General features: G+C 65.4%; 77 protein-coding genes, 2 tRNA genes, 1 other RNA gene and 1 pseudogene (1 of these 81 running past the window's edge). 38 read left to right on the top strand and 43 right to left on the bottom strand.

The genetic code is table 11. From position 1 onward, the window contains the following. Nucleotides 1-202: pseudogene (locus AWB66_RS34420) on the top strand (IS4 family transposase); the annotation flags it as partial. A gap of 54 nt (nucleotides 203-256) precedes the next feature. On the opposite strand, the gene rlmD reads toward AWB66_RS34420, so the two are convergent. The 6 genes from rlmD to surE (AWB66_RS21720) form a co-directional block, all read right to left on the bottom strand. Next, nucleotides 257-1,669 (bottom strand): 23S rRNA (uracil(1939)-C(5))-methyltransferase RlmD, encoded by a 1,413-nt coding sequence (gene rlmD / locus AWB66_RS21745; protein WP_087632235.1) that lies wholly within the window; start codon nucleotides 1,667-1,669, stop codon nucleotides 257-259. Between the two features lie 79 nt (nucleotides 1,670-1,748). Further along, nucleotides 1,749-2,525, bottom strand: a complete 777-nt coding sequence (locus tag AWB66_RS21740) for a 3'-5' exonuclease (protein ID WP_087632234.1) — start codon at nucleotides 2,523-2,525, stop codon at nucleotides 1,749-1,751. A 6-nt stretch (nucleotides 2,526-2,531) separates the two neighbouring features. Further along, on the bottom strand, nucleotides 2,532-3,635 hold the full coding sequence (rpoS, locus tag AWB66_RS21735; protein ID WP_087632233.1) for an RNA polymerase sigma factor RpoS: 1,104 nt from the start codon (nucleotides 3,633-3,635) through the stop codon (nucleotides 2,532-2,534). Nucleotides 3,636-3,649: 14 nt separating this feature from the next. Then, nucleotides 3,650-4,615 carry a peptidoglycan DD-metalloendopeptidase family protein gene (locus AWB66_RS21730; protein ID WP_087632232.1) on the bottom strand — a complete coding sequence of 322 codons (966 nt, stop codon included), beginning with the start codon at nucleotides 4,613-4,615 and terminating at the stop codon, nucleotides 3,650-3,652. Between the two features lie 5 nt (nucleotides 4,616-4,620). After that, entirely contained in the window at nucleotides 4,621-5,718 is a 1,098-nt protein-coding gene (locus AWB66_RS21725; RefSeq protein WP_087632249.1) for a protein-L-isoaspartate(D-aspartate) O-methyltransferase, read from the bottom strand. Continuing rightward, a complete protein-coding gene (gene surE, locus AWB66_RS21720; protein WP_087632248.1) occupies nucleotides 5,715-6,473 on the bottom strand; it encodes a 5'/3'-nucleotidase SurE in 759 nt (252 codons plus the stop codon). The genes AWB66_RS21725 and surE (AWB66_RS21720) overlap by 4 nt, the downstream gene beginning before the upstream one ends. A 96-nt stretch (nucleotides 6,474-6,569) precedes the next feature. Between surE (AWB66_RS21720) and AWB66_RS21715 the strand changes: the two genes are divergently transcribed. After that, a complete protein-coding gene (locus AWB66_RS21715; RefSeq protein ID WP_087632231.1) occupies nucleotides 6,570-7,544 on the top strand; it encodes an NADPH:quinone oxidoreductase family protein in 975 nt (324 codons plus the stop codon). 136 nt (nucleotides 7,545-7,680) lie between these two features. On the opposite strand, the gene AWB66_RS21710 is transcribed toward AWB66_RS21715, so the two are convergent. The 9 genes from AWB66_RS21710 to ffs form a co-directional block, all read right to left on the bottom strand. Next, nucleotides 7,681-8,505 (bottom strand): ABC transporter permease, encoded by an 825-nt coding sequence (locus AWB66_RS21710; protein WP_087632230.1) that lies wholly within the window; start codon nucleotides 8,503-8,505, stop codon nucleotides 7,681-7,683. 28 nt (nucleotides 8,506-8,533) lie between these two features. Beyond that, a complete protein-coding gene (locus AWB66_RS21705; protein WP_087632247.1) occupies nucleotides 8,534-9,358 on the bottom strand; it encodes an ABC transporter ATP-binding protein in 825 nt (274 codons plus the stop codon). 5 nt (nucleotides 9,359-9,363) lie between these two features. Further along, the gene (locus tag AWB66_RS21700; protein ID WP_087632229.1) at nucleotides 9,364-10,401 is read right to left on the bottom strand and encodes an ABC transporter substrate-binding protein; all 1,038 of its coding nucleotides are present in this window, start codon (nucleotides 10,399-10,401) and stop codon (nucleotides 9,364-9,366) included. A gap of 57 nt (nucleotides 10,402-10,458) precedes the next feature. Then, nucleotides 10,459-11,664 (bottom strand): CaiB/BaiF CoA transferase family protein, encoded by a 1,206-nt coding sequence (locus tag AWB66_RS21695; protein ID WP_087632228.1) that lies wholly within the window; start codon nucleotides 11,662-11,664, stop codon nucleotides 10,459-10,461. A gap of 38 nt (nucleotides 11,665-11,702) precedes the next feature. Beyond that, nucleotides 11,703-11,927 (bottom strand): DUF1653 domain-containing protein, encoded by a 225-nt coding sequence (locus tag AWB66_RS21690; RefSeq protein ID WP_087632227.1) that lies wholly within the window; start codon nucleotides 11,925-11,927, stop codon nucleotides 11,703-11,705. A 26-nt stretch (nucleotides 11,928-11,953) separates the two neighbouring features. Then, on the bottom strand, nucleotides 11,954-12,550 hold the full coding sequence (gene recR / locus AWB66_RS21685) for a recombination mediator RecR (protein WP_087632226.1): 597 nt from the start codon (nucleotides 12,548-12,550) through the stop codon (nucleotides 11,954-11,956). 40 nt (nucleotides 12,551-12,590) lie between these two features. Next, nucleotides 12,591-12,917 (bottom strand): YbaB/EbfC family nucleoid-associated protein, encoded by a 327-nt coding sequence (locus AWB66_RS21680; RefSeq protein ID WP_062636957.1) that lies wholly within the window; start codon nucleotides 12,915-12,917, stop codon nucleotides 12,591-12,593. A gap of 127 nt (nucleotides 12,918-13,044) precedes the next feature. Next, nucleotides 13,045-15,492: a DNA polymerase III subunit gamma/tau gene (locus AWB66_RS21675; protein ID WP_087632225.1), complete on the bottom strand. Its 2,448-nt coding sequence runs from the start codon at nucleotides 15,490-15,492 to the stop codon at nucleotides 13,045-13,047. A 129-nt stretch (nucleotides 15,493-15,621) separates the two neighbouring features. After that, nucleotides 15,622-15,720, bottom strand: an RNA gene (ffs, locus tag AWB66_RS21670) — signal recognition particle sRNA small type. Between the two features lie 376 nt (nucleotides 15,721-16,096). Here ffs and trxA point away from each other — a divergent pair. From trxA to AWB66_RS21610, 12 genes are all read left to right on the top strand, one after another. Next, entirely contained in the window at nucleotides 16,097-16,423 is a 327-nt protein-coding gene (trxA, locus tag AWB66_RS21665; RefSeq protein ID WP_008349330.1) for a thioredoxin TrxA, read from the top strand. 269 nt (nucleotides 16,424-16,692) lie between these two features. Next, a complete protein-coding gene (rho, locus tag AWB66_RS21660) occupies nucleotides 16,693-17,958 on the top strand; it encodes a transcription termination factor Rho (protein WP_062636961.1) in 1,266 nt (421 codons plus the stop codon). A 130-nt stretch (nucleotides 17,959-18,088) separates the two neighbouring features. After that, nucleotides 18,089-18,595: a MerR family transcriptional regulator gene (locus tag AWB66_RS21655; protein ID WP_087632224.1), complete on the top strand. Its 507-nt coding sequence runs from the start codon at nucleotides 18,089-18,091 to the stop codon at nucleotides 18,593-18,595. Then, the gene (locus AWB66_RS21650) at nucleotides 18,592-20,133 is read left to right on the top strand and encodes an MFS transporter (protein WP_087632223.1); all 1,542 of its coding nucleotides are present in this window, start codon (nucleotides 18,592-18,594) and stop codon (nucleotides 20,131-20,133) included. The genes AWB66_RS21655 and AWB66_RS21650 overlap by 4 nt, the downstream gene beginning before the upstream one ends. A gap of 4 nt (nucleotides 20,134-20,137) precedes the next feature. Next, nucleotides 20,138-20,974, top strand: coding sequence for a M90 family metallopeptidase (locus AWB66_RS21645; RefSeq protein WP_087632222.1), 837 nt, complete (start codon nucleotides 20,138-20,140; stop codon nucleotides 20,972-20,974). 153 nt (nucleotides 20,975-21,127) lie between these two features. Beyond that, complete coding sequence (locus AWB66_RS21640) at nucleotides 21,128-21,382, top strand: type B 50S ribosomal protein L31 (RefSeq protein WP_087632221.1); 255 nt, start codon at nucleotides 21,128-21,130, stop codon at nucleotides 21,380-21,382. A gap of 301 nt (nucleotides 21,383-21,683) precedes the next feature. Beyond that, the gene (locus AWB66_RS21635; RefSeq protein WP_087632220.1) at nucleotides 21,684-23,441 is read left to right on the top strand and encodes an ArnT family glycosyltransferase; all 1,758 of its coding nucleotides are present in this window, start codon (nucleotides 21,684-21,686) and stop codon (nucleotides 23,439-23,441) included. A gap of 25 nt (nucleotides 23,442-23,466) precedes the next feature. After that, nucleotides 23,467-24,843, top strand: coding sequence for an MATE family efflux transporter (locus tag AWB66_RS21630; protein ID WP_087632246.1), 1,377 nt, complete (start codon nucleotides 23,467-23,469; stop codon nucleotides 24,841-24,843). Between the two features lie 117 nt (nucleotides 24,844-24,960). Next, the gene (locus AWB66_RS21625) at nucleotides 24,961-30,927 is read left to right on the top strand and encodes an alpha-2-macroglobulin family protein (protein ID WP_087632219.1); all 5,967 of its coding nucleotides are present in this window, start codon (nucleotides 24,961-24,963) and stop codon (nucleotides 30,925-30,927) included. A gap of 4 nt (nucleotides 30,928-30,931) precedes the next feature. Then, nucleotides 30,932-33,175 carry a penicillin-binding protein 1C gene (pbpC, locus tag AWB66_RS21620; RefSeq protein ID WP_087632218.1) on the top strand — a complete coding sequence of 748 codons (2,244 nt, stop codon included), beginning with the start codon at nucleotides 30,932-30,934 and terminating at the stop codon, nucleotides 33,173-33,175. Nucleotides 33,176-33,405: 230 nt separating this feature from the next. Continuing rightward, nucleotides 33,406-33,975: a ComEA family DNA-binding protein gene (locus AWB66_RS21615; RefSeq protein ID WP_087632217.1), complete on the top strand. Its 570-nt coding sequence runs from the start codon at nucleotides 33,406-33,408 to the stop codon at nucleotides 33,973-33,975. 257 nt (nucleotides 33,976-34,232) lie between these two features. Then, nucleotides 34,233-34,679 (top strand): YidB family protein, encoded by a 447-nt coding sequence (locus AWB66_RS21610; protein WP_087632216.1) that lies wholly within the window; start codon nucleotides 34,233-34,235, stop codon nucleotides 34,677-34,679. A gap of 60 nt (nucleotides 34,680-34,739) precedes the next feature. Here AWB66_RS21610 and AWB66_RS21605 read toward each other — a convergent pair whose 3' ends face one another. From AWB66_RS21605 to AWB66_RS21590, 4 genes are all read right to left on the bottom strand, one after another. After that, nucleotides 34,740-36,095 carry a HipA domain-containing protein gene (locus tag AWB66_RS21605; protein WP_087632215.1) on the bottom strand — a complete coding sequence of 452 codons (1,356 nt, stop codon included), beginning with the start codon at nucleotides 36,093-36,095 and terminating at the stop codon, nucleotides 34,740-34,742. Beyond that, complete coding sequence (locus AWB66_RS21600; protein WP_087632245.1) at nucleotides 36,088-36,402, bottom strand: helix-turn-helix domain-containing protein; 315 nt, start codon at nucleotides 36,400-36,402, stop codon at nucleotides 36,088-36,090. Before AWB66_RS21600 ends, AWB66_RS21605 begins: the two co-directional genes overlap by 8 nt. 231 nt (nucleotides 36,403-36,633) lie before the next feature. Beyond that, nucleotides 36,634-39,231: an ATP-dependent chaperone ClpB gene (gene clpB / locus AWB66_RS21595; RefSeq protein WP_087632214.1), complete on the bottom strand. Its 2,598-nt coding sequence runs from the start codon at nucleotides 39,229-39,231 to the stop codon at nucleotides 36,634-36,636. A gap of 114 nt (nucleotides 39,232-39,345) precedes the next feature. Then, nucleotides 39,346-39,831: an Rrf2 family transcriptional regulator gene (locus tag AWB66_RS21590; protein ID WP_087632244.1), complete on the bottom strand. Its 486-nt coding sequence runs from the start codon at nucleotides 39,829-39,831 to the stop codon at nucleotides 39,346-39,348. Between the two features lie 304 nt (nucleotides 39,832-40,135). On the opposite strand from AWB66_RS21590, the gene AWB66_RS21585 reads away from it, so the two are divergent. After that, nucleotides 40,136-40,678: a group III truncated hemoglobin gene (locus tag AWB66_RS21585; protein ID WP_087632213.1), complete on the top strand. Its 543-nt coding sequence runs from the start codon at nucleotides 40,136-40,138 to the stop codon at nucleotides 40,676-40,678. 7 nt (nucleotides 40,679-40,685) lie between these two features. Here the strand turns inward: AWB66_RS21585 and moaE are convergent, their stop codons facing one another. The 3 genes from moaE to AWB66_RS21570 are packed head-to-tail and all read right to left on the bottom strand — an operon-like array spanning nucleotide 40,686 to nucleotide 42,692. After that, nucleotides 40,686-41,165 (bottom strand): molybdopterin synthase catalytic subunit MoaE, encoded by a 480-nt coding sequence (moaE, locus tag AWB66_RS21580; RefSeq protein ID WP_087632212.1) that lies wholly within the window; start codon nucleotides 41,163-41,165, stop codon nucleotides 40,686-40,688. Nucleotide 41,166: 1 nt separating this feature from the next. Next, complete coding sequence (gene moaD, locus AWB66_RS21575) at nucleotides 41,167-41,424, bottom strand: molybdopterin converting factor subunit 1 (protein ID WP_087632211.1); 258 nt, start codon at nucleotides 41,422-41,424, stop codon at nucleotides 41,167-41,169. Between the two features lie 23 nt (nucleotides 41,425-41,447). After that, entirely contained in the window at nucleotides 41,448-42,692 is a 1,245-nt protein-coding gene (locus tag AWB66_RS21570; RefSeq protein ID WP_087632210.1) for a molybdopterin molybdotransferase MoeA, read from the bottom strand. A gap of 151 nt (nucleotides 42,693-42,843) precedes the next feature. Between AWB66_RS21570 and AWB66_RS21565 the strand changes: the two genes are divergently transcribed. The 6 genes from AWB66_RS21565 (at nucleotide 42,844) to AWB66_RS21540 (ending at nucleotide 47,882) form a co-directional block, all read left to right on the top strand. Continuing rightward, entirely contained in the window at nucleotides 42,844-43,389 is a 546-nt protein-coding gene (locus tag AWB66_RS21565) for an NUDIX hydrolase (protein ID WP_087632209.1), read from the top strand. A gap of 11 nt (nucleotides 43,390-43,400) precedes the next feature. Then, nucleotides 43,401-44,132: a leucyl/phenylalanyl-tRNA--protein transferase gene (gene aat, locus AWB66_RS21560; RefSeq protein WP_087632208.1), complete on the top strand. Its 732-nt coding sequence runs from the start codon at nucleotides 43,401-43,403 to the stop codon at nucleotides 44,130-44,132. Nucleotides 44,133-44,252: 120 nt separating this feature from the next. Further along, the gene (locus AWB66_RS21555) at nucleotides 44,253-45,083 is read left to right on the top strand and encodes an arginyltransferase (RefSeq protein WP_087632207.1); all 831 of its coding nucleotides are present in this window, start codon (nucleotides 44,253-44,255) and stop codon (nucleotides 45,081-45,083) included. 106 nt (nucleotides 45,084-45,189) lie between these two features. Then, nucleotides 45,190-46,212 (top strand): quinone-dependent dihydroorotate dehydrogenase, encoded by a 1,023-nt coding sequence (locus AWB66_RS21550; protein ID WP_087632206.1) that lies wholly within the window; start codon nucleotides 45,190-45,192, stop codon nucleotides 46,210-46,212. Between the two features lie 99 nt (nucleotides 46,213-46,311). Further along, nucleotides 46,312-47,103 carry a cystine ABC transporter substrate-binding protein gene (locus AWB66_RS21545; RefSeq protein ID WP_087632205.1) on the top strand — a complete coding sequence of 264 codons (792 nt, stop codon included), beginning with the start codon at nucleotides 46,312-46,314 and terminating at the stop codon, nucleotides 47,101-47,103. Nucleotides 47,104-47,222: 119 nt separating this feature from the next. Continuing rightward, nucleotides 47,223-47,882: an amino acid ABC transporter permease gene (locus AWB66_RS21540; protein WP_087632204.1), complete on the top strand. Its 660-nt coding sequence runs from the start codon at nucleotides 47,223-47,225 to the stop codon at nucleotides 47,880-47,882. Between the two features lie 70 nt (nucleotides 47,883-47,952). Here the strand turns inward: AWB66_RS21540 and AWB66_RS21535 are convergent, their stop codons facing one another. The 6 genes from AWB66_RS21535 to AWB66_RS21515 all read right to left on the bottom strand — a co-directional run bounded on the left by AWB66_RS21535 (nucleotide 47,953) and on the right by AWB66_RS21515 (nucleotide 53,194). Next, on the bottom strand, nucleotides 47,953-48,690 hold the full coding sequence (locus AWB66_RS21535) for a hypothetical protein (protein WP_087632203.1): 738 nt from the start codon (nucleotides 48,688-48,690) through the stop codon (nucleotides 47,953-47,955). A gap of 146 nt (nucleotides 48,691-48,836) precedes the next feature. Continuing rightward, nucleotides 48,837-49,814 (bottom strand): Gfo/Idh/MocA family protein, encoded by a 978-nt coding sequence (locus AWB66_RS21530; protein WP_087632202.1) that lies wholly within the window; start codon nucleotides 49,812-49,814, stop codon nucleotides 48,837-48,839. Nucleotides 49,815-49,953: 139 nt separating this feature from the next. Continuing rightward, nucleotides 49,954-50,691, bottom strand: coding sequence for a FadR/GntR family transcriptional regulator (locus AWB66_RS21525; RefSeq protein WP_087632243.1), 738 nt, complete (start codon nucleotides 50,689-50,691; stop codon nucleotides 49,954-49,956). Between the two features lie 131 nt (nucleotides 50,692-50,822). After that, nucleotides 50,823-51,173 carry a hypothetical protein gene (locus tag AWB66_RS33485; RefSeq protein ID WP_143328355.1) on the bottom strand — a complete coding sequence of 117 codons (351 nt, stop codon included), beginning with the start codon at nucleotides 51,171-51,173 and terminating at the stop codon, nucleotides 50,823-50,825. A gap of 220 nt (nucleotides 51,174-51,393) precedes the next feature. Further along, nucleotides 51,394-52,539, bottom strand: coding sequence for a glycosyltransferase family 4 protein (locus AWB66_RS21520; RefSeq protein WP_087632201.1), 1,146 nt, complete (start codon nucleotides 52,537-52,539; stop codon nucleotides 51,394-51,396). Nucleotides 52,540-52,660: 121 nt separating this feature from the next. Further along, a complete protein-coding gene (locus AWB66_RS21515; protein WP_087632200.1) occupies nucleotides 52,661-53,194 on the bottom strand; it encodes a GNAT family N-acetyltransferase in 534 nt (177 codons plus the stop codon). 410 nt (nucleotides 53,195-53,604) lie between these two features. Here AWB66_RS21515 and AWB66_RS21510 point away from each other — a divergent pair, with 410 nt between their 5' ends. The 4 genes from AWB66_RS21510 to AWB66_RS21500 all read left to right on the top strand — a co-directional run bounded on the left by AWB66_RS21510 (nucleotide 53,605) and on the right by AWB66_RS21500 (nucleotide 57,723). Further along, the gene (locus tag AWB66_RS21510) at nucleotides 53,605-54,639 is read left to right on the top strand and encodes a DUF1839 family protein (protein ID WP_087632199.1); all 1,035 of its coding nucleotides are present in this window, start codon (nucleotides 53,605-53,607) and stop codon (nucleotides 54,637-54,639) included. A gap of 440 nt (nucleotides 54,640-55,079) precedes the next feature. Beyond that, on the top strand, nucleotides 55,080-55,253 hold the full coding sequence (locus AWB66_RS33745) for a hypothetical protein (protein ID WP_159462929.1): 174 nt from the start codon (nucleotides 55,080-55,082) through the stop codon (nucleotides 55,251-55,253). A 266-nt stretch (nucleotides 55,254-55,519) separates the two neighbouring features. Continuing rightward, complete coding sequence (locus AWB66_RS21505) at nucleotides 55,520-56,263, top strand: Crp/Fnr family transcriptional regulator (RefSeq protein WP_087632198.1); 744 nt, start codon at nucleotides 55,520-55,522, stop codon at nucleotides 56,261-56,263. Between the two features lie 44 nt (nucleotides 56,264-56,307). Further along, a complete protein-coding gene (locus tag AWB66_RS21500; protein WP_087632242.1) occupies nucleotides 56,308-57,723 on the top strand; it encodes an undecaprenyl-phosphate glucose phosphotransferase in 1,416 nt (471 codons plus the stop codon). A gap of 94 nt (nucleotides 57,724-57,817) precedes the next feature. Here the strand turns inward: AWB66_RS21500 and AWB66_RS21495 are convergent, their stop codons facing one another. The 7 genes from AWB66_RS21495 to rnr form a co-directional block, all read right to left on the bottom strand. Continuing rightward, a complete protein-coding gene (locus tag AWB66_RS21495; protein WP_087632197.1) occupies nucleotides 57,818-58,066 on the bottom strand; it encodes a hypothetical protein in 249 nt (82 codons plus the stop codon). 196 nt (nucleotides 58,067-58,262) lie between these two features. Further along, a complete protein-coding gene (locus tag AWB66_RS21490) occupies nucleotides 58,263-59,453 on the bottom strand; it encodes a GAF domain-containing sensor histidine kinase (RefSeq protein WP_087632196.1) in 1,191 nt (396 codons plus the stop codon). A 192-nt stretch (nucleotides 59,454-59,645) separates the two neighbouring features. Beyond that, nucleotides 59,646-60,353, bottom strand: a complete 708-nt coding sequence (gene rpiA / locus AWB66_RS21485) for a ribose-5-phosphate isomerase RpiA (protein WP_087632195.1) — start codon at nucleotides 60,351-60,353, stop codon at nucleotides 59,646-59,648. Nucleotides 60,354-60,415: 62 nt separating this feature from the next. Continuing rightward, nucleotides 60,416-60,808, bottom strand: a complete 393-nt coding sequence (locus AWB66_RS21480; RefSeq protein ID WP_087632194.1) for a SirB2 family protein — start codon at nucleotides 60,806-60,808, stop codon at nucleotides 60,416-60,418. A 9-nt stretch (nucleotides 60,809-60,817) separates the two neighbouring features. Continuing rightward, on the bottom strand, nucleotides 60,818-61,645 hold the full coding sequence (locus tag AWB66_RS21475; protein WP_087632193.1) for an N-acetylmuramoyl-L-alanine amidase: 828 nt from the start codon (nucleotides 61,643-61,645) through the stop codon (nucleotides 60,818-60,820). A 7-nt stretch (nucleotides 61,646-61,652) separates the two neighbouring features. Beyond that, a complete protein-coding gene (rlmB, locus tag AWB66_RS21470) occupies nucleotides 61,653-62,396 on the bottom strand; it encodes a 23S rRNA (guanosine(2251)-2'-O)-methyltransferase RlmB (protein WP_087632192.1) in 744 nt (247 codons plus the stop codon). A gap of 111 nt (nucleotides 62,397-62,507) precedes the next feature. Then, nucleotides 62,508-64,976, bottom strand: coding sequence for a ribonuclease R (gene rnr / locus AWB66_RS21465; RefSeq protein ID WP_087632191.1), 2,469 nt, complete (start codon nucleotides 64,974-64,976; stop codon nucleotides 62,508-62,510). A gap of 279 nt (nucleotides 64,977-65,255) precedes the next feature. On the opposite strand from rnr, the gene AWB66_RS21460 reads away from it, so the two are divergent. Next, nucleotides 65,256-65,342 (top strand) — tRNA-Leu (locus tag AWB66_RS21460). Between the two features lie 125 nt (nucleotides 65,343-65,467). Next, nucleotides 65,468-65,554: transfer RNA gene (locus AWB66_RS21455), tRNA-Leu, on the top strand. Nucleotides 65,555-65,675: 121 nt separating this feature from the next. Here AWB66_RS21455 and AWB66_RS34415 read toward each other — a convergent pair. Then, nucleotides 65,676-67,805: an EAL domain-containing protein gene (locus tag AWB66_RS34415; RefSeq protein WP_235021188.1), complete on the bottom strand. Its 2,130-nt coding sequence runs from the start codon at nucleotides 67,803-67,805 to the stop codon at nucleotides 65,676-65,678. Further along, nucleotides 67,799-69,385: a methyl-accepting chemotaxis protein gene (locus tag AWB66_RS21445; RefSeq protein ID WP_087632240.1), complete on the bottom strand. Its 1,587-nt coding sequence runs from the start codon at nucleotides 69,383-69,385 to the stop codon at nucleotides 67,799-67,801. The genes AWB66_RS34415 and AWB66_RS21445 overlap by 7 nt, the downstream gene beginning before the upstream one ends. Nucleotides 69,386-69,951: 566 nt before the next feature. Between AWB66_RS21445 and AWB66_RS21440 the strand changes: the two genes are divergently transcribed. From AWB66_RS21440 to AWB66_RS21395, 10 genes are all read left to right on the top strand, one after another. After that, nucleotides 69,952-71,172, top strand: a complete 1,221-nt coding sequence (locus AWB66_RS21440; protein ID WP_087632190.1) for an MFS transporter — start codon at nucleotides 69,952-69,954, stop codon at nucleotides 71,170-71,172. Nucleotides 71,173-71,362: 190 nt separating this feature from the next. Then, nucleotides 71,363-73,867, top strand: coding sequence for an acyl-CoA dehydrogenase (locus AWB66_RS21435; protein WP_087632189.1), 2,505 nt, complete (start codon nucleotides 71,363-71,365; stop codon nucleotides 73,865-73,867). A gap of 4 nt (nucleotides 73,868-73,871) precedes the next feature. Continuing rightward, nucleotides 73,872-75,302 (top strand): 3-oxoacyl-ACP reductase, encoded by a 1,431-nt coding sequence (locus tag AWB66_RS21430; RefSeq protein WP_087632239.1) that lies wholly within the window; start codon nucleotides 73,872-73,874, stop codon nucleotides 75,300-75,302. A 2-nt stretch (nucleotides 75,303-75,304) separates the two neighbouring features. Further along, nucleotides 75,305-76,213, top strand: a complete 909-nt coding sequence (locus AWB66_RS21425; RefSeq protein WP_087632188.1) for a MaoC family dehydratase — start codon at nucleotides 75,305-75,307, stop codon at nucleotides 76,211-76,213. Continuing rightward, nucleotides 76,210-77,526, top strand: coding sequence for an acetyl-CoA C-acetyltransferase (locus AWB66_RS21420; protein ID WP_087632187.1), 1,317 nt, complete (start codon nucleotides 76,210-76,212; stop codon nucleotides 77,524-77,526). Before AWB66_RS21425 ends, AWB66_RS21420 begins: the two co-directional genes overlap by 4 nt. A gap of 81 nt (nucleotides 77,527-77,607) precedes the next feature. Then, on the top strand, nucleotides 77,608-79,356 hold the full coding sequence (locus AWB66_RS21415) for an AMP-binding protein (RefSeq protein WP_087632186.1): 1,749 nt from the start codon (nucleotides 77,608-77,610) through the stop codon (nucleotides 79,354-79,356). A 17-nt stretch (nucleotides 79,357-79,373) separates the two neighbouring features. Then, nucleotides 79,374-80,318 carry a DUF1571 domain-containing protein gene (locus tag AWB66_RS21410; RefSeq protein ID WP_087632185.1) on the top strand — a complete coding sequence of 315 codons (945 nt, stop codon included), beginning with the start codon at nucleotides 79,374-79,376 and terminating at the stop codon, nucleotides 80,316-80,318. 152 nt (nucleotides 80,319-80,470) lie between these two features. Then, complete coding sequence (locus AWB66_RS21405; RefSeq protein WP_087632184.1) at nucleotides 80,471-80,710, top strand: hypothetical protein; 240 nt, start codon at nucleotides 80,471-80,473, stop codon at nucleotides 80,708-80,710. Nucleotides 80,711-80,790: 80 nt separating this feature from the next. Next, nucleotides 80,791-81,576 carry a 5'/3'-nucleotidase SurE gene (surE, locus tag AWB66_RS21400; RefSeq protein WP_087632183.1) on the top strand — a complete coding sequence of 262 codons (786 nt, stop codon included), beginning with the start codon at nucleotides 80,791-80,793 and terminating at the stop codon, nucleotides 81,574-81,576. Between the two features lie 137 nt (nucleotides 81,577-81,713). Then, on the top strand, nucleotides 81,714-82,178 hold the full coding sequence (locus AWB66_RS21395; RefSeq protein ID WP_087632182.1) for a DUF2147 domain-containing protein: 465 nt from the start codon (nucleotides 81,714-81,716) through the stop codon (nucleotides 82,176-82,178). A gap of 100 nt (nucleotides 82,179-82,278) precedes the next feature. Here AWB66_RS21395 and AWB66_RS21390 read toward each other — a convergent pair whose 3' ends face one another. From AWB66_RS21390 to AWB66_RS21370, 5 genes are all read right to left on the bottom strand, one after another. Further along, nucleotides 82,279-82,719: a transposase gene (locus AWB66_RS21390; protein ID WP_087632181.1), complete on the bottom strand. Its 441-nt coding sequence runs from the start codon at nucleotides 82,717-82,719 to the stop codon at nucleotides 82,279-82,281. Between the two features lie 137 nt (nucleotides 82,720-82,856). Then, nucleotides 82,857-83,954 (bottom strand): cell division protein ZapE, encoded by a 1,098-nt coding sequence (gene zapE, locus AWB66_RS21385; RefSeq protein ID WP_087632238.1) that lies wholly within the window; start codon nucleotides 83,952-83,954, stop codon nucleotides 82,857-82,859. Between the two features lie 103 nt (nucleotides 83,955-84,057). Beyond that, nucleotides 84,058-85,488: a dihydrolipoyl dehydrogenase gene (lpdA, locus tag AWB66_RS21380; protein ID WP_087632180.1), complete on the bottom strand. Its 1,431-nt coding sequence runs from the start codon at nucleotides 85,486-85,488 to the stop codon at nucleotides 84,058-84,060. 72 nt (nucleotides 85,489-85,560) lie between these two features. Next, on the bottom strand, nucleotides 85,561-86,877 hold the full coding sequence (odhB, locus tag AWB66_RS21375) for a 2-oxoglutarate dehydrogenase complex dihydrolipoyllysine-residue succinyltransferase (protein WP_087632179.1): 1,317 nt from the start codon (nucleotides 86,875-86,877) through the stop codon (nucleotides 85,561-85,563). 138 nt (nucleotides 86,878-87,015) lie between these two features. Further along, a complete protein-coding gene (locus AWB66_RS21370; protein WP_087632178.1) occupies nucleotides 87,016-89,874 on the bottom strand; it encodes a 2-oxoglutarate dehydrogenase E1 component in 2,859 nt (952 codons plus the stop codon). Nucleotides 89,875-90,043: 169 nt separating this feature from the next. Here AWB66_RS21370 and AWB66_RS33740 point away from each other — a divergent pair, with 169 nt between their 5' ends. After that, nucleotides 90,044-90,187, top strand: coding sequence for a hypothetical protein (locus AWB66_RS33740; RefSeq protein ID WP_159462928.1), 144 nt, complete (start codon nucleotides 90,044-90,046; stop codon nucleotides 90,185-90,187). 16 nt (nucleotides 90,188-90,203) lie between these two features. Here AWB66_RS33740 and typA read toward each other — a convergent pair whose 3' ends face one another. Then, a protein-coding gene (gene typA, locus AWB66_RS21365; protein WP_087632177.1) for a translational GTPase TypA crosses the window boundary here: on the bottom strand, nucleotides 90,204-90,570 show its final stretch. The gene runs 1,460 nt beyond the window's last position; only the last 367 of its 1,827 coding nucleotides appear in the window; its start codon lies off the right edge, out of view; it ends in the stop codon at nucleotides 90,204-90,206.

Raw genomic sequence — 90,570 nt, 5'->3', positions numbered from 1 at the left:
CGCGTTCCATACCATTCAGTACGAACTGACATGGGCAGCGGTGACGCGCTCGTACGGCAAACTGCCTGCGTTGCTCACCCGCTTGCGCGAGCGGCTCAAGCAGCTCCTCAATGAGAAACGGCCCGGGCGCAGTTGCGCTCGAGCCGTCAAATCGCGACCGTTTCGTTATACCGTTCGTGTCCTCAAACGAGACCTTAACTGAACGGCATTAGGCCCTCGGGCCGTTTTTTTTACGTCTGCGCGAATCGAAAGCGCCTTAATCCCGCTCGAAAAGCGCGATCGATTCGACGTGCGACGTGTGCGGAAACATGTTCACGACGCCCGCGCCCTTCATCCGGTAGCCCGCTTCGTGCACGAGCAGTCCGGCATCGCGCGCAAGCGTCGACGGGCTGCACGACACGTACACGATCCGCTTCGGCAACGGTCCGTCGCCGCTCTGCGCGATGTCGGCGAGCGCCTTCACGATCGCCAGCGCGCCCTCGCGCGGCGGATCGATCAGGAATTTGTCGAACGCGCCGAGCGCGCGCATGTCGTCGGCGGTGACTTCGAACAGGTTGCGGCACGCGAACGACGTATGCGCATCGACACCGTTCGCCTTCGCGTTTTCCAGCGCACGCGTCGTGAGCGCCTCGCTGCCCTCGATGCCGACCACCTCCCGCGACACGCGCGCGAGAGGCAGCGTGAAATTGCCGATGCCGCAAAAAAGATCGAGAACGCGATCGGTTTTCGCCGGCGCGAGCAGGCTCAACGCGCGGCTGACCAGCACGCGGTTGATCTGGTGATTCACCTGCGTGAAATCGGTCGGCTTGAACGGCATGCGGATATTGAATTCTGGCAGCGTGTAAGCCAGTTCCTTGTCGAGCGGATAGAACGGATAGACGGTGTCCGGGCCCTTCGGCTGCAGCCAGAACTGTACGCCGTGCTCGTCGGCGAAGGTGCGCAGGAGCGCCTCGTCGGCCTCGGTGAGCGGTTCGAGGATACGCAGCACGAGCGCCGTCACGTCCGACCCGACCGCGAGCTCGATCTGCGGCATCCGCTCGCGGATCGACAGCCCCGCCACCAGATGCCGCAGCGGCACGAGCATCGCGGAAACGTGCGGCGGCAGGACTTCGCAGCTCGTCATGTCGGCGACGTAGCTGCTCTTCCTTTCGTGGAAGCCGACCAGCACGCCGCCCTTTTTCTCGACGTACCGCACGGTCAGCCGCGCGCGATAGCGATACCCCCACGACGGCCCGTGGATCGGCCGGAACATGGTTTCCGCGCGCAGCTTGCTCAGGTGCTGAAGATTGTCTTCGAGCACGCGCTGCTTCACGGCAATTTGTGCGCGCACGTCGAGATGCTGCATCGAACAGCCGCCGCAGGTGCCGAAAAACGGGCACTTCGGCTTCGTGCGGATCACGCTTTCGCGCAGCACGTCGACAACTTGCGCTTGCTCGAAACTCGGTTTCTTGCGATAGCTGGAATATGTGACGCGCTCGCCGGGCAGCGCGCCTTCGACAAAAATCACCTTGCCCGGCTCGCCGTCCTCGTTGACGGTACGCCCGACGCCGCGCGCATCCATGTCGAGCGAATCGATTTCGATGGCGGGCGCGACGGACGAAAGATCGGCGACGACGTTTCGGGCCGGCGCGGCGCGGCGGCGATGCGGTTTTCGAGCGGCTTCAGACACCTGCGTACTTCCTGACTGACATGACAAAGGCGAGATTGTAGACGAACGTCGCAGCGCGGCAGGCCAAAACGGCCGACCGTCAGCGTCCGAACGCGGCCAGATATTCGGCCCAGTGCGGCGCGGGTTCGAGCGCGAGCGCGTTCTTCACGAAATTGATCTCGTCGGCGTACTCGTCGGGCGAAAAACCACCGCGCATCAGCTGGAACCGGCAGTACATCAGGTACGTATTGACGACGTCCGTCTCGCAATAAGCGCGGATTTCGTCGATCCGGCCGGCGCAGTACGCCTCCCACACCTTGCCGCCGTCCATTCCGAGCTTGCCCGGAAAACCGCAGAGCTTCGCGAGCGCATCGAGCGGCGCGTTCGCGCGCGCCTGGTACATCGCGAGGACGTCCATCAGGTCGGTATGGCGCGTGTGGTAGCGGCTCAGGTAGTTGTTGAACTTGAACTCGCGGTCGTCCTGGCCGGCGTCCCAGTAGCGCGACGCCGTGACGCCATGCACCAGTGCACGGTAATGGAGCACGGGCAGATCGAACCCGCCGCCGTTCCACGAGACGAGCTGCGGCGTGTACTTCTCGATCACGCGAAAGAACGACTGGATCAGCGACGCTTCCGGATCCTGCGGCGTGCCGAGCGAGCGCACCCGAAAGCCGGTGTTGTCGCGAAACACGCAGGAAATCGCCGCGATACGTTGCAGATGATGCGGCAGGAAGTCGTTGCCGACGCGCTCGCGGCGCGCGGCAAAGGCAAATTCGGCGACTTCGGCGTCGGAGAGGTCGGCGGGCAGATCTTCGAGACGGCGAATACCGTCGACATCGGGAATCGTCTCGATGTCGAAAACGAGGATGGGAGTCATCGAATGCTAGAGCACGGCGTCCTTGCGCACGCCGTTGGAAGCGAAAAAGCGCTTGAGCCGCACGAGCGCCTCTTGCTGGATCTGGCGCACACGCTCGCGCGTGAGGCCCATTTCGTCGGCGAGTTCTTCGAGCGTCGCCGGTTCGATGTGATTCAGTCCGAACCGGCGCTCGATCACATGCCGATGCTTGTCCGACAATCGCGACAGCCACAAGCGCGTGAGCGTCTCCAGTTCGCGGTGCTGCACTTCGGCGTCGGGCGACTGGCTCTGGTCGTCGGACAAGAGGTCGAGCAGGCTCGAACCCGGATCGAGGTCGAGCGGCGCGTCGAGCGACGCGGTGTGTTCGTTCAGCGCGAGGATGTCGGTGACTTCCTCGGGCGTCTTGCCGGTCAGGTACGCGATGTCGTCGATGCTCGCGTCGCGGCGGTCCGGCGCGATCGCCGTGTTCGAATTCGCGGAATTCTTTTCCAGATGACGCTTGGCGCGCAGCACCTGATTCAACTCGCGAATCACGTGCACCGGCAAGCGCACCGTGCGCGCCTGATTCATGATGGCGCGCTCGATGCTCTGGCGAATCCACCAGGTGGCGTAGGTCGAAAAGCGAAAACCGCGCGTCGGATCGAATTTTTCGATCGCGTGCATGAGACCGAGATTGCCCTCCTCGATCAAATCGAGCAGCGGCACGCCGCGATTCAGATAACCCTTCGCGATACTCACGACGAGCCGCAGATTGCGCTCGATCATCACCTGGCGCGCCTCGAATTCGCCCGCCTTCGCGAGCCGCGAATAACGCTGCTCTTCCTCGACCGTCAAAAGCGGCTTGACGCTGATCCGATTCAGATAATGCTGGATGGTGTCGGCGGTGAGTTCCGCCTGCAAAATCGAGCGGAAATCGTCGGCGTCGGGCGCGGAATCGTTTGCGGCATCGATCGTGTCTTTAGTGCGTATGCCGGATTCACCGGATTCGTCGTCGGCGGCGTCGATTTCGACGTCGACCGTTTCGGTATCTTCTTCGTCATGGCTCGAAGCACCGTCTTCCACCGACACTTGCATAGGTCGGCTGATCGACTCAGTCTCGGCTTGAGGGAGGCGGCGCTTCGTTTTAGGCATGATGGTTTCGCTTTTTATTGCGGCGGCAAATATTTCAGCGGGTCGACAGGTTTGCCCTGCCGGCGGACTTCGAAATGCAACATCACGCGATCCGAATCGCTATTACCCATCTCAGCGATTTTCTGCCCTTTTGTCACCGCGTCACCCTCTTTTACCATCAAAGCGCGGTTATGTGCATATGCCGTGAGAAAAGTCGCATCGTGCTTGATGATAATGAGATTACCGTAACCGCGCAGCCCATTTCCGGAGTAGACCACGCGTCCGTCTGCCGACGCATTCACCGGGTCGCCCGGCGCACCGCCGATGTTCAAGCCCTTGTTCTTCGCGTCGTCGAACGTGCCGATGATCGGGCCGCGCACCGGCCAGATGAACGCCGGCTGCGTCGCCGGCGCCGTGGCCGCGTTGTTGTCGATGCCGGCCATGCCCGCCGCCGCGCCCGCGCCGACGCCCGGCGCCATCCCCGGCGCCGTCCCCATGCCCGAGGCCGAGCCGTACACCGGCGGCGCCGCGGTCGTTCCGGTCGTCACGCCCGGTTGCGGCGTGCCGTACGTCGAATTGTTGAGCGGCTGCGCCAGCACGGCGCCACCCGCGATCGGCGCCGTCGACACGCCCGGCGTCGTTGCGGCGAGATTCGCTCCCGGCGGCGCCACCCGAACCAGCTGACCGACTTCGATCTGGTTCGGATTGGTCATGTTGTTCCATGCCGCGATATCACGATAATTCTGACCGTTTTCCAGTGCTATCCGATATAGGGTGTCGCCCGGTTTCACACGGACATAGCCGGGCGGCGGCGGCCCGTTTTGCGCCGCCTGCGCCGCTTCGGTCGACAGCGGCGCGCCGGTCCGGTCGACGACCGGCGCCTGCTCCATCCGCGTCGCACAGGCTGCCAGCATGGACAGCGCGAGGATGCACACGCCGCGCTCGACCGCCGTCCGGCGGACCAACACGCTCCCTTCTCGCACAAAACGCAACATACTCATCGGTGTCAAATCACTCCGGATTTTAAGGGTACAAAGAAAACTCGATCGAGCTGGGACTTCCGCCACTGCGTCGGCGATACGCGCTCGACGAGTGTCAGCACCTGCGACTGCGCGTCCTGCGAGCCGACCGGCGCGACGAGCCTGCCACCGACCGCCAGTTGCTCGAGCAGCGCCTGCGGCACGTCGAGCCCCGCGCACGCGATCACGATCGCATCGAACGGCGCTGCCGGCGGCAGGCCGAGGCGGCCGTCGCCGTAATGCAGGCGGATGTTCGGCACGCGCAGCGGGCGCAGATTGAGCTTCGCGCGCTCCGACAGCGGGCGCACCCGCTCGATCGAATAAACCTCCGTTGCGACCTGCGACAGCACTGCCGCCTGATAGCCGCAGCCGGTGCCGATCTCGAGCACCTTCGCGAGCGAGCGGCCCGCCGCGACGAGCTCGATCATGCGCGCGACCACCGATGGCTTCGAGATGGTCTGATGATGGCCGATCGGCAACGCCGCGTCTTCATAGGCCTGCGCGGCTAGTCCGGGATCGACGAACATATGGCGCGGGACGACTGACATCGCGTTGAGCACCCGCGCATCGGCGATGCCGTTCACGCGCAGCCTTTCGACCATGCGCTCGCGAACCCGTTCCGAGGTCAGCGCGTACGCCGTGTTCAGCGCGACATTCGGTGCGCCGCGCTTCACGTTGACCGTGCTCGCGGTCGCTTCGCGATGCTCGTTCTGGCGCGGCGCCGCGCGCAATGCGCCCGGCAAGTGATGCGCGACGGCGCTGGAAACCTTTGGGCTGGCCGGTGCCGCAGGCGCGACGGTTCGCAGCGTCGTCCTGGCCGCGACGACCGACACGGGATTCGCGGTTCTCGGCACAACCGGCTTGGCCGGTTTGACCGCGGCCTGAACAGCGACGACCGGCTTGCCGGCACGGCTTTTCTGCGTCGCGGAATTTACCGCGCCGATGCCCGGCACCGATCGCAGCGCACCGCTCGCGGCTGTCGCGGCCTTGGCGCGCGCTTCGTTCGGCCGGGCGCCCGGCTTCTTCGGCTCGCGGACGAGATCGGCGAGCGCGAGCGGGAAGCGCTTCGCGCGCTCGTCGGTCATGAGCGATGGCTCCCGGCGCGCGCCCATTCGCGCGTGTCCGACAAGAGCTTCGTATGCGTGAGGTCGAGTTGCAGCGGCGTAATCGACACGTGGCCGTTGGCGACGGCGTGGAAATCGGTACCTTCGCTCGCATCGAGCGCATCGCCCGACGGCCCGATCCAGTAGATCGGGTTGCCGCGCGGATCGGTCTGGCGGATCACCGGCTGTGACGGATGACGTTTGCCGAGCCGCGTAACCTGCCATTCGCCCATCTGCTCGTAAGGCAGGCTCGGAATGTTCACGTTCAACAGCGGATGACCGGGCATCGGATGCTCTAGAAAATGCGCGACGATTTCCGCGGCGACGCGCGCGGCCGCATCGAGATGCAGCCAGTCGCGCCCGACGAGCGAAAACGCGATGGCCGGAATGCCGAACATGAAGCCTTCGGTGGCGGCGGCGACGGTGCCCGAATAAAGCGTGTCCTCGCCGACGTTCTGGCCGTTGTTGATTCCCGACACGACGAGGTCTGGCTTGTTGTCGAGCATCCCGGTGAGCGCGATGTGAACCGAGTCGGTGGGCGTGCCGTTCACGTAGTAAAAGCCGTTGGCCGCCTGATGGATGCTGAGCGGCCGCGAAAGCGTGAGCGAGTTCGACGCGCCGCTGCAGTTCTGCTCCGGCGCCATCACGGTGAGCTCGCCGAGCGGACACAGGGCGTCGTGCAGCACGTTGATGCCGCGCGCCAGATAACCGTCGTCGTTGCTGAGTAGGATTCGCATCCGACGATTGTAACCGAGGAAAGATGGCACGCGGACGACGGCCGGAGCCATGCTCTACACTGATGCGCGACGTCTTGAACTCAATCAGGAGAGAGAATGCGCGCCGTTCGATGCAACCAGTACGGACCCCCGGAAGCCCTTTCCATCGAGACCTTGCCCGACCTGCATCCTGACGCGGGCGAAGTCGTGATCGACGTGAAAGCCGCGAGCGTGAACTTCCCCGACGTGCTCATCATCCAGAACAAATATCAGTTCAAGCCGCCACTGCCGTTCACGCCGGGCGCCGAACTCGCGGGCATCGTGCGCGAAGTCGGTGCGGGCGTGACGCAGTTCGCGCCCGGCATGCGCGTCGCCGCCTACACCGCGCAGGGCGCGTTCGCCGAGCAGGCAGTGGCGAGCGCGTCGTCGTGCGTGGCGTTGCCGGACGACGTCGATCTCGCCCATGCCGCGGCGTTCTCGCTCGCTTACGGCACGTCGTATCACGCGGTCGTCGACCGGGCAGCGCTCAAGGCCGGCGAGACCATGCTCGTGCTCGGCGCCGCGGGCGGCGTCGGCCTCGCGGCGGTGCAGATCGGCAAGGCTCTGGGCGCGCGGGTGATCGCGGCGGCATCGAGCGAGCAGAAGCTCGCGCTGTGCACCGAAAACGGCGCCGACGCGACCATCGACTATGCGCATGAGGACCTGCGCGAACGCATCAAGGCGCTGACGGACGGCCGCGGCCCCGACGTGATCTTCGATCCGGTCGGCGGCAGCTACGCGGAACCGGCGTTTCGCAGCATCGCGTGGCGCGGGCGCTATCTCGTGATCGGCTTCGCCAACGGCGAGATTCCGAAGCTGCCGCTCAATCTCGTGCTTCTGAAAGGCGCGAGCATCGTCGGCGTGTTCTGGGGCGAGCACATGAAGCGCGAGGCGGAGCTCGCCCACGAAGGCTTCGAGCGGATGATCGGCTGGATCAGGGAAGGCAGGCTGCTGCCGCACGTGTCGAAACGCTACTCGCTCGACGAAACCCCGCAAGCGCTCGAAGACATGGCGAACCGGCGCGTCACCGGGAAAGTGGTCATCGTGCCGTGAGTGCGTCCTGACCGTATTGCCGGTGCGCTGCGTGGTCCGCAGGCAGGCCCGATGCCGGCGAAACCGCTTGACGGGCTTGGAAAAAAAGGCGCGCCCGGGAATCAGCGCGCCGTTTTTCAATCTGGCATCAAGCGCTTCACAACTTTTCGGTCTCTCCGGTCTTCGGCTGCCATTTCATCAGCCGCCGCTCGACCAGCGCGACGATGCCGTCGAGCACCAGCGCGAACGCCGTGAGCACGAGAATCCCGGCGAAGACGGTGTTGATGTCGAAGGTGCCTTCGGCCTGCAGGATCAGATAGCCGACGCCGCGCGCCGAGCCGAGATACTCGCCGACCACCGAGCCGACGAACGCTAGTCCGACCGACGTATGCAAGCTCGAAAACACCCAGCTCGTTGCGCTCGGCAGATAGACGTGCTGCAGCAGTTGCTTGCGGTTCGCGCCGAGCATGCGCGCGTTCGCGAGCACGACCGGGCTCACTTCCTTCACGCCCTGATAGACGTTGAAGAACACGATGAAGAACACGAGCGTGACGCCCAGCGCGACCTTCGACCAGATGCCGAGCCCGAACCAGACCGCGAAGATCGGCGCGAGAATCACGCGCGGCATCGAGTTCGCGGCCTTGATGTACGGATCGAGCAGCGCGCTCATCATGGGCGCGAGCGCGAGCCACAGCCCGACGCCCAGTCCCAACACCGTCCCGATCACGAACGCGAGCACGGTTTCGATCAGCGTCACCCACAGGTGAACGTAGATTTCACCGGTCGTGAACCATTCCCAGATGCGCAAGAGCACCTTCTGCGGCTCGCCGAAGAAGAACGCGGCCTTGCTGTTGTCGTCGAAATAAAACGCGGGAAGGAGCGTCGGGCTCGTGAGCACGTACCAGAGCACGAAGCACAACACGAGCAGCAGCCACTGCCACACCGCCAGATTTGCGCGATTCGGGCGCAATTTGTTCCACATGATCTTGTTCCGCCTTCGCGGCGTTTGGTTAGACGGCGGTGAGCTGCTGCTGATAGCCCTTTAAAACCTCTTCGCGCAGCACGCCCCAGATTTGCGCGTGCAGTTCGACAAAGCGCGGATGCGAGCGGATTTCGGCGACGTCGCGCGGACGCGGCAGGTCGATCGCGAATTCGCCGATCGGATGCGTGCCCGGCCCCGCCGACAGCACGACGACGCGATCGGACATCGAGATCGCTTCGTCCAGATCGTGCGTGATGAAGAGCACGGCCTTGCGCTTCGCGGCCCAGAGATCAAGCAGCTCGTTTTCCATCAGCTGGCGCGTCTGGATGTCGAGGGCGGAGAACGGTTCGTCCATCAGAATGATGTCCGGATCGAGGATCAGCGTCTGCGCCATGCCGACGCGCTTTCGCATGCCGCCCGACAACTGGTGCGGATAGCGATCGCCGAAGCCGCCGAGACCCACGCGCTTTAACCACTCCTCGCCGCGCTCGCGCGCCTCGTCTTTCGGCACGCCGCGAAACGAGAGGCCCGCCGTGACGTTGTCGAGCGCCGAGCGCCACGGCATCAGCGCTTCGGCCTGGAACATGTAGCCGGCGCGCTTGTTGATGCCGTCGAGCTTTTCGCCGAACACCGTCACCGCGCCCGACGACGGCTGCAACAACCCCGCGCCGACGTTGAGCAGCGTGGATTTGCCGCAGCCCGTCGGCCCGACGACCGATACGAACTCGCCCGGCGCGATGCGAAGCGTCGTGTCCTTCACGGCGGTGTAGCGCGCCGCGCGGTTTTCGCGCGACGCGAACGTGCAGGTGATGTTTTCCAGCGCGAGCGCGTAGCCTTGAGCAGAAGCTTGCATCGGCGTCACGCCTTGACCGTCGAGAGCGCCTTCTTCACGAAGTCGTTGGTCCACGTTTTCGACAGATCGATCGGCTTGCCCTTCACCGTCTGGTCGAACGCCTGGAGCGTCTTGAGCGAGGTCGCGGGTCCGTCGGCGGGCATCAGGCCGTCCGGCGACATCGCTTCCTTCACGTGCTGCCAGGAATCGAGGTAGAGCGCGCGGTCGCCGAGCAGGAAGCCTTCGGGCACCGTCGCGATCAGCTCGGAGCCGGAAGCCGTCTGCAGCCACTTCAGCGCGCGGACCATCGCGTTGGTGAGCGCCTGCGTGGTGTTCGGATTCTTCGTGATGAAGCTCTGCGACGCGTAGAGGCACCCCGCCGGCATGTTGCCGCCGAAGACGGTCTTCGTGTCGGCGAGCGTGCGCGTGTCCGACACGATGCGGATGTCGCCCGCGCGATCGAGCTTGGTCATCACCGGATCGAGGTTCGCGATCGCGTCGATCTGGCCGGACTGCAGCGCGGCGATCGCGCCCGCGCCCGCGCCGACGCCGATGAACGAGACGTCGCTCGCCGTGAGCCCCGCCTTCGCGAGCACGTAGCTCGCCATGATCGACGTCGACGAACCGGGCGCCGTCACGCCGATTTTCTTGCCCTTCAGGTCGGCGACGGACTTGAAGTTCGGCATCGCCTTCTTCGATACCGCGAGCACGATCTGCGGCGCGCGTCCCTGCAGCACGAACTCGCGGAAATACTGGTTCTTCGCCTGCAGGAGCAGCGTGTGCTCGAACGCGCCGGAGACGACATCGGCGCTGCCGCCGACCGCCGCCTGCAACGCCTTCGCGCCGCCGGCGAAGTCGGCGATCTCGACTTCGAGCCCTTCATCCTTGAAGTAGTTGCGGCGCTCCGCGATGGTGAGCGGCAGGTAATAGAACAGATTCTTGCCGCCGACCGCGATCGACACCTTGGACTGCTCCGGCTTCGCCTGCCCGAAGGCGAGCGGCGCGCCCGACAATGCACTACCTGCGAGCACGACACCGCTCGCCACGAACGTTCTGCGTTTCATCGACTTCCATCTCCGGTCTTGTGTTCTTGTCAGCGGACGCGCCTTCCAGCCAGGTGCCTAGATCACCTTCGCGGCCCGCAGTCTCAAAATATCGTCAGGATGATACCCGAGCGACTGAAGGACTTCATCCGTGTGTTCACCGAGTTGCGGCCCGAGCCAGCGCGTCTCGCCGGGCGTCTCCGAGAGCTTCGGCGTCACGTTCGGCAGCGTGATCTCGCGGCCGTCCTGCCACGGAAACCGCTGCAGCATCTGGCGCGCGATGTACTGCGGATCGGTGAACATGTCCGCGACGCTGAAGATGCGCCCCGCCGGCACGTCGACGGCATTGAGCACCGCGAGCGCCTCGTCGATGCTGCGCGTCGCGAGCCAGGCGGCGATCGCGTCGTCGATTTCCTGCGTGCGCGGCACGCGGCCGTCGTTCGAGACGAGCGCGGGATCGTTCGCGAGATCGTCGCGCTCGATGGCATGCATCAGGCGCTTGAAGATCGGATCGCTGTTGCCGCCGATCACGATGCTGCCGTCGCGGCACGGATACGTGTTCGACGGCACGATGCCCGGCAGCGACGCGCCCGTGCGTTCGCGCACGAGGCCGTACACGCCGTACTCCGGCACGACGCTCTCCATCATGTTGAAGACGGCTTCGTACAGTGCGACGTCGACCACTTGTCCCTTGCCGCCGTTCGCCTTCTTGTGGTGCAGCGCCATCAGCGCGCCGATCACGCCGTGCAGCGCCGCGATCGAATCGCCGATGGAAATGCCGATGCGCGGCGGCGGCAAGTCCGGATAACCCGTGATGTGCCGCAGGCCGCCCATCGACTCCGCAATTGCGCCGAAGCCCGGCCGGTCGCGATAGGGGCCGGTCTGCCCGTAGCCCGAGAGGCGTACCATCACGAGCCCGGGATTCTCCGCCGACAGCACTTCATACCCGAGCCCGAGCTTTTCGAGCAGCCCCGGCCGGAAATTCTCGACGACGATATCCGCTTCCTTCGCGAGCCGGCGGACGATCTCCTTGCCCTCCTCGGCCTTGAGGTTCACGGTCACGGACTTTTTGTTGCGCGCCTGCACGGCCCACCAGAGCGAGGTCCCGCCGACTTCCGGATAGAGCTTGCGCCACTTGCGCAGCGGATCGCCGCCGTTCGGATCTTCGATCTTGATGACGTCCGCGCCGAATTCGCCCATGAAGCGCGCGGCAAAGGGGCCCGCGATCAGCGTGCCGAGTTCCAGCACCTTGACGCCGGCAAGCGGCCCGGTCGATGTGCTCATGGTGTCGTCTCCGATTTTGTTGTTCTGACGCGCCCGGACTAGAGCGGGATGTCGAGCGCCGTAAAGCGCGGCGTGCCGTCCGCGAGCGTGCCGTTGAACATCTCGGCCGGCCGCACCCAGAGGCCGCGTTCATGCGGCCACAGGTGTTCGTAGACGATCATCGGTTCTTCTGTCTCCGAATGCCGCGCCACGCCGATCACGCGATACAGCCCGCCCTTGTAATGCCGGTGCGTGGCGAGCGCCCTGGCCTCTTCTTCCGTCATATGCAATGTTCCCGCTGTTCTTGTTCCTATACCGAGCGCCGGTCGAGCATCGCGCGCGCGATGGTTCCGGCGTCCACATATTCGAGTTCCCCGCCCACCGGCACGCCGCGAGCGAGCCGCGTCACCTTCAGGCCCTTCGACTTCAAGGTCTGCGCGAGATAGTGCGCGGTCGCCTCGCCTTCATTCGTGAAGTTGGTGGCAAGCACGACTTCCTCGACGACGCCATCGTTCGCGCGGCCGATCAGCCGGTCGAAGTGGATCTCCTTCGGGCCGATGCCGTCGAGCGGGCTCAGATGGCCCATCAGCACGAAATAGAGCCCCCGATACGTGAGCGTCTGTTCGAGCATGACCTGGTCGGCGGGCGTCTCGACGACGCACAGGAGCGCGGGATCGCGCTCGGCATCGCTGCACACTTCGCAGATCGCCGCCTCGGTGAACGTGTTGCACTTCTCGCAGTGCTTCAGGTGCTCCGTCGCGAAGACGAGCGAGCGCCCGAGCTTCTCGGCGCCCGCGCGGTCGTGCTGCATCAGGTGGTAGGCCATGCGCTGCGCCGACTTCGGGCCGACGCCGGGCAGCGCCCGCAACGCTTCGACGAGCGCCGACAAGGCAGAAGGCTGTTTCATGTTTCCTTGCGTAATCCCTGTGTTCGACGAGCGCAGGCGATCAGAACGGCATCTTGAAGCCCGGGGGCATCGGCATACCGGCCGTCATGCCGCTCATTTTTTCCTGCGTGGTGGCTTCGGCCTTGCGCACGGCGTCGTTGAAGGCGGCGGCGACGAGGTCTTCGAGCATGTCCTTGTCGTCGGCGAGCAGGCTCGGGTCGATCTGCACGCGGCGCACGTCGTTCTTGCAGGTCATCGTCACCTTGACGAGGCCCGCGCCCGACTGCCCTTCCACTTCGATCAGCGCGAGCTGGTCCTGCATCTTCTTCATGTTTTCCTGCATCTGCTGGGCCTGCTTCATCAGCCCGGCGAGTTGATTCTTCATCATGATGTGGCTCCTTGCCTGGAAATCGCTTGAATGTGAAAGCGGTGCGAATGATCGGCGCACGCGTGAGCGTCAGGTGCGCCTTGATCGTCCGATGCTGCGTGTTCGTTACTGCGGGGCGCGTCGATACTCAGTTGCCAGCGGCCGTGCCCGACGATGCCAGCGGCTTGATCGACCCTTGCACGATGCTCGCGCCGAAGTCGCGGATCAAGGATTGCACGAACGGGTCCCGCGCGATCTCCTGTTCGGCTTCCTGCTGGCGCTTCGCGCGCAGGGCGGCGTCGAGCGCGGCGGCCGTGCGGAGCGCCGGGCCGACCGTCACGCTGACTTCGAGTGCGCGGCCGAGCTTGTCGGCGAGCGCCGTCTTCAGCTTCGCGACCTGCGAGACTTCGGCGTACTGCGGCACGGGCACGCTGAGCGAAATCGAGGTGGCATCGCAGGCGGTCAGTTCGCTATTGAACGCTAGCTGATAAGAGATGCCTTTGAGCGGCAGATCGACGGCGAGCGCGGGCCAGTCTCCCTTGACGCCGATCGGATCGAGCGGGATCGCGGGCGGCAGCGGGCGCGTGTCGGCTTTCGTTGCAGGCGTTGGTGTCGCGTTGAAGCGCAGGTCGTCGGGGCCGCTTTCGAACGCGGGCACGAAGCCGTCGTCGGGCGGCATGAAATAGGCATCTTCCGCGGATGCCGGCTGGTAATCGTCCGGCGGCATGTCTTCCCACGGGGGCACGGAAGCGGCGGCGTCGCGTTTCGGCGCGGCCGAAGGAGCGGCGGCTGGCGTCGATTCGACCGGCTGCGCTGCGGACGAACGACGCGGTGTCGGGATTGGAACAGCGGGCGCTGCGGGTTTCGCTGCGACGGGCTTCGGCGTTGCCGGCGCCGCGCGCGCGCCGCGATCAGACGATATCCGCATGCCGGCGCTACGCAGCACATCCAGCGCAGCGCTCGCGCCGGAAGCGGCGCGCGGCGCAGCGGTCCGGTCGTTAATGTCGGCGGGCGGTTCCGCGTCGCGTTCGGACGCGGTTGCGGCCTGCTGGGTCGCAGCGGCGATCGGTACGACCGGCGCATCGGGTAATGCTTCGTCGCGGGATTCGAGCGCCGCCGATGCGACGGGCGGCGAGCCGATTCGATCGGAGTAGTCGGCGGGCGGCTCTGCTTCACGCCTAAAACCCGTTGTGGTTTGCGGGCCTGCGGCGTCGGCTGATTCATCGACGCGCGATGACGGCTGCGATGCGGTCGAGGCTTCGGCGCGTTCATCTGTCGCGACGCTCGTCTCGCCGGCCGTCGGAACCGCTTTCGCCCTCGCCGCTTCGGGCTGCACCGGCTCGGCAGACGCCTCACGCGTGGTCGCCGCGACCGCGTTCGCTTGAGCCACCTGCACCGCCTGCGCCGACGAACGGCCGGCGCTCGCGCTCGCAGCCGTTGCCGCCCCGGTCTTTCTCACCGAACCGCCCACCGGCACATTGACCGCGACGCTACCGCCGCCGCCCGGGCCGCCAGCCGGCTCGAATGCGAGCATGCGAAGCAGCGTCATCGTGAAGCCGGCGTATTCGTCCGGCGCGAGCCCCAGTTCGCTGCGTCCGACCGTGGCGATCTGATAGAACAACTGGACCTGCTCGGCGGAAAGCGCATCGGCGAAGCGGCGGACGTCTTCGGCTTCGGGCCACTCATCCAGCACCGACGCCGGCGCGAACTGCGCCCACGCGATCCGGTGCAGCAGGCCCGCCAGATCCTGCAACGCGGTGGAGAACGACAGGCTGCGCAGCGCCATTTCATCGGCGACCGAAAGCACGGCCTCGCCGTCGCCGGCGGCGAGCGCATCGAGCAGCCGGATCAGGTAGCTCTGGTCGAGCGCGCCGAGCATGCCGCGCACGGCTTCCTCGGTGACCTGATTGGCCGAATAGGCGATCGCCTGATCGGTGAGCGAGAGCGCGTCACGCATGCTGCCGTCGGCCGCGCGCGACAAAAGCCGCAGCGCCTGAGCCTCGAACGGAATTTTTTCCTCGCCGAGAATGTTCTCGAGATGCGAGACGATGTGCCCCGCCGGCATCTGCTTCAGATTGAACTGCAGGCAGCGCGACAGCACGGTCACCGGAATCTTCTGCGGATCGGTCGTGGCGAGGATGAACTTGACGTGCGACGGCGGTTCTTCGAGCGTCTTCAGCATCGCGTTGAACGCGTGGTTCGTGAGCATGTGCACTTCGTCGATCATATAGACCTTGAAGCGCGCATCGACCGGCGCGTACACGGCGCGCTCGAGCAGCGCCGCCATTTCGTCGACGCCGCGATTGCTCGCCGCATCCATCTCGACGTAGTCGACGAAACGTCCCTCGTCGATTTCCCGGCACGCTCGGCACACGCCGCACGGCGCGGAGGTCACGCCCGTTTCACAGTTGAGCGCCTTCGCGAAGATGCGCGAGAGCGTCGTCTTGCCGACACCGCGCGTGCCCGTGAACAGATAGGCGTGGTGCAGGCGGCCGCCGTCGAGCGCGTGCGTGAGCGCACGAACGACGTGCTCCTGGCCGACGAGCGACGCGAACGATTTCGGCCGCCATTTGCGTGCGAGAACTTGATAGGTCATGCCGAAATTGTATCAGCAACGTCACGCGACAAAGGCGGACGCAATGGCGCTTCCGACATGCGTTCAACGCGTGCCGATCGACGTGAAAACGAGTGAGAGAAGAGCAGAGAAAAGCAAGAAAAAGCGGAAGGTGACGAGCCCGACCCTCGGCACTGGCGGAAAACGGCTGTGGCTGCTTCGTTCCCGACCTGACCAGGTTGACCGCGCCGCCATGCGAGGAGGCCCGTCACGACGAATTGTATCATCGGATGGACAGAAGCGCACCTCCGGCTTCGATTGCGCTTCGGCGAGCGCCGTCGGGCCTTGTTCCGCAAGCGTTTCGGCGGCCTCTTGCGCTTTCGGTTTGCGCCCGCATGTGGGCCGTATCGATGCTGCCGCGACGTCCCTATCGGCATCCGGCAACGGATAGCAAAGTAGGCTAAGATGACATGTGAATCACCCGTAACCGACGTGCTCCGGCACGTTCGCGGCCCAAAGCAAAGGCTTTGTCGCGTGCGGCATGCGAGCGGTTTTCAGTTCCGCAGCAACGAAGAACTTTTCTTGTTTTGGTGTATCGTGGCGAGCATTCAAACGCAGGCCTCGAATCCATAGAGGTATTCAGATAATGAGCGAATCAATCAAGCATATCAGCGACGCATCGTTCGAACAGGATGTCGTCAAGTCGGATAAACCTGTCCTGCTCGACTTCTGGGCCGAGTGGTGCGGTCCGTGCAAGATGATTGCCCCGATCCTCGACGAAGTCGCGAAGGATTACGGCGATCGCCTGCAGATCGCGAAGATCAACGTCGACGAACATCAGTCGACGCCGGTCAAGTTCGGCGTGCGCGGCATCCCCACGCTGATCCTGTTCAAGAACGGCGCAGTGGCCGCTCAGAAGGTCGGCGCATTGTCGAAGTCGCAACTCACCGCGTTCCTCGACAGCAACCTGTGACACCCCGGGCTCGTTGCACAAGTAGTACATAAATCAGGGCGCCGCGAAGGCGCCCTGGTTCGCTTCTGTGTCGTCGGGCAGAAGCCGGCCCATGTTGTCTAGCGACAACATGGGCGCCAAAGCCGCGTCGCACCGCCACCCGGGGCTCGCCCGGCGTGTGCTATGCTAGAATCACAAGACTTCAAAGACGTACAAGTCCTAGAGCGGTTCCGCTCACCTCTTCTCCCAAATCTTTCTGTCGCACCTCTTCTCCCTGGCGGGAAATCCGTATGCATTTATCCGAGCTCAAGTCTCAGCACGTGTCAGCCCTGATCGAAATGGCTAATGGCCTCGAGATCGAAAACGCAAACCGCCTGCGCAAGCAGGAACTGATGTTTGCGATTCTCAAGAAGCGCGCCAAGACGGGCGACACGATCTTCGGCGACGGCACGCTGGAAGTCCTCCCCGACGGCTTCGGCTTCCTGCGCTCGCCCGAGACCTCGTATCTCGCGAGCACGGACGACATTTATATCAGCCCCTCGCAGATTCGCCGCTTCAATCTGCATACCGGCGACACTATCGAAGGTGAAGTGCGCACGCCGAAGGACGGCGAACGCTATTTCGCGCTGGTCAAGGTGGACAAGGTCAACGGGCAGCCGCCCGAGGCCTCGAAGCACAAGATCATGTTCGAGAACCTGACGCCGCTGCATCCGAACAAGCCGCTCCCGCTCGAACGCGAAATGCGCGGCGAGGAGAACGTGACGGGCCGGATCATCGACATGATCTCGCCGATCGGCAAGGGCCAGCGTGGCCTGCTCGTGGCGTCGCCGAAGTCGGGCAAGACGGTGATGCTTCAGCACATCGCGCATGCGATCAAGTCGAACCATCCGGACATCGTGCTCTTCGTGCTCTTGATCGACGAGCGTCCTGAAGAAGTGACGGAAATGCAGCGTTCGGTGGCGGGCGAAGTGATCGCCTCCACCTTCGACGAACCCGCCGCGCGCCACGTCCAGGTCGCCGAAATGGTGATCGAGAAGGCGAAGCGCCTCGTCGAGATGAAGCACGACGTCGTGATCCTGCTCGACTCCATCACGCGTCTCGCGCGCGCCTACAACACGGTCGTGCCGGCGTCGGGCAAGGTGCTGACGGGCGGTGTCGATGCGAACGCGCTGCAGCGTCCGAAGCGCTTCTTCGGCGCGGCGCGCAACATCGAGGAAGGCGGTTCGCTCACCATCATCGGCACGGCGCTGATCGAAACCGGCAGCCGCATGGACGACGTGATCTACGAAGAGTTCAAAGGCACCGGCAACATGGAAGTGCACCTGGAGCGCCGTCTCGCGGAAAAGCGCGTCTATCCGTCGATCAATCTGAACAAGTCGGGCACGCGCCGCGAAGAACTGCTCATCAAGCCGGACCTGCTGCAAAAGGTCTGGGTGCTGCGCAAGTTCATCCACGACATGGACGAAGTCGAAGCGATGGAATTCCTGCTCGACAAAATCCGCCAGACGAAGAGCAATTCCGAGTTCTTCGATCTGATGCGCCGCGGCGGAGGTTAATCCCGCTTCGCCGCTACGGTGGCTCACGCCGCACGAAAACCGCTCGCTTCGCCGAGCGGTTTTTTTTCGTCCGCACGCCGCCAAGGCCAAACCTGTACGTTCACGTTCAGGTTGCACTATAATCTCGCCCATGTCCGACGAATCCACCCCGCTTCTCACCGTGCGCGACGCCGCCGAACGGCTCGGCGTGACGCCGCGCACGCTGAAGTATTACGAGGAACGCGGCCTCGTCACGCCGAGCCGCAGCGAAGGCCGTTATCGTCTGTACGACGAAAGCGATCTCGAACGTTTCGGGCGCATTTTGCGTCTGCGTTCGCTGGGTTTCTCGCTGCATGGCATTGTGGAAATGCTCAAGCGCCCGCTCGAATCGACCGATGCGGGCAACCGGCGCTATTCGGCCGAATCGCTCGACGAGATCCGCGGCGGTCTTCAGCAGCAACTCGACGCCCTCGACGCGCGTATCGACGCGGTGCGCCGCGAACTGAAGGAAGCGCAGACCGTGCGTGCGGAGCTGCGGCGCGATCTCGATTACGTCGAAGCGCGCGTTGCCGGCACGCCTGCCGACCAGTTGTTGGACGCGCGCCGCAACGCGCGCGCGGCATCGAAGGCGAAACGCGCGAAGCGCGGCAGCGCATGAGTTCGCAGGCCGTCACCGTCGAACGCCTTCGCGGCGATTTCTTCCCGTGGGTGCTCGCGCTCGCGACCGGCCTCGACTATTTCGACAACGCGACCTTTTCCTTTTTCGCGAGCTATATCGCGGGCGGCGTGAATGCGTCGCCGGACGAACTCGTGTGGTCGTCGAGCGCTTACGCGGTCGCCGCCGTGCTCGGCATTCTCCAGCAGCAATGGTGGGTCGAGCGGCTCGGGCATCGGCGCTATATCGCCGGATGTCTCCTGCTCTACTCAGCGGGCGCGGCGATGTCGGCAGTGTGCGACACCTCGCTGCAACTCATGTTCACGCGGGGTTTCCAGGGCTATTTCAACGGCCCGATGATGGGCGCCTGCCGCATCCTGATCCAGGTCAGCTTCCCGCCGCAGCCGCGCGCGAACGCGCTGCGCTCGTTTCTCGCGCTGATCGTGCTCTCGAGCGCGCTTGCGCCGCTCGCGGGCGGTCTGTTGATCGCGCATTTCGACTGGCGCGCGATCTTCTTCTGCACCGCGCCCGTCGGCGTCGCGTTCGCGGTGTTCGCGCTGCTCGTGGTGCCCGATTCCGGCAACGTGCAGCCCGAAGCGCGCGGCGATTCGCATTTCTGGGCTTATCTGCTGTTCGCATTCGCGCAGGGCGCGCTGCAGATCGTGATGCAGCAGGTGCGCTTCCAGCTCTTCACCGCCTCGCCGATGCTCATTCTCCTGACCGTTTCGGGCATCGGCGCCCTCGCCTGGTTCGTTTGGCACCAGTGGCATCATCCGTCGCCGCTCGTGCGGCTGCATGCGCTGCGTGAGCGCACGTTCCAGGTGGGGCTCCTGCTCTACATGTTCTATTACTACGAGTCGACGGGCTTCAGCTTTCTGATCTCGCGCTTTCTCGAACAGGGGCTCGGCTACCCGGTGGAGAACGCGGGACGGCTCGTTGGCGTGACGTCGCTGATTTCGGGCACCGCGCTCTTCGCCTACTTCCGCTACGCGAAGCTGCTGCCGCGCAAGAAGTGGATCATCGTGCCCGGCTTTGCGATCGCGGCGCTCGTCGCGTGGTTGATGACGCGCATGTCGCCCGCGGTCGGCCAGAGCGCGCTCATCCTGCCGATGCTGTTGCGCGGCCTCCTGCTGCTCTTCATCGTGCTGCCGGTCGCGAATCTCACGTTCCGCATCTTCGCGATCGAGGAATTCACGCACGGCTACCGGCTGAAGAACATCGTGCGTCAACTGACGATTTCGTTCGGAACGGCCTCGGTGATCATCGTCGAGCAGCATCGGCAGGCGGTGCATCAGACGCGCCTCGCGGAAGCCGCAAATCAGTACAATCCGGTGTTCCAGCAGACCGTCGAGACGCTCGCGCACGGTTTCGCCGCTGCCGGGCGCAGCGTCGCCGAGGCGCATGCGCTGGCGATCGCGGACGTGAGCCGGATGGTCGCGCAGCAGGCGAGCTTCCTCGCGTCGCTCGACGGCTTCTACTTCCTGATGGGCGTCGCGCTCGTCGGCGGCGCGTTCGCGTGCTGGCAAAAACAGATCGACTGACACGATGCCCAATCTCTTCTCACGCTGGTTCGGCGCGCAACGGCGCAAACGCGCGCTGCGCAAGTACGCCATCGACGATGCGCTCTGGCAGCGCACGCTCGACGCGCTGCCGTTCTTCGGCCACCTCGGCGCCGCCGATCTCGTCCGCCTGCGCGAGTGCGCGAGCCTCTTCATCGCGCAAAAGGAGTTTTCGACCGCGCACGACCTCGAACTCACCGACGCGATGATCGTCTCGATCGCAGCTCAAGCCTGCCTGCCGGTGCTCAACCTGAGCCTCGACCTGTATCGAGGCTGGGTGGGCGTGATCGTTTATCCGGGCGAATTCGTGATCAAGAAGACGGTCGAGGACGAAGACGGCGTCGTCCATGAAGTCGAGCACGACGCGAGCGGCGAGGCGTGGGAAGGCGGCCCGGTCGTGCTGTCGTGGGAAGACGCGCAGATGACGGACGGCGCGGACGCCTACAACGTCGTGATCCACGAATTCGCGCACAAGATCGACATGGTCAACGGCGAGGCCGACGGCCATCCGCCGCTTTTTCGCCGCTGGCATGCGCCGCTCGACGCGCAAGCCTGGGCCGACGTCTTCGACCACGCGTACGACCACTTCTGCGCGCAGGTCGACGCCGTGCCGGAGCGCCGATTCCGCCAGTTCGAGCGCGATTCGCTGATCGACCCGTACGCCGCCGATCATCCGTCGGAGTTTTTCGCGGTGTGCAGCGAGGCGCTCTTCGTCACGCCGCAGGCCTTCGAGGCGGCTTATCCGGAGCTGTACCGGCTGCTCGCGCGCTATTACCGCCAGGACCCGGCAGGCGTGGGCGCGCTGGCTCATCCGTCCGCGTGAGCGGGGCGCCGCGAAATCATGCCAAACGACTGATTTTCTGGCATAATCGCCGTTTTTCGACCTCAGGCAAGTGACTCGCTTGAAAACAGGCGGATTTCCGAATAGTTCGGAGACGCCGAGTGGGTTGGCTACCGTCAGATATCAGGAAAGACCATGAAAGAAGGCATTCACCCGAATTACCGCGAAGTGCTGTTCGTCGACATGTCGAACGACTTCAAGTTCGTGACGCGTTCGACCATCAACACGCGCGAAACCGCCGAGTTCGAAGGCAAGACCTATCCGCTCGCGAAGATCGAAGTGTCGTCGGAATCGCATCCGTTCTACACCGGTCAGCAAAAGATCATGGACACGGCAGGCCGCGTCGAGAAGTTCAACAAGAAGTTTGCAGCGTTCTCGGCGAAGAAGTAAGACGGCAGCGTTTCACGGTCGGCGCGACACGTCGATTCGTCGATACCGACAAAAAGGGCAGCGAAAGCTGCCCTTTTTTGTCCCTGCTCGGTGCGGCCTGCCGTACCGGCCCGGGCCGCACCGTGACACGCTTCGCCCCTCGCGACCCCGGCGGCGCCCGGCTTCTGCCGACCCGCACGGCTCGCGTCTACAATGCCGGATGCTTCGATTCACGCATCGTCGGGGCTCGCGCGCCGGCTGAACGACCCGCGCCGCTCGCGGCCTTGAAGTCGCTGTTTTTCCATCCACTGCTCCTTTTCGCATGCGCTCTGTCGTCCGCCTGACCGCTTCCGCCACCAGCGCCCTGCCGCGCTGGCTTCTGCTCGCCATCTGCATCGTCTATGCGTCGTTCGGGCTGTTCGGCCGCGATCCGTGGAAAAACGAGGACGCGGCGGGCTTCGGCGTGATGTGGACGATGGCGAACGGCGACGCGAAGGACTGGCTGCTGCCGAATCTCGTCGGCAAGGCGCTCACCGCCGACGGCCCGCTGATGTACTGGCTCGGCGCCCTCTTCATCCGCGTGCTGAGTCCGTGGGTCGATGCGAGCAACGCGTCGCGCGTCGCGACGGGCCTCCTTTTCTGTCTCGCCTGCGCTTTCGTCTGGTACACGGCCTATCTGCTCGGCCGGCGCGATGAAGCCCAGCCGTTCAAGTACGCATTCGGCGGCGAGCCGGAGCCGCGCGACTACGGCCGCACGCTCGCCGACGGCGCGCTGCTCATCCTGCTCGCGTGCTTCGGGCTCGCCGAGCGCGGTCACGAAGCCTCGCCGCTGCTCGCGCAGTTCGCCGGAAGCGCGATGCTCGTCTACGGCCTCGTGCGCAGCATCGACAAGCCAGTGCAGGGCGCGCTCATCTGGGGCGCGGCGATCGGCGTGGTCGGTTTGTCGAGCAGCCCGGTGCTCGTGTTCGCGCTCCTGGTCTGCACGCTCGCGATGACGATCGTCGTGCGGCCGGTGCGGGCCCTGCCGCTCGTCATCATGGGGCTGCCGCTCGCGATCGCGCTGATCGCCGCGTGGGTGCTGCCGACGCTGCACTTCTATCCCGAAGACGGTGAATGGTGGCTGCGCCAGTGGTGGCGCAGCAGCTTCCACACGTTCACCGGGCCGCCGTCCGAAGTGCTCGGCTACGCGATGAAGAACCTGCCGCTCTTCACGTGGCCCGCGTGGCCGCTCGCGATCTGGACCTTCGTCAGCTGGGGCGGACAGCGCCGCTCGCCGCACGTGGCGGTGCCGCTCTCGGTGATCGGGCCGCTGCTCGTGCTCGTCGTGCTGCAAAGCCACGAGACGAATCGTCTCTTCATGCTGCTGTTGCCGCCGCTTTCGGTGCTCGCGACCTTCGCCCTGCCGACGTTGAAGCGCGGCGCGATCAACGCGATCGACTGGTTCGCGATGCTGAGCTTCACGATCCTCGGCACGTTCGTGTGGCTCGTCTGGACGGCCGGCATCTTCGGCTTTCCGCCGCCGCTCGCGCGCAATCTCGCGCGGCTCGCGCCCGGGTTTCATCCCGAGTTCAAGATCCTGTCGTTCGTGTGCGCGGTGGCCGTGACGCTCTGCTGGGTTCTGCTCGCCCGCTGGCGGCTCGCGCGCCATCCGAAAGTGCTGTGGCGCAGCGTCGTGCTGTCGAGCGCGGGCACGACGCTCATGTGGGTGCTCCTGATGACATTGTGGCTGCCGGTCGTGAACTACAGCCGGACCTATCGCGACGTCGCGGAACAGATCGCCGACCACCTGCCGCCCGATTACAGCTGCATCTCGCCCGTGCGTCTCGGCGACGCGCAGATCGCGACCTTTGCCTATTTCGGCGGCATGCGCTTCTCCTTCGACGAAGACTGCGACGTGATCCTGCGACAGGACCGCGCAGATTTCGGCGAGCCGTCGTCGATGTCGGCGTTCGTGTGGAAGCTCGTCTGGGAAGGCCGGCGCGTCGCCGACCGCGACGAACGCTTCCGCCTGTATGTGCGCATCGAACGGCCGGTTCCGCCCGTCAAGCGCGAGCGCCCGAAGACGCTGCGGCGCCCGTAAGCCGATGCGTCCGGCGTTTCACGACATGCTCGCGGATGTGCGCAAAATCGCCTCGCTCGCGTGGCCGGTACTGATCGGCCAGTTGGCGATCATCGCGTTCGGCGTGATCGACACGGCGATGGTCGGCCGCTTTTCCGCCACCGATCTCGCCGCGCTCGGGCTCGGGTCGTCGGTCTACATTTCGATCTATATCGGTCTGACGGGCATTCTGGTCGCGCTCCAGCCGATCGCCGGGCAACTGTTCGGGGCGGCGCGCGAGAAAGAGATCGGCGAGGAAGTGCGGCAGGCGCTCTGGCTCGCGGCGCTGCTTGCCGTCATCGGCTTCGTGCTGCTCTACTTTCCCGAGCCGCTCCTCGGTCTCGCCGACGCCCCGCCCGCGCTGCACGAGCGCACGGTGCAGTATCTGCGGATCGTATCGTTCGGGCTGCCCGCGAGCCTCGTGTTTCGCGTCTACAGTTCGCTCACGAACGCGGTCGGCAAGCCGCGCCTCGTGATGTTCCTGCAAGTGGGCGCGCTCATCGTCAAGTTTCCGCTCAATACCTGGTTCATCTTCGGCGGGGTCGGTGTGCCGGCGCTCGGCGGCCCAGGCTGCGCGCTTGCCAGCACGCTGATCAACTGGCTGCTTGCCGCGGTCGGCATGACGGTGCTCGTGAAATTCGAGTTCTTCCGCCCGTTCGGCATCTTTTCGCGCTTCTGCTGGCCGGTGTGGAAACGTCAGGCCGCGCTGCTGAAGCTCGGCATTCCGATGGGGCTCTCCTATCTGATCGAAGTGACGTCCTACACGTTCATGGCGCTCTTCATCTCGCGCTTCGGCACGACGTCGCTCGCCGGCCACCAGATCGCCGGCAACCTCGGCGCGGTGCTCTACATGACGCCGCTGTCGATCGGCATCGCTTCGTCGACGCTCGTCTCGCAGGCGCTCGGCGCAGGACGCTTCGACGCGGCCGCGTCGATTTCGCGGCACGGCATCGCGCTCGCGAGCGGGATCGCGTGCCTGTACGGCGCGCTCGTGCTGGCGCTGCGGCTGGAGATCATCTCGGCTTATACGCCGAACGAAGCGGTCATCGCGGCGGCGATGCCGCTGGTGATGATCGTCGTCTTCTATCACCTCTTCGATGCGCTGCAGATTTCGACCGCGTTCATCCTGCGCGCCTACAAGGTGACGCTCGTGCCGACCGTCATCTACGCGCTCGCGCTCTGGGGCATCGGCCTGGGCGGCGGCTATCTGCTCGGCTTCGATGCCGGCGGCATGGTGCCGCAGTGGCTGCAGGGCGCGCGCGGCTTCTGGGTGGCGAACACGCTGAGTCTGGGCGTCGCGGGCGTCGGGCTCTTTCTCTACTGGCGCCGTGTCAGCACGCGGCATGTGTCCGTCGCGACGAAGTCTTCCGACGTCCGCAGCTGAATTGTCACCAAACGCAAACTTCTGCGTTCAACATCGCTTTTCATGCACTGAAACTGAAAGATGCGTGTAGGGCTCCGGTAGAATCTGCGGCGTCTGCCGAACCCGGAGCGAGCGCGAATGAGCCGCGTCACAACAAAAAAACAATGGATTCTGGCCGCGACGGCCCTGCTGACGGCCGCCGTATTCGGTACCGCCATGCCTCGCGCCGATGCCGCCCGCGCCGTGAGCGTATCGCCGCAAGGCAAGGTCGCGCAGGTGCGGCAGGTCGTCGTCAAGTTCGACGAAGCGATGATCGCCTTCGGCAGTCCCGGCGCGGCCGCGCCCGCGAAAGTCGCATGCAGCGGCGCGAGCGTCGGCGGCACGGCGCGCTGGATCGACGCGAAAACCTGGGCCTACGATTTCGAGCGCGACCTGCCGCCGGGCATGCGCTGCGCGGTCGATTTCAACGACGGCCTGAAGTCGGACGCGGGCAACGCGGTCACGGGCAAGCGCAGTTTCGCGTTCGAAACCGGCGGCCCGTTCGTCATGCGCGTGATGCCGGGCGGCGGCGAAATCGAGGAAGACCAGGCCTTCGTGCTGCGACTCAACGGCCCGGCGACGGAAGCCTCCGTGCTCGCGAACGTCTGGTGCGAATCGAATGCGCTCGGCAACCGCATCCCCGTCAAGACGCTCGACGCGAACACGCGCACCGCCCTCCTCAAGCATTTCCGGCTCGACAAGGAAAGCGATCGCGTGCTCACGCTCGCCTGTCAGCAGACGCTGCCGTCCGCGACCAAGATGCAACTCGTCTACGGCGCCGGTGTCGCGGGCCCGAGCGGCATCGCGAACGACGTCGAAAAGCGTTTCGACTTCACCGTGCGCGATCCCTTCACCGCAAGCTTTTCGTGCGAGCGCGAGAACGCGAAGGCGCCATGCACGCCTTTGCGCCCGTTGCAGCTGCGCTTTTCGGCGCCGATCGCCCGCGCCGACGCGCAGAAGATCATCCTGCACGGCCCGGGCGGCAACGCCGCGCCCCGCTTCGATGCGAACGACAAGAGCGAAGAAGTCGGCAGCATTGAGTTCGCGGCGCCCTTGCCCGAACGCGCGCAACTGTCGATCGACTTGCCCGCGAACCTGAAGGACACGAGCGGCCGCAAACTTGCGAACGCCGATCTCTTCCCGTTGAAAACGTCCACCGCGCCGATGCCGCCGCTCGCGAAGTTTTCGTCGTCGACGTTCGGCATCATCGAGCGCTTCGCCGAGCCGAACATGCCGGCGATGCTGCCCGTCACGCTGCGTCACGTCGAGGCCGACCTGCACGTGCAGGGACTAAACGCCGGCACCTCGCGCGTGACGAAGCTGAAAGTCGACGCGGACGATGAAATCCGCCGCTGGATGCGCATCGTCGACCGTTTCGACGGCACGTCGATGGCGCGCTCCGAGATCCGGGAACTGATGCCGCAGGCGCTCGGCAATGGCGCCGCGCCCGTCTACACGCCCGCTCCCGACAACAGCAACAACGCCCACGCGAAAGATCCGCAGATCGACGTGCGTTCGCTGTCGCTTTTGAACCGGCAACCGGGCGTCGAGGCGCTCACCGTGCCCGCCGCCGATCCGAAGGCGCTTCGGCCGTTCGAAGTGGTCGGCATTCCGCTCGCGAAGCCGGGCTTCTATGTCGTCGAGCTGGCGTCGCCGGCGCTCGGCGGGTCGCTCCTCGGCAAAACCCAGCCGATGTACGTGCGCACCTCGGTGCTCGTCACGAATCTCGGCGTGCATTTCAAGCAGGGCCGCGAAAACAGCGTCGTGTGGGTGACGGCGCTCGACAGCGCCAAGCCCGTGCCCAACGCGCAAGTGCGCGTGACCGACTGCAACGGCGAACAGCTCGCGCTCGGCAAAACCGACGCGAACGGGCTCGTCACGATCAGCAAGCCGCTCTCGCCCTTGCGCCGCTGCGACGAAGACAGCTTCAGCTACGACGGCTTTTTCGTGTCCGCGCGCGTGGACGATCCCGCGACCGGCCCCGACATGGCGTTCGTGCGCTCCGACTGGAATCGCGGCATCGAGTCGTGGCGCTTCAACGTGCCGACCGACATGGGCCTCGAACGCACGACGCGCGCGCATACCGTCTTCGACCGGACGCTCGTGCGCGCGGGCGAAACGGTGTCGATGAAGCACCTGATGCGCGTCGAGACGCTCAAGGGCTTCGCGTTTCCCGAGCACTATCCGACGCGCGTGACGATCCGCCACGAAGGCAGCGGGCAGACGTACAGCATGCCGCTCGCGTGGTCCGCCGATCACAGCGCCGACTCCTCGTTCGCGGTGCCGGCGGCGGCGAAGCTCGGCGAATACAGCGTGTCGCTCGACGACGGCTCGACGAGCAACCAAGGCGACGACAACGACAACGAAGAAGGCTCGGCGCGCGCGTCGTTCTATAGCGGCAGCTTTCGGGTCGAGGAATTCCGGCTGCCCGTGTTCAAGGGTTCGGTCGGCGTGCGCGACCAGAAGACGAGCGCGCTCGTCGCGGCGAAGGAAGCGCCGGTCGCGGTGCAGATCGAGTACGTATCGGGCGGGCCGGCTTCGAACCTGCCGGTGCGCGTGTCGGCGCTCCTGCGCGACACGTCGCCGGCGTTCGCCTCGCAGTTCGACGGCTTCAGCTTCGCGCCCTACCGCAAGCCCGCCGACGACGGCGCGAGCGCAAGCGCCTCATCGGACGATGAAGAAGGCGCCGAGGAACAGAACGCGACGGCGAAACTCGTCGCCGACAAGCTGCCGGTCACGCTCGATCGCAACGGCGCGGGGACGGTCACGCTGAAGTCGCTGCCGGCCGTCGAGTCGCCGAAGCGGCTCGCGATGGAAGCGACCTTCGCGGACCCGAACGGCGAAATCCAGACGATTCGCGGCGACGCCACGCTCTGGCCTGCTGCGCTCGCCGTCGGCGTCAAGGCGGGACAGTGGGTCTCGGTCGGCAACGCGGTGCCGGTGCAGGCGCTCGCACTCGACCTGCAAGGCAAGCCGCGCGCGGGCGTCGCGCTGGAGATTCGCGGCGTCGCGCGGCTGATGTCGAGTTCGCGCAAGCGCATGGTCGGCGGCTTCTACGCCTACGACAACCACACCGAAACCAAGGACCTCGGCACGCTTTGCAGCGGCAAGAGCGACGACCACGGGCTCTTCTCCTGCGACGCGAAACTCAAGGACGCGGGCAACGTCGATCTGATCGCGGTCGTCAAGGACGGCGACGGCCGCGCGGCCAATGCGACCACGTCGGTCTGGGTCACGCGCGAGGACGAACTGTGGTTCGGCGGCGAAAACACCGACCGCATCGACGTGCTGCCCGAAAAGCCGAGCTACGAGCCCGGCGAAACCGCCCGCTTTCAGGTACGCATGCCGTTTCGCTTCGCGACCGCGCTCGTCGCGGTGGAACGCGAGGGCGTGGTCGAGACGCGGGTCGTCGAACTGAACGGCAAGGACCCGACCATCGACCTCAAAGTGCAGGAATCGTGGGGGCCGAACGTGTATGTGTCGGTGCTCGCGCTGCGCGGACGGATTCACGAAGTGCCGTGGTACTCGTTCTTCACCTGGGGCTGGAAGGCGCCGGTCGAATGGGCGCGCGCCTTCTGGTACGAAGGCCGTCAGTACGAAGCGCCGACGCCGCTCGTCGATCTCTCCAAGCCCGCGTTCCGCTACGGTCTCGCCGAGATCAAGGTCGGCACGGCGGCGCACCGGCTCGCCGTCACGGTGACGCCCGATGCGAAGTCCTACGCGGTGCGCTCGAAGGCGCACGTCAAGGTGCGCGTGGCCCTGCCGGGCGGCAAACCGGCGCCGGCGGGCACGCAGATCGCGCTCGCCGCCGTCGACGAGGCGTTGCTCGAACTGATGCCGAACCGAAGCTGGGACGTGCTCGACGCGATGCTGCAACGGCGCGCGTACGGCGTCGAGACCGCGACGGCGCAGATGGAGATCGTCGGGCGCCGGCATTTCGGGCGCAAGGCGGTGCCGGCGGGCGGCGGCGGCGGGCACAGTGCGACGCGCGAACTCTTCGACACGCTGCTGTTGTGGAACCCGCGCGTGACGCTCGATGCGAACGGCGAAGCGTCGGTCGACGTGCCGCTGAACGACGCGCTGACGAGCTTTAGGATCGTCGCGATCGCGACGGTCGGCGGGGGGCAATTTGGCAGCGGCAGCGCGTCGATCCGCAGCACGCAGGACTTGCAACTGATTTCGGGACTGCCGCCGCTCGTGCGCGTCGGCGATGCGTTCCCCGCGCAGTTCACGCTGCGCAACACGACCGCGCGCAAGATGCAGGTCGTCGTGACGCCGCGCGTTCCGGGGCTCACGCTGGACGCGCGCACGATTGATCTCGCGCCGGATTCGTCGCAGGAAGTCGCGTGGGACGTGACGGCGCCCGATGTGCTCGGCGCCGCTGCGTCGTCGGCCGCGCTTGCCTGGAATGTGAGCGCGGTCGAGCAAGGCGGAGCGAAAGCGAGCGATGCGGTGAAACTGACGCAGCGCGTCACGGCGGCGATTCCCGTGACGGTCCAGCAGGCGACCATCACGCAAGTCGACGGCACGCTCACGCTGCCCGTCGCGCCGCCCGCCGACGCCAGCGCGTCGAGCGACGGCACGATTCGCGGCGGCGTCGCGGTATCGCTGCAACCGAAGCTCGCCGACGGCCTGCCCGGGGTGCGTCGCTGGTTCGAGCGCTATCCGTACAGTTGTCTCGAACAGCAGACCTCGCGCGCGCTCGGTCTCGCGGATGCCGCGCAGTGGCAAACCGTGATCGCGCGCATGCCGTCGTATCTGGACCGCGACGGCCTCGCGAACTACTTCCCGCCCGCTGACGACGAGCGGCCGACCGGCAGCCCGACGCTGTCGGCGTACTTGCTCGCCGTGTCGGACGAAGCGGCGAAGGCCGACCGCCGCTTTGCGCTGCCCGACGACCTTCGCGGCAAGCTCACGTCGGGTCTCGTCAATTTCGTCGAAGGCAAGCTTCAGCGTGATTTCTGGGCGCCGCGCCAGGATCTCGATCTGCGCAAGCTCGCGGCCATCGAGGCGCTGTCGCGCTACGGAATGGCGCAACCGCGCATGCTCAGTTCGATTACGATCGCGCCAAATCAGTGGCCGACCTCCGCGCTGCTCGACTACTACGCGATCCTGTCGCGCGTCGAAGGCATCGCCGGTCGCGACGAGAAGCGCGCGCAGGTCGAGCAGATCCTGCGCGCGCGGCTCACCTATCAGGGCACGCGCCTCACGTTCTCGACCGAACGCGACGACGATCTCTACTGGCTCATGACCGGCACCGAATCGAACGCGGCGCGCACCGCGCTCCTCTTCGCCGACGCCCCCGGCTGGAAGGACGAGATGCCGCGTCTCGTCGGCGGCCTCATCGCGATGCAGAAGAACGGCGCCTGGCAAACCACGACCGCGAATCTCTGGGGCACGCTCGCCGTCGGGCGCTTCTCGCGCGTGTTCGAGAGCACGCCGGTCAGCGGGCAGACGAAGATCCAGCTCGGCTCGAATGAGAAAACGGTGACATGGCCCGCGCCGCCGCCGGCCGCCAGCGCCACGCTGCCGTGGACGAGCGGCGCGCTCACGCTCGCGCAGGAAGGCAGCGGCAAGCCGTGGGCGACCATCGAAAGTCTCGCGGCGGTCGCGCTGAAGGCGCCGTTCGCGGCGGGCTATCGCATCACGAAGACCGTCACCCCGGTCGATCCGGCGGTCAAGGGCGCATTCACGCGCGGCGACATCGTGCGCGTGCGCCTCGACATCGATGCGCAAAGCGACATGACCTGGGTCGTCGTCAACGATCCGGTTCCGGCCGGCGCGACGATCCTCGGCTCGGGGCTCGGCCGCGATTCGGACGCCGCGACCGAAGGAGAAAAGCGCGACGGCGCGTGGCCCGCGTTCGTGGAGCGCGGCTTCGACGGCTATCGCGCGTATTACGACTATCTGCCGAAGGGCAAGCTGCAAGTCGAATACACGGTGCGGCTGAACAGCGTCGGCACGTTCGGCTTGCCGCCGACGCGCGTCGAAGCGCTTTATGCGCCCTCGTCCTTCGGCGCGCTGCCGAATGCGCCGATGGTCGTGAAGCCGGTCGCGGCGAAGTGACGCGATGAAACGCGCCGCGCGCCTCGTCATCGGCTGCATCGCGTGCGTGTTCGCGATGAACGCGCACGCGTATCCGAGCTTCGATGAAGTGCGCGCCAACTGGCGCAGTTCCGACTGGGTGCTGCTCGACCGCGAAGGCGTTCCGCTGCAGCGCGTTCGCATCGACAAATCGGCGCGGCGCGGCGACTGGGTCGCGCTCGCGGACATCTCGCCGGCATTGCGCGAGGCGATCGTCGTGTCGGAGGACAAGCGCTTCTACGAGCATGGCGGCGTCGACTGGCGCGGTGCCGCGGCGGCCGCGTGGGCGAACCTGTGGAACACGAAAACGCGCGGCGCATCGACGGTCACGATGCAGCTCACCACCCTCATCGACGACGAAGGCCGCCGGCCCGGGCGACGCTCCGTCGGCGAAAAGGCGGAGCAGACGGTCGGCGCGCTGTGGCTCGATCACGCGTGGCGCAAGGATCAGATTCTCGAGGCGTATCTAAATCTCGTGCCGTTTCGCGGCGAGATCGTCGGCTTGTCGGCGCTTTCGCAGACCTTGTTCGGCAAGGCGCCTTCCGGGCTGAACGAACGCGAGGCGGCGCTCGCCGCCGCGCTCGTGCGCGCGCCGAACGCGCCTTACGCGAAGGTCGCGGCGCGTGCCTGCGCGATCCTGCGCGACATGCGCGCGCGCGAAGACTGCGCGAACGTCGAAAGCTACGTGCAGTTGACGCTCACGCGCACCGCCTCCGCGCCCGCGCTGTCTTCCGACTACGACGCGCTCGCGCCGCATTTCGCGCGGCGCGTCGCGGGCGAAATGCATCCGGCGGCGGGCGCGCGCGTGCCATCCACGCTCGATGCACGGCTGCAACGCTTCGCACGCGACACACTGTCGCGCACGCTGACCGAGCTGAACGCGCGTGCGGCGCCGCGCAATGTCCACGATGGCGCGGCGATCGTCATCGACAACCGCAGCGGCGACGTGCTGGCGTGGGTCGGATCGGCGGGCGGTTTCTCGAACGCGCCGGAAGTCGATGCGGTGCTCGCCGCGCGGCAGGCCGGCTCGACGCTCAAGCCGTTTCTCTACGCGCAAGCCATCGACGAGAAGCGGCTGACCGCGGCCACGCTGCTCAACGACGCCCCGCTCGATCTCGCCACCGGCGGCGGTCTTTACATTCCGCAGAACTACGATCACGACTTCAAGGGCTGGGTGAGCGTGCGCACGGCGCTCGGCTCGTCGCTGAACGTGCCGGCCGTGCGCGCGCTCGTGATGGTCACGCCGCATCGTTTCGCGAAAACGCTCGTGGCGCTCGGCCTGCCGCTCACGGAGGCCGGCGACTACTACGGCTTCAGCCTCGCGCTCGGCAGCGCGGACGTGTCGCTGTGGTCGCTCACCAATGCGTATCGCGCGCTCGCGAACGGCGGCGTCGCCGGCTCGACGCGCGACATCGCAAGCCAAGCGGCGCCGGCGCCGGGCACGCGCGTGTTCAGCCCGCAAGCGAGCTTCATCGTCACCAACATCCTCGCCGACAACAACGCGCGCACGCGAACATTCGGCTTCGACAGCGTGCTTGCGACGCGCTTTTTCAGCGCCGTGAAGACCGGCACCAGCAAGGACATGCGCGACAACTGGGCGATCGGTTTTTCGTCGCGCTACACGGTGGGCGTATGGGTCGGCAACGCGGACGGCGCGCCGATGTGGGACGTCTCCGGCGTCACGGGCGCCGCGCCCGTCTGGGCCGCGCTAATCAACTACCTGCATCGAAGGACGGCGAGCCGCGAACCGGCTGCGCCCGAAGGCGTCGTGAAAACGCGCATCGCGTATCAGGACGGCATCGAGCCGGCGCGCGACGACTGGTTCGTGCGCGGCACGCAGATGACGACCATCGCGCTTTCCGCGACAGCCGGAGCGCCGGCATCAAATCGCGGTGCGCCGAAGATCGGCTCGCCCACCGACGGCACCATCTTCGCACTCGATCCCGACATCCCCGCGAGCGCGCAGCGCGTCTGGTTCGAGCGCGCGGGCGGCGCGCACGACGCGACGGCCTGGCAACTCGACGGCCGCCGGCTCGCGCGGACATCGCGCATCGCGTGGCTGCCGTGGCCCGGACGGCACACGCTCGAACTCGTCGACGTCAACGGCGCCGTGGTCGACCACGTCGGTTTCGAAGTGCGCGGCGCATTCGCGAAAACGCCGCAAGCGACGAAAAAGCCGTTGCGCGATCCGTCACGATCCGCCAGTTCCCCGGCAAATCCGGCGCAATGACGGCGCAAAGAACATCGGGAGCACGAAGTTTTGGTGTCGTCGTCGTGGACACGTCATCCCGTCGTGCGTCGGTAACGTTAAATATTGTGCGTCCGCGCGATGCCGGCCCGATGGTCAGGCAGAATGCGGCCGGTTATCGTCCGGGACGGTTTTTATCCTATGCTTAACGGCACCGATCGACTTCGCCCGCCCGACTTTCAATCTAGCTCTCTCTTTCTGGAGTGCCTGTCATGCTGAAAAAGCTTCTGATGTTGTGGGTTGCAATCATGCTGTCGATCGGCGCCGCGTTCGCGGCCGTCGATGTGAACACCGCCGATCAGGCGGCGCTCGAGTCCGTCAAGGGCCTCGGGCCCGTGAAGTCGAAGGCGATCATCGACGAACGCACGAAAAACGGTCCATACAAGGACGCCGACGACCTCGCCACCCGCGTCAAGGGACTGGGCACGAAGTCCGTCGCTAACCTGGAGACGGCGGGCCTGACCGTCGGCGGTTCGTCCGCGCCGCCGACCGGCAAGACCGCGACGCGTCCTTCGTCCACGACGGGCGCGGCTGCGTCGAACTCGACGGTCAAATCGTCGACAGCGGCGACCGCCGCGACCTCGCCCGCCGCAACGACCGCGACCACGCCAGCGACCGCGCCGGCAAACGCGCCGGCCGCATCGGGCACGAAGGCGACCAAGGCATCGAAGAAGGAAAAGGCTGCCGCCGCCGACGCCGCTTCGGGTGCGAGCGACGCAAAGCCGTCCAAGTCGAAGAAGAAAAAGGACAAGGCCGCGAGCGCCGCAGCCGCGAGCCAGTAACGCGACAGCATCGACGGACCCTCAACAGCGAACTGCAAGCGCTTCGAATCGAATCGAACCAATCAGCGGGCCGGCACTCGATACCGAGGTGCGCGGCTCGCGAAGCCGGATCGTTCAATCGGCGAGCAGCGACCGCGCAGCAGCATCATTTTCGTCGTCCGCGCGCGGACGGCGCCTCCCGCTGCGACCTCGCGTGCGCGATCCGCACGCGGCGTCGCGGCGGCATCCAACCCGCGTCACCTCGTAATGAGACAGCCATGAGCCTACTCGATTCCCTCGCATCTTCCCTCGGCAAATCGTCGCCTGAAGGCGGCGGCGGTTCCTCCGCCCTGATCGCCGTGGCAATGGAATTCATCAACAACCAGCCGGGCGGCCTCTCCGGCCTGATCCAGCGCTTTCACGAACACGGTGCGGGCGACGTCATCTCCTCGTGGATCGGCACCGGCGAGAACAAGCCGATCAGCCCCGATACCGTGACCAACGTGCTCGGCAACGAGCAAGTGGGCGCGCTGGCGCAGAAGGCCGGCGTGTCGGGCGATCAGTTGTCGGGCATGCTGGCGGCCGTGCTGCCGAACCTCGTCGATCGCGCGACGCCCAACGGCGAAGTGCCCCCCGAAGGCAAGCTGGACCTGACCAGCGTGCTGGGTTCGCTCGGCGGCCTGGCGGGCCTCTTCGGCAAGAGCGAAGGCGACAAGAACGCCTGAGCACGCGTTCGTTTCGATGCCTGCACGACGCCGCCCGCGCGACAAGCGCCGGCGGCGTTTCTATTTGGCGAGCTTCTTCACCATGTCCGCGATGATCGTATGACGGATCACGCGCAGGCACGTCAATTCGCCGCCGAGCGTCGCGGCGAGCGCTGGATTGCCGCCGAGCAGCACGGCGTTCTCCTCTTCGACTTGCGCGTACAGGTCCGCGGCCGCCTTCACGATGCCGTCGACGAGCGCATCGAGCAGCCGTTCGGCCGTCTTGCGCGCGATGCCGAGCACGTCGGCGGCGCGCAGCATCAGCGCGCGGTCGAAGTCGACGTAGTGGCGCGCGTCGAGCACGTCCCACGCGAACGACGCCCGCGCGGGCCAGTCGCTCTTTTGATAAGACGGCGTGCCGTACGCGGCGACGCTCAACAGGTCGTAGAACGGCGCGAGCTGGATACCGTCGTGCGAGACGAGAAAGCTCAGATTCTTCAGATGCGCGTCCGAGTTGCCGACCAGCACGTTGAACACGAGCCACGAAAAGAGCCGCGTGCGCGCGGACGCCTGATTGCGGCAGCGCGCCGCGATCGCCGCAAGTTGCGCGACGCTGCCCTGCTCGTACTTGAAGGTGCGCGCGAGATCGAGCAACTGGCAGGCGTCGATCGAATGGCGGCGGCGCCAGGCGCCCTCGCGCTTCTCGCGATCGAAACGGTCGACGAGATACACCGGCGACGGCACATAGCGCCGATGCACCGCCGGCACGTCGAGCCGCATCTTCGCCGCGAGCTTCATTACGAACCATTCGTTGATGACGGAATGCGGATAGTCGTCGGTGTCCTGATGGTTCGGCTTGAGGATGTGCGTCGACGGCGTTTGACCGGCCGGCTCGAACAGTTCGTTGCCGCGCAGGACGACGGCGAGTTTGTGCTGCGCGCCCGCGAGCGACATCCGCTTTAACGCGTCGTGCGTGAGCGGCACGCGCGGCAACGCTTCGATGCGCGCCTGCAAGGCGTCGTCGGTGAGGCGGCGTTCGGCGATCGCGCTCTCTGGCGGCGCGCCCGGCGGATAAAGCGTGACCGATCCCGCCGATTCCGCGCCGTAATGCGCGAGCAGCGCGAAGGCGTCGGCTTCGTTGCGGATCGCGGCGTCACGGGCGAGCAGCGTGCGCTGGCCCTCTTCGGGCAGCAGGTTGTCGAAGTACCACTGGACCGGGCGACGCGTGCTGCCGTCGCGACAGGTTTCGTCGGCGAGCGGCAGCGCCGGGCTCAGCGCGTAGTTGTCCGCGCGCTCGCGCCATGCCGGGAGATAGGTGAAGGACCAGATGTCGTCGTCGGCGACGAGCGTGCCGACGACGACGTCGTTGATGCTCGCGATCAGGCGGCGTCCGGCGGTGCGCGCGGCCGTGCCTTCGGCTTGCTGCTGTTCAGCCATCCGTTCGCTCCCGCGCCGCCTTGCGCTTTTCCGCGCGCTCGACGCGGGCATAGCGCTTTTGCTCCTCGCCTGCGAAGAGTTCGGCGGCGGCGTCAGGAATATCGACGCTCACACGCACGCCCAGCCCTTCCAGCACCTGAAAAAGTTTGCCCCAGTGCACGCTTTCCGCGCCTTTTTCGACTTTGCCGAGAAAGCTCTCGCTCACGCCGATGCTGCCTGCGGCGTCGTCCTGACGCAGACGCTGGGCTTTGCGCGCGGCGCGCACTGCGACGCCGATGTCATGCGATTCGATGAGATCAATTTTCATGGATTGAATCCGTGTGATCGCAAGGATCATAGCAGCCGTTCGACACGGTTTGCAATTTATCCATTCGATCAGCGGGTTTTTTTGATGAGCCTCGAATATTGCATGAATTCGTTACGATCGCACGGATTAACCCCAGCCGCTTCAGTCACGCGCAATAATCCTTTCGCTCACACGGATTGAAAAAAAGGCGGTGGATCGCTCCACCGCCTCCCAGACTGCCGACCGCTTCGTTCAATGCACGACGCGATCGAACACGAACTGCCCTTCCCGCACGTCGACCGGGATCACGTCCTTCGGACCGAACTTGCCGGCCAGAATCAGCTTGGCGACGGGGTTCTCGATCTCCTGCTGAATCGCGCGCTTCAGCGGCCGCGCGCCGAAATGCGGGTCGTAGCCGACCTTGCCGATCTGTTCCAGCGCGGCGTCGGACACGTCCAGTTGCATGTCGAGCTTCGCGAGCCGGTCGTGCAGGCGCTCCAGCTGAATCCGCGCAATCGACTGGATATTGCTGCGGTCGAGCGAATGGAACACGACGACATCGTCGATCCGGTTCAGGAACTCGGGCCGGAAATGCAGCTTCACCTCTTCCCAGACCGCGTCCTTCACCGCTTCGTGCGGTTCGTCGACCATCGCCTGGATCACCTGCGAGCCGAGGTTCGACGTCATCACGATCACCGTGTTCTTGAAGTCGACCGTGCGGCCCTGGCCGTCCGTCATGCGGCCGTCGTCGAGCACTTGCAAGAGCACGTTGAACACATCCGGATGCGCCTTTTCGATCTCGTCGAGCAGGATCACGCTGTACGGCTTTCTCCGCACCGCTTCGGTCAGATACCCGCCTTCCTCGTAGCCGACATAACCCGGCGGCGCGCCGATCAGCCGCGCGACGCTGTGCTTCTCCATGAACTCGCTCATGTCGATGCGGATCAGGTGGTCCTCCGAGTCGAACAGGAACGCGGCGAGCGCCTTGCACAGTTCCGTCTTGCCGACGCCCGTCGGCCCGAGGAACAGGAACGAGCCATACGGCCGGTTCGGGTCCGAGAGACCCGCGCGCGAACGGCGGATCGCATCGGCGACGGCGCCGATCGCTTCGTTCTGCCCGATCACGCGCTCATGCAGCTTGCCCTCGATCTGCAAGAGCTTTTCGCGCTCGCCCTGCATCATCCGCGAGACAGGAATGCCGGTGGAACGCGACACGACTTCCGCGATTTCCTCCGCGCCGACCTGCGTGCGCAAGAGACGCGGCCGCGTCGGATTGTTCTGCTCCGTGGCTTCGGCCTGCGTGACCTGCTTCAGACGCGCCTCAAGTTCCGGCAGCTTGCCGTACTGCAATTCGGCGACCTTTTCGAGCTTGCCTTCGCGCTGCAAACGCGTGATGTCCGCGCGCACTTTCTCGATCTCTTCCTTCAGGAGCGCGCTGCCCTGCACCGTCGCTTTCTCGGCGGTCCAGATTTCCTCCAGGTCGGAATATTCGCGGTTGAGCCGCTCGATTTCCTCTTCGATCAGTTGCAGACGCTTTTGCGACGCTTCGTCCTTTTCCTTCTTGACGGCCTCGCGCTCGATCTTCAGCTGGATCAGTCGACGGTCGAGCCGGTCCATTTCTTCCGGCTTCGAATCGATTTCCATCTTGATCTTCGACGCCGCTTCGTCGATCAGGTCGATCGCCTTGTCGGGCAGGAAGCGGTCCGTGATGTAGCGATGCGACAGTTCCGCCGCCGCGACGATCGCCGGATCGGTGATATCGACGCCGTGGTGCAGCTCGTACTTTTCCTGCAAGCCGCGCAGGATCGCGATGGTCGCTTCCACCGACGGCTCGTCGACGAGCACCTTCTGGAAGCGCCGTTCGAGCGCCGCGTCCTTCTCAATGTACTTGCGGTATTCATCCAGCGTGGTCGCGCCGACGCAATGCAGCTCGCCGCGCGACAGCGCCGGCTTCAGCATGTTGCCCGCGTCCATCGCGCCTTCGGCCTTGCCCGCACCGACCATCGTGTGGATTTCGTCGATGAAGACGATGGTCTGGCCTTCGTCCTTCGCGATGTCGTTGAGCACAGCCTTCAGCCGCTCCTCGAACTCGCCGCGATACTTCGCGCCCGCGAGCAGCGCGGCCATGTCGAGCGAAAGCACGCGCTTGTTCTTGAGCGTTTCCGGCACTTCGCCATTGACGATGCGCTGCGCGAGCCCTTCGACGATCGCCGTCTTGCCGACGCCCGGCTCGCCGATCAGCACCGGGTTGTTCTTCGTGCGGCGCTGGAGAATCTGGATGGCGCGGCGGATTTCGTCGTCGCGGCCGATCACGGGGTCGAGCTTGCCGGAGCGCGCGCGCTCCGTCAGGTCGACGGTGTATTTCTTGAGCGCTTCGCGCTGGCTCTCCGCGTCCTGGCTATTGACCTGCGCGCCGCCGCGCACCGCGTTGATCGCGGCTTCGAGCGCACGGCGCGTGAGGCCGTGCTGCTTCGCGATGCGGCCGGTTTCGCCCTTGTCGTCGGCCACCGCGAGCAGGAACATTTCGCTCGCGATATAGGTGTCGTTGAGTTTTTGCGCTTCCTTGTCGGCGCTGTTGAGCAGGCCGGCCAGATCGCGGCTGACCTGCACGTTGCCGTCCGTGCCGCGCACTTGCGGCAGGCGCGTGATGGCGTCGTTGAGCGCGGTTTGCAGCGCCTGCACCTGCACGCCCGCGTGCGACAGCAGCGAACGCGCCGAGCCGTCCTGCTGCGCGATCAGCGCCGCCAGCAGATGCACCGGCTCGATGTACTGGTTGTCATGGCCGACCGCGAGACTTTGCGCGTCGGACAGCGCTTCCTGGAACTTCGTGGTTAGTTTGTCGATTCTCATTATTGAGACCTCCAATTCGGAATGTGTTCAAAATGAGGCGATTTTCGGCGCTTTCAAGCGTCTAAATGCGTGTCTCGCGCATTTTTCTCGACTTTCGACAAAACCGGGCAGCGCCTAACCGTGCGCCGAGGCCAGCGCGCTGCGGCCGGACGGCATCAACCGCACGATGCCGAGGAGCCCGGCCAGTTCGTTCGCCGGTTGCGCCAGTTCGCCGATCGTGTGCCGGTCCAGCTCCGCGAGGAACGCATCGCGAGCGGCGGCGAAGGCGCCCTTCAGCCGGCAATGCGCCTGAATCACGCAATGGCGATGCGCATCGTCGTCGGAGAAACAGCCGACGAGCGCAAAATCGTGCTCCGTCTTGCGCACGATTTCGCCGATCGTCAGCGCGCCCGAACGTTCGTTCAGTCTGAGTCCGCCATTGCGCCCGCGCACGGTCTCGATCCAGCCGAGTTCGCCGAGCCGCTGGACGACCTTCATCAAATGATTCTTGGAAATGCCGTAAGCGTCGGAGATTTCCTGGATCGTCGTGAGCCCTTCCGTGCGCACGGCGAGGTAGAGCATGACGCGCAACGAGTAATCGGTGTAATCAGTGAGTCGCATGGTTCGATGCACGCGCGACGGCGCGATGAGGCAAAACGACGAGGAAACCGGGCGCAAGCGGTAAGAAAACGCTCCGGCGAAGCGCAAGGGAAGCTGCAAATCCGCCGGAAGCCGCCTTGCGCAGGAGGGATAATGGCGGGGCCGGCGGCAATCGGCGGCTAGAATGCGTTGCCGCCGACCGGATCGCGCGCGAGCGCCATTGGTCAGGCGACATTGTGCGTCAGATCGCGCCCCGCCGTCACCCTCCGCGCGACGTGGCTCGCGGTGCCTGCCCGCGCGAATTCCCCGAATCACCGTCAAGATCATGAACCAGCGAAACGACGCCGCCGATCCATCCCCGCGCCACGCGCAAGCCGACGAAACCAATATCCGCGCGCTCGTGGAAGCGTTTTACCGACGTGTCGACGACGATCCGCTCCTCGGCCCGATCTTTTCGCGGGAACTCACCGGCCGCTGGGACGACCACCTCGCGAAAATGACGACCTTCTGGTCGAGTCTCGTGCTGGGCTCGAAGCAATATCGCGGGAACGTGCAGGAGGCGCACCGGCCGCTCGGCGATATCGAGCCGCAGCACTTCGCGCGCTGGCTGTCGCTGTTCCTGGATACGGTGGAATCGCGCTACGAGCCGGCCGCGGCCGTGCTCTTCATGGAGCCGGCGCTGCGCATCGCGCAGAGTCTGCAACTGAGCAAATTCGGCTGGGATTACCGGATTCCGGACGCGCAGGTCGACTTGCTCGCGGCGCTCAAGCGCCTGCGCACCGGCGACGCCGCGCCCGATCTGCCCGCGCGCGGCAACGGCGAACCGTTCCCGGCGACCTTCGTCGGGCGCGGCAAGAGCGAAGACTGAGCGGCGTTCAGTCCTGGTGCGCGTCGTCCGCCGCGACGTTCCAGCGCTTCAGGGCGGAATCGTCGGATTCGCGCGCATCGACCCAACGCTCGCCGGCTTCCGTCTTCTCCTTCTTCCAGAACGGCGCCTGCGTCTTCAGGTAATCCATCACGAACGCGCACGATTCGAACGCCTCGGCGCGATGCATCGCGGTCGTCGCCACCAGCACGATCTGGTCGAGCGGTTTGAGCACGCCGACACGATGCACGATCAGCACGTCGGAGCCCGGCCAGCGCTCGCGAGCCTGTCGCGCGATCGCTTCGAGCGACTTCTCGGTCATGCCGGGGTAATGCTCCAGCTCCATCGCTTCGACCGCGCTGCCTTCGTTCAGATCGCGCACGGTCCCGACGAAGCACGCCACGGCGCCCACCTTCGGATTCTGCGCACGCAACGCAGCGACCTCCGTGCTGAGGTCGAAATCGGCTTCCTGCACCCGAACGACGCTCATCTCAGCCACCCGTGACCGGCGGGAAGAACGCGACTTCGCAGCCTTCGGTGATGCGCTGCGCCGGGTCGGTCATCACGTGATTGCAGGCCATGCGCAGCGCGCGCCCTTCCGCGAGCGTTTCCGCCCACGCGCCGCCGCGCGCGCGCAGCCAGGCGCGCACGTCGCCGACGTTGACGATGCCGTCCGGCACCTCGACGCTCTCGTTCGCGACGCCGAGCGCTTCGCGCACGCTCGCGAAAAACCTCAGTTCCACTTTCATGTTTGCCTTTGCCTTTGTTCCTTTCAGCGCATCAGTTCCGAGAACGGAACGAAGCGCACGATCTCGCCCGCGCTGATCGCATGATTCGGCGGATTGTCGATGAGGCCGTCGCCCCAGACCGTCGAGGTCAGCACCGCCGAACTCTGGTTTTCGAAGACGTCGAGCCCGCTTGCGTCGTTCACCCGCGCGCGCAGGAATTCGTTGCGACGATCGCCCTTTTTCTGCGTGAAGTCGGCGCGCATCGAGTAGACGCGCGGCGCGACCGCCTCGACGCCCGCGAGCCGCAGGATGAACGGCCGCACGAACAGCAGGAACGTACAGAAACTCGACACCGGATTGCCCGGCAGGCCGATGAAGAACGCCTCTTCGGCCCCGCCTTCGCCTTCCCTTTCGCTCCCCCGCCGCACCGCGCCGAACGCGAGCGGCTTGCCGGGTTTCATCGCGATCTGCCACATCGAGATGCGTCCTTCCGCCTCGACCGCCGGCTTCACGTGATCCTCCTCGCCGACGGACACGCCGCCGCACGTCAGGATCAGGTCGTGCTCGCGGGCGGCCTGGCGCAACGTGTCGCGCGTCGCGTCGAGGCGGTCAGGCACGATGCCGAGGTCGGTCACGTCGCAATCGAGTTTCGCAAGCAGCGCGCGCAACGTAAAGCGGTTCGAGTTGTAGATTGCGCCGTCCTTCAGCGGCTCGCCGGGCATCGTGAGTTCGTCGCCGGTGAAAAACACCGCGACGCGCGTGCGCCGCACGACGTCGAGCCGCGCGCAGCCGACCGACGCCGCGAGTCCGAGCGCCTGCGGCGTGAGACGCGTGCCGGCGGGCAGGATCACCGAACCCTTTTTGATGTCCGCGCCCTGCCGCGTGATCCATTCGCCCGCCGCCGGGGCCGCTTCGAAGGCGACGCGGCCGTCGTCGGACACGCTCGCCATTTCCTGCATGACGATGGCGTCGGCGCCGGGCGGCACGGTCGCGCCGGTGAAGACGCGCGCCGCCGTGCCCGTCGCGAGCGGCGCGGCGACGTGCCCGGCGGGCACGCGCTGCGAGACCGCCAGCGCCACGGGCCGCGCTGTCGAGGCCTGCGCCAGTTCGGCGCTGCGCACGGCGTAGCCGTCCATCGAACTGGTGTGCATGGGCGGCACGTCGAGCGGCGAAACGACATCGGCGGCGAGGACGCGACCGAGCGCATCGAGGGTGTCGATGGACTCGACGCCATCGACCCGCCGGGCGGCGGCGAGCAGGATGCCGAGCGCTTCGGCGGTAGCGAGCATCGGCGGACGTGAGGCGGGTGTGGACATGGAATCGGATGCGAGGCGCGCGGCGCGTGATGATCGATCCGTTCATTGTAGCGACAAGCGCCGGGGCCCAAGCGAAGGCCCCTGCGGTGATACACTCCCACCACACTTTCCTCCTCCTTTTTCCATGAAATTCTGTTCCGTCTGCGGCCACGAGGTCAGCCTGAGCATTCCGCCCGGCGACAACCGCGAACGCTTCGTGTGCGGGAGTTGCAACACCGTCCACTATCAGAATCCGCGCAACGTCGTCGGCACGGTGCCGGTCTGGGACGACAAGGTGCTGCTCTGCCGCCGCGCGATCGAACCGCGCTACGGCTACTGGACGCTGCCCGCGGGCTTCATGGAAATGGACGAGACCACGAGCGAAGGCGCCGCGCGCGAAACGCTGGAGGAAGCGGGCGCGCGCGTCGAGATCCAGAGTCTTTTCACGCTGCTGAACGTGCCGCACGTGCATCAGGTGCATCTGTTCTATCTCGCGCGGCTGCTCGACATCGATCTCGATCCCGGCGAGGAAAGCCTGGAAGTGCAGCTCTTCGCCGAAAGCGAGATCCCCTGGGACGAGATCGCGTTCCCGACCGTCGGCCAGACGCTGCGCTTTTTCTTCGCCGACCGCGCTGCCGGCACCTATACGCTGCACACCGGCGACATCTTCCGCACCCTGCGCGACGGCTGACGGAGCCGAACATGGTCCCGTGGCTCGCCTCCGACGATCCGTTTCCGCCGGTCGAGCGTGCGCTCGGCGCGTCGAGCGGCGCGCCGGGCCTGCTCGCCGCGAGCGCCGACCTCCTGCCCGCGCGTCTCATCGACGCCTATCGGCACGGCATCTTCCCGTGGTACTCCGACGGCCAGCCGGTGCTCTGGTGGAGCCCCGATCCGCGCATGGTCCTCGTGCCGCGCGAGTTCAAGCTGTCCGATTCGCTGAAGAAGACGTTAAAGCGCGTGCTGCGCGAGCCGCAGTGGGAAGTGCGCGTCGACCACGATTTCGCCGCCGTCATGCGCGCCTGCGCCGAGACGCCGCGCGAGGGCCAGCGCGGGACGTGGATCACCGCCGACATCGTCGAGGCGTATTCGACGCTGCATCGCGCGGGCGACGCCCACAGCATCGAAACGTGGTTCGACGGCGAGCGGGTCGGCGGTCTTTACGGCGTGTCGTTCGGGAAGATGTTCTTCGGCGAATCGATGTTCGCGCACAAGAGCGATGCCTCGAAAATCGCGCTCGCGGCGCTCGTTTCGCACTTGCGCCGCCATGAAATTGAGATGATAGACTGTCAGCAGAACACGTCGCATCTGGCGTCGCTGGGCGGCCGGGAGATCCCGCGCAAGCGCTTCGTGGCGCACCTGCAAGGCGCGGTCGAGAAGCCGCCGATCCCCTGGCACTTCGACAAATCCGTCCTTCGCGATTTGCTCGCGCGGTAGGATTGCCGGACGCCAAGCGCACCCGGTGCGACGATGCATGACTCGATGACCGCCGCGCGGCGATGAGCCATCGCGCGACGTGTTTGTGACCGAGAGTAGACGCTTCCGAGAGCCGCCAACGTGACTCACCCCAACGAGCTGCCGCTTTCACCGCTTTCCGCGCTGCAATTCTATGCAACGGCGCCCTATCCTTGCAGCTATCTGGAAGGGCATGTCGCACGCTCGCAAGTCGCCACGCCGAGCCATCTGATCAACTCCGACGTCTATACCGAACTCGTCAAGGCGGGCTTCCGGCGCTCGGGCGTGTTCACCTATCGTCCGTATTGCGACGGGTGCCGCGCGTGCGTGCCGGTGCGCGTGCCGGTCGAGCGCTTCGCGCCGAACCGCACGCAGCGGCGCGTCTGGAAGCAGCACGGCGAGCTGATCGCGAGCGTCGCGCCGCTTCACTACGATGAAGAACATTACGCGCTCTACATGCGCTATCAGTCGGCGCGGCACGCGGGCGGCGGCATGGACCGCGACAGCCGCGACCAGTACGAGCAGTTCCTGCTGCAAAGCCGGATCAATTCGCGGCTCGTCGAGTTCCGCGAGCCGGCGCATCCGGGCCATCCGGACGAACCCGGCGAACTGCGCATGATCAGCATGATCGACATCCTCGGCGACGGGCTCTCGTCGGTGTACACGTTCTTCGAGCCGGGACTCGCGCGCACCAGCTTCGGCACCTACAACATCCTCTGGCAGATCGAACAGGCGAGGAGCCTCGACCTGCCGCACGTCTATCTCGGCTACTGGATCCGCCAAAGCGAAAAGATGGCGTACAAGGCCAATTTCCGCCCGCTGGAAGGGCTCGTCGACGGCCAGTGGTCGCTGCTCGATCCCGCGACGATGCATTCCGCCGGCACCCCGCCGATGCCGGGAAAGATGCCGCGCGAGCAACGCAGCGGGCGGTAGGACGCCCGGACCCGCGCAATCGGACGATTCCGCATCCGGCCAGCCGCGTCGCCCAAAGGGGCTAAAATAGCCGGTTTCAAATTTCGCCGTCGCCGGCTCCCTCCTCGTGTTCAGTTCACTCTATCCGCTCGCGCGCGCGCAGCTCTTTCGCATGGACGCCGAAGACGCCCACCATCTGACGCTGCGCATGCTCGGCGCCGCCGGGCGCACCGGGCTCGCGGGCATGCTCGCGAAGCAGTTGCCGGACTCGCCGCGCACCGTGATGGGTCTCACGTTCCGCAATCCGGTCGGCCTCGCGGCGGGTCTCGACAAGGACGGCGCGTGCATCGACGGGCTCGCCGCGCTCGGCTTCGGCTTCATCGAGGTGGGAACGGTCACGCCGCGTGCGCAGCCAGGCAACCCGCGCCCGCGCATCTTCCGGCTGCCGGAAGCGAACGCGCTCATCAACCGGATGGGCTTCAACAACGGCGGCGTCGATCAATTCGTCGCGAACGTGCAGGCGGCGCGCTATCGCGGCACGCTCGGGCTGAATATCGGCAAGAACGCCGACACGCCGATCGAGCGCGCCGCCGACGACTATCTCTACTGCCTCGAACGCGTCTATCCGTTCGCGAGCTATGTGACGATCAACATCTCGTCGCCGAACACGAAGAACCTGCGCCAGTTGCAAGGCGCGGACGAACTCGATTCGCTGCTCGGCGCGCTGAAGGACAAGCAGCAGCGTCTCGCCGACATGCACGGCAAGCTCGTGCCGCTCGCGCTGAAAATCGCGCCCGATCTCGACGACGAACAGATCAAGGCGATCGCCGGCACGCTCCTGCGTCACCGGATCGACGGCGTGATCGCGACCAACACGACGCTCTCGCGCACCGCCGTCACCGGCATGCCGCACGGCGAGGAAGCCGGCGGCCTGTCGGGCCGGCCGGTCTTCGACGCGTCGAACGAGGTGATCCGCAAGCTGCGCGCAGAAGTCGGGACGGACGTGCCGATCATCGGCGTCGGCGGCATTTTCTCGGGCGCCGACGCGCGCGCGAAGCTCGCGGCGGGCGCATCGCTCGTGCAGCTCTACACCGGCCTCATCTACCGGGGACCCGCGCTCGTGACCGATTGCGTCGAGGCGCTCGCGTAATATAGAAATAGACAAACGGTATTTAAGGGACGATTGCATTCTGCCTATCATCGCTCCACTTGAATTCCTACCGATTCCAACCCAGAGGTATCGAAAACAATGAAACTGTCTCTGCTCAAGAAAGTGCTGGTCGCCGGGCTGATCGGCGCGTCGCTCTCGGCCGTCGCGCACGCCGAAGACCTGCTCGACACCGTCAAAGCGCGCGGCACGCTGCGCGTGGGGCTCGAAGGCACGTTCCCGCCGTTCAATTCGAAGTCGCCGCAGGGTGAACTCGTCGGCTACGACGTCGACATCGCGAAGGCCGTCGCCGCGAAGCTCGGCGTGAAGCCGGAATTCGTCACGACGGAATGGAGCGGCATTATCGCGGGCCTGCAGGCGGGCAAGTTCGACGTGATCGTGAACCAGGTCGGCATCACCGACGCGCGCAAAGCGACGCTCGATTTCTCGCCGGCGTACACGTACTCGAACGCGCAACTGATCCAGCGCAAGGACGACACGCGTGAATTCAAGTCGCTCGACGAACTGAAAGGCAAGAAGCTCGGCGTCGGTCTCGGCACGAACTACATGGACATGGCGAAGGCGGTGCCGGGCATCGACGTGAAGACGTATCCGGGCGCGCCCGAATACCTGCGCGATCTCGCCGCCGGCCGGCTGGACGCGGCGCTCAACGACCGCCTGATGCTCGCGTACCTGATGAAGAACTCGCAGTTGCCGCTGCGCACGGGCGCGAACCTCGGCGCGGGCAATCCGTCGGGCATTCCGTTCAAGAAGGGCAATCCGAAGTTCCAGAAGGCCATCGACGATGCGATGACCCAGCTCGAACAGGATGGCACGTTCACGAAGATCTCGCAAAAGTGGTTCGGCATCGACGTGACCAAGCCCGCCAAGTAACGCGTCCCGCAGATCCCGAGGGCGGCGCCGGCAAGCGGTGCCGCCCTTCTCTTTTCCGTGCCCGGTTTATGATGTGCGCTTTCTCGCACCGCGCCATTGCCGGCTAACGTCCCACGTCCATGTCCACGACCTCCCTGCTCGTCCAATCCGCACCGGTCCTCGCGCAAGGCGCGCTCCTGACGATCAAGTTCGCGGTCTATTCGATGTTCTTCGGCCTGATCGCGGCCGTCGTGCTGGCGCTGATGGGCATCAGCGAAAACCGGGCGTTCACCGCGGCCGCGCGCTGCTACGTGAGCGTGATGCGCGGCACGCCGCTGCTCGTGCAGATCTTCGTCATCTACTATGGGCTGCCGAGCCTCGGCATCTCGCTCGAACCGACGCCTGCGGGCGTGATCGCGCTGTCGGCGAACGTCGCGGCGTACCTGTCGGAAAGCATGCGCGGCGCGATTCTCGGGATCCATCGCGGACAGTGGCTCGCGGCTTTCAGCCTCGGCCTGTCGCGCACGCAGACGCTGCGCTACGTGATCGCGCCGCAGGCGCTGCGAATCGCGGTGCCGAGTCTGTCGAACAGCCTGATCAGTCTCATCAAGGACACGTCGCTCGTCTCGGTGATCACCGTGACGGAGCTGTTGAGAAGCGCGCAGGAAGTGATTGCGGCGACCTATCAGCCGCTGCCGCTCTATCTCGCGGCGGCGTTCGTCTACTGGGTGCTGTGCAGCGTGCTCGAACTGGTGCAGCGGCGCGTCGAGCGGCGTCTCGCGCTGCCGGGAAGGCACTGAGCGTGCAACGCTTCATCGCGACCCACGCAAAGCCGCCCGCCTCGGGCGGCTTTTTCGCATCCGGATGCCGTTATCGCGTCGCGCTGAGATAGAACGCGCCCGTGCGCTGCGGCGTGACGCCGACGAAGGTCAGTTGCCCGTTGATCACCGTCGACTCGATCGGCAGCGACACGCCGTTGCCGATCGCGCAGGCCGCGCTGGTGAAGGTGAGCGTGCCGTCGAGGACGTGCTTGCCGGTCGAACGCGGCCTGACGCTGCCGGTGAACGTGCAGCCGCCTTGCTGGCCGGTCAGCGAGCCGTCGGCGGCGAAGTTGACGGTCGTCATCACGGGCACGGTGTTGTGCCAGGTGCCGAGCACGTCGGCGACGGCGAGCGGCGTGTCGTACACCGTGTTGTAGTTGCCGTTGAACTGCAGCGTGCCCGGCGTGGTCGCGGAAAACGACGTCTTCGCGAGGAACGTGCCGTTGACGGCCGTCGCCTGCACCGCGCCGCTGCTTGCGAAGACGACCGCCGCCGGATCGGTGAACGCGCCGTCGGTGGCGGTCATGATGCCCTCGACGAGCCACGTGAAAAGTCCGCTCGACGTGTAGACGCTGAAATACTGGCCGTTCTCGAGCACGAGCGTCTGGACCGAAAGACCGTTGTTGGTCGCGCCGCCCCAGATGCCTTCGGGCAGCGCATGCGAGGTTTTCTTGGCGCAGCTCTTGTTGAGGTTTGCGTCGGTCGTGCAGACCTGGTCGCTCGAACCGCCTCCGCACGCGGCGAGGACGGGCAAGGCGAGCAGCATGAGTTTCGACAGGATTTTCATAGGGACGTGAATTCGGCGTTGGCTTCGCGAGCGGACGAAAGGGAACATGAGCCAGCGTTCGCAAGCGAACGCGGCCCCGGTACGCGAAGTTAACGGCGAGCCCGACGCAAACTTGATGCGGGCTATCCCGCATGACCCTTCGCGCTTCAGTCCGTCTCGAAAGGGAAACGCAGGCCGAGGTCGCGGCGCGCGGCATCGGTGATGGCGATCATGCGCATCGAGGTGGCGTGCGGCATCAGCGGGCTTTCGATCGCGCCCGCGCGCAGCAGTTCGCAGAAGTGCGCGGTCTCGTAGTTGAGGCCGCCGCCTTTGAACGGCGCATCGAGTTCGACCTTGCGGCCGTCCAGATAGGTGACGGTTGCGCGGGCGGGATTCCACCAGTTCTCGTGGATCGTCACGGTGCCGCCGGTGCCCGCGATCAACGCATCGCCGCGGCCCTGCAGGTCGAGCCCGCAGAAAAGCTGCGAAATGCCGCGCTCGTGGCGCACGTTCAGGCTCGCGAAGGTATCGACGCCGCTTTCGCCGATGCGCCCGATCGTCTGCACGTCGAGCGCTTCGCCGAGCCAGTCGACGGCGAGAAACGCCTCGTAGATGCCGATGTCGAGCAGCGCGCCGCCACCGGTTTCCTTCGAAAACGAAGGATGCGTCGAGGGCACGTTCGCGATCGAGCAACCGGCGCGCACGAGCCCGATCTCGCCGATGGGGTCGGCCGCCAGATGCGCGCGCAACTGCGTGTAGAGCGGATAGAACGGCGGCTTCATGGCTTCCATGAAGAGCCGTTTAGCGGCGCGCGCGGCGTCGATCATCTGTTGCAGGCAGCGCGCGTTGACGGCCGCCGGCTTCTCGCACAGCACCGGCTTGCCCGCAGCGAAGGCACGCAGCGCGTAATCGGGATGGCTGTCCTGATGCGTCGCGATATAAAGCGCGTCGATCTCGCCGAGCATCGCGTCGAATTCGACGGCGCGCGCATTGAACGGCGCCGCGAGCGCCCGGGCGGACTCGATGCGCCGCGACGCGACGCAGGCGAGTTCGGCGCCCGGCACGTGCGCAAGTCCTTCGGCGAACCGCCGCGCGATCCGTCCCGCGCCGACGATGCCCCAGCGGATCGTGGTGTCGTTGGTCATCTGTATTCCGGTGCTCCGTTTGGCCTGGTCGGTGGCATTGTGCCTGAAGCACACGCGCTGCCCGAGCGACGCGCGCCCAAACGAAAAACCGGGGCAAGCCCCGGTTCATTCACAGCACCGCCCGACGCTCGAACGCGTCTCAGGCCGACGCCCCGATCGGCGGATTCGCACCGCTTCGTTCGAGCGAGAACGCACGCCCCACTTCCTCGGCCGCCATGTCGATCAGCTCGCGCGTCGCGCGCTCGGCGCCCTGGGCGTCCTTCGCCTCAATCGCCTCGACCACGCTGCGCTGCGCCGCGAGCGTCGCTTCCCGCACCGACTCGATGCCGTCCACGATCGGATTGACCGTCACCAGCGCGCCGCGCACGATCGCGGTCATCTGGCGGAAGAACTGGTTGCCGCTCGCCCCGACGATGCGCGTGTGCAGCGCCTCGTCGGCGGTCTGGTATTCCGGTTCGCCGACCTGCAGGCGTTCGAGCGCGTCGAACGCATCGCGGATGCCGGCGACCTCCTCCGGCGTCGCGCGCACGGCAGCGAGCGCGGCCGCGCGCGGCTCGATCAGCATGCGGAATTCGATTACATCGCGGAGAAACATCTGATCCGGCTTGGCACGAAAGCGCCAGCTCACCACGTCCTCGTCGATCAGCCGCCAGTCGCTCATCGGGCGGATGCGCGTGCCGGTCTTCGGTCTCACGTCGAGCATATGGCGGGCGAGCAGCATGCTGAGCGCCTCGCGCATCACGGTGCGGCTGACGTCGAATTCCTTGGACAAAATGTCCTGTGGCGGCAGTATCGCGCCATATTTCTGCTCGACGATGCCGGAGACGAGCCCGTCCATCACCTTCGCCACCAGCGACCGCTCTTTGTTCTCATCCATCACGCTTCTCCCCTTGCGCATGACCGTAGCCGTATGCCTCTCGCGCATCGCCTTCGCGCTTCCCAAGCTGCGAAAAGCTCGGCAAGGGCCCCCAAAGGGCATTTGCCGTGCTTGATACGTTGCGTCTTCGCTCAGTCGAAATCCAGTTGGGAAAGTCCTGACAGGGTATTCCCTCTCGATTCGTCCTCGATAGCGGTCGTCCGCACATATCGCCCCGCGCTCTTTGTGTACCCACCGCGACCTTCCCTCCCGCTCTCTGCCCGCTCACATTGGAAGCGACGCTCGGAATCGTCGGCTTCATCGGCTTCAACAGCCTCCTTTGTCGCGCGCGCTTCGTCGGATGAATCGCGGCGATCATCCGCACACGCGCCGCCTTTCGTCAGTGAAACTGAAGAAAGGCGGCGCGTGATGTTCCGCTTGGCGCGAGGACCCTCGAATCGTTTCGGAAATCGAATCGGTCTGGCGTTCATTTGACCAAGCATCCCGTGGTCCTTCTGTGCGCACGCGAACGCTTTGGCTTGCAGAGCGACGTATTGTCTGCTCACGTGCGCCCGCGGACGGTGCGGGCAATGCCGCGCAAACGATTTCGAGCCGCCTGAATGCAAAACGGCGATCCGTCAGGATCGCCGCATGATTCGATGCCGCGTCGTCGCCTGGGTCCGGACAGCGACGATGGCGCACGCTCAAGCGCGGGATGTCGGCTCATATCGCACCGTCCGGAGCGCGACGCGCGCCCTGCGCCGCGCGTCGCTCGTCCATTGCCGCGCGCTCGGCGAGCGTGCGCTGGTAGATCGCCATGTACTCGCGGGCGACGCGCTCGACCGACAGGCCGTCGAGATTGCACTTCGCGCGCGCGCCGAGTTGCGCCCGCGCGTGCGTGTCCATCAGGAGCCAGCGCAACTTGGCGGCAAGCTGCTGCGGCTCGCCCGCATCGACGAGCACGCCCGCCGCGCCGCCTTCGAGCAGTTCCGGAATGCCGCCCGCGCGCGTGCCGACGATCGCGCAGCCCGCCTCGCGCGCTTCGATGATCGCGAGCGGACACGGATCGGCGTGCGACGCGAGCGCGAAGACGTCGGTCTGAGCGAGATACGGGCGCGGGTCCGCCACGAAGCCGGCGAAGTGGACCGAATCCGCGATGCCGAGTCCCGCGGCGAGCTCTTCCATCGACAGGCGATCGGGACCGTCGCCGACCAGGTACAGGTGCGGCTCCTTCATGAACTCGGGCGCATCGCGCGCCTCCGAGCGCACCTGGGCGAACGCGTGCAGCAGGTCCGCGATACCTTTTCTTCTGAACATGCCCGCGACCGAAAGCACGTTGGGGTGCTTGAGACGCACCGGCCGCGCGGTCGGACGGCAGATGAGGCGCGGCGCATCGACGGCGCCGTTTCTCACGACGGAAAGCCGTTCGGGCAGCATGCCGTGCTCGACGAGCGATTTCGCGACGGCCTCGCTCACCGCGACCATGCGGTCGCCGCAGCGCACGATCGACGGGCTCTTCTGGAATTCGTGATGCACGGTCGTGACGAGCGCGAAGCGCCGCCGCATGCCCGCGAAGCGCGAGACGAGCGCGCCCGTCATCATGTGCGCGTGAACGATGTCGGGATCGAAGCGATCAATGAGACGATTGAAGCCCGCGACCATCGACGGCACACGCCACGGTTGTCGCGACTGTTGCAGCAGCACGTGATTGATGCCGTGGCGCCGCAGGAGCGGCTCGAAGCCTCCGCCCGACGACGCCACCACCACGTCATGGCCCGTGCGTGCCTGCACGCAGGCAAGGTCCACCATCATGTTGACGGTGCCATTGCCGATCGTTTGCGCATGGTTGGCGAGGTGGACGATTTTCATGAGGTCCGGTTCGAGGGACGGGGATCGGCGTGGATCGTAGGGGTGAATCGTGGCTCGGATCGCGTCGCGGCTCGCCTTGGGCTCCGGTGAGTGCTGCCTTGTGATGTTGCGGCGACGGTGCTCAGAGCAGCTCGAAGGTATCGAACGTACCCGCGCGCACCGCCAGTGGTTTCGCCGCGCCCGCGGTATCGCGCGACTGGCGGCTTTTTCTCGTCAGTCCAATGAACGGCATGCCGTGCTCGAGGAACGGACCTTCCGTCTTGCGAAAGCCGAAGGCTTCGTAGAATTCGCGCAGGCTCACGGGCGCGGCGACCCGCACACGACGGCCCGGCCAGCGCTCCGCTGCTACCGCGAGCACGCGTTCGATGAGCACTTCCGCCGTCCCGTCGCCGCGCCGAAGCGGACTCGTCAGGATCTTGTCGACCACCACTTCGGGATCCTCGACATCGCCTTCGTGAATGCGCGCATACGCGAGCACGGGCATCGGCCGCATCATGTCTTCGGTGGCGAACACATGCACGGCGGTTTCGTCGCGGCCATCGGCATCGAGATGCACGTGTGACTGTTCGACGACGAACACGGCACTGCGCGCGCGCAAGATGAGATACAGCTCGCGAGCGGTGAGTTGTTCGAAGTCCAGTGTTTTCCAGTTCATCAATTGGGTCTCCAGGCAGACGGCTTCAAGCCGACGTTGCGACGTTCACACGTTACGTCCCGGGGAGGCGTTAATCAGTGCGCCATCGCACCGACGCTCCGGCATGCGGATTCGTTAAATAAGGCCAGCCACACATGACGTCGCGGGGAACGACGTCATCGCGGCAGGCATCTCATGCATGCGGGCTTTGTGATCGGACAGCGCGGCTTCGCACATCGTTCACGTATGACATAAGCACTTGCCTGCCACGCATTCGAACGTGCATCGGCGATTGCGTCCTGCCGCTCGCGCGACCCTCACCGACATGGGAAAATCCACATGAATACCGCCACCGATGCAGGCAGCGTCGTGTACGCGAACGTCGCGCACCACTGCATCGAACCTATGACGGTTCGCCTCGAGGTTACGGCATGAGCGCGTTCCATCTCACCGATGCATCCGGCTCCGGTCCGGACCGCGCGCGCGTCGTCAGTCTCGATTCGCTGAAGGTGCGCGCGCGTCGCCATCAAACGCATGCGCTGCATCGCGGCGAGCGCATCTGGCACGACACCGACTCTCACGTCGATCTCTGGATCGAGCTGCTCCACGGTTACGCCTTCGAGCCGCGTGCCGCGCTCGCCTTCACCGTCACGCAGGACTTCGAGGACGATCAGTTCACGCTGCCGCGCGTGCCGCTCGACGACATCGACAAGCTGTTCGGCTTGCAAGTGCAAGAGTTGTCGATCTTCGATTCGCTCGAAGAACGCGTGCTTACGCAGACGCGCCGCGCGAACACCGTGCTCATCGAAGTGGACGCATTTCATTTGCCCGATACGCGCTCGATCGCGTATCACCGCGCGCACGTGAAGACGACCATCGCCGTCGATACCATCGATCCCGACGCACGGCGTCTCGGCTATTTCCACAACACGGGCTACTACGTGCTCGCCGGCGACGACTACGATCACCTGCTGCATCGCCTGGACGCCGAAGGCGCGGCAAACGCGCTTTATCCGCATGTGGAATTCGTGAAGCAGGCACGCGAAGCGCTCACGGGCACCGCGCTCGCCGAAGCTTGCGCCGATACGCTTTGCGCGCATCTGCTGCGGCGTCCCGAGGGCAATCCGGTTGGCCGCTGGCGCGCGGCGTTTCCGGGTCACGTCGAAACGATGCTCGAGCGCGGCGAGCCCTACGCGCAGCAATATTCGTCCAACGTGATGCGGCAACTGGGATCGAACTTCGAGTTCCTGGCGCATTACCTCGGCTGGATGCGCAAGCAAGGCTTCGACATTCCCCACGAAGCGCGGTTGAGCGCGCAGAAGATCGCGAGCGAAGCGATGGTGCTGCAATGCAAGCTCGCGCGCGCGCTTTCACGGCAGCGGTGCGATCACTGCGAAGCGTCGTTCGACGTGCTCGAACGCGCGTACGAGCGTACGGTTCCGGTGCTCGCGGCAATCGTCTGCTAAATACTTCGGCGTCCGACGATTCATCCATGCTGCAAAGCCAGATCGCGCGCTTCTTCCGCACGGTCGTACGTACCGTCGGCAAGTGAAACATTTCCGCGCGCGCCGTATCGTCACACGCAAGCGAAGCGGCTCGCCCACGCGGGGTGCAGCGCGCAAACGTTGCCCGGCGCCCTGAAAAGCGGACCCGAATACGCCGGCTGGCCCGCTCATCCCCTGTCCGCGTGGTTCGGCGGCGCGCTTGTGTATGACGACATCTTCCTGCTGTAGCGCCCGTCGCACTGCACCGGTGCCCTCGGGCGAATCGTTTCCGACAAATCGCGTGATCCGGCGCAATGCGCCGCCCGGCGGGCCTTCGGCCCGGCCTGCAAGGCGCAGCGGGCGATTCAGGGCTGCGCGCCAGGCGACTGCGTTCGATAGCCCACGGAGCGGATGGAACACGGATGAATCATTTTTCAAACTCCCTACAAATGGAGGGGGCGATAAGGAGGGTGACCAAGGCGAGAGGCTTGTCGGGCGGTGGGACAAAAGCTGAAAAGCCCGCCTTGCGGACATTGACAGACAAAAATGAAGCGCAGCAAGCGACGATTCCTAAGACCAGCGATGTTCAAGACTGAAACAAAAACGCTTCGCTGCGCTGCGTCACAGAGGGTCTTTTCTAAACGGCCCCATGGTGGCATTGACGTTGCCCCGACTGGCACGGTCCTCGCTAAATGAGTGATGCAACCCGGCACGGCGCACAGAACAACACATCAAGCGACGGCCGCGTGGCTACGGGGCTGGCGATGAAAAGTTTGAGAAGCAGTCGCACCGACTTCTCGAACGATTTGCGCCAGTAAAAAAATAGTGAAGCGCACTGCGCGAAGTGACGAGAGAAAAAATCATGCTGACCCTTCAGTCCGACCTGCATGGAAACCATTTGCTGGGCGCGCTTCCGGCGCACGAATGGCAAGCACTAACACCGCACCTCGAACTCGTTCAACTTCGCACCGAACAGCTGCTGTGTGATTCGGGCCAGCGCATTCATCACGTTTATTTCCCCACCACCGCGATCATCTCGCTCCTGCATACGATGGAAGACGGCGGCTCCGTCGAGATCGCCGCAGTCGGCCGCGAAGGCATGACGGGCGTGCCGGTACTCACGGGCGGCGAAACGATGCCGACGCGCGTGCAGGTGCAATGCCCCGGCTTCGCATACCGGATGAGCGCGCAGGCACTGCGCGAACAGTTCGGCCGCTCCGACTTCCTGCGCCGCCTGATGCTGCTCTACATGCAGGCGCTGCTCACGCAAGTCGCACAGACGGCGGCCTGCAACCGGCATCACTCGCTCAACAAGCAGCTTTGCCGCTGGCTCCTGATCGAGATCGACCGCACGGCGTCGAACGAACTTCAGGTCACGCAGCAACTGATCGCGGACATGCTGGGCGTGCGCCGCGAAGGCGTGACCGAAGCGGCCGGCAAGCTGCACGATGCGGGCCTCATTCATCACAGCCGCGGCTGCATCAAGGTCGTCGATCGCGAAGGACTCGAAGCGCGTGCATGCGAATGCTACGGCCTCGTGAAGCGCGAATTCGACCGCCTGCTGCCGCGCTTGCGTGCGACCGAACCCTCGACCACGAGCGCCTGACAACAAGGGCGTGCCATGAGTGGCAAGCGGGGAGCAAGACCATGATGTTCAACCGGACTGCGCGGTGTCTCGACGTCGCGCTGATCGTCGCGGGCGGACTAATCGCCCATTCGATGCGCTTCTCGTCGTCGAGCGATTTCAGCGACGTCGAGAAGCTCCTGATCGCGTTCAATAGCGTGCTCGCGCTCTTGCTCTTTCCGAGCTTCGGCGTCTACGAGACGTGGCGCGGCAAGGCGTTGCCCGGCATGCTCGCACGCGTCGCGCTGGCGTGGATGGCGGTCGCCGCGACGAGCCTGCTCGTCGCCTTCACGCTGCACCGGATGGACGCGGTATCGCGCCTCTGGTTCGCCTATTCGACGATCATCGCGGGGGCGATGATCATCGCGTCGAAGTGCGTCGTGTATCTCGGCCTGCGCGTGATGCGAAGCCGCGGGCTGAACCAGCGCACGGTGGCGATCGTCGGCGCGCAGGGCTTCGCGCGCACGTTGCTCGCCCATCTGAACCGCACGCCGGGCCAGGGCTTCACGCCCGTGTGCCTGCTCGACACGAGCGGCAACGAAGCGCTGCACGCAAGCGGGATCAGCCGTGCCGGCGGCGCGGGCAACACGCGTGCGGGCCGCCTGCCGGTGCTCAACGACTTCGACGAGTTCGTCGCGAAGGTGCGTGCCGAAGGCATCAACGAAATCTGGCTCGCCTTGCCGCTCTCGGAAGAGCACACGATCTACCGCTTCGTTCACGCGATGCGCCATGACTTCGTGAACCTGCGCCTCATTCCGGACACGCGCAGCATGTCGCTCTTCAATCATTCGATGACCGACGTCGCGGGCCTGCCCACCATCAACCTGACGACATCGCCGGTCGGCACGCTGCAAATGTGGCCGAAGCTGCTGTTCGACCGCTGCTTCGCCGCCGCGGCGCTCACCGCGCTCGCGCCGCTCCTGATCTGCATCGCGATCGCGATCAAGGCGACCTCGAAGGGCCCGGTGCTGTTCACGCAATTTCGCAAGGGCGCGGACGGACGGCCGTTTCGCATCTACAAGTTCCGCTCGATGGCGCTGCATAAGGAGCAGGCGGGCCATGTGACGCAGGCCAAGCGCCACGATCCGCGCGTGACGAAGATCGGCGCATTCCTGCGGCGCACGAGCCTCGACGAACTGCCGCAGTTCCTGAACGTGCTGTTCGGACAGATGTCGGTGGTGGGTCCACGCCCGCATGCGATCGAACACGACGACCTCTACAAGGATCTCGTCTACGGCTACATGTTCCGCTACCGGATCAAGCCGGGCATCACCGGCTGGGCGCAGGTGAACGGCTATCGCGGTGCGACGACCAAGGTCGAGAAGATGGAGAGCCGCGTGAAGTTCGACCTCTTCTATATTCAAAACTGGTCGTTCTGGTTCGACATCAAGATCGTCGCGATCACGATGTTCAAGGGATTCGTCAGTCGCAACGCTTATTGAGGAGACCGGCGAGTCCGCCGAGCGTGGCAAGCGGACAAGCCCTCAGAAAAGAAAAGGCCCGGCAGCGTGTGCTGCCGGGCCTTTCTCATTGGCATTATGCGCGCCGGTCCTGCCTCGCTGAGTCGCTCCGCGCGAGCAGGCGGATTTCATAGAGCGCCGCGAGCATCGACAGATGCGCGCGCTCCGCCGCCGCTTCGTCCTTCGACATCCCGCCGCAAGTGCGCCCGCCCATGATCATGCCGAGGCACAGCGCATAGCTGCTCGCGAAGTCGGCCGGTGAAGGCTCCAGGAGTTTCAGCCGCTCGTAGGCCGTGTCGAGCGCGTAGCGGAGATCGGCGTGCATCGAATGGGGAATTCAGGATTGGCGGTTGTACGTCGGTTTCGAGCCCGGTTCGGGCACGGTTCGCAGCGTAGCGCCGCGAAGCCGCGCGCCTCCGTAGGCGTCGCCCCAAATTGCCTTTGCGTTGCAGCAAGAACAGTACCGGACCCTGTCCGCATGAAGCGGCGCGCGTCGCGCACGAAGACCGGACGACGAACCCTCAGCCGCAGATGCGCAGTCGCGCGACGAAACGCGTGCCCTCTTCCGCCGACGACGTGACGTCCAGCACGCCGCCATGCGCCTCGACGATGCGCGCGCAGATGTAGAGCCCGAGTCCGAGGCCGCCGCCCGGCCTGCTCGTCGCGGGACGCCAGTAGGGTTCGAAAACCTTCGACAGGTCGTCGGAGGGGATCGGCGTGCCGCCGTTCGTCACCGACAGCACGACGCAATCCCCGTCGAGCGCCGCCTCGACCACGACCGGTTCGTCGTGCGCGCCATGCGTGAGCGCGTTGCCGAGCAGATTCGACAGCAGTTGCTGCACGCGGCCGCGGTCGCAGAACACGCGCTGCGCGATCGAAATGTCCTCGCGCACCGTGCGGCCCGGATTGGCGTCCCGCAGCTCGGACACGACGTCGCAAAGCGCCGTGCGTAGATCGTCCTCGGGTCGAAGCGTCACGGCGATGCCCGCGCCCAGCCGGCCGCGCGCGAAATCGAGCACGTCGTCGATCAGGTGCGACATGCGGCGCGCGGTCGCCTGCAGGCGACGGCCAATGGAAACCGATTCCGGCTCGCGGCTCTTGCGCACGAGCAGTTCCGCACTCGCGGACACGGCGGCGAGCGGATTGCGCAGATCGTGGCCCAGCACCGCGATGAACTGCTCGCGCAGCTCTGCGGTCGCGCGTTCGTCGAAGAGCGCCGATTCCGCCGCGCGATGGCGCCCTTCGCTGTCCAGCTGCAGCGCGATCAGCTCGGCGAAGAGCGTGAACATCGTGACCGTGCGCGGGTCGGAGACGACGCGCGGACGCGGATCGATGGCGCACAGGTTGCCGAAATACTCGCCGTTCGGCAGCACGATCGGCACCGAGATATAGCTTTCGATGTTGTAGATGCGCGGCGTGTGGTGCGTGTTGTAGACGGGGTCCGTGCTCGCGTGATCGATCACGATCGGCAGGCGCGCCGCGCGGGCCTCGATGCACAGCGTGGTGTTGACGTCGAGCTGGCCGCCGGGCTTCAGCCCGAACTGGATGTCGTCCTGCACCGCGCAGGCGGTCCAGGTGCCGTCGGTCACGCGCGCGACGGCGGCGAAACCGAGGCCCGTGTTCTTGCAGATGACGCGCAGCATCGAAGGCACGGCGCTGATGCGGCTGATCGCCTCGACATCGCGTGCAATGGCTTCTTTGCTGTCATTCATCGTTGGCTGGGGAACAAGCGTTTGCGCGTGAGAGGTGTCCTGCAATGCTACCTCAACCCGCTGTTTTTTCGAGATTTTTTGGCGCGGCGCGCGCGCCGCCGGGGAGCGCCAGCGCACGTTCGGTGGACAAAAGTGACGCGCTCAACGGCGAAGAACCGCTGCGTTACCGCAGTGTCCGCTTAACTCAACGGCTCACGGATGTTGCGGATGTTGCACGTAGTCGATCCGCTCGACGCCCGTTTCCGTGCCGAGCAGGCACACGTTGGCGCCGCGCGCGGCGAAGAGGCCCACCGTCACCACGCCCGGCCACGCGTTGATCTGCGCTTCGAGCGCGCGGGGATCGGTAATCTGGAGGCCCTTCACGTCGATGATCTCGTTGCCGTTGTCGGTGATGAAAGGCGCGCCGTCTTGCTGCACGCGCACGACCGGCACCGCACCGAGCGCGGCCACGCGCCGGCCGATCGCGGTACGCGCCATCGGCACGACTTCGATCGGCAGCGGGAACTTGCCCATCACCGGCACGCGCTTCGTTGCATCCGCAATGCACACGAACACATCCGACACCGACGCCACGATCTTCTCGCGCGTGAGCGCCCCGCCGCCGCCCTTGATCATCGCGCCGCTTTCGTCGATCTCGTCGGCGCCGTCGACGTATACCGGCAGCGACTCGATCTCGTTCAGGTCGAACACCTTGAAGCCGTGCGATTCGAGCCGCGCCGTGGTCGCGAGCGAGCTCGACACCGCGCCGCGATAGCGCGCCTTCGACTTCGCGATTGCATCGATGAAACAATTTGCCGTCGAGCCGGTGCCGACGCCGATCACCGCCCCTTCGGGCACGTTCGCGTTCACGTAGTCGGCCGCGGCCTGGCCGACCAGTTGCTTGAGTTCGTCTTGAGTCATGGAAGTGGGACTGCGAGAGGGGAAAGCGTGATTTTAACGGACGAGCCGTGGTGCGACGCCGCTCAAAGCATGCGCAGGAAACCGAGCGGATCGTGCGAGCGCGCGACCGACGCGATGAAGGCGAAAGTGGCGAGCGCAAGCACGCCGGTGAACGCGCGCACGGCCTTCGTGCGGCCGCGCTTGAGCGCGAGCGTCCCGAGCACGATATAGACGACGAGCCCCGCGATTTTCGCCGAGAGCCAGGCCGCGTTCGCACCGAACCCGATGATCGCGACGAGCGCGATTGCGCTCAGCAGCAACGCGGTATCGACGACATGCGGGGCGATTTTGGTGACGCGCTTGTGAAGGAGCGGCGAGTCGAGCAGCATCCAGAGCCAGCGCACGAAAAAACTCGCGATGCTCAGTGCCGCGAAGGTCATGTGTACCGCGCGCAGCGGCAGAAAATAGTCGGACATGGCGTGGCTTTAGCGGAAGTATTTGTCGAGCAGCGCGGCGGCGATGGCGTCGCTTTCGGCGTCCGCGTCGCCGGCGTAGTCGCGCGGGCGGAAATGCATCTGGAATGCGCTGATGACGTGACGCGTCTTGTCGTCGAGGAGGCCGTCGGTCGCTACCGCGTAGCCGTAGCGATGCAGCTTGTCCTGCAGCGCCTTGACGTCCGTCGGCGCCTTGGGATCGCGACCGGCGAGATGGCGCGCGACGTCGGCCTCGTCCGGCCACGCGCCGACGCCCGCCTCGTACAGCGTGCGCCACGGAAAGAGCGGGCCGGGATCGATCTTGCGTTGCGGCGCGATGTCGCTATGGCCGACGACCCGCGTCGGCGGAATGCGATAGCGCGTGACGATGTCTTTCGACAGTCGCACGAGCGCGTCGACCTGCGCGCCCGGATAAGGCTGCCAGGTGCGGCCTTCGGGCGTATCGAGCGGACCAAGGTTCACGTTCTCGATGCCGATCGACGCCGCGTTCAGTTCCGTCGTGCCCTGCCATTCGCTGACGCCCGCGTGCCACGCGCGCTTTTCCTCGGGCACGAGCTGGTAGATCACGGGCTCGCCCTTTTCGGCCGCCGGCGCGTCCGGCACGACGTAATGCACGCTGACGTCCGGGCCGGTCAGGACTTCGATCGATCCCGCCTCGCCGATCTCCGTGTAGTGCATGACGAGAAAGCGCACGCGGGAGTCGGCGCTCGTCGCGTGATGGCTCGTGTCGGCGATGTAGCTGCCGCGGTCGATTCGGGTCACGGTGCAGGCACAAAGGAACGCGCAAAGGAGCGCGGCGGCGGCGAAACGGAACGTCATCGATGCGTTATTTCTTCACCGACCGCTGCCGCACCGCTTCGAACAGACACACGCCGCTCGCCACCGACACATTCAGACTCTCGACCGTCCCCGCCATCGGAATGTTCATGATCTCGTCGCAGGTTTCGCGCGTGAGGCGGCGCATGCCCTCGCCTTCCGCGCCGACCACGATCGCGATCGGACCGTCGAGCTTCGTGTCGTAGAGGCTCGCGCTCGCTTCGCCCGCCGTGCCGACCACCCACACGCCCGCGTCCTTCAGTTCGCGCAGCGCCCGCGCCAGGTTCGTCACGGTGATGTACGGCACGGTCTCGGCGGCGCCGCTCGCGACTTTCGCCGCCGTCGCGTTCAGGCCCGCCGAGCGGTCGCGCGGCGCAATCACCGCATGTGCGCCCGCCGCATCGGCGACGCGCAGGCACGCGCCGAGGTTGTGCGGATCGGTGACGCCGTCGAGCACGAGCAGAAGCGGCGTGCCCGAGACGCCGTCGAGCAACTCGGCGAGATTCTGCGCGAGCGGCATGTCGTTCGCGCGCGCGACGACACCCTGATGCCCGACGTTGCCCGCGAGGCCCCACAGACGCGATTCATCGGCGGCGATCAGACGCACGCCGGCTTCCTTCGCGGTGCGCAGGAAGTCCGTCATGCGGCGATCCTTGCGCGAGGGGTCGTACAACACTTCCTCGATCGTCGATGCATCTGCCCGAAGGCGCGCGGTGACCGCGTGAAAACCGTAGAGAACCTTGAGACGTGACATGACTCACCCAAACCTTTGAATAAAAAATCAAAACGCGGCCCGACGCGCTGTTCGCACATCGGGCCGCGCCGTATCGTTGATGACGCGCGAGGCCGGAAACGTATCGGCGCGTCAGCGCTTCTTGCGCGCCGCCCGGCCCGGTGACGCAGGCTTCGGCGCCGCGCCGTGCTTGCGCGCCGCGCCTGCGTCCTTGGTCGCCGCGAGCGCAGCCGAGCCGCGCTTGCTGCCGCCGCGCCGCCGCGTGCTGGGCGTCTCGTCGTCGCCGGAGAACGGCCGCACGCGCGGTCCGGCCAACGCAGCGCTTGCCGCGTGCTCGGGTGCGCCCGGTGCGATGCGTCCCGAGGGCGGCTTCACCGGCGTGTCGCGCACGAGCCGGAAGTCGATCTTGCGCGAGTCCAGATCGACGCGGCTCACCTGCACGCGCACGCGATCCGACATCCGGTAGCGGATGCCGGTGCGCTCGCCGCGCAGTTCGTTCTTGATCTCGTCGTACTGGAAGTAGTCCGAGCCGAGTTCGGTCACATGCACGAGCCCTTCGATAAAGAGCGAATCGAGCTGCACGAAGATGCCGAACGACGTTACGCCGTTCACCATCCCGCCGTATTCCTCGCCGAGCTTGTCGCGCATGAAATAGCACTTGAGCCACGCTTCGACGTCGCGCGAGGCTTCGTCGGCGCGCCGCTCGTTCGACGAGCAATGCAGGCCCAGTTCTTCCCAGATTGCGACGTTGTTGCGCGAGCGGCCGCGCGAGTCGTCATCGGCTTTGTGCATTTCGCGCGCGGCTTTCGTGAGGCCCGTGCTGAGCGAAATCTCGTGGCCGATCGACGGCTGGTACTTCTTGCCCTGCAGGATCGCGTAGATCGCGCGGTGCGTGAGCAGATCGGGATAGCGGCGAATCGGGCTCGTGAAGTGCGCGTACGCCTCGTAAGCGAGACCGAAGTGACCGATGTTGTCCGGACTGTAGACGGCCTGCTGCATCGAGCGCAGCACCATCGACTGGAGCATTTGCGCGTCGGGCCGGTCGCGGATCTGCGCCATCAGCGCGGCGTAATCGCTTGCGTGCGGTTTCTCGCCGCCCGTGAGCGTGAGACCGACGCCGCGCAGGAACGCGCGCAGGTTTTCGAGCTTTTCCGGCGTCGGGCCCGCGTGCACGCGATAGAGCCCCGGATGCTTGTTGCGCTTCAGGAAATCGGCGGCGCAGACGTTCGCCGCGAGCATGCATTCCTCGATCAGCCGATGCGCGTCGTTGCGATGACGCGGCACAATCTGCTCGATCTTGCCCTGCGCATTGACGACGATATACGTCTCGGTCGTGTCGAAGTCGATTGCGCCGCGCTTCTGGCGCGCAGCGTGCAGCGACTTGTAGACGCCGTAGAGATTCTGCAGGTGCGGCAGCAGATCGGCGCGACGGGCCGCTTCCGGTCCCTTCGTGTTGGTCAGCACGGCCGCGACTTCGGTGTACGTGAGACGCGCCGCCGAGTGCATCACGGCCGGATAGAACTGGTACGCCTTGATCTCGCCGCGCGCGGTGATGACCATGTCGCAGACGAGCACGCAGCGGTCCACCTGCGGATTCAACGAACACAACCCGTTCGAGAGCTTCTCCGGCAGCATCGGGATCACGCGGCGCGGGAAATACACCGACGTGCTGCGGTCGAGCGCATCGACGTCGAGCGCCTCGTTCGGGCGCACGTAATGCGAGACGTCCGCGATCGCCACCAGCAGGCGATAACCCGAGCCGCGGCCGACGGCCATCGGTTCGCAATAGACGGCGTCGTCGAAGTCGCGGGCGTCTTCGCCGTCGATCGTCACGAGCGGCACGTCGCGCAGATCCACGCGATGGCGGATGTCCGCGGGACGCACTTCGTCGGGCAGCTTCGCGGCGATGGCGAGCGCGGCATCGCTGAATTCGTGCGGCACGCCGTACTTGCGCACCGCGATTTCGATCTCCATGCCCGGATCGTCGATATCGCCGATCACTTCGACCACGCGGCCAATCGGCTGCGAATGGCGGCTCGGGAAATCGGTGAGTTCCACCGACACCACCTGCCCGACTTTCGCCTTCTTCGCGTTTTGCGTGATGAGGATGTCGTGGCCGATGCGCTTGTCTTCCGGCACGAGGATGAGCGCGCCGTTCTCGTTGATGAGCCGGCCGATGATGCGTTTGTTCGCGCGGTCCGTCACTTCGACGATGTGCCCTTCCGGCCGCCCGCGCCGGTCATAGCCGACGATGCGCGCGAGCACGCGGTCGTTGTGCATCACCTTCTGCATTTCGCCGTTGGGCAGGAAGAGATCGTCCTGGCCGTCGTCGCGAATCAGGAAGCCGAAGCCGTCGCGATGGCCCTGCACGCGGCCCGCCACGAAATTCGACGGATGAGTGAGCTGATAGTGACCGCGCTTGTCGAGGCGGATTTGCCCGTCGCGCTCCATGGCGCCCAGTCGCTTGAAAAATCCTTCGCGCTCCTGGCGCTTGATCGACAGCGCTTCGGCGATGTCGTTCGCGGCGAGCGGCGTTTCGCTCGTGCGCAACACGCCGAGAATTTCTTCGCGGCTCGGGATCGGATACGGATATTTGCTCAAGGGCTTATCGATGATTTCTTCTCGTTGGACTGGTTCTGGCAGCGGGATGGCTGGCCGGGCCTGAGCGGCCCTGTCTGACTGACTGATATCGGCGCGCCATGTTTGCGAGTCATTCTAACACCCGTCATCGGGCCATCATGGTAGGCGGTCAAGGCCACGCAGCAAGGCTCGCCGCCCCGGCGCAACGGTCGTTCGGGACCGTGCGGCCCGCGGTCTCAAAATGCTTGACAGTCCGATTGGACACGATATAATTGCGTTCTTTGCTGCACACGCACCCTTGCCCAGGTGGCGGAATTGGTAGACGCACCAGGTTCAGGTCCTGGCGGTGGCAACACCGTGGAGGTTCGAGTCCTCTCTTGGGCACCAGATGGTTTCGGAAGAGTAGCCTTCTGTTGGCTCGTTTGTTTGTGACGCGTTTGTGACGCGCATCGATGTGATGGGCGTGAATTGAGACACAACCCGCTAGAATAGCGGACTCGCTGTACCCCTTGGCCCAGGTGGCGGAATTGGTAGACGCACTAGGTTCAGGTCCTAGCGGTGGCAACACCGTGGAGGTTCGAGTCCTCTCCTGGGCACCAAGCACAGCAATGATGAAGGTCCGGTAGTTCGCGCAGTACGTCAAAAAGCCCGCCAATGCGGGCTTTTTTGTTTTTGTCGGGCGCTTTTCAACCCGGACCGAAGTCCGGGATCGCTTCCGGTTCACATCTTCGCGATCAGCTCGCGGCGGGCAGCCAGATACGCCTCGCTTTTCATTCCCGCGCCCAACGCGAGTTCGACCAGTTCGCTTCCAGCCTTCGTCCCACACGGCGACGCAAGCAGGATCGCTTCGTCGTCGATGCAGTACATCGGATACGCACAATCCCGGCATGACGCGCTCAATGCCTGTTTCATGCTGTGGTCGGCCTCGCAGCTGTCAGCGTGAAGCAGCGCCCGCGCTTCGCGAGAGACCACCGTATTGAGCTGCACGCTCTCCTCCCAGATCACGAGCCTCGCAAGCTTGCCCAGCCTTCCGCCCGGCGCCTTCGACTCAGGCAACTTCCGCCCGCGTATCCAGCCCGCGACGGCCTCGGCAGGCATCGGACGCGCGATCGCATAGCCTTGCGCGCGATCCGCATCGAGGATCACGAGCGCCTCGATCAGGTCCTCCTCTTCCACGCCCTCCACGGTCACCGACATCCCGAGCGAATGGCCGAGGCGCGTCAACTGATAGATGAAACGCAAGGCATCGAGGCTGTCCTGACCGTCGAGCCTGACGATGCTGCGATCGATCTTGAACGAATCGAACGGCAATTCGCGCAGCCGGTTCAGGCTGCTGTAGCCCACGCCGAGGTCGTCCTGCGCCAACTCGACGCCCAGGGACTTGAACCTCGCGATTTCGTCCAGAATGCGAATGCCGCGCGGCAGCTCTTCGCTCTCCAGAACCTCGAGCGTCAGCTTGTTCGGCACACAGCCGTATTTTTGCAGCGCCGCGCGGGTCGTCTCGACATAGCGCCGGTCCGTGAAGGCGGCCGGCGGAAGGTTGACCGAGATGCCCAGGTCGAGGCCGTCGCGCAGCCACTCGCTGCGTTGCCGCAGCGCCTGATCCAGACCGCCGGTGAAGAGGCCGAACAGATCTTCGTGCGACAGATTCGCCAGGAACTGGCCCGGCGCGAGCGTGGCGTCGCCGTCCTGGAGTCGCGCGAGCGCCTCGACCCCGCCGATCCGTCCGGTCCTGAGATCGACCAGCGGCTGGTAGTGCATCCGCAGACCGTCCGAGCGGATCAGGCCCGACAGCCGCTGCCGCACGGGATATGGCGTCGCCGCCGTGCTGCCGTCGAGCTGTTCGATCCTGCACACCACGAGTTCGAGCATCGTCTGCACGAGCGATAGAAAGTCGGCCTGATCCGCGCCCGCGAAGCCGCCGGGAAGCACGCCATAGACGATGAGAATCGCCCTCGGCTCGCGGGTCGCGCGCCGCACCGGGACGGTCGCCGCCGAGCGCAGACCCGCCGCCAGCGCAAACGGGCTGAACGGCGTCATCCGGACGTCGGTCGCCATGTTGATCACGCGATCGATCTCGCCGCGGCGCCACGAGTGGATAATCGGCCGGTCCGGCTGTCCGTCTGCATCGTCGCTGGCTGCGCCGACGTCGATCAAGGCGTCGGCATCCCTGAGGTATTGGCCGATGCGTCGATCGGATACGGCTTCGAATTGGAAGAGCCCGCGCGCGTCGGGACGGCCGACCGCGCAGCCCGCGATCTCGGCGTGTGCGCCCAGAATGCCGACGACGCCTTCGATCAGGTCCGTGTAGCAGCGGACTTCGGCCGTCACGCGCGCAATCGAGGCGATCACGTCGTGGCGCGCATCCTGCAGGAACCGGTACGCCTCCATCTGGAACGCGAGATCGCGCGTCAGACGGCGCATGAGCGCGTCGAGCGCTCCTCCCTGCAGCGCGGTATCGAATTCGCGTTGCAGCGCGTCGGCGAGAAGCGCATAGGCGTCGATCAGATCTTCGCGGTCGAGCCCCGCGATCGCGTGCATGCGCCCCGCCCGATGCGCGATGTCCCGATGGTTTTCCTGCGTCAGTTGAACGTTTGCCAGCGCGAGCAGATGGTGCATCTGCTGCTCCTTCACGCGCCGCGACTCGTCGACCGTAAGCGCTTCGAGCAGGCGCTTGGCTCGCGGCAGGCGCGCGAGCTCGACATGCAGTCGTTCGACGATGGCGGCGACGCGGGTTTGCAGGGCGTCGTGCAGCGCCGACAGCGTGGCTGCGCTCGCGTCGCAGTAAAGCTGCGCGTTTTCCTCGGCCGCCCGAGCGTCGTTTGCGGCGTATCGAGCGTACTTCAGCATGTGAGGGCGAGCGGCCGGCGCGCTGCGGGCAGGACGCCATCGCCGACCGGCAGATGGAACGTCGAGATGGCATCCGTCATGTTGACGGCCTGCTCCTCGAGCGATTGCGCCGCGGCCGCCGCCTGCTCGACCAGTGCCGCGTTCTGCTGCGTCACGGAATCGATCTGGCTGATCGCCTGATGCACCTGATCGATGCCCTGGCTCTGCTCGTGCGACGCGGACGAGATTTCGCCCACGATATCCGCGACCTGCTTGATCGCACGGATCACCTGCCCCATCAGGGTTCCCACCTCCGCAGCCTGTCGGGAGCCGTCGTTGACCAGCACGGTCGACGCGTCGATCAGGTCCTTGATCTCCTTGGCCGCCGCGGACGAGCGTTGCGCCAGCGCCCGCACTTCGCCCGCCACCACGGCGAAGCCGCGGCCCTGCTCGCCCGCGCGCGCGGCCTCGACCGCCGCGTTGAGCGCCAGAATGTTGGTCTGGAACGAAATGCCTTCGATCATCGTCGTGATGTCGGCGATCTTCCCGGAACTCTCGCTGATGTTGCCGATCGAGCGCATCATCGCCTGCATCGCGACATGGCTGTCGTCGGCCATGCCGCTTGCCGAAGTGGCGAGCGAATTGGCCTGGCGTGCGTTGTCGGCATTCTGCTTCACGGTCTGCGCGATCTCGGTCATGCTCGCGGCCGTTTCCTCGAGCGACGAAGCCTGTTCCTCCGTGCGCGCGGACAGGTCCATATTGCCCGCGGCGATCTCGCGCGCGGCCGTCGTCACCGATTCGCTCGACACCCGGATGCCACGTACGGTATCGGCCAGTTGCCGGCTCATGCGCTGCATCGCTTCGAGGAGCGGCGCGAACTCGCCGCGCGTGTCGACCACGATCCGGCCGTCCAGACGCCCGTCGGCGATTTCCTTCGCCACGCCGACCGATCGCGTCAGCGGCGTCGAGATTGCGCCGAACAGATACAGCGAGGTGCCGAGCATCAACATCCCGCCCATGCACAGCAGCGCCACCGTGATCCAGATCATCTGCCGCGAGGTGTTGGTGCTGTCCGCGACAAATCCACGGCTCTGGCGGACGTTCAGGTCGATGTCCTCGTCGAGCAGATCGCCCAGTGCGTTACCGGCGGGCAAGACGGAATTCCGCTGAAATTCGGTCGCTTCCTGATAGGCGCCTTTTTCGACGAGCGTCAATTGCTGATCGACCAACAGCTTGAATTTGCCGAGTTGGACCTGGATACGGTCGGCGACTGCGCGTTCGGCGTCGCTCGTAATGCCGGACGGGTAGTAGCTCGCCCACGTTGCATTCACCGTGCCTTCGAGCTTTCGGATCTTTTCGGGAATGTCCTTATCCTGCGTGGCCTGAAGTTGCCAAAGCAGGCGGCGAATCTGAGACTGGCTGATATGGACTCTCGAAAGCTGGGTCGTCGGAACCAGATTGCCCGAATAGGCGATCGACAGGTCGGCGCGCAGTTTGGAAATGGCGTCGATCCCGAAAAGGCCGATGACCAGCATCAGCGCCCCACAGATGCCGAACGAAAGAATGATCCGGAACCGGATCGTGTGTATGAAATGATTCATCTGATTATGCTCATTGATGGCGACAGCGATCATCCGCTCGCCAATGGAAACTCAACACTGTGAAAAAAAATGCGCATACGCCTCTCGGTGCGCATGCGCCGACCGGGACGCAGATTCGCCCGGACACTAGGAAACTCTAGGAAACGTCTTAGATTTATCTGATCTGGCCGCATGATATGCGCGCCGCCCCGAGCAACCTTGATGTAGATCAAGTTTTTGACTGTCCTCGTCCAATATCGACATTCCGAAGGCGGCGTTCCTTGACGAATCGCAAAACGGAACGCCGGCTGATCCGTCTGACGAGAGCCGAATTCTTTCATCGCGTTTAATCGAGCCGCATAAGCGCATTGAAATCGAATGCCAATTGTATTGATTATCGAATTTACGCATTTCGAATACCGAATCGAATATCGGGACCGCGAGCAGTTTATTAAACACCGGCGTACACTCGCCCGTGCCCGCCTCGCTCGGGCGCCCTGTGCGGCCGGTCCCCGCCGGATCACGGTTTCGCTTCTGCCGGCCGCATCGCTTTCCCATCAAATCGATTCGAACCGGAGACCACGGCGATGAGCTGGACGCGAGAACAGAGAAACGTAACGATTGCCGCCTATCTCGGCTGGACACTCGACGCCTTCGATTTTTTCCTGATGGTTTTCGTATTGAAGGACATAGCGGCCGAATTCAATACGAAAATCCCCGAGGTGGCCTTCGCGATCACGCTGACGCTCGCGATGCGCCCCATCGGCGCGCTGATCTTCGGGCGCCTCGCCGACAAGTTCGGCCGCCGTCCGACGCTGATGATCAACATCGCGTGCTATTCGCTGCTCGAACTGCTCTCGGGGTTGTCGCCGAACCTGCTGACGCTGCTCGTGTTGCGGTCGCTGTTCGGCATCGCGATGGGCGGCGAATGGGGCGTCGGCTCCGCGCTGACGATGGAAACCGTGCCGCCCAAATCGCGCGGTTTCGTCTCGGGGCTTTTGCAGGCCGGTTATCCGAGCGGCTATCTGCTCGCGTCGATCGTCTTCGGCGTGCTGTATCAGTATGTCGGCTGGCGCGGGATGTTCTTCATCGGCGTGGCGCCCGCGCTGCTCGTGCTCTACGTGCGCGCGCACGTGCCCGAGTCGCCCGCGTTCAAGGCGATGGAAAAGCAGCCGCGCCCCGGGCTCGTCAAGACGCTCAAGCAGAACTGGGCGCTCTCCGTCTACGCGATCGTGCTGATGACCGCGTTCAACTTCTTCTCGCACGGCACGCAGGATCTCTATCCGACGTTCCTGCGCGAGCAACATCATTTCGATCCGCACACGGTCTCCTTGATCACGATCACGCTGAACATCGGCGCGATCGTCGGCGGGCTCTTTTTCGGGGCGATGTCGGAGAAGATCGGGCGGCGCCGGGCGATCTTCATCGCGTCGCTGATCGCCTTGCCGGTGCTGCCGCTGTGGGCGTTCTCGAGCGGGCCGCTCGCGCTCGCGGCGGGCGCCTTCCTGATGCAGATTTCCGTTCAGGGCGCGTGGGGCGTGATTCCCGTGCACCTGAACGAGATTTCGCCCGACGAGATTCGCGCGACCTTCCCCGGCCTCGTCTATCAGTTGGGGAATCTGCTCGCGTCGGTGAACGCGACGATGCAGGCGTCGCTCGCGGTCAGCCACGACAATAATTACGGGATGGCGATGGCGATCGTCGCGGGGACGGTCGCGGTGGTGATCGCCGTGCTCATCCTGTTCAGCCGCGAGCGTCGTGGGGTCGACATGACGCAGTCGGCGCGGGGCGTGGGGGCGGCGACGTAGTTTGCCGCCGGTTCCGTGCGCGACGACCGAAAGGCGCCTCCGGGCGCCTTTTTCGCATTCTGGCGAGCGCCGGACGATCTAGAGGAAAGATTCGGTTCGCCCGTCCCGCCATCCTCGGGAACGCCCCCTGCTGCTCCAGCCCGCCTAATCTGTAGTAGAAACGACAAGACATCGCACAAGGGGGAACGTCATGGCAGCAGGTTTCGTGGTTGCGTTCATCGTCGTGAGTGGCGCGCTCGTGTACAGGCAGGCGAGCGCCATCGCCTGGCTCGCGTGGATGATCGTATGGGTGGCGCTCGGCTGGTTCGCGGGCATCACCGGTCCGGTCGTCACCGCGCTGCTCGCCGTGCTCTTCGTGGTTCCGGCGCTCGTGCTCGCCATCAAGCCGCTGCGGCGCGCACTCGTCAGCCAGCGCGTGCTGGGCGTGTTCCGCAAGATCCTGCCGGAGATGTCGCCGACCGAACGCGACGCCATCGAAGCCGGCACGGTCTGGTGGGACGCCGAACTCTTTTCCGGCCGCCCGCACTGGGATTCGCTGCTCGCGCACGGCCCGGCGACGCTCACCGCGGAAGAACAAAGCTTCATCGACCACGAATGCACGCGCCTCTGCGATCTCGCAAGCGACTGGGATACCACCGCCGTCTGGCAGGACCTCTCGTCCGAGACCTGGCGCTACATCAAGGAGAACGGCTTTCTCGGCATGATCATCCCGAAGCAGTATGGCGGCCGGCAGTTCTCCGCCTACGCCCATTCGCAGGTGATCATGAAGCTCGCGACGCGTTGCTCGGCCGCCGCCGTCTCCGTGATGGTGCCGAATTCGCTCGGCCCCGCCGAACTGCTCATGCACTACGGCACCGAGGAGCAGAAGAACCACTACCTCCCGCGCCTCGCCCGCGGCGACGACATTCCCTGCTTCGCGCTGACGAGCCCCTACGCCGGCTCGGACGCCGCCGCGATTCCCGACATCGGCGTCGTCTGCCGGGGCATCCACGAAGGGCGCGAGACGCTCGGCTTCAGGCTCACCTGGGACAAGCGCTACATCACGCTTGGTCCGGTCGCGACCGTGCTCGGTCTCGCATTCCGCGCGCTCGATCCCGACGGCCTGCTCGGCGAAGGCGACGAACCCGGCATCACCTGCGCGCTGATCCCGACGAACCATCCGGGCGTGAACATCGGCCGGCGCCACTGGCCGCTCAACGCCGTGTTCCAGAACGGCCCGAACTGGGGCCGCGACGTCTTCATCCCGATCGACTGGGTGATCGGCGGGCGCGCGCAGGTCGGCAACGGCTGGCGCATGCTGATGGAATGCCTTGCGGCGGGCCGCGCGATCTCGCTCCCGTCGTCGAACGTGGGGATGGCGAAGCTGGCCGTGCGCGGCACCGGCGCCTACGCTGCCGTGCGCCGTCAGTTCCGCACGCCCATCGGGCAATTCGAGGGCGTGCAGGAAGCGATGGGCCGCATGGGCGGCAATCTCTATGTGATGGATGCGGCGCGAAAACTCTCGGCGCAGGCGGTCGATCTCGGCGAGAAGCCTTCCGTGATTTCGGCGATCGCGAAGTATCACATCACCGAGCGCGCCCGCAAGGTCATCAACGACGGCATGGACGTGGTCGCCGGCAAGGGCATCTGCATGGGACCATCGAACTTTCTCGCGCGCGCCTATCAGCAGATTCCAATTTCGATCACCGTCGAAGGTGCGAACATTCTGACGCGCTGCCTCATCATCTTCGGACAGGGCGCGATCCGCTGCCATCCGTATGTGTTGAAGGAGATGGCCGCGACCCGCGAGCCCGATCACGCGAAGGCCGTGCGCGACTTCGACGACGCGTTCTTCGGCCACGCGAGCTTCGTCGCGTCGAATGCGATGCGCAGCCTCGTGTTCGCGTTCGGCGGCAGCGCGCTGATCCCGAGGCCCGTGCAGGCCGACACGCGCCTCGTCCCCTACTATCGCGCGGCGACGCGCCTGTCGAGCGCGTTCGCGCTGCTCGCCGACGTGTCGATGCTCGTGCTCGGCGGCGAACTGAAGCGCCGCGAGCGGCTGTCGGCGCGCCTCGGCGACGTGCTCTCCCAGCTTTACCTGATCTCGGCGACGCTCAAGCGTTTCCAGGACGACGGCCGTCCCGAAGCCGATCTGCCGCTCGTGCGCTGGGGCGTCCAGGACGCGTTGCAGCAAGCGCAGGTCGCGCTTTTAGGCGTGCTCGACAACTTCCCGCATCGCGCGACGGCGGGCCTCGTGCGCGCGCTCGTGTTTCCGTTCGGGCTGCCGTACCGCGCGCCGGGCGACGCGCTCGCGAGCGGCATCGCCGAATTGATACAGATCCCGGGCGAAGCGCGTGAGCGCCTGATCGCCGATTCCTACGCGCCGCCCGCCGACCTCGATCCGCTCGGCTACGGCGAACTCGTCTTCGCGCTCAGTCCGCGCTTCGACGCCATCGAGCGCAAGCTCCGTCCCGAGGTGAAGGCGGGGGCGCTCCGGCCGATGCCGCAAAGCCTGCCCGAGATCGACGCGTGGGCGGCAGAGGCCGAAGCGCGCGGCCTGATCGATGCCGGCCAGCGCCAGGTGCTCGTCGATTACGCGCGTTATGGCGCAGAACTCGTGAAGGTCGATGACTTCCCCGCCGATTTCGGTATGCTCGACGCATTGCTGAGGCGCAAGGAAGCGCTCGAGCGGGAACCGGAAGAGGTGCTTGCCTGAGATGATGAAAGACCGCTATCTCGAGTTCGTGAATTCTTCGTTCGGCGCGGGCTTCGCCCGTTCCATCGGCTTGCCGAAGCCGGAAGTGCTGCGCCGTCACCGGCCGGAGCGGCCGGAGTTCGGGGGCATCGTCGCGATCGGCGCGGGGCCGTCGCCCGCGCTCTTCGACGCGCTGATCGACGTGCTGCAGGCGATCGGCATGACAAGCGTCGCGCATGGCAGCGCCGAAGGCTGGCTGCCGCTCGCGAACCGGCACGGCGCGATGAGCGGCCGCTTCGAGCCGCATCGGCGCGATGCGGTCGCGAGCGATCGCGTAGAAGCGCTGATCTTCGATGCGACGGGCATCGCCGAGAGCAGCGAACTCGGCGCGCTCTACGGCTTTTTTCACGACGCCCTGCGCTCGGTGGCAAGAAGCGGCCGCATCGTCGTGCTCGGGCGACCACCCGAAACGTGCGCGACTCCGCGCGCGTGGACCGCGCAGCGGGCGCTCGAAGGCATGACGCGCTCGCTCGGCAAGGAAGCGCGCGGCGGCATCTCGGCGAATCTGCTGCAGGTGGCGGTCGGCGCCGACATCGAGGGCGCGTTGCGCTTTTTCCTCTCGCCGCGCTCGGCGTATGTGTCCGGACAGGTGATCCGCATCGAAGCGGCGCGCGTCGCGCGCCCCGCCGACTGGTCGCGTCCGCTCGAAGGCAAGCGCGCGCTCGTGACGGGCGCGGCGCGCGGCATCGGCGCGTCGATTGCGGGCGTGCTGGCGGCGCTCGGCGCGCAGGTGACCGGCGTCGACGTTGCGCAGGCCCGCGACGCGCTCGACCAGACCATGCTTGCGATCGAGGACCAGTCGCCCTCGGGCGGCGCGCACGCGGCCCTCGTCGCCGACATCGCCGCGCCCGAAGCGCCCGAGGAACTCGCGGCGGCGCTCCTCGCGGCGGGCGGCATCGACATCGTCGTGCACAACGCCGGGATCACCCGCGACAAGACCATCGCGAAGATGACGAAGGACGCATGGGACAGCGTGATCGACATCAATCTCTCGGCGCAGGAGCGCATCGACGACGCGCTCCTCGCGCAGAACGTGCTGCACGACGGCGGCAGGATCGTCGGCGTGTCGTCGATCAGCGGCATCGCGGGCAATCTCGGACAAACCAACTACGCGACGTCGAAAGCGGGCGTGATCGGCCGCGTGAACAGCATGGCGGGCGTATTGCGCTCGCGCGGCATCACGATCAACGCGGTCGCGCCGGGTTTCATCGAAACGCAGATGACCGCGAAGATGCCGTTCGCGATCCGCGAGGCCGGACGCCGCATGAATTCGATGAGCCAGGGCGGCCAGCCGGTCGACGTCGCCGAGACGGTCGGATGGCTCGCGAGCCCGGCGTCGGCGGGCATCACCGGCCAGGTGGTGCGCGTGTGCGGCCAGAGCCTGATCGGAGCATAACGATGCATGCGCTTTCGGCCGCACGCCCCCGCACGGTCGTCGTCGATACGCTGCCGCCGCCCGCGAAACTCTATGGACGCGCGCTGCCCGGTCTCTTCAAGCGCCCGCATGCGTCGGCGCAAGTGCCGGCGATGAGGCTCGTGCGGCCCGCCGTCGCGCTCGATCCCGAGCAGATCGGCCGCTATGCGCGCGTGTGCGGCTTTATCCCGGAACACGGCGTGCCGCTCTCGTTTCCGCACGTGCTCGCGTTTCCGCTGCATCTGATGCTGCTCACCGATCCGGCGTTTCCTTGGCCGGCCGTCGGCATCGTGCATCTGGCGAATTCGGTGCGGATGCGGCGGGCGCTGTCGGCGGGACAAAATCTGCGTATCGAAGTGGAAAGCGGGCCGGTCGTCGCGCACGAGAAGGGACAGGCGTTCACGCTGCACACGCGGATCTATCGACGCGGCGAAGCCGTCTGGGACGGCGACAGCGTCTATCTGAAGCGCGGCGCGCACGGTTCGGGCGCGGCTTCGGTCGAAACGAGCGCGCAGCCCTCGCCGGCCGCGATGCCGCCGCTCACACGCGAGGCGCGCTGGCAGCTCCCGGCGCAGCTCGGGCGCGACTACGCGAAGGCGTCCGGCGACTTCAATCCGATCCACCTGCACGCGCTGACGGCGAAGGCGTTCGGCTTTCCGCGCGCGATCGCGCACGGCATGTGGACGCTCGGGCGCACGCTCGCGGCGCTGCATCCGTCGAAGGCGCTGGCGGCGGCCAGCGCCCACGGCGACTTCAAGCTGCCGATCTTCCTGCCCGGCGAAACCACGCTCTGGAGCGCGTCGCCGGCGGCCATGAAGCGCGACTTCGAAGTGCGCGACCTCGCGGGCACCCGGCCGCATCTGCGTGGACACTTCGAATGGGAACTGCCATGAGCGCGCCCGCCCTTCCCGCCGTGCGCCGCGTCGCGATCGTCGGCAGCAACCGCATTCCGTTCGCGCGCTCGAACACGGCTTACGCGACGGCGTCGAACCAGGACATGTTGACCTTCGCGCTGCAAGGTCTCATCGACCGCTACGACCTGCACGGCCTGCGTCTCGGCGAAGTCGCGGCGGGCGCGGTCATCAAGCATTCGCGCGATTTCAACCTCACCCGCGAATCGCTCCTGTCGACCACGCTCGCAAAGGAAACGCCGGCCTACGACGTGCAGCAGGCCTGCGGCACCGGGCTCGAAGCGGTCATCCTGGTCGCGAACAAGATCGCGCTCGGGCAGATCGACGCGGGCATCGCGGGCGGCGCCGATACGACGTCCGATGCGCCCATCGGCGTGAACGAGCGGATGCGCAAGGTCCTGCTCGAAGCGAACCGCAGCCGCTCGGCGGGACAACGCGCGAGCGCGCTCGCGAAACTCCGGCCCGGCATGCTGTTCAGGCCGCAGTTGCCGCGTAATGCCGAGCCGCGCACGGGCCTTTCGATGGGCGAGCACTGCGAACTGATGGCGAAACGCTGGAAGATTTCGCGCGAAGCGCAGGACGAGTTTGCGCTCGAGAGTCATCGCAAGCTCGCGGCTGCCTACGAGCGCGGCTTTCTCAACGACCTGATGACGCCGTACAAGGGCCTCGCGCGCGACAACACGCTGCGCCCGGACATCGGCATCGACCGGCTCACGGCGCTCAAACCCGTCTTCGACCGCGACGCTGGCACGCTGACCGCGGGCAACTCGACGCCGCTCACCGACGGCGCGTCCGCCGTGCTGCTCGCCTCCGTCGACTGGGCAGCCGCGCGCGACCTGCCCGTGCTCGCGTACCTGAGTTTTTCGGAGACGGCCGCAGTCGACTACATCGACAAGAAGGAAGGCCTCCTGATGGCGCCCGCCTACGCGGTGCCGCGCATGCTCGCGCGCGCGCAGCTCGCCCTCGGCGACTTCGACTTCTACGAGATCCACGAGGCGTTCGCGGCGCAGGTGCTCTGCACGCTCGCCGCCTGGGAAGACGACGAATACTGCCGCACGCAACTGGGCCTCGCCGGGCCGCTCGGGTCGATCGACCGCGCGCGGCTCAACGTGAACGGCAGCTCGCTCGCGACCGGCCATCCGTTCGCCGCGACGGGTGGACGGATCGTCGGCATGCTGGCGAAGCTGCTCGCGAAGGCGCCGCCGCGCGCGGACGGCCGAGCGCCGCGCGGCCTGATCTCGATTTGCGCGGCGGGCGGACAAGGCGTCGTCGCGATTCTGGAGCGGGCGCGCTGAAAGAATCGGAAAGCGGACGAGCGGAACGTTACGCGCGCATTACAGCTCGAAGCAATAACGCGGCGTCCATGGAGACCGCAGATGAACCCGCTTGACGTACCGCCCCGCCCGGATCGGTCCGACCCGCACGACACCGACGGCGTCTGGTACGCGTCGTACCCGCCGGGCGTGCCGCACGAAGTGGACCTGTCGCGCTATCGCTCGCTCGCGCATTTCTTCGACGAATGCGTCGAACGCTATCGCGAGCGGGTCGCGTACACGAGCGTCGGGTCGAATCTCACCTACGAGTCGCTCGGCATCAAGGCGCGCGCGTTCGCCGCGTATCTGCAAAGCCTCGGTGTCACACCCGGCGACCGCGTCGCGCTGATGATGCCGAACACCTTCCAGTATCCGGTCACGCTGTTCGGCACGCTGCTCGCGGGCGCGATCGTCGTCAACGTCAATCCGCTCTACACGATGCGCGAACTCGCGCATCAACTGAAAGACAGCGGCGCGCGGACCATCGTCGTGTTCGAAACCTTCGCGAAGACCGTACAGGACGCGCTGCCGGGCACGCGCGTCGCGAACGTCATCGTCACCGCGCTCGGCGATCTGCTCGCCGACGGCCTCAACCTCAAAGGCCACGCGCTGAACTTCGTCCTGCGCCACGTCCAGAAGATCGTGCCGCCATACCGCATCCCGCACGCGGTCGGCCTGCGCGCGGCGCTGGCTTTAGGCAGGAAGCGCAAGCTGGAGCCGGTGCGCGTCGGGCATGGCGACATCGCGTTCCTGCAGTACACGGGCGGCACGACGGGCGTCGCGAAAGGCGCGATGCTCACGCATCGCAACATCATCGCGAATCTGCTGCAGGCCAAGGCGTGGGCCGAAGAGCCACTGAAAGGCGAAGGCGAAACCGTGCTCACGCCGTTGCCGCTCTATCACATCTACTCGCTGACGGTGAACGCGCTCGTTTTCATGGGCATCGGCGGGCGCAATATCCTGATCGCGAATCCCCGCGACATCAAACGCATGATGCGCGTGCTGCGCCACGAGACCTTCACGAGCATGACGGCGCTCAACACGCTCTACAACGCGCTCCTTGAAAACGAAGAATTCCGCCGCCGCGACTTCTCGAAGCTCAAGCTCGCGATGGCGGGCGGCATGGCGACGCAAAAGGCCGTCGCGGAGCGTTTCCGTGAACTGACCGGGCAGCCGATCATCGAAGGCTACGGGCTCACGGAATGCTCGCCGATCGTCTCGATGACGCCGATCGATCTGACCCATCAGCGCGAGTTCGATGGTACGGTCGGCGTGCCCGCGCCTTCGACGCTCGTGCGCATGCGCCGCGACGACGGCACCTGGGCCGGCACCGACGAACCGGGCGAACTGTGCGTCAAGGGCCCGCAAGTGATGAAAGGCTACTGGAACCGCCCGGAGGAGACGGCGCAAGTGATCGACGCGAAAGGCTGGCTCGCGACCGGCGACATCGCCGTGATGGACGCGCAGGGTTTCATCCGGCTGATCGACCGCAAGAAGGACATGATGATCGTGTCGGGTTTCAACGTTTATCCGAACGAGATCGAGGACGTGCTCGCGATGCATCCGAAAGTGCGCACGGTCGCGGCGATCGGCATTCCCGACGCGGCCGCGGGCGAGCGCGTGAAAGTCTTCGTCGTGCCGCGCGACAAGTCGCTCACTGCGGAAGAAGTGATCGCGTTCGCCCGTTTACAGTTGACTCGCTACAAGGTGCCGGTCGCCGTCGAATTCCGCGACTCGCTGCCGCAGACGACCATCGGCAAGATACTTCGTCGTGAATTGCGCGACGCCGAGCTTTCCAAAGCGAAGGACTAAGCCACGGAGAACACCTCATGACGCACGCGCGACACCGATCGTCGCTGGCGATTGCCCTGTTCCTTGCGTGCTCATGTCTTCCGGAGGCTCTTGCCCAGACGCCGGACGCCGTGCTGCCGACCTCCGCGGCGACGGCGGCGGCCAGTCCCGAAGCGGGCGCACACGCGCCCTCGCCGCCTGCCGAGCCCGCGTCCGAAGCCGGCAAGCTCACCCTCGATCAGCAGGTCCGCTGGCTCTCGCGGGCCGCGCGAAGCGGCATGCTCGCGCAGATGCAGGACGCCGAGCTCGTCTCACTCTTCGAATCGCTCGATCCGCTCACGCTTCCGCGCTACCTGAAGCAGGGGCCGAACGGCTACCCCTCGTACGAGTTCACGCTCGTGCGGCGCGAGCGCATTCGCGGCGTCTGGCCCGACAAACCGGATCACATGCTCGTGCGCCTCCTGCGCGATCCGCTGCGCATCTACGCGAAATGGCTGCCGGAGGGCGCGCACGCCGGCCAGGAACTGATCTACGACGATTCGAAGCGCCCCGACCACGTCTACGGCCATCTCGGCGGGCTGCTCGGCGTCTTGCCGCTGTGGGCGTCGTTGAATGGCCCGCTCGCGCGCGCGCAGTCGAATCATTCGGTGCGCGATCTCGGCGTCGAATACATCACGCGCCAGTTCCTCGCCGAGGGACAGAAGTTCGCCGATGCGGGCGTCACGCGGGCAAGCCGGATCGAAGTGAAGATGATCGAAGGCGCGCGGGTCGTCGCGTTCACCTATGTCACGCCGACCGGGCAGCCGGAGTTCTACGCGAAAAAGGAAATTCTCGGACTCGATCTCAGGCGGCCCTATTTCCGCTCCGTCGAATCGTTCGACAACGACGGCAATATTTTCGAGAGCATCGTCTTTCAGACCATCCAGCGGAAAACCTTCGACGATCTGACATTCGACCCGCACAACCCGGCATACCGGTTCTGATCCGGATCGCTTTCCTGTCGTGACACATGGCGAAACAAATGCCGGGGCGATCTTAAGTTTCGCCTAAGAATCGGCCGATACATTGCCCGCACTCCATCGCAAATAACGTGGCCGCCCGCCACCTCTGCCATGTAAATTCAAGGAGTTCACCTATGAACCTCCGGCCAAAATCGGCTCCCGTAAGAGCCATCAAGCGCCTTCTGAGCCATCATGAGATCGCCACCCTGCTGCTGCTCGCGCACGCGCCCATCGACGCGCTCGCGGCCACGCCCGATGTTGCATCGCTGCAGGAATACGGCTATGTCGAGACTGTCGCGCAGGACGCCGGAGCGGTGAAAGTGCAACTGACCGACGACGGCAACGCGGTCCTGCGCGGTCTCGGCGTGAAGTAACGTCCCAAAACCGGGGCGCCGCGCCCCGATGCGATCTCTGCAATAATCGACCGGCCATAGTCGACAAGGAGAGATTCGCGATGTCCGCAGAACCCATTGTTCAACGTGTGCTGCTCACCAACGACGACGGCATCGACGCGCCCGGCCTGGCCGTCCTCGAAGCCGTCGCGGCAGAACTCGCGCACGAAGTCTGGGTGATCGCGCCCGAACACGACCAGAGCGGCACCTCGCATTCGATCAGCCTGCACTCGCCGTTGCGCGTAAGCCAGCAGGGCGAACGCCGCTTCGGCGTGCAAGGTACGCCCGGCGACTGCGTCGTGATGGCCGCACGCCATCTGATGAAGGACGCGCCGCCGACGCTCGTGCTCTCCGGCATCAACCGCGGCGCGAACCTCGGCGTCGAGACGATGTTCTCCGGCACCGTCGGTGCCGCGATGACGGGCCTTTTGCTCGGCTTGCCGTCGATCGCGCTCTCCCAGACCTTCACCGACCGCGAAAACGTCCGCTGGGACACCGCGCGTGCGCTCGCGCCCGGCGTGATCCGCGAACTGCTCGCGATCTCCCACGACGCGCCGACCTGCCTCAACGTCAACTTCCCCTCCTGCGATGCAGCGGCCGCCGGCCCGCTCACGCCGACGCGGCAAGGCGTCGGTCTCGTCGAAGGGATCGACGTGCTGACCGAGACCGATCCGCGCGGCCTGCCCTATCACTGGCTGCGTTTTCAGCGCGGCGCGCGCGCCAACGCCCCGGACAGCGAGACGGCCGTCGTCGCGTCGGGCCGCGTCTCGGTGACGCCGCTGCACTTCGATCGCACCGACGAGCGCACGTTCGCCGCGCTCGCCGCTGCTCTGGGGCGCGGCGTCTGACCGGTCACGGCGTCGCTAGAGGATTCACACCAAAACGATGCCGGTGCATTGACGTATGCTGGCCGCCCGGGACGCGCGAACGACCGCAAGCCACGACACCGCGCGCCGGAGACACGTTCCAAATCCAAGGAGGAAGCATGATCCGTTTCACGGCAGGCGCGTTGTCGCGCGGCGTGCTGGCCTGCGCGCTCGTCGCATCGGCGACGCTCGCGGCAGCTCAAAACAATTCGCCCGTGGGCGTATGGCAAACCATCGACGATCACACCGGCCAGGCGAAGGCCGTGGTCGAGATCGTCGAGGACGGCAACGGCACGCTGTCGGGCAAGATCGTGAAAGGTCTGGGCGAAAACGACAAACCGGAGCGCCGCTGCACCGCGTGCACGGATGCGCGCAAGGATCAGCTGATCAAGGGCATGACGTTCATCACCGGCATGAAGCAGGACGGCGACGAATGGCAAGGCGGCCAGATCCTCGATCCCGAAAGCGGCAAGCTCTACAAGTGCAAGATGCACCTCGAGGAAGGCGGGCAGAAGCTCGTGGTGCGAGGGTTCATCGGCGTGTCGCTCCTGGGGCGATCGCAGACGTGGATTCGGCAGCAGTAGGCCTTGCATCACGGATCGGACGGCGCATAAAAAAACCGGCCAAAGACTTTTGTCTTTGGCCGGTTTTTTGCGACGAGGCTATCGAAAGCGTCGCGACACCTCAAGCCGCACGCCGCACCACGCCGGGCGCGAAACGCGGCGGCAGAAGCTCGGGGCTCGCCGGCGGCATATCGTGCAGGATCGAGTGCTCGGGCATCGCGCTTTCCATCGCCTCCGGGAGGTTTCCGGGCACGCGCATGCGCGACGTCATCAGCGAATACAGGCTCTCGCCTGCCGGACCGAACAATTGCACCATCACGCGAGCGAGGATGCCGGAATCGTGCCACGCCTTGAAGCGGCGATGGCAGGTCTGATACGAGGGATACTTGCGCGGCAGCGTGGACCACGACGCGCCGCTGTACATCACCCACAGCACGCCGTTCAGAACGGCCCGCGTGTTCGCCAGCGGACGCCCACGTAACTCCGCGCGCGGCCGCAGCTCGGGAAGCAACGGTGCGACCATCTGCCATTCTTCATCGGTCATGTCGCGATAGGGCTTCATGCGTTTCTCCATACACGTTGAGTGTGCATGGAAGATACCGGCCGCCCCTCAGTGTCGGTATCAGAAATGTCTTAATCTTGAAAATGAAGCCGAAGCCTTTAGCCATTTGGCCTAGCCGACATTATTGATACACATTCTCAAGTCAGCGAGGTATCGACGATGCGCCGCGGCGTCTCCAGATATTCCTTGCTCTGCATCTCGACGATGCGCGAAACCGTGCGCGCGAACTCGTTCGCCATCGGACCTTCGACGTACAGTTGCTCCGCCGGCACCGCCGCCGACATCAGGAGCTTCACCTTGTGGTCGTAGAAGACGTCGATGAGCCACGTGAAGCGGCGCGCCTCGGACGCCATGCGCGGCGACATCTGCGGCACGTCCGACAGGATCACCGCGTGGAAACGGCTCGCGAGTTCCAGATAGTCGTTCTGCGAGCGCGGGCCGCCGCAAAGCGTCGCGAAGTCGAACCAGACGACGCCGTCCGCCTTGCGCAATGCCTTCAGCTCACGCTTCTCGATGTGCAGGATCGGGCTCTCGTCCGGGACCGCCGCGAGTTTCGCGAAGTCGGCGCGCAACGCCTTGTCGGCAGCGGCGCCAAGCGGCGTGTGATACGCCGTGACCTGCGACAGCGTGCGCTTGCGGTAGTCGGTGCCGGCATCGACGTTCAACACGTCCAGCTTCGACTTGATCAGTTCGATGGCAGGCAGCAGGCGGTCGCGATGCAGGCCGTCGGGATACAGCGTGTCGGGATCGTAGTTGGACGTCATCACGAACTGCACGCCGTTGTCGAAGAGCCGGTCGAGCAGGCGATACAGGATCATCGCGTCGGCGATGTCGGAGACGTGGAATTCGTCGAAACAGATCAGCCGGTAGCGCTTCGCGATCCGCCGCGCGAGTTCGTCGAGCGGATCGGCCTGGCCCTTCAGCTCTTCCAGTTCGCGATGCACTTCGCGCATGAATTCGTGAAAATGCAGCCGCGTCTTGCGCGTCACGGGCACGACTGCGAAAAAGCTGTCCATCAGGAAGCTCTTGCCGCGTCCCACGCCGCCCCACATGTACACGCCGCGCGGCAGCTCGGGACGCACGAGGAACTTCTTGAGCGCGTTCGAGCGGCGCGCCTTGTACGCGACCCATTCGTCGTAGCAGCGTTGCAGGCGCTCGACCGCCGCCCGCTGCGCTTCGTCCGACTGGTATCCCCGCGTCTGCAGTTCGTGTTCGTAGTATTCGTTGACGTTCATGATGCCGCGCATGTGGCCGTCGATTCGGCCTTTGGATATGACGAAGGCGAGCGGGAAACCTCCCGCCCGCCTTCGTCGTGGTGCCGCTCCGGTACGACTGGAACTACATGTTGAGCGCGCGCTTGTCGACGGCGAGTGCCGCTTCACGCATCACTTCCGACAGCGACGGATGCGGATGGCAAATGCGGCCGATGTCTTCCGACGCCGCCTTGAACTCCATCGCCACCACGGCTTCGGCGATCAGGTCCGAGGCGTCCGCGGCGATGATATGCACGCCGAGGATTTCGTCCGTCTTCGCATCAGCGATCATCTTGACGAAACCTTCCGCCTTGTTGATGCCGAGCGCGCGGCCGTTCGCCATCATCGGGAACTGGCCGGACTTGATCTCGCGGCCTTCGGCCTTCAGTTGCTGCTCCGTCTTGCCCACCCACGCGATTTCCGGCTCGGTGTAGATCACCCAAGGAATGCAGTTGTAGTCGATGTGCGGCTTCTGGCCGTCGATGATCTCGGCCACGAGCACGCCCTCGTCTTCCGCCTTGTGCGCGAGCATCGGGCCGCGCACGACGTCGCCGATCGCGTAGACGTTCGGCACGCTTGTCGCGCAATGGTCGTCGACGGGGATGAAGCCGCGCTCGTCCGCCTTCAGGCCGATCGCTTCGAGACCGAGGTTGTCGGTATTCGGCACGCGGCCGATCGACACGATCAGGCGGTCCGCGTCCAGCGTCTGCGCGTTGCCGTCCTTATCGGTGTAGGCGAGCGAGACGCTGTTGTCCGTCGTCTTCACTTCGCCGATCTTCACGCCGAGGTGAATGTCGAGGCCCTGCTTCTTGAACTGCTTCGCCGCTTCCTTCGCGAGCGCGTCGTCGCAGGCGCCGAGGAACGCCGGCAGCGCTTCGAGCACGGTCACGTCCGACCCGAGACGCCGCCACACCGAGCCGAGTTCCAGGCCGATCACGCCCGCGCCGATCACGGCGAGCTTCTTCGGCACGGCTTCGAACGAGAGCGCGCCTTCGTTGTCGGCAACGATTCGGTTGTCGACCGGAATGTTCGGCAGATGGCGCGCCTTCGAACCCGTCGCGATGATCACGTTCTTCGCCGTGACGGTTTCGGTATCGCCTTCGCCCGACACTTCGATCTGCACGCCGGCGTCGGTCTTGCCGGTGAACTTGCCGTGGCCCTTGAGCCAAGTGATCTTGTTCTTGCGGAACAGGAACTCGATGCCCTTCGTCATCTTCTCGACGATGCCTTCCTTGCGGGCGAGCATCTTCGAAACATCGAGCTTCACGTCCGACACGCTGATGCCGTGATCGCCGAGATGCTTCGTCGCGTTCTCGAATTCCTCCGACGACGCGAGCAGCGCCTTCGACGGAATGCAGCCCACGTTGAGGCACGTGCCGCCGAGCTTCAGCGCGCCGGCCGGGTTCTTCCACTTTTCGATGCACGCAACCGACTTGCCGAGTTGCGCCGCGCGAATCGCCGCGATATAGCCGCCGGGGCCGGCGCCGATCACGACGACGTCAAATTCCTTGGACATGACTTTCCTTCTCTTGTTGGCGTCGCGGCGCGCGCGAGTCTATCCCGCGCGCCGTGCGTCCTTGAATGTGTTTTACAGATCGAGCAGCAGGCGGGCCGGATCTTCCAGCGCGTCCTTCATCGCGACGAGCGACAGCACGGCTTCGCGGCCGTCGATGATGCGGTGGTCGTACGACAGCGCCAGATAGTTCATCGGACGGATCACGATCTGGCCGTTTTCGACGACAGCGCGTTCCTTCGTTGCGTGCACGCCGAGAATCGCGGACTGCGGCGGGTTGATGATCGGCGTCGAGAGCATCGAGCCGAACACGCCGCCGTTCGAGATCGAGAACGTACCGCCCGTCATTTCCTCGATGGAGAGCTTGCCGTCCTTCGCCTTCTGGCCGAATTCGGCAATCTTCTTCTCGATGTCGGCGAGGCTCATCTGGTCGGCGTTGCGCAGGATCGGCACCACGAGACCGCGCGGCGAACCCACCGCGATACCGATGTCGAAGTAGCCGTGATAGACGATGTCGTTACCGTCGATCGACGCGTTCACGAGCGGGAACTTCTTCAGCGCGTGGACGGCGGCCTTCACGAAGAACGACATGAAGCCGAGCTTCACGCCGTGTTCCTTCTCGAAGCGGTCCTTGTACTTGTTGCGCAGGTCCATGACCGGCGCCATGTTGACTTCGTTGAACGTCGTCAGGATGGCGTTGGTCTGCTGCGATTCGAGCAGACGCTCGGCGATACGCGCGCGCAGACGCGACATCGGCACGCGCTGCTCCGGGCGGTCCTTGACCCACTGGTCGGCGGAAGCCGGCGCCTTGACGTCCGGCAGGGACGGCTTGGCGGGGCGCGCGGCCGGCGCGGGCGCGGCCTTCGCAGCCGGTGCCGCCGCGGGTGCCGACGACGCGCCGGGCGCGCCCAGCGGAGCGGCGAGCGCGTCGCCCTTGGTCACGCGGCCGTCGCGGCCCGAGCCCGCGACCTGATCGGCCGACACGCCCTTCTCCGCGAGGATCTTGTTCGCCGCTGGCGATGCCGTGCCGCTCGAACCCGTTGCCTGCGCGGCTTGCGCTGCGGGCGCGGCCGCAACGGCCGCCACCGGTGCCGGCTTCACTTCGGCGTCGCCCGCTGCGGCGACCGCGGCAGGCGCTTCGCCCGCTTTCGCTTCCGTGTCGATCTTGGCGATGAGTTCGTCGGCGGTCACGATGTCGCCGTCATGCTTGATGACTTGCGCGAGCACGCCGGCGGACGGTGCCGGCACTTCCAGCACGACCTTGTCGGTTTCGATTTCGATGAGGATTTCGTCCTGCGCGACGGCTTCGCCGGGCTTCTTCTTCCACTGCAGCATCGTGGCTTCCGAAACCGATTCGGAGAGCTGGGGAACCTTGACTTCTACAATAGCCATTCTGAATTGTCCTAATACGTGTCTTGTGAGTACGAACCCGGCGGCCGGTGCGCGCATCGAACGGTTGCGAGCGCCGCGACACGGCCATACGGGAGAACCGGATTCGCCTGCTTCAGGCTCGCCCGGTTCTTTGCGCCTTTACTTCGCGATGGTCTGCGCGCCCTTCAGGCGGCCGAACGCACCTTCGACCAGCGCCTTCTGCTGCTCGTAGTGCTTCGCGTAGTAGCCGACAGCCGGCGATGCCGAAGCCGGACGTCCGCTGTATGCCAGCTTCTGACCTTCCTTCATGCCGTCGCGCAGGTGATGCTCGATGTAGAACCAGGCGCCCTGATTCTGCGGCTCGTCCTGCACCCAGACCACTTCGGCCGCGTTTTCGTACTTCTTCAGTTCCGCGTCGAACTGCTTGTGCGCGAACGGATAAAGCTGCTCGATACGCACGATGGCAACGTCGTTCAACTTCGCTTCGCGGCGATGCGCGACCAGGTCGTAGTACACGCGGCCCGAGCAGCACACTACGCGCTTGACCTTCTTCGGCTCGATGGTTTCGTCGACTTCGCCGATCACCGGCTGGAACGAACCCTTCGCCAGCTCCGACAGATCCGACACCGCTTCCTTGTGACGCAGGAGCGACTTCGGCGTCGCGATGATGAGCGGCTTCCTGAACAAACGGATCATCTGGCGGCGCAGCAGGTGGAACATCTGCGCCGGCGTGGTCGGCTGGACCACTTGCATGTTGTGATCCGCGCACAGTTGCAGGAAACGCTCGATACGCGCCGACGAGTGCTCCGGACCCTGGCCTTCGTAGCCGTGCGGCAGCAGCATCGTGAGACCGGAGACGCGGCCCCACTTCACTTCGCCCGACGAGATGAACTGGTCGATCACCACTTGCGCGCCGTTCACGAAGTCGCCGAACTGCGCTTCCCACGCGACGAACGTGTTCGGTTCGGCCGTCGAATAGCCGTACTCGAAGCCGAGCACCGCTTCTTCGGACAGCACCGAGTCGATCACCGAGAACTTCGCCTGACCTTCGGCGATGTTCTGCAGCGGGATGTACGTGCCGTCGTTCCAGCGCTCGCGGTTCTGATCGTGCAGGACAGCGTGGCGGTGCGTGAACGTGCCACGGCCCGAGTCCTGGCCCGTCAGACGCACGGCGTAGCCCGATGCGACCAGCGACGCGAACGCCAGATGTTCGCCCATGCCCCAGTCGAGCTTCGATTCGCCACGGCCCATCGCGCGGCGATCGTTGATCACGCGCTCGACGAGCGGATGCACCTTGAAGTTCTCGGGAATCGTGGTGATACGCTCGGCGAGGCGCTTCAGTTCCGCGAGCGGCACGGCCGTATCGGCGGCGTCGGTCCACTTGCGGTTCAGGAACGGCACCCAGTCCACCGCGTACTTGCTCTTGTAGTTCGAGAGCACCGGGTCGATGGTGTGATGGCCTTCGTCCATCGCCTGACGGTACGCCTTGACGTAGTTGTCGGCGTCTTCAGCCGTGATCACGCCCTGCTGCACGAGCTTTTCCGCGTACAGCGCGCGGGTGCCCGGGTGCTTCGCGATGGTCTTGTACATCAGCGGCTGCGTGACGGCCGGCGTGTCCTGCTCGTTGTGGCCAAGCTTGCGGAAGCAGATGATGTCGATCACGACATCCTTGTGGAACTGCATCCGGAAGTCGATGGCGAGCTGCGTGGCGAGCACGACCGCTTCGGGATCGTCGCCGTTCACGTGCAGCACCGGCGCCTCGATCATCTTGACCACGTCCGAGCAATACAGCGTCGAGCGCGAGTCACGCGGGTCGGAGGTCGTAAAGCCGATCTGGTTGTTGATGACGATATGCAGCGTGCCGTGCGTGCCGTAGCCGCGCGTCTGCGCGAGGTTCAGCGTTTCCATCACGACGCCCTGGCCCGCGAAGGCCGCGTCGCCGTGGATCTGCACCGGCAACACCTGCATGCCGTTTTCGTCGCCGCGACGGTCCATGCGCGCCTTCGCCGACCCTTCGACCACCGGATTGACGATTTCGAGGTGCGACGGGTTGAACGCGAGCGACAGGTGAACCGGGCCGCCATCCGTCGACACATCCGACGAGAAGCCCTTGTGATACTTCACGTCGCCGGCCGGCAGGTCGTCGACGTGCTTGCCTTCGAATTCGGCGAAGAGGTCGGCCGGCATCTTGCCGAGCGTGTTCACGAGCACGTTCAGGCGCCCGCGGTGCGCCATGCCGATCACGATTTCCTGGACGCCGTTCTTTCCCGCGTGACGCACGACTTCGTCCATCGACGCGATGAAGCTCTCGCCGCCTTCCAGTGAGAAGCGCTTCTGGCCGACGTACTTGGTGTGCAGGAAGCGCTCGAGGCCTTCGGAAGCCGTCAGGCGATTCAGGATGTGCTTCTTCTTTTCGGGCGTGAAATTCGGCGTCGAACGGATGGATTCGAGCTTTTCCTTCCACCAGCGCTTCTGTTCCGGATCGCTGATGTACATGAACTCGGCGCCGATCGTGCCGCAGTACGTGTCGCGCAGCGCCTTGACGATCTCGCGCAGCGACGCCTGCTCGAAGCCGAAGTACAGGTTCTGGGCATGGAACGTCTGGTCCATGTCGGCTTCGGTGAAGTCGTAGAACGCAGGTTCGAGCTCGGGGATATGCGGACGTTCGCGGCGCTTGAGCGGATCGAGATTCGCCCATTGCGAGCCGAGGAACCGGTACGCGCCGATGAGGGACTGGACGTAGACTTGTTTGCGCGCGGTGGCGAGGTCGCCTGCAGCTTCGCGCGGGATGAAGGCATTGGCCTTCGCGCGCTGGGCAAACGATTCGACGATCGGGCCGTGGGCCACGTCGTTGTGAGCCGTGCCGTCGGAGGCGGGCACGTTCTGCAACGCGTCGAAATAATCACGCCAGGTGTCCGGGACGGACGCGGGATTATCCAGATAAGCTTCGTACAACTCTTCGACGTACGGAGCATTGCCGCCGAACAGATAAGAGTTCGACTGGAATTGCTTCATCATTTTTACGCTCACCTTTCTTCGAGTTTCTCGAGAAATAGCGGGTTAAGAAACCTTCCGCGACACGGCCTGACCGTTTAGCGGATTGCGCGAATCAAGTCTGCTTGGAAGGACCTAAAAATCGGCAACATATCCGCCTAGCATAGCACAGAACACATAGTCGATATAGCCGATGGTCGCAGCCCGGCCGCTCGTCACAGCAGGCATCTGGGGCCGTTTAGCGCATAAAGCAAGCGCCTTTTACATCGCGCGAAACAATGAAGGCAAGGTCGAGCAGGCAAAGAAAAAGCCGCCCGAAGGCGGCTTTCGCTCGTGATATACCAGCGTCGGACTTAGTCGACAGCGCCTTCGCGGCTCGCGCGGCGGCGCTCGTGTTCCTTCAGGTGGCGCTTGCGCAGGCGAATCGACTGCGGCGTCACTTCGACGAGTTCGTCGTCGTCGATGAACTCGACCGCGTATTCCAGCGACATCTGGATCGGCGGCACGAGGCGCACGGCTTCGTCGGTGCCCGACGAGCGCACGTTGGTCAACTGCTTGCCCTTGATCGGGTTCACGACGAGGTCGTTGTCGCGGCTGTGAATGCCGATGATCATGCCTTCATACAGCGCATCGCCCGGCGACACGAACATGCGGCCGCGATCCTGCAGCTTCCACAGCGCATACGCGACAGCCGCGCCGTCGTCCTGCGAAATCAGCACG

The sequence above is a fragment of the Caballeronia telluris genome, assembly GCF_001544495.1.
GTDB classification, from domain to species: Bacteria; Pseudomonadota; Gammaproteobacteria; order Burkholderiales; family Burkholderiaceae; genus Caballeronia; species Caballeronia telluris.
Note: the sequence above shows the minus strand (reverse complement) of the source record. Positions and strands in the feature narration are given on the sequence as shown.

Excerpts from the sequence above, each read along its gene's own strand:
- AWB66_RS21740 (WP_087632234.1), bottom strand. The coding sequence starts at position 2,525 with ATGACTCCCATCCTCGTTTTCGACATCGAGACGATTCCCGATGTCGAC.
- rpoS (WP_087632233.1), bottom strand. The coding sequence starts at position 3,635 with ATGCCTAAAACGAAGCGCCGCCTCCCTCAAGCCGAGACTGAGTCGATC.
- AWB66_RS21730 (WP_087632232.1), bottom strand. The coding sequence starts at position 4,615 with ATGAGTATGTTGCGTTTTGTGCGAGAAGGGAGCGTGTTGGTCCGCCGG.
- AWB66_RS21725 (WP_087632249.1), bottom strand. The coding sequence starts at position 5,718 with ATGACCGACGAGCGCGCGAAGCGCTTCCCGCTCGCGCTCGCCGATCTC.
- surE (WP_087632248.1), bottom strand. The coding sequence starts at position 6,473 with ATGCGAATCCTACTCAGCAACGACGACGGTTATCTGGCGCGCGGCATC.
- AWB66_RS21715 (WP_087632231.1), top strand. The coding sequence starts at position 6,570 with ATGCGCGCCGTTCGATGCAACCAGTACGGACCCCCGGAAGCCCTTTCC.
- AWB66_RS21710 (WP_087632230.1), bottom strand. The coding sequence starts at position 8,505 with ATGTGGAACAAATTGCGCCCGAATCGCGCAAATCTGGCGGTGTGGCAG.
- AWB66_RS21705 (WP_087632247.1), bottom strand. The coding sequence starts at position 9,358 with ATGCAAGCTTCTGCTCAAGGCTACGCGCTCGCGCTGGAAAACATCACC.
- AWB66_RS21700 (WP_087632229.1), bottom strand. The coding sequence starts at position 10,401 with ATGAAACGCAGAACGTTCGTGGCGAGCGGTGTCGTGCTCGCAGGTAGT.
- AWB66_RS21695 (WP_087632228.1), bottom strand. The coding sequence starts at position 11,664 with ATGAGCACATCGACCGGGCCGCTTGCCGGCGTCAAGGTGCTGGAACTC.
- AWB66_RS21690 (WP_087632227.1), bottom strand. The coding sequence starts at position 11,927 with ATGACGGAAGAAGAGGCCAGGGCGCTCGCCACGCACCGGCATTACAAG.
- recR (WP_087632226.1), bottom strand. The coding sequence starts at position 12,550 with ATGAAACAGCCTTCTGCCTTGTCGGCGCTCGTCGAAGCGTTGCGGGCG.
- AWB66_RS21680 (WP_062636957.1), bottom strand. The coding sequence starts at position 12,917 with ATGATGAAGAATCAACTCGCCGGGCTGATGAAGCAGGCCCAGCAGATG.
- AWB66_RS21675 (WP_087632225.1), bottom strand. The coding sequence starts at position 15,492 with ATGACCTATCAAGTTCTCGCACGCAAATGGCGGCCGAAATCGTTCGCG.
- trxA (WP_008349330.1), top strand. The coding sequence starts at position 16,097 with ATGAGCGAATCAATCAAGCATATCAGCGACGCATCGTTCGAACAGGAT.
- rho (WP_062636961.1), top strand. The coding sequence starts at position 16,693 with ATGCATTTATCCGAGCTCAAGTCTCAGCACGTGTCAGCCCTGATCGAA.
- AWB66_RS21655 (WP_087632224.1), top strand. The coding sequence starts at position 18,089 with ATGTCCGACGAATCCACCCCGCTTCTCACCGTGCGCGACGCCGCCGAA.
- AWB66_RS21650 (WP_087632223.1), top strand. The coding sequence starts at position 18,592 with ATGAGTTCGCAGGCCGTCACCGTCGAACGCCTTCGCGGCGATTTCTTC.
- AWB66_RS21645 (WP_087632222.1), top strand. The coding sequence starts at position 20,138 with ATGCCCAATCTCTTCTCACGCTGGTTCGGCGCGCAACGGCGCAAACGC.
- AWB66_RS21640 (WP_087632221.1), top strand. The coding sequence starts at position 21,128 with ATGAAAGAAGGCATTCACCCGAATTACCGCGAAGTGCTGTTCGTCGAC.
- AWB66_RS21635 (WP_087632220.1), top strand. The coding sequence starts at position 21,684 with ATGCGCTCTGTCGTCCGCCTGACCGCTTCCGCCACCAGCGCCCTGCCG.
- AWB66_RS21630 (WP_087632246.1), top strand. The coding sequence starts at position 23,467 with ATGCTCGCGGATGTGCGCAAAATCGCCTCGCTCGCGTGGCCGGTACTG.
- AWB66_RS21625 (WP_087632219.1), top strand. The coding sequence starts at position 24,961 with ATGAGCCGCGTCACAACAAAAAAACAATGGATTCTGGCCGCGACGGCC.
- pbpC (WP_087632218.1), top strand. The coding sequence starts at position 30,932 with ATGAAACGCGCCGCGCGCCTCGTCATCGGCTGCATCGCGTGCGTGTTC.
- AWB66_RS21615 (WP_087632217.1), top strand. The coding sequence starts at position 33,406 with ATGCTGAAAAAGCTTCTGATGTTGTGGGTTGCAATCATGCTGTCGATC.
- AWB66_RS21610 (WP_087632216.1), top strand. The coding sequence starts at position 34,233 with ATGAGCCTACTCGATTCCCTCGCATCTTCCCTCGGCAAATCGTCGCCT.
- AWB66_RS21605 (WP_087632215.1), bottom strand. The coding sequence starts at position 36,095 with ATGGCTGAACAGCAGCAAGCCGAAGGCACGGCCGCGCGCACCGCCGGA.
- AWB66_RS21600 (WP_087632245.1), bottom strand. The coding sequence starts at position 36,402 with ATGAAAATTGATCTCATCGAATCGCATGACATCGGCGTCGCAGTGCGC.
- clpB (WP_087632214.1), bottom strand. The coding sequence starts at position 39,231 with ATGAGAATCGACAAACTAACCACGAAGTTCCAGGAAGCGCTGTCCGAC.
- AWB66_RS21590 (WP_087632244.1), bottom strand. The coding sequence starts at position 39,831 with ATGCGACTCACTGATTACACCGATTACTCGTTGCGCGTCATGCTCTAC.
- AWB66_RS21585 (WP_087632213.1), top strand. The coding sequence starts at position 40,136 with ATGAACCAGCGAAACGACGCCGCCGATCCATCCCCGCGCCACGCGCAA.
- moaE (WP_087632212.1), bottom strand. The coding sequence starts at position 41,165 with ATGAGCGTCGTTCGGGTGCAGGAAGCCGATTTCGACCTCAGCACGGAG.
- moaD (WP_087632211.1), bottom strand. The coding sequence starts at position 41,424 with ATGAAAGTGGAACTGAGGTTTTTCGCGAGCGTGCGCGAAGCGCTCGGC.
- AWB66_RS21570 (WP_087632210.1), bottom strand. The coding sequence starts at position 42,692 with ATGCTCGCTACCGCCGAAGCGCTCGGCATCCTGCTCGCCGCCGCCCGG.
- AWB66_RS21565 (WP_087632209.1), top strand. The coding sequence starts at position 42,844 with ATGAAATTCTGTTCCGTCTGCGGCCACGAGGTCAGCCTGAGCATTCCG.
- aat (WP_087632208.1), top strand. The coding sequence starts at position 43,401 with ATGGTCCCGTGGCTCGCCTCCGACGATCCGTTTCCGCCGGTCGAGCGT.
- AWB66_RS21545 (WP_087632205.1), top strand. The coding sequence starts at position 46,312 with ATGAAACTGTCTCTGCTCAAGAAAGTGCTGGTCGCCGGGCTGATCGGC.
- AWB66_RS21540 (WP_087632204.1), top strand. The coding sequence starts at position 47,223 with ATGTCCACGACCTCCCTGCTCGTCCAATCCGCACCGGTCCTCGCGCAA.
- AWB66_RS21535 (WP_087632203.1), bottom strand. The coding sequence starts at position 48,690 with ATGAAAATCCTGTCGAAACTCATGCTGCTCGCCTTGCCCGTCCTCGCC.
- AWB66_RS21530 (WP_087632202.1), bottom strand. The coding sequence starts at position 49,814 with ATGACCAACGACACCACGATCCGCTGGGGCATCGTCGGCGCGGGACGG.
- AWB66_RS21525 (WP_087632243.1), bottom strand. The coding sequence starts at position 50,691 with ATGGATGAGAACAAAGAGCGGTCGCTGGTGGCGAAGGTGATGGACGGG.
- AWB66_RS33485 (WP_143328355.1), bottom strand. The coding sequence starts at position 51,173 with ATGCTTGGTCAAATGAACGCCAGACCGATTCGATTTCCGAAACGATTC.
- AWB66_RS21520 (WP_087632201.1), bottom strand. The coding sequence starts at position 52,539 with ATGAAAATCGTCCACCTCGCCAACCATGCGCAAACGATCGGCAATGGC.
- AWB66_RS21515 (WP_087632200.1), bottom strand. The coding sequence starts at position 53,194 with ATGAACTGGAAAACACTGGACTTCGAACAACTCACCGCTCGCGAGCTG.
- AWB66_RS21510 (WP_087632199.1), top strand. The coding sequence starts at position 53,605 with ATGAGCGCGTTCCATCTCACCGATGCATCCGGCTCCGGTCCGGACCGC.
- AWB66_RS33745 (WP_159462929.1), top strand. The coding sequence starts at position 55,080 with ATGAATCATTTTTCAAACTCCCTACAAATGGAGGGGGCGATAAGGAGG.
- AWB66_RS21505 (WP_087632198.1), top strand. The coding sequence starts at position 55,520 with ATGCTGACCCTTCAGTCCGACCTGCATGGAAACCATTTGCTGGGCGCG.
- AWB66_RS21500 (WP_087632242.1), top strand. The coding sequence starts at position 56,308 with ATGTTCAACCGGACTGCGCGGTGTCTCGACGTCGCGCTGATCGTCGCG.
- AWB66_RS21495 (WP_087632197.1), bottom strand. The coding sequence starts at position 58,066 with ATGCACGCCGATCTCCGCTACGCGCTCGACACGGCCTACGAGCGGCTG.
- AWB66_RS21490 (WP_087632196.1), bottom strand. The coding sequence starts at position 59,453 with ATGAATGACAGCAAAGAAGCCATTGCACGCGATGTCGAGGCGATCAGC.
- rpiA (WP_087632195.1), bottom strand. The coding sequence starts at position 60,353 with ATGACTCAAGACGAACTCAAGCAACTGGTCGGCCAGGCCGCGGCCGAC.
- AWB66_RS21480 (WP_087632194.1), bottom strand. The coding sequence starts at position 60,808 with ATGTCCGACTATTTTCTGCCGCTGCGCGCGGTACACATGACCTTCGCG.
- AWB66_RS21475 (WP_087632193.1), bottom strand. The coding sequence starts at position 61,645 with ATGACGTTCCGTTTCGCCGCCGCCGCGCTCCTTTGCGCGTTCCTTTGT.
- rlmB (WP_087632192.1), bottom strand. The coding sequence starts at position 62,396 with ATGTCACGTCTCAAGGTTCTCTACGGTTTTCACGCGGTCACCGCGCGC.
- AWB66_RS34415 (WP_235021188.1), bottom strand. The coding sequence starts at position 67,805 with ATGCTGAAGTACGCTCGATACGCCGCAAACGACGCTCGGGCGGCCGAG.
- AWB66_RS21445 (WP_087632240.1), bottom strand. The coding sequence starts at position 69,385 with ATGAATCATTTCATACACACGATCCGGTTCCGGATCATTCTTTCGTTC.
- AWB66_RS21440 (WP_087632190.1), top strand. The coding sequence starts at position 69,952 with ATGAGCTGGACGCGAGAACAGAGAAACGTAACGATTGCCGCCTATCTC.
- AWB66_RS21435 (WP_087632189.1), top strand. The coding sequence starts at position 71,363 with ATGGCAGCAGGTTTCGTGGTTGCGTTCATCGTCGTGAGTGGCGCGCTC.
- AWB66_RS21430 (WP_087632239.1), top strand. The coding sequence starts at position 73,872 with ATGAAAGACCGCTATCTCGAGTTCGTGAATTCTTCGTTCGGCGCGGGC.
- AWB66_RS21425 (WP_087632188.1), top strand. The coding sequence starts at position 75,305 with ATGCATGCGCTTTCGGCCGCACGCCCCCGCACGGTCGTCGTCGATACG.
- AWB66_RS21420 (WP_087632187.1), top strand. The coding sequence starts at position 76,210 with ATGAGCGCGCCCGCCCTTCCCGCCGTGCGCCGCGTCGCGATCGTCGGC.
- AWB66_RS21415 (WP_087632186.1), top strand. The coding sequence starts at position 77,608 with ATGAACCCGCTTGACGTACCGCCCCGCCCGGATCGGTCCGACCCGCAC.
- AWB66_RS21410 (WP_087632185.1), top strand. The coding sequence starts at position 79,374 with ATGACGCACGCGCGACACCGATCGTCGCTGGCGATTGCCCTGTTCCTT.
- AWB66_RS21405 (WP_087632184.1), top strand. The coding sequence starts at position 80,471 with ATGAACCTCCGGCCAAAATCGGCTCCCGTAAGAGCCATCAAGCGCCTT.
- surE (WP_087632183.1), top strand. The coding sequence starts at position 80,791 with ATGTCCGCAGAACCCATTGTTCAACGTGTGCTGCTCACCAACGACGAC.
- AWB66_RS21395 (WP_087632182.1), top strand. The coding sequence starts at position 81,714 with ATGATCCGTTTCACGGCAGGCGCGTTGTCGCGCGGCGTGCTGGCCTGC.
- AWB66_RS21390 (WP_087632181.1), bottom strand. The coding sequence starts at position 82,719 with ATGAAGCCCTATCGCGACATGACCGATGAAGAATGGCAGATGGTCGCA.
- zapE (WP_087632238.1), bottom strand. The coding sequence starts at position 83,954 with ATGAACGTCAACGAATACTACGAACACGAACTGCAGACGCGGGGATAC.
- lpdA (WP_087632180.1), bottom strand. The coding sequence starts at position 85,488 with ATGTCCAAGGAATTTGACGTCGTCGTGATCGGCGCCGGCCCCGGCGGC.
- odhB (WP_087632179.1), bottom strand. The coding sequence starts at position 86,877 with ATGGCTATTGTAGAAGTCAAGGTTCCCCAGCTCTCCGAATCGGTTTCG.
- AWB66_RS21370 (WP_087632178.1), bottom strand. The coding sequence starts at position 89,874 with ATGATGAAGCAATTCCAGTCGAACTCTTATCTGTTCGGCGGCAATGCT.
- AWB66_RS33740 (WP_159462928.1), top strand. The coding sequence starts at position 90,044 with ATGGTCGCAGCCCGGCCGCTCGTCACAGCAGGCATCTGGGGCCGTTTA.